Origin of the sequence: Acidovorax sp. SUPP2539, assembly GCF_030158975.1 — a bacterium.
Lineage (GTDB): Bacteria > Pseudomonadota > Gammaproteobacteria > Burkholderiales > Burkholderiaceae_C > Paracidovorax.
In genome coordinates this window covers 1-111693 of record NZ_BQXJ01000006.1, presented here as the reverse complement: position 1 = coordinate 111693, position 111693 = coordinate 1, and the positions used below count along the sequence as shown (strand labels likewise).

At 68.3% G+C, this 111693-nt stretch carries 107 protein-coding genes, 1 tRNA gene and 2 pseudogenes (1 of these 110 only partly in view); 48 read left to right on the top strand and 62 right to left on the bottom strand.

Annotated features, from left to right (window positions below):
• From AVTE2539_RS20305 to AVTE2539_RS20260, 11 genes are all read left to right on the top strand, one after another.
• On the top strand, nt 1-364 hold the 3' portion of the coding sequence (locus AVTE2539_RS20305) for an O-acetyl-ADP-ribose deacetylase (RefSeq protein WP_284413398.1). It extends 158 nt beyond the left edge of the window; only the last 364 of its 522 coding nucleotides appear in the window; its start codon lies off the left edge, out of view; the stop codon is at nt 362-364.
• A 289-nt stretch (nt 365-653) separates the two neighbouring features.
• Entirely contained in the window at nt 654-863 is a 210-nt protein-coding gene (locus AVTE2539_RS26370; protein ID WP_317353765.1) for a hypothetical protein, read from the top strand.
• A gap of 100 nt (nt 864-963) precedes the next feature.
• Nucleotides 964-1314 (top strand): RNA-binding regulator, encoded by a 351-nt coding sequence (gene rbp, locus AVTE2539_RS20300; RefSeq protein WP_284413396.1) that lies wholly within the window; start codon nt 964-966, stop codon nt 1312-1314.
• A gap of 401 nt (nt 1315-1715) precedes the next feature.
• On the top strand, nt 1716-2117 hold the full coding sequence (locus tag AVTE2539_RS20295) for a GreA/GreB family elongation factor (RefSeq protein ID WP_284413394.1): 402 nt from the start codon (nt 1716-1718) through the stop codon (nt 2115-2117).
• Nucleotides 2118-2153: 36 nt separating this feature from the next.
• Complete coding sequence (thiL, locus tag AVTE2539_RS20290; RefSeq protein WP_284413392.1) at nt 2154-3128, top strand: thiamine-phosphate kinase; 975 nt, start codon at nt 2154-2156, stop codon at nt 3126-3128.
• A 373-nt stretch (nt 3129-3501) separates the two neighbouring features.
• Nucleotides 3502-5274, top strand: a complete 1773-nt coding sequence (locus AVTE2539_RS20285; protein WP_284413390.1) for a pectate lyase — start codon at nt 3502-3504, stop codon at nt 5272-5274.
• 316 nt (nt 5275-5590) lie between these two features.
• Nucleotides 5591-7357 (top strand): methyl-accepting chemotaxis protein, encoded by a 1767-nt coding sequence (locus AVTE2539_RS20280; RefSeq protein ID WP_284413388.1) that lies wholly within the window; start codon nt 5591-5593, stop codon nt 7355-7357.
• Nucleotides 7358-7464: 107 nt separating this feature from the next.
• A complete protein-coding gene (locus AVTE2539_RS20275; protein ID WP_284413386.1) occupies nt 7465-8004 on the top strand; it encodes a chemotaxis protein CheW in 540 nt (179 codons plus the stop codon).
• Between the two features lie 112 nt (nt 8005-8116).
• Entirely contained in the window at nt 8117-9820 is a 1704-nt protein-coding gene (locus AVTE2539_RS20270) for a DUF4139 domain-containing protein (protein ID WP_284413384.1), read from the top strand.
• Nucleotides 9817-10356 carry a phosphatidylglycerophosphatase A family protein gene (locus AVTE2539_RS20265; RefSeq protein WP_284413382.1) on the top strand — a complete coding sequence of 180 codons (540 nt, stop codon included), beginning with the start codon at nt 9817-9819 and terminating at the stop codon, nt 10354-10356. The genes AVTE2539_RS20270 and AVTE2539_RS20265 overlap by 4 nt, the downstream gene beginning before the upstream one ends.
• 104 nt (nt 10357-10460) lie before the next feature.
• The gene (locus tag AVTE2539_RS20260; RefSeq protein ID WP_502868959.1) at nt 10461-10880 is read left to right on the top strand and encodes a CinA family protein; all 420 of its coding nucleotides are present in this window, start codon (nt 10461-10463) and stop codon (nt 10878-10880) included.
• A 26-nt stretch (nt 10881-10906) separates the two neighbouring features.
• Here AVTE2539_RS20260 and AVTE2539_RS20255 read toward each other — a convergent pair whose 3' ends face one another.
• The 4 genes from AVTE2539_RS20255 to AVTE2539_RS20240 form a co-directional block, all read right to left on the bottom strand.
• Entirely contained in the window at nt 10907-11284 is a 378-nt protein-coding gene (locus AVTE2539_RS20255; RefSeq protein WP_284413378.1) for a DUF1493 family protein, read from the bottom strand.
• Complete coding sequence (locus AVTE2539_RS20250; RefSeq protein ID WP_284413376.1) at nt 11284-11715, bottom strand: STM2901 family protein; 432 nt, start codon at nt 11713-11715, stop codon at nt 11284-11286. Before AVTE2539_RS20250 ends, AVTE2539_RS20255 begins: the two co-directional genes overlap by 1 nt.
• Before the next feature lie 84 nt (nt 11716-11799).
• On the bottom strand, nt 11800-13293 hold the full coding sequence (locus tag AVTE2539_RS20245) for a SulP family inorganic anion transporter (protein ID WP_284413374.1): 1494 nt from the start codon (nt 13291-13293) through the stop codon (nt 11800-11802).
• Between the two features lie 84 nt (nt 13294-13377).
• Nucleotides 13378-14217, bottom strand: coding sequence for a UPF0149 family protein (locus AVTE2539_RS20240; protein WP_284413372.1), 840 nt, complete (start codon nt 14215-14217; stop codon nt 13378-13380).
• Nucleotides 14218-14465: 248 nt separating this feature from the next.
• Here AVTE2539_RS20240 and AVTE2539_RS20235 point away from each other — a divergent pair, with 248 nt between their 5' ends.
• Nucleotides 14466-15335: a BUD32 family EKC/KEOPS complex subunit gene (locus AVTE2539_RS20235; RefSeq protein WP_502868954.1), complete on the top strand. Its 870-nt coding sequence runs from the start codon at nt 14466-14468 to the stop codon at nt 15333-15335.
• A 6-nt stretch (nt 15336-15341) separates the two neighbouring features.
• On the opposite strand, the pseudogene AVTE2539_RS20230 reads toward AVTE2539_RS20235, so the two are convergent.
• A pseudogene (locus AVTE2539_RS20230) lies at nt 15342-16633 on the bottom strand (UDP-N-acetylglucosamine 1-carboxyvinyltransferase).
• Nucleotides 16634-16828: 195 nt separating this feature from the next.
• On the opposite strand from AVTE2539_RS20230, the gene AVTE2539_RS20225 reads away from it, so the two are divergent.
• Nucleotides 16829-17002, top strand: coding sequence for a hypothetical protein (locus tag AVTE2539_RS20225; RefSeq protein WP_284413370.1), 174 nt, complete (start codon nt 16829-16831; stop codon nt 17000-17002).
• Nucleotides 17003-17029: 27 nt separating this feature from the next.
• The gene (locus AVTE2539_RS20220) at nt 17030-18766 is read left to right on the top strand and encodes an ABC transporter ATP-binding protein/permease (RefSeq protein WP_502868958.1); all 1737 of its coding nucleotides are present in this window, start codon (nt 17030-17032) and stop codon (nt 18764-18766) included.
• Between the two features lie 43 nt (nt 18767-18809).
• Here AVTE2539_RS20220 and AVTE2539_RS20215 read toward each other — a convergent pair whose 3' ends face one another.
• Nucleotides 18810-19289, bottom strand: a complete 480-nt coding sequence (locus AVTE2539_RS20215) for a putative toxin-antitoxin system toxin component, PIN family (protein WP_284413368.1) — start codon at nt 19287-19289, stop codon at nt 18810-18812.
• Nucleotides 19279-20550: a THUMP domain-containing class I SAM-dependent RNA methyltransferase gene (locus tag AVTE2539_RS20210; RefSeq protein ID WP_284413366.1), complete on the bottom strand. Its 1272-nt coding sequence runs from the start codon at nt 20548-20550 to the stop codon at nt 19279-19281. Before AVTE2539_RS20210 ends, AVTE2539_RS20215 begins: the two co-directional genes overlap by 11 nt.
• A gap of 205 nt (nt 20551-20755) precedes the next feature.
• Between AVTE2539_RS20210 and AVTE2539_RS20205 the strand changes: the two genes are divergently transcribed.
• Nucleotides 20756-22618, top strand: coding sequence for a methyl-accepting chemotaxis protein (locus AVTE2539_RS20205; RefSeq protein ID WP_284413364.1), 1863 nt, complete (start codon nt 20756-20758; stop codon nt 22616-22618).
• A 227-nt stretch (nt 22619-22845) separates the two neighbouring features.
• On the top strand, nt 22846-23391 hold the full coding sequence (locus AVTE2539_RS20200; RefSeq protein ID WP_284413362.1) for a TspO/MBR family protein: 546 nt from the start codon (nt 22846-22848) through the stop codon (nt 23389-23391).
• Between the two features lie 26 nt (nt 23392-23417).
• Here the strand turns inward: AVTE2539_RS20200 and AVTE2539_RS20195 are convergent, their stop codons facing one another.
• From AVTE2539_RS20195 to argS, 6 genes are all read right to left on the bottom strand, one after another.
• Nucleotides 23418-25004 (bottom strand): RNA polymerase factor sigma-54, encoded by a 1587-nt coding sequence (locus AVTE2539_RS20195; RefSeq protein ID WP_284394370.1) that lies wholly within the window; start codon nt 25002-25004, stop codon nt 23418-23420.
• 88 nt (nt 25005-25092) lie between these two features.
• Nucleotides 25093-25875, bottom strand: coding sequence for an LPS export ABC transporter ATP-binding protein (gene lptB, locus AVTE2539_RS20190; RefSeq protein ID WP_284413360.1), 783 nt, complete (start codon nt 25873-25875; stop codon nt 25093-25095).
• Nucleotides 25875-26528: a lipopolysaccharide transport periplasmic protein LptA gene (gene lptA / locus AVTE2539_RS20185; RefSeq protein WP_272565719.1), complete on the bottom strand. Its 654-nt coding sequence runs from the start codon at nt 26526-26528 to the stop codon at nt 25875-25877. Before lptA ends, lptB begins: the two co-directional genes overlap by 1 nt.
• Nucleotides 26529-26632: 104 nt before the next feature.
• On the bottom strand, nt 26633-27292 hold the full coding sequence (locus AVTE2539_RS20180; protein ID WP_284413358.1) for a thiol:disulfide interchange protein DsbA/DsbL: 660 nt from the start codon (nt 27290-27292) through the stop codon (nt 26633-26635).
• Between the two features lie 57 nt (nt 27293-27349).
• Nucleotides 27350-27997, bottom strand: a complete 648-nt coding sequence (locus tag AVTE2539_RS20175) for an SPOR domain-containing protein (protein ID WP_284413356.1) — start codon at nt 27995-27997, stop codon at nt 27350-27352.
• Between the two features lie 12 nt (nt 27998-28009).
• Nucleotides 28010-29719, bottom strand: coding sequence for an arginine--tRNA ligase (gene argS / locus AVTE2539_RS20170; protein WP_284413354.1), 1710 nt, complete (start codon nt 29717-29719; stop codon nt 28010-28012).
• 117 nt (nt 29720-29836) lie between these two features.
• On the opposite strand from argS, the gene AVTE2539_RS20165 reads away from it, so the two are divergent.
• Entirely contained in the window at nt 29837-30175 is a 339-nt protein-coding gene (locus AVTE2539_RS20165) for a PsiF family protein (protein ID WP_284406653.1), read from the top strand.
• A gap of 68 nt (nt 30176-30243) precedes the next feature.
• Here AVTE2539_RS20165 and AVTE2539_RS20160 read toward each other — a convergent pair whose 3' ends face one another.
• Nucleotides 30244-30699 (bottom strand): DUF2214 family protein, encoded by a 456-nt coding sequence (locus AVTE2539_RS20160; protein WP_284413352.1) that lies wholly within the window; start codon nt 30697-30699, stop codon nt 30244-30246.
• Nucleotides 30700-30853: 154 nt separating this feature from the next.
• Here AVTE2539_RS20160 and AVTE2539_RS20155 point away from each other — a divergent pair, with 154 nt between their 5' ends.
• Nucleotides 30854-31807, top strand: coding sequence for an FmdB family transcriptional regulator (locus tag AVTE2539_RS20155; protein ID WP_284413350.1), 954 nt, complete (start codon nt 30854-30856; stop codon nt 31805-31807).
• Nucleotides 31808-31855: 48 nt separating this feature from the next.
• Here AVTE2539_RS20155 and AVTE2539_RS20150 read toward each other — a convergent pair whose 3' ends face one another.
• The 3 genes from AVTE2539_RS20150 to AVTE2539_RS20140 form a co-directional block, all read right to left on the bottom strand.
• A complete protein-coding gene (locus AVTE2539_RS20150) occupies nt 31856-32554 on the bottom strand; it encodes a DUF3016 domain-containing protein (RefSeq protein ID WP_502868953.1) in 699 nt (232 codons plus the stop codon).
• Nucleotides 32551-33522 carry a LysR family transcriptional regulator gene (locus AVTE2539_RS20145; RefSeq protein WP_284413348.1) on the bottom strand — a complete coding sequence of 324 codons (972 nt, stop codon included), beginning with the start codon at nt 33520-33522 and terminating at the stop codon, nt 32551-32553. The genes AVTE2539_RS20150 and AVTE2539_RS20145 overlap by 4 nt, the downstream gene beginning before the upstream one ends.
• Nucleotides 33523-33715: 193 nt before the next feature.
• Nucleotides 33716-34456, bottom strand: a complete 741-nt coding sequence (locus AVTE2539_RS20140) for a GntR family transcriptional regulator (protein ID WP_284413346.1) — start codon at nt 34454-34456, stop codon at nt 33716-33718.
• Nucleotides 34457-34571: 115 nt separating this feature from the next.
• Here AVTE2539_RS20140 and AVTE2539_RS20135 point away from each other — a divergent pair, with 115 nt between their 5' ends.
• The 9 genes from AVTE2539_RS20135 to AVTE2539_RS20095 all read left to right on the top strand — a co-directional run bounded on the left by AVTE2539_RS20135 (nt 34572) and on the right by AVTE2539_RS20095 (nt 45579).
• Nucleotides 34572-35948: a class-II fumarase/aspartase family protein gene (locus AVTE2539_RS20135; RefSeq protein ID WP_284413344.1), complete on the top strand. Its 1377-nt coding sequence runs from the start codon at nt 34572-34574 to the stop codon at nt 35946-35948.
• Between the two features lie 28 nt (nt 35949-35976).
• Nucleotides 35977-36960, top strand: a complete 984-nt coding sequence (locus AVTE2539_RS20130) for a tripartite tricarboxylate transporter substrate-binding protein (protein ID WP_284413342.1) — start codon at nt 35977-35979, stop codon at nt 36958-36960.
• A 4-nt stretch (nt 36961-36964) separates the two neighbouring features.
• A complete protein-coding gene (locus AVTE2539_RS20125) occupies nt 36965-38359 on the top strand; it encodes a class II fumarate hydratase (RefSeq protein WP_284413340.1) in 1395 nt (464 codons plus the stop codon).
• A 210-nt stretch (nt 38360-38569) separates the two neighbouring features.
• A complete protein-coding gene (locus AVTE2539_RS20120) occupies nt 38570-40786 on the top strand; it encodes a malate synthase G (protein WP_284413338.1) in 2217 nt (738 codons plus the stop codon).
• 223 nt (nt 40787-41009) lie between these two features.
• Complete coding sequence (locus AVTE2539_RS20115; protein ID WP_284413336.1) at nt 41010-42608, top strand: methyl-accepting chemotaxis protein; 1599 nt, start codon at nt 41010-41012, stop codon at nt 42606-42608.
• Between the two features lie 173 nt (nt 42609-42781).
• Entirely contained in the window at nt 42782-43030 is a 249-nt protein-coding gene (locus AVTE2539_RS20110; RefSeq protein ID WP_284413334.1) for a cysteine-rich CWC family protein, read from the top strand.
• Nucleotides 43031-43068: 38 nt separating this feature from the next.
• The gene (locus tag AVTE2539_RS20105) at nt 43069-43257 is read left to right on the top strand and encodes a 4-oxalocrotonate tautomerase (RefSeq protein ID WP_272549570.1); all 189 of its coding nucleotides are present in this window, start codon (nt 43069-43071) and stop codon (nt 43255-43257) included.
• A 30-nt stretch (nt 43258-43287) separates the two neighbouring features.
• Nucleotides 43288-44754: a DHA2 family efflux MFS transporter permease subunit gene (locus AVTE2539_RS20100; protein ID WP_284413332.1), complete on the top strand. Its 1467-nt coding sequence runs from the start codon at nt 43288-43290 to the stop codon at nt 44752-44754.
• Nucleotides 44755-44811: 57 nt separating this feature from the next.
• Complete coding sequence (locus AVTE2539_RS20095; protein WP_284413330.1) at nt 44812-45579, top strand: class II glutamine amidotransferase; 768 nt, start codon at nt 44812-44814, stop codon at nt 45577-45579.
• A gap of 24 nt (nt 45580-45603) precedes the next feature.
• On the opposite strand, the gene AVTE2539_RS20090 is transcribed toward AVTE2539_RS20095, so the two are convergent.
• Nucleotides 45604-45756 (bottom strand): hypothetical protein, encoded by a 153-nt coding sequence (locus AVTE2539_RS20090; protein ID WP_272565744.1) that lies wholly within the window; start codon nt 45754-45756, stop codon nt 45604-45606.
• A 201-nt stretch (nt 45757-45957) separates the two neighbouring features.
• Between AVTE2539_RS20090 and AVTE2539_RS20085 the strand changes: the two genes are divergently transcribed.
• Entirely contained in the window at nt 45958-47037 is a 1080-nt protein-coding gene (locus tag AVTE2539_RS20085) for a YihY/virulence factor BrkB family protein (protein WP_284413328.1), read from the top strand.
• A gap of 86 nt (nt 47038-47123) precedes the next feature.
• On the opposite strand, the gene AVTE2539_RS20080 is transcribed toward AVTE2539_RS20085, so the two are convergent.
• Both AVTE2539_RS20080 and AVTE2539_RS20075 read right to left on the bottom strand, forming a co-directional pair.
• Nucleotides 47124-47199 (bottom strand) — tRNA-Arg (locus AVTE2539_RS20080).
• 33 nt (nt 47200-47232) lie between these two features.
• Nucleotides 47233-47925, bottom strand: a complete 693-nt coding sequence (locus tag AVTE2539_RS20075) for a TetR family transcriptional regulator (RefSeq protein WP_284394426.1) — start codon at nt 47923-47925, stop codon at nt 47233-47235.
• Nucleotides 47926-48140: 215 nt separating this feature from the next.
• Between AVTE2539_RS20075 and AVTE2539_RS20070 the strand changes: the two genes are divergently transcribed.
• The 4 genes from AVTE2539_RS20070 to AVTE2539_RS20055 all read left to right on the top strand — a co-directional run bounded on the left by AVTE2539_RS20070 (nt 48141) and on the right by AVTE2539_RS20055 (nt 55288).
• Nucleotides 48141-49436 (top strand): efflux RND transporter periplasmic adaptor subunit, encoded by a 1296-nt coding sequence (locus AVTE2539_RS20070; protein ID WP_284413324.1) that lies wholly within the window; start codon nt 48141-48143, stop codon nt 49434-49436.
• Nucleotides 49437-49451: 15 nt separating this feature from the next.
• Nucleotides 49452-52610, top strand: a complete 3159-nt coding sequence (locus AVTE2539_RS20065) for an efflux RND transporter permease subunit (protein WP_284413322.1) — start codon at nt 49452-49454, stop codon at nt 52608-52610.
• A gap of 23 nt (nt 52611-52633) precedes the next feature.
• Nucleotides 52634-54097 (top strand): efflux transporter outer membrane subunit, encoded by a 1464-nt coding sequence (locus AVTE2539_RS20060; protein ID WP_284413658.1) that lies wholly within the window; start codon nt 52634-52636, stop codon nt 54095-54097.
• 312 nt (nt 54098-54409) lie between these two features.
• Nucleotides 54410-55288, top strand: a complete 879-nt coding sequence (locus AVTE2539_RS20055) for a c-type cytochrome (protein WP_284413320.1) — start codon at nt 54410-54412, stop codon at nt 55286-55288.
• Between the two features lie 116 nt (nt 55289-55404).
• On the opposite strand, the gene AVTE2539_RS20050 is transcribed toward AVTE2539_RS20055, so the two are convergent.
• The 3 genes from AVTE2539_RS20050 to AVTE2539_RS20040 form a co-directional block, all read right to left on the bottom strand.
• On the bottom strand, nt 55405-55929 hold the full coding sequence (locus AVTE2539_RS20050; protein WP_284413318.1) for a DUF2946 family protein: 525 nt from the start codon (nt 55927-55929) through the stop codon (nt 55405-55407).
• On the bottom strand, nt 55922-56998 hold the full coding sequence (locus tag AVTE2539_RS20045) for a YheT family hydrolase (protein ID WP_284413316.1): 1077 nt from the start codon (nt 56996-56998) through the stop codon (nt 55922-55924). The genes AVTE2539_RS20050 and AVTE2539_RS20045 overlap by 8 nt, the downstream gene beginning before the upstream one ends.
• Nucleotides 56999-57078: 80 nt before the next feature.
• Nucleotides 57079-57528: a YybH family protein gene (locus tag AVTE2539_RS20040; RefSeq protein WP_272565757.1), complete on the bottom strand. Its 450-nt coding sequence runs from the start codon at nt 57526-57528 to the stop codon at nt 57079-57081.
• Nucleotides 57529-57721: 193 nt separating this feature from the next.
• Between AVTE2539_RS20040 and AVTE2539_RS20035 the strand changes: the two genes are divergently transcribed.
• From AVTE2539_RS20035 to AVTE2539_RS20015, 5 genes are all read left to right on the top strand, one after another.
• Nucleotides 57722-58321 carry a LemA family protein gene (locus tag AVTE2539_RS20035; RefSeq protein WP_272565758.1) on the top strand — a complete coding sequence of 200 codons (600 nt, stop codon included), beginning with the start codon at nt 57722-57724 and terminating at the stop codon, nt 58319-58321.
• A 22-nt stretch (nt 58322-58343) separates the two neighbouring features.
• Complete coding sequence (locus AVTE2539_RS20030) at nt 58344-59291, top strand: TPM domain-containing protein (RefSeq protein ID WP_284413314.1); 948 nt, start codon at nt 58344-58346, stop codon at nt 59289-59291.
• A 2-nt stretch (nt 59292-59293) separates the two neighbouring features.
• A complete protein-coding gene (locus AVTE2539_RS20025; RefSeq protein WP_284413312.1) occupies nt 59294-59875 on the top strand; it encodes a TPM domain-containing protein in 582 nt (193 codons plus the stop codon).
• Between the two features lie 600 nt (nt 59876-60475).
• Nucleotides 60476-62002, top strand: coding sequence for an NEL-type E3 ubiquitin ligase domain-containing protein (locus tag AVTE2539_RS20020; RefSeq protein ID WP_284413310.1), 1527 nt, complete (start codon nt 60476-60478; stop codon nt 62000-62002).
• A gap of 453 nt (nt 62003-62455) precedes the next feature.
• Entirely contained in the window at nt 62456-63799 is a 1344-nt protein-coding gene (locus tag AVTE2539_RS20015) for an NEL-type E3 ubiquitin ligase domain-containing protein (RefSeq protein WP_284413308.1), read from the top strand.
• A gap of 28 nt (nt 63800-63827) precedes the next feature.
• Here AVTE2539_RS20015 and pdeM read toward each other — a convergent pair whose 3' ends face one another.
• From pdeM to AVTE2539_RS19950, 13 genes and pseudogenes are all read right to left on the bottom strand, one after another.
• Entirely contained in the window at nt 63828-64532 is a 705-nt protein-coding gene (gene pdeM / locus AVTE2539_RS20010; RefSeq protein ID WP_284413306.1) for a ligase-associated DNA damage response endonuclease PdeM, read from the bottom strand.
• A 14-nt stretch (nt 64533-64546) separates the two neighbouring features.
• The gene (locus tag AVTE2539_RS20005) at nt 64547-67576 is read right to left on the bottom strand and encodes a ligase-associated DNA damage response DEXH box helicase (protein WP_284413304.1); all 3030 of its coding nucleotides are present in this window, start codon (nt 67574-67576) and stop codon (nt 64547-64549) included.
• Nucleotides 67577-67976: 400 nt separating this feature from the next.
• On the bottom strand, nt 67977-69686 hold the full coding sequence (locus AVTE2539_RS20000; protein ID WP_284413302.1) for an ATP-dependent DNA ligase: 1710 nt from the start codon (nt 69684-69686) through the stop codon (nt 67977-67979).
• Nucleotides 69687-70060: 374 nt separating this feature from the next.
• Nucleotides 70061-71104, bottom strand: a pseudogene (locus tag AVTE2539_RS19995) (ligase-associated DNA damage response exonuclease); the annotation flags it as partial.
• A gap of 304 nt (nt 71105-71408) precedes the next feature.
• Nucleotides 71409-71825 (bottom strand): F0F1 ATP synthase subunit epsilon, encoded by a 417-nt coding sequence (locus tag AVTE2539_RS19990; protein WP_284413300.1) that lies wholly within the window; start codon nt 71823-71825, stop codon nt 71409-71411.
• A 121-nt stretch (nt 71826-71946) separates the two neighbouring features.
• Nucleotides 71947-73353: a F0F1 ATP synthase subunit beta gene (atpD, locus tag AVTE2539_RS19985; RefSeq protein WP_272565773.1), complete on the bottom strand. Its 1407-nt coding sequence runs from the start codon at nt 73351-73353 to the stop codon at nt 71947-71949.
• A 36-nt stretch (nt 73354-73389) separates the two neighbouring features.
• A complete protein-coding gene (gene atpG, locus AVTE2539_RS19980; RefSeq protein ID WP_272549600.1) occupies nt 73390-74256 on the bottom strand; it encodes a F0F1 ATP synthase subunit gamma in 867 nt (288 codons plus the stop codon).
• A gap of 18 nt (nt 74257-74274) precedes the next feature.
• Nucleotides 74275-75828, bottom strand: coding sequence for a F0F1 ATP synthase subunit alpha (gene atpA, locus AVTE2539_RS19975; protein WP_272565775.1), 1554 nt, complete (start codon nt 75826-75828; stop codon nt 74275-74277).
• Between the two features lie 43 nt (nt 75829-75871).
• Complete coding sequence (locus AVTE2539_RS19970) at nt 75872-76414, bottom strand: F0F1 ATP synthase subunit delta (RefSeq protein ID WP_272565778.1); 543 nt, start codon at nt 76412-76414, stop codon at nt 75872-75874.
• An 11-nt stretch (nt 76415-76425) separates the two neighbouring features.
• Nucleotides 76426-76896: a F0F1 ATP synthase subunit B gene (locus AVTE2539_RS19965; RefSeq protein ID WP_272565779.1), complete on the bottom strand. Its 471-nt coding sequence runs from the start codon at nt 76894-76896 to the stop codon at nt 76426-76428.
• A 34-nt stretch (nt 76897-76930) separates the two neighbouring features.
• On the bottom strand, nt 76931-77179 hold the full coding sequence (gene atpE, locus AVTE2539_RS19960) for a F0F1 ATP synthase subunit C (RefSeq protein WP_092745139.1): 249 nt from the start codon (nt 77177-77179) through the stop codon (nt 76931-76933).
• Between the two features lie 51 nt (nt 77180-77230).
• Nucleotides 77231-78109, bottom strand: coding sequence for a F0F1 ATP synthase subunit A (gene atpB, locus AVTE2539_RS19955; protein WP_092745138.1), 879 nt, complete (start codon nt 78107-78109; stop codon nt 77231-77233).
• A gap of 21 nt (nt 78110-78130) precedes the next feature.
• A complete protein-coding gene (locus AVTE2539_RS19950) occupies nt 78131-78598 on the bottom strand; it encodes an ATP synthase subunit I (protein ID WP_284413298.1) in 468 nt (155 codons plus the stop codon).
• Between the two features lie 236 nt (nt 78599-78834).
• On the opposite strand from AVTE2539_RS19950, the gene AVTE2539_RS19945 reads away from it, so the two are divergent.
• From AVTE2539_RS19945 to lipA, 3 genes are read left to right on the top strand one after another with little or no spacing between them, the layout of a single operon-like run.
• Nucleotides 78835-79149 carry a YbeD family protein gene (locus AVTE2539_RS19945; RefSeq protein ID WP_272565783.1) on the top strand — a complete coding sequence of 105 codons (315 nt, stop codon included), beginning with the start codon at nt 78835-78837 and terminating at the stop codon, nt 79147-79149.
• A gap of 5 nt (nt 79150-79154) precedes the next feature.
• Nucleotides 79155-79856, top strand: a complete 702-nt coding sequence (lipB, locus tag AVTE2539_RS19940; protein ID WP_284413296.1) for a lipoyl(octanoyl) transferase LipB — start codon at nt 79155-79157, stop codon at nt 79854-79856.
• Between the two features lie 13 nt (nt 79857-79869).
• Complete coding sequence (lipA, locus tag AVTE2539_RS19935) at nt 79870-80850, top strand: lipoyl synthase (protein ID WP_284406682.1); 981 nt, start codon at nt 79870-79872, stop codon at nt 80848-80850.
• Between the two features lie 45 nt (nt 80851-80895).
• On the opposite strand, the gene AVTE2539_RS19930 is transcribed toward lipA, so the two are convergent.
• Entirely contained in the window at nt 80896-82221 is a 1326-nt protein-coding gene (locus AVTE2539_RS19930) for a heavy metal sensor histidine kinase (protein ID WP_284413294.1), read from the bottom strand.
• A complete protein-coding gene (locus AVTE2539_RS19925) occupies nt 82218-82895 on the bottom strand; it encodes a heavy metal response regulator transcription factor (protein WP_284406684.1) in 678 nt (225 codons plus the stop codon). The genes AVTE2539_RS19930 and AVTE2539_RS19925 overlap by 4 nt, the downstream gene beginning before the upstream one ends.
• Nucleotides 82896-83060: 165 nt before the next feature.
• On the opposite strand from AVTE2539_RS19925, the gene AVTE2539_RS19920 reads away from it, so the two are divergent.
• The 5 genes from AVTE2539_RS19920 to AVTE2539_RS19900 all read left to right on the top strand — a co-directional run bounded on the left by AVTE2539_RS19920 (nt 83061) and on the right by AVTE2539_RS19900 (nt 90045).
• Nucleotides 83061-83390: a DUF4148 domain-containing protein gene (locus AVTE2539_RS19920; RefSeq protein ID WP_284406685.1), complete on the top strand. Its 330-nt coding sequence runs from the start codon at nt 83061-83063 to the stop codon at nt 83388-83390.
• Between the two features lie 114 nt (nt 83391-83504).
• Nucleotides 83505-83870, top strand: coding sequence for a cation efflux protein, CzcI family (czcI, locus tag AVTE2539_RS19915; protein ID WP_284413292.1), 366 nt, complete (start codon nt 83505-83507; stop codon nt 83868-83870).
• Nucleotides 83871-84072: 202 nt separating this feature from the next.
• Nucleotides 84073-85278 carry a TolC family protein gene (locus AVTE2539_RS19910; protein ID WP_284413290.1) on the top strand — a complete coding sequence of 402 codons (1206 nt, stop codon included), beginning with the start codon at nt 84073-84075 and terminating at the stop codon, nt 85276-85278.
• A gap of 9 nt (nt 85279-85287) precedes the next feature.
• Nucleotides 85288-86862: an efflux RND transporter periplasmic adaptor subunit gene (locus AVTE2539_RS19905; RefSeq protein WP_284413287.1), complete on the top strand. Its 1575-nt coding sequence runs from the start codon at nt 85288-85290 to the stop codon at nt 86860-86862.
• Nucleotides 86863-86871: 9 nt separating this feature from the next.
• Nucleotides 86872-90045 carry a CusA/CzcA family heavy metal efflux RND transporter gene (locus AVTE2539_RS19900; RefSeq protein WP_284413285.1) on the top strand — a complete coding sequence of 1058 codons (3174 nt, stop codon included), beginning with the start codon at nt 86872-86874 and terminating at the stop codon, nt 90043-90045.
• Nucleotides 90046-90086: 41 nt separating this feature from the next.
• Here the strand turns inward: AVTE2539_RS19900 and AVTE2539_RS19895 are convergent, their stop codons facing one another.
• From AVTE2539_RS19895 to kdpF, 7 genes are all read right to left on the bottom strand, one after another.
• Entirely contained in the window at nt 90087-91238 is a 1152-nt protein-coding gene (locus tag AVTE2539_RS19895; protein WP_272565804.1) for a pectate lyase family protein, read from the bottom strand.
• Nucleotides 91239-91401: 163 nt separating this feature from the next.
• Nucleotides 91402-92112 (bottom strand): two-component system response regulator KdpE, encoded by a 711-nt coding sequence (gene kdpE / locus AVTE2539_RS19890; RefSeq protein ID WP_284413283.1) that lies wholly within the window; start codon nt 92110-92112, stop codon nt 91402-91404.
• On the bottom strand, nt 92109-94871 hold the full coding sequence (locus AVTE2539_RS19885) for a DUF4118 domain-containing protein (RefSeq protein ID WP_284413281.1): 2763 nt from the start codon (nt 94869-94871) through the stop codon (nt 92109-92111). The genes kdpE and AVTE2539_RS19885 overlap by 4 nt, the downstream gene beginning before the upstream one ends.
• 68 nt (nt 94872-94939) lie before the next feature.
• Nucleotides 94940-95512, bottom strand: a complete 573-nt coding sequence (gene kdpC, locus AVTE2539_RS19880) for a potassium-transporting ATPase subunit KdpC (protein ID WP_272565807.1) — start codon at nt 95510-95512, stop codon at nt 94940-94942.
• Between the two features lie 21 nt (nt 95513-95533).
• Nucleotides 95534-97630 carry a potassium-transporting ATPase subunit KdpB gene (gene kdpB / locus AVTE2539_RS19875; protein WP_284394491.1) on the bottom strand — a complete coding sequence of 699 codons (2097 nt, stop codon included), beginning with the start codon at nt 97628-97630 and terminating at the stop codon, nt 95534-95536.
• 1 nt (nt 97631) lies between these two features.
• Entirely contained in the window at nt 97632-99446 is a 1815-nt protein-coding gene (gene kdpA / locus AVTE2539_RS19870) for a potassium-transporting ATPase subunit KdpA (RefSeq protein WP_284413279.1), read from the bottom strand.
• Nucleotide 99447: 1 nt separating this feature from the next.
• Nucleotides 99448-99546 carry a K(+)-transporting ATPase subunit F gene (gene kdpF, locus AVTE2539_RS19865; protein WP_272565812.1) on the bottom strand — a complete coding sequence of 33 codons (99 nt, stop codon included), beginning with the start codon at nt 99544-99546 and terminating at the stop codon, nt 99448-99450.
• Between the two features lie 312 nt (nt 99547-99858).
• On the opposite strand from kdpF, the gene AVTE2539_RS19860 reads away from it, so the two are divergent.
• Nucleotides 99859-100668: a TorF family putative porin gene (locus tag AVTE2539_RS19860; protein WP_284413277.1), complete on the top strand. Its 810-nt coding sequence runs from the start codon at nt 99859-99861 to the stop codon at nt 100666-100668.
• Nucleotides 100669-100766: 98 nt separating this feature from the next.
• On the opposite strand, the gene ptsP is transcribed toward AVTE2539_RS19860, so the two are convergent.
• The 4 genes from ptsP to AVTE2539_RS19840 all read right to left on the bottom strand — a co-directional run bounded on the left by ptsP (nt 100767) and on the right by AVTE2539_RS19840 (nt 103936).
• A complete protein-coding gene (gene ptsP / locus AVTE2539_RS19855; protein WP_284413275.1) occupies nt 100767-102521 on the bottom strand; it encodes a phosphoenolpyruvate--protein phosphotransferase in 1755 nt (584 codons plus the stop codon).
• A 78-nt stretch (nt 102522-102599) separates the two neighbouring features.
• Nucleotides 102600-102869: an HPr family phosphocarrier protein gene (locus tag AVTE2539_RS19850; protein WP_272549631.1), complete on the bottom strand. Its 270-nt coding sequence runs from the start codon at nt 102867-102869 to the stop codon at nt 102600-102602.
• A complete protein-coding gene (locus AVTE2539_RS19845) occupies nt 102838-103293 on the bottom strand; it encodes a PTS sugar transporter subunit IIA (protein ID WP_284413273.1) in 456 nt (151 codons plus the stop codon). The genes AVTE2539_RS19850 and AVTE2539_RS19845 overlap by 32 nt, the downstream gene beginning before the upstream one ends.
• 97 nt (nt 103294-103390) lie before the next feature.
• Nucleotides 103391-103936 carry a hypothetical protein gene (locus tag AVTE2539_RS19840; RefSeq protein ID WP_284413271.1) on the bottom strand — a complete coding sequence of 182 codons (546 nt, stop codon included), beginning with the start codon at nt 103934-103936 and terminating at the stop codon, nt 103391-103393.
• A 250-nt stretch (nt 103937-104186) separates the two neighbouring features.
• Between AVTE2539_RS19840 and AVTE2539_RS19835 the strand changes: the two genes are divergently transcribed.
• Nucleotides 104187-104690, top strand: a complete 504-nt coding sequence (locus AVTE2539_RS19835; protein WP_272565820.1) for a TlpA disulfide reductase family protein — start codon at nt 104187-104189, stop codon at nt 104688-104690.
• A 105-nt stretch (nt 104691-104795) separates the two neighbouring features.
• Entirely contained in the window at nt 104796-105287 is a 492-nt protein-coding gene (locus AVTE2539_RS19830; protein WP_284394511.1) for a GNAT family N-acetyltransferase, read from the top strand.
• A gap of 209 nt (nt 105288-105496) precedes the next feature.
• Here AVTE2539_RS19830 and AVTE2539_RS19825 read toward each other — a convergent pair whose 3' ends face one another.
• From AVTE2539_RS19825 to AVTE2539_RS19765, 13 genes are all read right to left on the bottom strand, one after another.
• A complete protein-coding gene (locus AVTE2539_RS19825; protein WP_272565822.1) occupies nt 105497-106003 on the bottom strand; it encodes a peroxiredoxin in 507 nt (168 codons plus the stop codon).
• A gap of 131 nt (nt 106004-106134) precedes the next feature.
• Nucleotides 106135-106404: a 30S ribosomal protein S17 gene (rpsQ, locus tag AVTE2539_RS19820; RefSeq protein ID WP_092745113.1), complete on the bottom strand. Its 270-nt coding sequence runs from the start codon at nt 106402-106404 to the stop codon at nt 106135-106137.
• A 9-nt stretch (nt 106405-106413) separates the two neighbouring features.
• Nucleotides 106414-106611 (bottom strand): 50S ribosomal protein L29, encoded by a 198-nt coding sequence (rpmC, locus tag AVTE2539_RS19815; RefSeq protein WP_272549639.1) that lies wholly within the window; start codon nt 106609-106611, stop codon nt 106414-106416.
• A 16-nt stretch (nt 106612-106627) separates the two neighbouring features.
• The gene (gene rplP / locus AVTE2539_RS19810; protein ID WP_056662458.1) at nt 106628-107044 is read right to left on the bottom strand and encodes a 50S ribosomal protein L16; all 417 of its coding nucleotides are present in this window, start codon (nt 107042-107044) and stop codon (nt 106628-106630) included.
• Between the two features lie 2 nt (nt 107045-107046).
• Complete coding sequence (gene rpsC / locus AVTE2539_RS19805) at nt 107047-107931, bottom strand: 30S ribosomal protein S3 (protein WP_272565825.1); 885 nt, start codon at nt 107929-107931, stop codon at nt 107047-107049.
• A 16-nt stretch (nt 107932-107947) separates the two neighbouring features.
• Nucleotides 107948-108280: a 50S ribosomal protein L22 gene (rplV, locus tag AVTE2539_RS19800; RefSeq protein WP_005796970.1), complete on the bottom strand. Its 333-nt coding sequence runs from the start codon at nt 108278-108280 to the stop codon at nt 107948-107950.
• A 9-nt stretch (nt 108281-108289) separates the two neighbouring features.
• Complete coding sequence (rpsS, locus tag AVTE2539_RS19795) at nt 108290-108568, bottom strand: 30S ribosomal protein S19 (protein WP_272565826.1); 279 nt, start codon at nt 108566-108568, stop codon at nt 108290-108292.
• A 10-nt stretch (nt 108569-108578) separates the two neighbouring features.
• On the bottom strand, nt 108579-109403 hold the full coding sequence (gene rplB, locus AVTE2539_RS19790; protein WP_092745109.1) for a 50S ribosomal protein L2: 825 nt from the start codon (nt 109401-109403) through the stop codon (nt 108579-108581).
• A 2-nt stretch (nt 109404-109405) separates the two neighbouring features.
• On the bottom strand, nt 109406-109720 hold the full coding sequence (gene rplW / locus AVTE2539_RS19785) for a 50S ribosomal protein L23 (protein ID WP_272549645.1): 315 nt from the start codon (nt 109718-109720) through the stop codon (nt 109406-109408).
• The gene (gene rplD / locus AVTE2539_RS19780) at nt 109717-110337 is read right to left on the bottom strand and encodes a 50S ribosomal protein L4 (RefSeq protein WP_092745107.1); all 621 of its coding nucleotides are present in this window, start codon (nt 110335-110337) and stop codon (nt 109717-109719) included. Before rplD ends, rplW begins: the two co-directional genes overlap by 4 nt.
• Entirely contained in the window at nt 110337-111008 is a 672-nt protein-coding gene (gene rplC, locus AVTE2539_RS19775; protein ID WP_272549647.1) for a 50S ribosomal protein L3, read from the bottom strand. The genes rplD and rplC overlap by 1 nt, the downstream gene beginning before the upstream one ends.
• A 222-nt stretch (nt 111009-111230) precedes the next feature.
• Nucleotides 111231-111542 (bottom strand): 30S ribosomal protein S10, encoded by a 312-nt coding sequence (gene rpsJ / locus AVTE2539_RS19770; RefSeq protein WP_005796953.1) that lies wholly within the window; start codon nt 111540-111542, stop codon nt 111231-111233.
• 24 nt (nt 111543-111566) lie between these two features.
• Nucleotides 111567-111693 (bottom strand): EF-Tu C-terminal domain-related protein (locus tag AVTE2539_RS19765; RefSeq protein WP_456057495.1); only part of this gene is annotated, 127 nt, incomplete at its 5' end.

Below are 111693 nucleotides of genomic sequence, written 5' to 3'. Positions count from 1 at the left end.
GCTGGGCGGCTGCAAGCCCGGGGATGCGAAAGCCACCCGGGGCTACCGGCTGGCGGCCTCCGTCATCGTGCACACCGTAGGCCCGGTGTGGCGCGGCGGCGCGAACGGCGAGGCGGGCCTGCTGGCCTCCTGCTATCGCAAATCGCTCCTGCTGGCGAGCGAACGCGGGGCGAGGACGGTGGCGTTTCCCTGCATCAGCACGGGCATCTACGGCTACCCGATCGAGCAGGCGGCGGTGGTGGCCGTCGATGCGGTGCATGCCACCCTCGCGCAGACGCCCGGTATTCGGGAGGTGACCTTCTGCTGCTTCTCGGAGCAGGACCTGTCCGTATACCGGGCGGTGCTTGGGCAGGCGGCCGAATAGCCCCGAGGGGTGGCTGGGAGGCACCCCTTTAAAACCATCGAGAATATTAATTGACTTTTAAATTCTCAATGGTGATATAATGCCCTTTGTTGCAGTCTTGGCGCCTGACCCGTGCCATCACCGCAACGCTTGCTGGGAACCGGCCATCGGCCCCCAGCAGGCCGCCTTTTGCGACCTTCGTCGCCCTGTCGATCTGCCGAGCTGCAGCCGACCGAGTTCCTCGATGCTCACGCAGGCCCTCTCCCGCCTGCGATCCTGAATGAATTAGATTTCCAAGACCGCCATTCCCATGGGCCCATACGTCGTCTCGCCCTCGACACACCCGACCGACTGTGGCCGCTTCCGTGCCTCCTTCTCGGTCCATCGATCCCAGGGTAACGGCAGCTACTGCCGCGTATTCCGTTTCGACAAAGCCTTTGCATCCCGCGAAGCCGCCCGGCTCTTTGCCATCACCCAGGGCTGGCTGCAAACGAGCATGCCGCATCCTCCGGCGTGCTGAGGCCCAGGGTCTGCCAAGGCAGCTCCCTTTTCCCCCTTCGCACCACCGTCCTCCAACGGCGCGCCATTCGTTGCGCACCTCTTTCAGAAAGGCTCTTTCCATGAGCAGCAAAATCTACGTGGGCAACCTGCCCTACTCCGTGACCGATGCGATCTTGCAAAGCAACTTTGCCGAGTTCGGCAACGTCTCCTCCGCCAAGGTCATGATGGACCGTGAAACCGGCCGCTCCAAGGGCTTCGGCTTCGTGGAAATGGCGTCCGCCGAAGTCGCGCAGGCCGCCATCACCGGACTGCACGGCATGTCCGTCGACGGCCGCTCGATCGTCGTGAACCTGGCCCGCCCCCGCGAAGAAGGCGGCGGCTCGGGCGGCTACAGCGCAGCGGGCTACGGCGCGAACAAGCGCTCCGACGTGGGCTACGGCACGGGTGGTTTTGGCGGTGGCCGTTACTGAGCCCTGCCGCACTCCGCGAAAAGCCGGCCCTCCTGGGCCGGTTTTTTTTGCCTGGCCGCCCTGCATGCCGCTCCTGGGCGCGCTCCGCAGCGCGAGGGGGCACCCAATCTGGCAAAGGGCGTGAGGCCATTGCGGGTGCCGCCCGCATGACGGCCTACACTGCCCGCATGCGCTTCCCCCTCTCCGGCCCCCACGCCACACTGCCCCGCGCAGCGGCCGGCGCGTACGCGGCCGCCAAGAGAGCGCATCGGCCGGTGCCGCCCGCACCTTCCTGAGCCCGGCGGTCCGCTCCCCTCTCCTCTTCTTTCAGCGCAACCCTCCGCCGCCGGGCCCCCGCCTCGCGCGGCCGCGGGCGCACCCTCTTTTGGGCGTTGCCCGCATTCATTCGATGGAGTGTGTCGATGCATGCAACGATTCACGGCGAGCGCACGCTCACCGAACTTGATTTCGCCCGCCTGAGCAAACTGCCCGGGCGCGAACTCCCCCCCGCCCTGGCCGCGCTGCTGACCAGCGCCGAGGTGACCGGCTCGCGCGCCGTGCCCGGCGATGTCGTGACGATGTACTCGCGCGTGGAGCTGGTCGATGTGCAGACCGCCCGGCGCCAGACGCTCACGGTCTGCTATCCGCGGGATGCCGAGCCCACGGCCGGCTTCATCTCCGTGCTCTCGCCGGTGGGCAGCAGCCTGCTGGGCCTGAAGGTGGGGGACGTCGCGAAGTGGCTCACGCCGAACGGCGACACCTGCGCGGCGCAGGTCGTCGCCATCCTCTTTCAGCCCGAGGCCAGCGGCGACTACCAGACGTAGCGCGGGCCGTGGCCTGCCGCACCGTATGCTCCTGCCATGGGTGAATTCGATCTGATCCGCCGTTTCTTCCAGCGCCCCGTGCGCCGTGCCGCGCTGGGCGTGGGCGACGACTGCGCGCTGCTCGCGCCCGCACCGGGCATGCACCTGGCCGTCTCCAGCGACATGCTGGTGGAGGGCCGCCATTTCTTTGCCGACGTCGATCCCGAGGCGCTCGGCCACAAGGCGCTGGCGGTCAACCTGAGCGATCTGGCCGCGTGCGGCGCCCGGCCGCTGGCCTTCACGCTCGCCCTGTCGCTGCCGCGTGCCGACAGCGACTGGCTGGAGCGCTTTTCGCGCGGGCTGCTGGCGCTGGCCGATGCGCACGGCTGCGAGCTGGTGGGCGGCGACACCACGGGCGGGCCGCTCAACATCTGCATCACCGTGTTCGGCGAAGTGCCCGCCGGCCAGGCCCTGCTGCGCAGCGGCGCGCGCGCGGGCGACGACGTGTGGGTGAGCGGCACGCTCGGGGACGCGCGGTTGGCGCTGGAGGCGCTGCGCGGCGAGCGCACCCTGCCCGCGCCCTGGCTGGCCCCGGCCCGCGAGCGGCTGGAGCGCCCCACGCCGCGCGTGGCATTGGGGCAGGCCCTGCGCGGGCTGGCCCGCAGCGCCATCGACGTGAGCGACGGGCTGGTGGGCGACCTGGGCCACATCCTGCAGGCCTCGGGCGTGGGGGCCCGCATCGACACCCAGAATGCTATTGAATTAGTAGCAATAGGGGCAATGAGTACTAGGGCATCAGCGGCTTTTGACCACGAAACCCTGCTGCGCTGCGCCCTGGCCGGCGGCGACGACTACGAACTGCTGTTCACCGCCGCGCCCGAGCACCGCGCCGAGGTCCAGGCCGCCGGGCAGGCCACGGCCACGCCCGTGGCCCGCATCGGCACCATCGAGGCCGCGCCCGGCCTGCGGCTGGTGGATGCCCAGGGCCTGTCCCTCCCCCAGCAATACTCGTCATACGACCACTTCCGGTGATCGGCAGCGCAATCACTTGCGGGACATCGCCGCCCCGGCAAAGCGGCAGTTGTCGTACCACTTTGTGACGAAATGCCACTGAAATCACGCTTTCGGCCGTCCCGACATTGGCGGCCGATACCGGCCGCGCAATCGTTTGCGCCTAAGTAGGTACTAACTCGAAGCGCCTTACCAAAGGCTTACGAGCCCTCTGGAGCGTGGCAGACCGGGTAAACACGCATCGCCTCCTCTCCCCGGCCTCCCACAATCGCCGCCAAGTTGTACGACATCCTTCAAGATGATCTACACAAAAAGACAGCCGGGATCCCCAGGCTGCGATCGCCGCGCCGACGGCGCGTGCATTCCTTGCATCGAAGACGAGAGGAGACATTCCATGAAACGCAGAGATTTCGCGCTGACGGCGCTCGCGCCGCTGTGGCTCACCGCCTGTGGCGGCGGTTCGGGCGGCGCATCCGGCCCGCAGGGAGAGGCGGCCACCGCGCTGCGACGCGCCGCCGACTACATGGACGAGGTGGTTTCGTACCGCGGCGGCTACGTGTGGTCGTACTCGCCCGACCTGAAGCAGACCTTCGGCGAGATGGAGGCCTACCGCACCATGTGCTGGATCCAGCCGCCGGGCACGCCCTCGGTCGGCCACGTGTACCTGGACGCCTACCACGCCACCGGCGACGATCGCTTCCTGCAGGCCGCCGAGCGCACCACACTGGCCATCGTCGCGGCGCAGCACGCCTCGGGCGGCTGGAACTACATCCACGACTTCGCGGGCGAGGCGTCGCTGCGCCAGTGGTACGACACCATCGGCAAGAACGGCTGGCGGCTGGAGGAGTTCCAGCACTACTACGGCAACGCCACGTTCGACGACGCGGGCACGGCCGTGGCCTCGCAGCTGCTGCTGCGCATGTATGTGGAAAAGCGCGACGTGCGCTTTCTCGCGCCGCTGCAAAAGGCCATCGACTTCGTGCTCAACGCGCAGTTCGGCCCCGAATACGGCGTGGCGAACGGCGGCTGGCCGCAGCGGTTCCCGCACTTTCCCGGCGCGGTCGGCGCCATGCCCTCGCCCCACCCCGAGCAGGTGCCCGCGGGCGCCCATTCGGGCATGGAAGACGGCGACTACACGCTGCACGTGACCTTCAACGACGACGTGATGGGCGAGAACATCAAGTTCCTCACGATGTGCGTGATGGCGCTGGGCGAGACGCGCCTGCTGGCCCCCATCGCACGCGCCATGGAATGCATGCGCCTCATGCAGCAAAGCGGTCCGCAGGCCGGCTGGAGCCTGCAGCACCTGTCGCGCCCCATGGCCGGCCGCCCGGCCGGCGCACCGGCCGGCGCGCGCAGCTACGAGCCCCGCTCGCTGGCCACACACACCACGCAGACCAACATCCGCCAGCTGTTCAACTACTTCCAGCTCACGGGTGAGCGCCGCTATCTCGCGCGCATCCCCGAGGCCATCGCCTGGCTCAAGACCTGCCCGCTGCCGGCGGCGGCCATCGCGGGCAGCCCGCTGCTGGGCGGCGGCCGCACCCACCCCACGTTCGTGGAACTGGGCACCAACGCGCCGCTGTACGTGCACCGCTACGGCTCCAACATCCACAACGGCGGCTACTACGCCGACAAGGACTGGGCCAACACCGTCAGCCACTACTCGGCGGGCCGCGCCATCGACATCGCGGGGCTGGAGTCCACCTACCAGCAGCTCGATGGCATGAGCGATGCGGCCGTGGCCGCCATGGCGGCGCGCTCGCCCCTCAAGGCCGGCACGGCCACGCGCGCGCTGCCCCGGTATTTCTCGATCCGCGAAGTGGACTTTCCCGACCTGTTCGCGGGCGCCACCATGGCCACGCCCAAGGTGCCCGACAGCGAGGCGCAGGCGCTGGTGGACGAGCTGGGCGCCAAGGGCTACTGGACCTCGCCCGTGCCCGAGGTCGTCAACCCCTACCAGGGCGACGGCACCTCGGCGGCCTACACCGGCACCGCCTACCGCAGCAAGCACGTGGGCGATGCCTGGGACACGTCGCCCTACCCGGCCGACAACCCGCCGGAGGTCCCGCCCTACGTGAAGCGGGACAAGCCGCAGTTCATCGTCACCTCGGAGTGGATCCGCCGCATGGGGCGGCTCATCGCCTACGTCGCACCGCAGGCGTGATGCAGCGCGGGCACTGACGTTTTTTCGCCCCAGCGTCCAACGCTGTGGCCACCTGCCGCAGCCTGCCGGCCCGGGATCGGATTCCGGGCCGGCAGGCTGCCTTTCATTGGGTCGCACCCAATGGATTGGCGCACAAAGTATCATATTTATCAAATAAAAAGAGAGCAAGAAGGGCTCAACGCGACGCAATTCTCTTTCCGCGGGTCGAAATTTCCAGAATTCAGATATTTTTTGATACACATTTTTGGGTTTCAAATTTATCATTTCTGCGAAAGATTGCATTTCCAGCTCCCCCGCCAGACCAGAGAGGATTGACATGACCCCGCGCAGCACCCTGACCGTTTCCCGGCGACTTCTGATCGCTTTCGGTACCGTCATCGGTATCTTTTTGGCCGTCACCGCGTCGTCCCTATACAGCAGTACCCAATTGGAGAAAGCCGAGAAGTTGAACGTCCACACGTACCAAGTGATGGACACAGCCAACACCTTGCTCAGCAGCATGGTCAACATGCAAACCGGCGTCCGCGGTTATCTTCTCAGCGTTGAAGAACGGTTTCTCGAGCCCTGGAACACCGGCATCCGTGAATTCGACGAGGCGTGGATGCAAGCCAAGCAATTGACCGTCGCCAATCCGGCGCAGCAGCAGCGGCTGGACGCCATGAAGGCGAAGAACGCGGAGTTTGTGGCCGTCATGAGCAGCCTTGTCCAATTGCGGCGCGATATCGCTGCAGGGACCAAAACAACGCAGGATCTGCTGGGGCAAGTCGGACAAAGCAACGACAAGGCCACGATGGATGGATTCCGTGCGTTGCACGCCGAATTCGACAAGGTCCAAAGCGATCTCCTGAACAGCCGTGCCGCTGCGGCAGACCAGATGCGCTCATTCAATGCCAGCGTCATCGTAGCCGGCTCACTGCTCGCCATCGGGCTGGCTTGCGCCCTGGGCGTGTGGGTCACCCGATCCATCACGCGGCAGCTCGGCGGCGAACCGGACTACGCCTCCGAGGTGGTGCGCCAGATCGCCGCGGGCAACCTCGCCGTGGACGTGAGCACCCGCGCAGGCGACCAGGCCAGCCTGCTGGTGGGCATGAAGGCCATGCGCGACAGCCTGGCGCAGGTGGTGGGCCAGGTCCGCCAGAGCAGCGACTCGATCGCCACCGGCAGCACGCAGATCGCCACCGGCAACGCCGACCTGAGCCAGCGCACGGAAGAGCAGGCCTCCAACCTGCAGCAGACCGCCGCCTCGATGGAAGAGATCACGGCCACCGTCAAGAACAACGGCGATACCGCCCGCAAGGCCACGCAGCTGGCCGACTCCGCCAGCGCCGTGGCGCAGCGCGGCGGCGTGGTGGTGGGCCAGGTCGTGGACACCATGGAGGCCATCACCGCCTCCAGCAAGAAGATCGTGGACATCATCGGCGTGATCGACGGCATCGCCTTCCAGACCAACATCCTGGCGCTCAACGCCGCCGTGGAGGCCGCCCGTGCCGGCGAGCAGGGCCGGGGCTTCGCCGTCGTGGCCAGCGAAGTGCGCAGCCTCGCGCAGCGCAGCGCCGACGCCGCCAAGGAGATCAAGGGCCTCATCACCGACAGCGTGCAGAAGGTGGACGCGGGCAGCCAGCAGGTGGAAGAGGCCGGTCGCACCATGGCCGACATCGTGGCGCAGGTCAAGCGCGTGAACGACCTCATCAGCGAGATCAGCGCCGCCACGCAGGAGCAGACCCTGGGCATCGGCCAGGTGAGCGACGCCGTGAGCCAGCTCGACCAGGTGACGCAGCAGAACGCCGCGCTGGTCGAGGAAAGCGCCGCGGCGGCGGACAGCCTGCGGGCCCAGGCGGGCAAGCTGGTGCAGGCGGTGAGCGTGTTCCGCCTGGACCACGAAGCCCCCAGCCTGCACGCAGTGGCGGCCTCCGCCCCGGCCCGCGCCGCAGCGCCCAAGCCCGCCCCGCTGCGCGCTGCCATGGCACCGCACGCGCCGGCCCGCATGGCGGCTGCGCCCAAGAAGGCCGCCGCGCCCAGCCCGAGCCAGCCGTCGCTCGCCATGGCGGGCGGCGGCAGCGAAGACGACTGGCAGAACTTCTGACCCGCCCCCGCGCACCGTCCATGGCCCATCGTCCCGCCCCGGTACGATGGGCCACCGGACGCCGCCGGGACCCCTTTTCTTCCTCCATTGCCTGCAAGAGATCCGCCATGGCCCTTTCTTCATCGCCCACCGACACCACCGCCGCCAATGCCGTCAGCAAGGGCGGCGAATTCCTCTCGTTCCGCCTGGGCGATGAGGAGTACGGCATCGGCATCCTCCAGGTGCAGGAAATCCGCTCCTACGAGCCGCCGACGCGGCTGGCCGGCGCGCCGGAATTCATCAAGGGCGTGGTCGATCTGCGCGGCATCATCATTCCCATCGTGGACCTGCGTCTGCGGCTGCATTGCGCCAGCGCCGAGTACAACCACTCCACCGTGGTGATCGTGCTCAATGTCGGCCAGTACACCGTGGGCGCGGTGGTGGACGCCGTCTCCGATGTGGTGGAGTTGACGGCGGAGATGATCCGCCCCGCGCCCCAGCTGTCCTCCAGCGTGGACGACCAATTCATCCTGGGCCTGGGCAGCGTGAACGACCGCATGCTCATCCTCGTGGACATCGAGGGCCTGGTGGGCAGCGAAACGCTGGGCCGCATGCGGCCGACCCACATGAGGCCCGCCGCAGCGGCCGCGGCGGCCTTCGCCGACTGATCACCGAGCGCCTGCGGCCGCGGCTGCGGCGGGCACGGGTGAATAATCGCCGGGCGCGGTATCCTGCCGCCCGCCCCACGATTGCATCCGCCAGCCCACCCAGGAGCCGCACTTGATCCATTTCCTGCCCTCCCTGCGGCCCGCGCCCACCGCACGGCCGACCACCTCCCTGGCCGCGCTGCTGACCTGTCTGTCCAGCGCCACGGCGCTGCTGGGCACCGGCGCCGCCCTGGCGCAGGACAGCGTGGCCTCGCGCATCACCCAGGTCACCGTCTCCCCCGGCAGCGCCACCGTGGAGCGCACCGCGCGCGTGGCCGCCGGCGCCCGCAGCGCCGTGTTCCGATGCCTGCCCGCCTCCATCGATACCGCCAGCCTGCAGATCGCCGCAGGCACCGGGGTGCGCGTGGGCGAATTCAAGATCACCACCGAAGACCGCGACGTGGCCGCCGGCTGCGCCAGCCCGCTGGACGGCCGCATCCAGGACCTGGAAGACCAGTTGGCCGCCGTGCGTGCCGAGACCGCCTCGCTGCAGCTCGTGAACCGCTACCTGCAGGGCGTGGCCGGCAACGCCGGTAGCGCGGCCGACACGCCGCCGCCCGACCGCCGCCCGGCCGCGGGCCCCGCCGCAGCGGTAAGCCCGGGCCAGATCGGCGCCACGGCCGATGCGCTGCGCAAGACCTCGCTCGACGCCCTCACCCGCTCGCACGCGCTCAAGCGCCGGCAGGAGGCGCTGGAGCTCGCGCTCAAGCCCCTGGTGGCCGAGCGCAACCGCAACGCGGGCGGCCCACGGGCGCGCGCCGTGTCGGTCGCCGTCCACCTCGCCGCCGAGCGCGAGGGCGAACTGCGCCTGACCTACCAGGTGCGCGGCCCCGGCTGGCAGCCCACCTACCGCGCCGTGCTGAACAGCGACACCGGCGCCGTGGTGCTGGAGCGCCTGGCGCTCGTCGCGCAAAACAGTGGTGAGGACTGGACCGACGTGCGGCTCACCCTCTCCACGCAAGCCGCCACCCGCGCCACGCGCGGCCCCGCGCCCGGCGCCTGGACCCTCGATGTGGCGCCGCCCCCGCAGCCGCAGATGGCCATGGCCCGCCTGCCCGCACCGGCGGCACCCGCCGCGATGGCCGCGCCGGCCAGCGTGGCCGAGGAAGCCGAGCCGCCCAGCTTCGACGTCACCGCGTTCGCCGGCACCTACGCCACGCAGTTCGCCGTGCCCCAGCGCATCACCGTGCCCTCGAACGGCCAGCGCACCACGCTGGCCCTGGGCACGCACAACGCGGCCGCCACGCTGCTCACGCGCGCCGTGCCCGCCCGGCAGGAGACGGCCTATCTCGTGGCCGAGATCGCGCCGCCTCCGGGCGCCTGGCCCGCAGGGCCCGTGGGGCTGTACCGCGACGGCGCCTTCATCGGCAACGACACGCTGGACTTCGCGCAGGACGCCACGGCCGGCGGCAGGGCCACGCTGTGGTTCGGGGCCGACGACCAAGTGATCGTGCAGGCCGAGCCGCCGCAGGAGACCACCGGCAGCGCCGGCTTCACGGGCGGGCGCACCGAGCGCCGCACCGATCGCGCCTACCGCGTGGAGAACCGCCACGCCCGGGCCATCGCGCTGCAGGTGCTGGATGCGGCGCCGGTCTCGCGCAACGAGAAGATCGAGGTCGAATCCCGCTACACGCCCGCGCCGCAGGACACGGCCTGGAACCGCACGCCCGGCACCATCGCCTGGCAGCAGCCGCTGGCCGCCGGCGCCACCGCGCGCTTCACGGCCACGCACACCGTGCGCTACCCGAAAGAGATCGCGCTGAGGGAGCGGGAATGAACGCTGCCCCCTTCGCCCCTGCCACGCCCGCCGCCGCACCGCGCCGCGCGACCGCCGCCTTCATGCGGTCGCACCCGGCGCACTGGATCGCCCTGGGCTTCGGCGCGGGCCTGTCGCCCAAGGCACCCGGCACCGTGGGCACGCTGTGGGCGTGGCTGGCCTACCTGGTGCTGCAGCAGTGGCTCGCGCCCCTGCATTTCGGCGTGCTGATCCTGGCCGGCACGCTCGTCGGCTGGTGGGCCTGCACCACCACCGCGCGCCACATGGGCGTGGCCGACCCCGGCAGCATCGTGTGGGACGAGGTGATCGCCTTCTGGCTCGTGCTGTGGCTGGCCATGCCCATGGGCTTTTGGGGGCAGTGCGCGGCGTTCGCGCTGTTCCGCTTCTTCGACGCCGCCAAGCCCGGCCCCGTGGCCTGGGCCGACAGTTTGTTCAAGGGCTTCGGCTGGCGCGGCGGCTGGGGCATCGTGTTCGACGACCTGGTGGCGGCCTTCTGCACGCTGGTGGTGATCGCGCTCTGGAGGCATCTGTGGTGACACCGGACGATTTGCTATCAAAATCAGAGCAATATGCCCTAGAAAATATTGCGCTGGAGGCCCATTTGACCCACATCGCCGGGGCGCTCGTAGCGCGCGGTGCGATGCTGGCCACCGCCGAAAGCTGCACGGGCGGGCTGATCGCCGGTGCCTGCACCGACCTGGCCGGTTCGAGCCGCTGGTTCGAGCGCGGCTTCGTCACCTACTCCAACGCCGCCAAGACCGACCTGCTGGGCGTGCCCGCCGCCCTCATCGAAGCACTCGGCGCCGTGAGCGAACCCGTGGCGCGCGCCATGGCCGAGGGCGCCGTGGCGCGCTCGCTGGCGCAGGTGAGCGTGGCCGTGACGGGCGTGGCCGGGCCCGGGGGCGGGAGCGCGGACAAGCCGGTGGGGACGGTGTGGTTCAGCTGGTCGGTGGCGGGGCAGACCCACAGCGAGATGGTGCGCTTCGCGGGCGATCGGGCGGCCGTGCGCGCCGCCACCGTGCGGCATGCGCTGGCGCGGCTGGCCGATCTTCTGCACTGAACACCCACGCCTCGCGGCCGTCGGCCTCATGCGCGTGGAGCGGCGGCCTCCCTCGGTCCGGCGGATTCGATGCGGGCGGCATCCCAGCGCTTCAGTTCAACGGACTTCGCGAGCATGCCCAAGGTGAGCGGCACCTTCTTCTGTCGATCCCGATAGCGGCGGAAAGGCATCCAAAACAACTGCAATGGATTGAACCCTTCGTTGTGGAAGTACCGTCCGAAATCGAACCCGCTGGAATCGACGCCGAACTCCGCGAAGAAGGTCTCCATGAACTCCACCGCATCGTCGCCCGTGATGCTGAGATCGTCCTCGATCGTTGTCTCTGAGTGAAGATTTCGGCTTGGGAGAACCCCAGACTCTTTTCTGGCGAATGCCTCGACCGCGGCGACTGGATTGATGACCATCAGAAAATCCTATCCTCTTCTTTGGCGAGCGCGTTGTAGGCACGCACAGATTCAGTAGAAATCCGATAGGCGTCATATGCCAGCATGAAAACACCAACAACCGGGATGGTTCTCCCTACAAAAGCGCCGATGTTCCTGACAAACAATATTTTCAAGCTCGCCATGCTCTTCAGCGTCACCGTCGGCAGCATCTGATACTTCAATTTGAATGGCAGCGCTTTCCTTGCAACGACGGAAGCGATCGAGGTTCCACGGGTGGCACCATTGAATTTCCCTCTGGTTGAAAGCACAGGGTAGCCAGCGACAATGGCTCCCAGCGCCGCAACGTCTTCGATACCAAAATGTTTTGCAGCCGTATCGACAAAAATCAAAAAGAAAAGCTCTTGTGGCTCCAACTGTTCGTGGATGCCAAAACGATACCCATTAGCCAAGTCAACTCCCTCAAGAATGAGGGTTGACTTTAAAGCAAGTTATTTTCTAAATAATTAACACCAATCATTAGAAATTCTTTGCTATCAAAGGGTATTGCCACCCGGCCCCAGCCGCTCCACCAGCCCCGCACTGGCCTCGTTCAATCCCACCACCTCCACCACCGCCCCGTGGTGCCGCAGCCGCTGCACCACCTTCTCCAGCGCGGCCACGGCCGTCACGTCCCAGAAATGCGCGCGGGACACGTCGATGCGCACCGGGCGCCCTTCGGCCGCGAGGATGTCGAACGCCTCGATGAACGCATCGGCCGAGGCGAAGAACACCTGGCCCGACACGTGCCAGGTGCGCAGGTCGGTGGCGGCATCGTCCTCGGCCCGCACGCCGAGCAGGCGCGCGACCTTGAACGCGAAGAACACGCCGCTCAGCACCACCCCCACGCCCACGCCGGCCGCGAGGTTGTGCGTGGCGAGCGTCACGGCCACGGTGGCGAGCATCACGGCGCTGGACAGGCGCGGGTGGCGCACCACGGCGCCCAGCGACTTCCAGTCGAACGTCGAGGCCGACACCATCACCATGATGGCCACCAGCGCGATCACCGGCACGCGCGACACCCAGTCCTTCAGCGCCACCATCAGGATGAGCAGGAACACGCCGGCGAACAGCGTGGACAGGCGCCCGCGCCCGCCGTACTTCACGTTGCCCACGGCCTGGCCGATCATTCCGCAACCGGCGATACCACCGAAGCAGCTGGCCGCGATGTTGGCCAGGCCCAGGCCCGCGCACTCGCGGTTCTTGTCGCTGGGCGTGTCGGTCATTTCGTCCACCACGGCGGCGGTGAGCACCGATTCAAGCAGCCCCACCATGGCGATCGCCAGCGCCGGCAGCGCGATGGCGCGCAGCGTCTCCAGCGACACCGGCACCGCAGGCAGGCCGAACAGCGGCAGCGCATCGGGCAACCGGCCCAGGTCCGCCACCGTGGGCAGGTGCAGCCCCATGGCGGACGCGATGAGCGTGAGCGCCACCACGCAGATCAGCGGCGACGGAATGGCGGTGAGCGCCCGCACCTGCAGCCGCTGGCCCAGCCACGGCAGGCCGTAGATGAGGGCCAGCCCCAGCGCCAGCATGCCCCAGGTGGCCGCGCCCGCGCCGCGCAGGTGCGGCAGCTGCGCCGAGAAGATCAGCACCGCCAGCGCGTTGACGAAGCCCGTGCGCACCGAGCTGGAGACGAAGCGCACCAGCACGCCCATGCGCAGCAGCCCGAACGCCACCTGCACAACGCCCGCCAGCAGCCCCGCCGCCAGCAGATAGCCCAGCCCGTGCGACTGCACCAGCGGCGCCGCCACGAGCGCCACCGAACCGGCGGCTGCCGACACCATGGCCGGGCGCCCGCCCGCGAAGGCGATCACGATGCTGATGACGAACGAGGCGAACAGCCCCACGGAGGGATCGACGCCCGCCACGAACGAAAACGCGATCACCTCGGGAATCAGCGCGAACGTGGCGACGGCACCCGCGAGCAGTTCGCGCGGAATGCTGGGCGCCCATTCGGCGCGCAGGCGGGCCAGGAAAGCAGGGGTCATGGAACGGCAACGCGCGCCGGAGCGCGCGTAAAAGCAAAAGGAAAGGGGAAGGAGAAGCGCCCGGTCAGGCCGCGCCGGCGCCCGTCAGGCGCCGCAGCACTTCTTGTATTTCTTGCCGCTGCCGCAACTGCACGGGTCGTTGCGGCCGGGGGTGTCGGCGCGGCGCACGGCCTCCACGCGCGGGCCGATGCTCTTCCAGAGCTGGCGCAGGTCGTACACGGCCCAGACGGCTTCGCTGAACGACTCCAGGCGGGCCTCGCTCACGCTGGCCGGGCCGTCCTCGGCATACAGGTTGTGCTCGGGCTTGCCGGTGTCGTCCTCGGTGAGCACCACGATGTTTTCCAGCGCGCCGTCCAGCCACTGTGCAGCGTCCTTGTCGCGCGGGGCCGCCCATTCCTCGGGCCAGTTCTCCACGGCGAACATGAAGCCGAGTGCCCACACTTGGCCGAACGAGGGAATGTCCTGGCCGGCCATCTCGTCGCGCTCTTCCTCGGGCAGGCAGGCGACGGCGCCGCGCATGTCCATCACCTCGGGCTGGAAGGCACGGTCGTCCTCCAGCGATTCCACCTCGGTGGCCAGCTGGCGGCTGACCTCGTCGAACCGCAGCGTCCACAGCTCCATGAACCGTGCCTGCTGGGCCTCGTCCTTGAAGGCCGGCAGCAGCGGCAGCGGGGCGCCCGCGCCCTCGGTCACATCGATGGGGCCGCCGTCGTCCAGCAGCATGGGCAGGTATTCGGCGGCGGGAATGGCGCGGCGCGTGCAGGCCAGCGCGGTCAGGAAGCCGTCGCAGAACTCCCACTGCGGGATCTCTTCGGCACGGCTGCGCAGGTCGTCCAGCAGCGTGTCCAGCTCGTCGAGCGCATCGTTGTCGAGGGCGGGTTCGGTGCCGGCGGCAGCGGCGGTGTCGTGGGAGGATTCGGTCATGGGGCGGCTCCAGGGCGCGGCGGGGGGAGAAAAAGGCTTCGTTATGATGCCGCAGCCCGCGCAAAGCGGCGAACCGGGGCGGGCGCGGCATGGCGCCGGGGGCAGGTGCAGACAGCCCCGCCCAGGGCCACGGCCGGGCCGCAGGCGGCGATTTTATCCGCCCGGCCCCGGCCGGCCCTGCCGGCCTCGGTTCGCACCCCGTTCGCAACCCCGGGCCCGGCCCGTTCCCCATCTTTCGCACCGACCCCATGCCGACCCACGCCGATCCTGCAGCGCCCGCCGCCGCCCCCGCCGACCCCGCGGCCTTCCTGCGCGAGCATGCGGCCACCCAGGCGCCCAACGTGCAGAGCTACCGCTTGCCCGGCGAGCAGTGGTGGCTCAAGCGCGCAGGCGCCAGCCACGGAGCCGGGCGCTACCGCGCCATGGCGGTACTGGCGCGCCTGCTGGGCCTGGCGGTGCTGAGACCGGTACCCACGCCGGGCGGGCCCGCGGCCATCGCCATCGAGGTGCGGCGCCTGCAGGACTTCGCCGCGCGCGGCCTGCGCGCGCCCGAGGTGCTGGCGGTGCAGCACGACGCCTTCCTGATGCGGCACTTGGGCGCCCCCGATGAGGAAACCCATTCCCTGGGCAACGAGATCGACCACGCCGTGGCCGAAGGCCCCGAGGCCGTGCTGGCCCTGTGGCGCCAGGGGCTGGAGGCCATCGCCCGGGTGCACGCCAGCGGCACCTGCCTGAGCCAGGCGTTCGCCCGCAACCTCGTGCGCTGCCCCGACGGCGTGGTGGGCTATGTGGATTTCGAGGACGACCCCGCCACCGCGCTGCCGCTGGCCGTGTGCCACGCGCGCGATGCGCTGTGCTACGCCCAGTCCACCGCGCTCTACCTGCGCCAGGCGGGCGCGCTGGACGCGGCCCGCACGCTGTGGGCGGCCTGGCTGGGCGCCCAGGGCCCGGACATGCGCGCGGTGCTGGCCACCACGGTGCGCCGCCTGCGCTGGCTGCGCCACCTGCCGCCCAGCCGCCGCCCAGCCGCCGCCTGGGCCGCGACCTGCAGCGCGTGCGCGCCGCCTACGACCTGCTGGCGCCCTGACCGCCCCCACCCAGGCGCAGAGGGCGCCTGAGCGCGGTCACTCCTCGCTCGTCCACTCCACCTGCACGCCCAGGCTGCGCAGGTTCTCCACGAAGCGCGGGTGCGCGCGCCGGATGGGCGTGGCGTTGCGGATCTCCGAGCGCCCGTCGATGCTGGCGGCCACCATGAACAGCGCGATGGCCACGCGGATGATGTAGGGGCTCTCCACCACGGCGGGCGTGAGCGCATTGCCGCCGAAGGTCACGATGCGGTGCGGGTCGGACGAGAACACATGCGCGCCGAACTTCGACAGCTCGCCCGTCCAGCCCAGCGCCCCGTCGTACACCTTGTTCCAGAACATCGCGTTGCCCTGCGCCCGCACGCCCAGCGCGATGAAGATGGGCAGCAGGTCCACGGGAAAGTAGGGCCAGGGCGCGGCCTCCACCTTGGTCAGCACGTTGCTGGTGAAGGGCGTCTGCACGGTGAGCGGCCCCTCGCGGTGCGCGCGCGACCAGCCGTCCGCATGCTCGATGCGCACGCCGAACTTGGCGAAGGTGCGGTCGATCAGCGGGAAGTTCTCCGGCGCGCTGTTGCGCACCACCACGTCGCCGCCGGTGATGGCCCCGAGGGCCAGGAAGGTGGTGATCTCGTGGAAGTCCTCGTCGAAGCGGAACTCGCCGCCCCCCAGCGCCGCGCCGCCGTGCACCGTGAGGCGCGACGTGCCGATGCCGTCGATGCGCAGGCCATGAAGCGGCAGAACTCCTGCACGTGCGGCTCCGACGCGGCGTTGTTGAGCGTGGACACGCCGCGGGCCGAGGCCGCGCACAGCACGAAGTTCTCGGTCGTGGTGACCGAGGCGTAGTCGAGCCAGTGGTGCGTGGCGTGCAGCGGCCCGTCGCAACGCACGAGCAGCGAGCCCTGCGCGCGCTCCACCGCGCCGCCGAAGCTGCGGAACACCTCCACGTGCGGATCGATCTCGCGCACGCCGAGCGTGCAGCCCTTCACGTTGTCTTCGAGACGCGCCACACCGAAGCGCGCCAGCAGCGGTGGCACCAGCATGATGGACGAGCGCATCTCCTCGGGCAGGCGGTGGGCGGCGGCGTCGAACGCGGTGTCCTTGTGGTGCAGTTCCAGCGTGCCGCTGGCTTGGTCCATGCGCACGTCGCTGCCCAGGGTGCGGAAGATGTCCAGGATCTTGCGCACGTCGGTGATGTCGGGCACGCCGTGCAAGGTGAGCGGCGCCTGCGTCAGCAGCGTGGCGCACAGCACGGGCAGCACGGCGTTCTTGTTGGCGGAGGGCGTGATGCGGCCACGCAGCGGCGTGCCTCCGTGCACGATGAGATTGGACATGGGCGGGATGCGGGGGAAACCCGAAAAGAAAACAGCCGGCACTGTAACCCCCTCCCCCCTGTGGCGCCCGAGCGGCCGCGCTCCCCGGGTCGCGTGCGTTTCCGTAGCCGGCCGTGGGCCGCGTCCGACAGGCCCCCGCCTGCGCGCAGCCTATCTTCGCCGCAGCGCTCCCGCCTTTCCTTTCCTACTGCCTGCATGTCTTCCTCTGCTTCTGCCGCTGCGCACCCCGCGGCAGCCACCGCGGCACCCGCCCCCGCCGCCCCCCTCGCCGCTTCCCGGCGCGCTCCCACTTTTTCCGCCGCCGCCTGGCGCCAGTTCATGAGCGTGGCCAAGCCGTACTGGCTCGGCGACAAGAAGGTCGCGGCCTAGTCCCTGCTCGGCCTGCTGGTGCTGCTGATGCTGTGCGAGACGCAATTGGCCGTGATGCTGATCGACCGCACCGGAGAGATGACCTCGGCCCTGGCCGCCAAGGACCGCGACCGCTTCTGGGACGCGGTGCGCACCTGCCTGCTGGTGCTGGGCTTCGCCGTGCCGGTGTACGCCTTCTACTACTACATGCGCGATGCGTTCTCCAACCACTGGCGGCGCTGGCTCACGCACCGCTTCCTGGACGGCTACCTGGGCGGCCGGCGCTACTACGAGCTGAACACGCAGGGCGGCATCGACAACCCCGACCAGCGCATCAGCGAGGACATCAACACCTTCACGGGCCGCTCCACGCACTTTCTGCTGATCTTCGTCGGCGCGGGCATGCAGCTGGTGGCCTTCAGCACCGTGCTGTGGTCGATCTCGAAGGTGCTCGTGGCCTTTCTGGCGGTGTATGCCCTGCTGGGCACGGTGGTGGCGCTGTGGGTGTTCGGCGCGCCGCTCATCCGCCTGAACTTCTGGCAGCTGCGGCGCGAGGCGGATTTCCGCTTCGGGCTGATGCGGCTGCGCGAGAACGCCGAGTCGATCGCGTTCTACCGCGGCGAGTCGCAGGAGCGCGCGCAGCTGGACCACAGCTTCCAGGCGGTGTTCACCAACTACGCGCGGCTCATCAAGCGCCAGCGCTCGCTCAACCTGTTCCAGCGCGCGTTCAGCCAGCTCACGGTGGTGATTCCCGCCATCATCCTGGCCGATGCGGTGCTCTCCGGCGACATGGAGGTGGGCCGCGCCATCCAGGCGGCCGGCGCGTTCGCGGCGGTGCTCGCCGCCGTCTCGCTGATCGTGGACAACTTCGAGAGCCTGAGCCGCTTCGTGGCCGGCATCGGCCGGCTGGACACGCTGGCCCAGGCCCTGCTCGGCGCACCGGCCCGGCGCGAGGAGCCGGCGGCGCCCGAGGCCGTGTCCGCTGCGCGCAAGCTGCGCCGCCAGCAAAAGCGCGATTCACGCCGCCAGCGCGGCACCCCGTCGGCCGCCCCGGCCTCGCAAGCAACGCCCCCCGCACCCGCCACCAAAGCGGCAGCCCCGGACACCTCCCGCGAGATCCAGGCGCGCGAAGGCGAACGCCTGGCGATCGACGGGCTCACGCTCTACACCCCGAAATTCGGCCGCTTGCTGGTCAAGGACCTCACGCTGGAGCTGCAGCCGGGCGATGCGCTGCTCATCACCGGGGCCAGCGGCTGCGGCAAGAGCTCGCTGCTGCGCGCCATCGCCGGGCTGTGGCGCACCGGCGACGGCGTGGTGCAGCACCCGCCGCTGGACGAGGTGTTCTTCCTGCCCCAGCGCCCCTACATGCAGCCCGGCACGCTGCGCAGCCAGATGATCTACCCGGCGCGCACGACCGCGCTGGACGATGCGCAGTTGCTTCAGATCCTGAACGACGTGCACCTGCCCGAGCTGGCCGACCGCGTGGGCGGGCTCGACGCCACGCGCGACTGGGAAAAGCAGCTGTCGGTCGGCGAACAGCAGCGCCTGGCCTTCGCCCGCGTACTGGTGCGCCAGCCGCGCACCGTGATCCTGGACGAAGCCACCAGCGCGCTGGACGGCGCCAACGAAGCGGCGCTGTACGAGCGGCTGCGCGCCAGCGGCGCCTCCATCATCAGCATCGCCCACCGGCCGGCGGTGCTGGCACACCACACGCACGTGCTGCAGCTGCTGGGCGAGGGCCGCTGGGCCCTGCACCCGGCCGAGGGCTTTCAGTTCGAGGCGTGAGGAGGGTTTGAGGCGCCGCGCGCGGCGGGTGGCTTAAGCAGGCTCAAGCGGCGCACGCCGCGGGTTCCAGCACCAGCACGGTCGCCACGTGCGCATCCTGCGCCAGCAGGCGCTTGCGCATGCAGACCACGGCCTTGTCCTTGGACAGCAGGATGGCGCGGTGCGCCACGGCCAGGTCGATGAACTTCTGGTCGTCCGCATCCTTGCACACCGAGGGCACGCGCGCCGCCTCGGGCACCACGCGCACCCGGGTGTCGAAGGCGCCCAGCACGGCCGCGGCATCCAGGCCGTAGAACGCCAGGCGCGGCACGATCTGCGGGTAGGCCAGCACACGCTCGAGCTCGTCGCGCATGGCCTGCGTGGCCACCCACTGCAGCCGCCCCTGGGCGAGCAGCTCGCGCAGCGGCGCCACGGCGGGATCGGCGAACACCAGCAGGTCCAGCACGATGTTGGTGTCCACCACCACGGCACGCGGTGCGTCGCTGCCCGCTGCCTGCGCCGGCAGGCGCAGCTCAACCCGCATCGGGAGGGCTTTCTGCGGGCCGGGGGGGACGCTCGCGCGCCGAGCCGCGCACCATGTCGAAGCGGAACAGGCGGCACTCGATGGGGCCGTTCCACATGGGCACGCGGCGCGATTCCTTCAGGCGCATCTTGCCGGGCAGCTTGAGGTCAGGCGTGAGCATCCAACCCTGCCAACCGGAGAAGTTCTTCTTCCAGTGCGTGGCGAGCTGGCTGAAGAACTCGCCGCCGTCCTCGGTCTGCGCCGTCTCGCGGCCCGCGCGCTCCACGTGGCCGGCGCGCTCGGACGCGCTGCGCCCGGCCGTGCCCGCGGCGGCGATGCGCTCGCCGTAGGGCGGGTTCAGCAGCATCACGCCGGGCTGGGCGGTGGGCGGCATGCGCTGCAGCGCGTCGCCGCCGCGCAGCTCGATGGCCTGGGCCACGCCCGCGCGCTCGGCGTTGCGCTGGGCGAAGTCCACCATGCGGTGCGACACGTCCGAGCCGAAGATGCCCACTGCCGGCGGTTTGATTGCCTGTTCCGCTTCATTTTTGATAGCAGACCAGACATGGGCCTGGAACGGCAGCAGCTTCTCGAAGGCGAACCGCCGCTGCATGCCGGCGGGGATGTGGCAGGCCATCTGCGCCGCCTCGATCAGCACGGTGCCGCTGCCGCAGCAGGGGTCGTACAACGGCACGTCGCCCTGCGGGTCCCAGCCGGTGGCCGCGATCATGGCGGCGGCCAGGGTTTCCTTGAGCGGGGCGTCGCCCTTGTCCTCGCGCCAGCCGCGCTTGAACAGCGGCTCGCCCGAGGTGTCGATGTACACCGTGGCCTCGTCGGTGGTCAGGTGCAGGTGGATGCGCACGTCGGGCCACTGGGTGTCCACGTCCGGGCGCACGCCGGTCTTGGCGCGGAAGCGGTCGGCCACGGCGTCCTTCACGCGCAGCGCGGCGAAGTTCAGGCTGGTGAGCGGGCTGTGCTGGGCGGTGACGTCGATCTTGAAGCTCTGGCGCGGGGTGAACCAGATCTCCCAGGCGACCTCGCTCGCCGCGGCGTACAGGTCGTTCTCGGAGCGGTACGGCCGCTGGCCGAGTTGCACCAGCACGCGCTGCGCGAGCCGGCTGTGCAGGTTGAGCATCAGCGCGTCGCGCCAGGAGGCCCGCAGCAGCACGCCGCCCCGGCCGGTGAGCAGGTCCTGGCCGGTCAGGCCGGTGATGCCGTGCACCTCGTCGGCCAAAAAGCCCTCGACGCCGGCGGCGCAGGGCAGGAAAAGTTGCAGTTGGTTCATAGACGGCCCCGAGGATACGCGCTGACAGCTCCGCTGCGCGGCCGAGGGGCCGTACGCACCTGCCGCGGGGGTGCAGGCGTTCCGAAGACCGAGCAATCCGAGGCATTCGGGTTTCCACCTAGCAGAACCGCAGAGTTGTCATTTGCCCTGGGTCAACCAATTGTCAGAATGAACCCTTGTGTGTATCCATTTGCAAAGGTCCTTCATGTTCAAAAGCCTGCGTGCGCGCCTCATCGGCATCTGCGTCGCCATCACCGTGCTGTCGCTGCTGGCCCTGGCGCTGGTCACTTTCTTCGTGGTGCGCAAGGACACGCTGGCAGACTTGGATGCCCGGATCGGCCAACTGACCCGCAACCACGCCAGCGAGGTGGCCGAATGGGTCAAGGACAAGCAGCGCGTCACCGGCTCCCTGAAAGTCGCGGTGGGCCAGGCGGAGCCGATTCCCTTCCTGCAGGCGACCCAGCAGGCGGGGGCTTTCGACGCGGTGTACTTCACCTATGCGGACAAGCGGCATGTTTCGCTGTCGAAAATGGCCCCCGGGTATGACGGCACCTCGCGCCCCTGGTACCGGCAGGCCGCGCAGGCCGGTGGCCCGGTGGTCACCCCCGCCTACGTGGATGCCACCACCGGCAAGCTCACGATCAGCTTCGCGGAGCCGGTCGGTCCGGCCGGCCAGATCACCGCGGTGGTGGGCAGCGACATGTTCCTGGACTCGGTGACCCGCAAGGTCAGCGCGATCCACCCCATCCCCAAGAGCTTTGCGGTGCTGCTGGATGGCGAAGGCAAGATCCTCGCCTACGCCAAGCCGGAACTGGCGCTCAAGCCCGTCTCGGCCATCGCGGGCACGCTGGACGCCAGCCTCCTCAAGCGCCTGGCCGAAGACGGCAGCCGCGCGGACGTCCAGGTGGACGGCGCCGACCAGATGCTCTACGCCGCCAAGGTGGAGGGCACGCCCTGGACGCTGGCCATCGCCATCGACCGCGCCGAGGCCACGCAATCGGTCAGCGCGCTGCTGAAAGTGGCCATCGTCATCACCCTGCTGAGCGTGGTGGCCGCCGTCGCGCTGGTCACCGTGGCCGTGAGCCACCAGCTGCGCCGCCTGGGCGTGGTGCGCGATGCGCTGGAAGACATCGCCTCGGGCGACGGCGACCTGACGCGCCGCCTGTCCACCCACGGCAGCGACGAACTCACCCAGATCGCCAGCGCCTTCAACCACTTCGTGGACAAGATCGCGGCGGTGCTGGTGCAGATCCGCGCCTCGTCCGAATCCGTGCGCCTGGCCACCAGCGAGATCGCCAGCGGCAACCAGGACCTGTCCTCGCGCACCGAGCAGCAGGCCAGCTCGCTGGAAGAGACGGCCGCCGCCATGGAGCAGCTCACCGCCACCGTGCAGCAGAACGCCGAGAACGCACGCCAGGCCAACACGCTGGCCACGGGCGCCTCGGAGATCGCCACGCACGGCGGCACCGTGGTGGGCCAGGTCGTGAAGACCATGGGCGGCATCGATGCCTCGGCCCGCAAGATCGTGGACATCATCGGCGTGATCGACGGCATCGCCTTCCAGACCAACATCCTGGCGCTGAACGCGGCCGTGGAAGCCGCCCGCGCCGGCGAGCAGGGCCGGGGCTTCGCCGTGGTGGCCAGCGAGGTGCGCACACTGGCCCAGCGCAGCGCGACCGCCGCCAAGGAGATCAAGGCGCTGATCGACGATTCGGTCACGCAGGTGGACGCCGGCAGCAAGCTGGTGCAGGACGCCGGGGCCACCATGGACAAGGTGGTGGACAGCGTGCGCCGCGTGACGGCCATCGTGGCCGAGATCAGCAACGCCAGCCAGGAGCAGAGCACCGGCATCGCCGAGATCGGCAGCGCCGTGAGCCAGATGGACCAGTCCACCCAGCAGAACGCCGCGCTGGTGGAAGAGGCCACCGCCGCCGCGCAGTCGCTGCAGCAGCAGGCGGCGCAGCTGGCCGACGCGGTCGCCGGCTTCAAGCTTGACGCCCACGGGGCAGCAGCGCCGTCGCGTGGCGGCCCCGCGGGCAGCGCGAACCGCGCCCTGACCATGCGATAAGAAACGACCTCCAGCGCAATAACTACTAGGGCATGCAGCTATTAATTTAATAGCACATGCTTTTTTTGCGACATCGCCCGGCCGAGGGGCCACGGGCGCAGGCCCGGGCGTTGCGGCACCGGCTCATGGTGAAGCACAAGGGCGTCGGGTGGCGATCCAAGCCCGCGCGCTCCTTCTTTCGGCCTTCGCTGACGGCGCCAAGGCCCTCTGGCGGCCATGATGACGCGATGACCCCTACCCTGCCCTCGCGCGCGCCTTCGGCGCCGGCCCGCCCCGGCCGAGCCCCCCTCACGCCACGCACCTGGCTCGCCCTGGCCGGCTGGCTCGCGATCGCCTTCGTGGCTGCTGCGGTCGGCAGCATCGCATCGGTCCAGGCGCCGCAGTTCTACGCCCAGCTCACCCAGCCGGCCTGGGCACCGCCCGCCTGGCTGTTCGGGCCGGTGTGGAGCGCGCTGTACGCCATGATGGGCATCGCCGCCTGGCTGGCGTGGCGCGAGCCCGCAGGGGCCCTGCGCCGGCGCGCACTGTGGCTGTTCGCCGTGCAGCTGGCACTCAATGCGCTGTGGAGCTGGCTGTTCTTCCAATGGCACCAGGGCGCCTGGGCCCTGGCCGACATCGGCCTGCTGTGGTGCTGCGTGGCCGCCACCCTGGTGGCGTTCTGGCGGCTGCGGCCGCTGGCCGGGGCGCTGCTGGCGCCCTACCTGGCCTGGATCACCTTCGCCGCCGCGTTGAACTTCACAGTCTGGCGGCTGAATCCGCAACTGCTGGGCTGAGGGGCCGGCGTCTTTCGCGGCGCGGGCTACAGCGCCTTGCGCAGGTTGGCCGGCGCGATCTTGAGCGCCTCGCGGTACTTGGCCACGGTGCGGCGCGCGCACTCGATGCCCTGCTCCTTCAGCATCTCGGCGATCTGGCTGTCCGACAGCGGCTTGGCCGGGCTCTCGGCCGAGACGAACTGCTTGATGAGCGCCCGCACCGCCGTGCTGGAGGCGTTGCCCCCGGTCTCGGTGCCCAGGCCCGAGCCGAAGAAATACTTGAGTTCGTACGTGCCCTGCGGCGTGGCCATGTACTTGGCCGTGGTCACGCGGCTGATGGTGGACTCGTGCAGGCCCAGCTCGTCGGCGATGTCGCGCAGCACCAGGGGCCGCATGGCCAGCTCGCCGTGCACGAAGAAGTTCTTCTGCCGGTCCACGATGGCGCGCGACACGCGCAGGATGGTGTCGAAGCGCTGCTGGATGTTCTTGATGAACCAGCGCGCCTCCTGCAACCGCTGCTGCAGGCCCTGGTGGCCCTCGCCGCCGCGGTTGCCGCGCAGCGCGCCGGCGTAGATGTCGTGCACGCGCAGGCGCGGCATCACATCGGGGTTGAGCTGCACGCTGAAGTTCTGCTGGGTGCCGCGCCCGGTCTTCTTCACGATGACGTCGGGCACGATGATGTTGCGCTCCACCTCGGCGAAGGCGCGGCCGGGCCTGGGCTCCAGGCGGGCGATCAGCGCCATGGCCGCGCGCGTGCGCTCCTCGCCGCCGCCGCAGGCCTGCGCCAGGCGGCGCACGTCGCGCCGCGCGAGCATCTCCAGCGGCTGCTGGCAGATGCGCAGCGCGGTCTGCACCACCTCCGGGTCGCCCTCGCCGTCCTCGCGCAGCGCCTTGAGCTGCAGGGTCAGGCACTCGGCCAGTCCGCGCGCGCCCACGCCCACCGGGTCCAGGCTCTGCAGCAGTCCCAGCGCCACGGTGAAGCGGTGCACCAGCTCCTCGACCTGCTCGGTGTCGTCCTCGCCCGCCAGGCTCACGGCGAGCGACGGCAGCGATTCGTCCAGGTAGCCATCGTCGTTGAGCGACTCGATGAGAAAGCGCAGCGCGGCGGTGTCGACCTCGGACAGGCGCAGGCCCAACGCCTGCCGGTGCAGGTAGGCGGTGAGCGACTCGTGGCTGCGGGCCAGTTCGGTGGCGTCGGCTTCGTCGCCCTCGCCGGCCGTGCGCGTGCGGGCCGGAGCGTCGCCGCCCCATTCGCCGTCGTCCGGCGCCATCTCGACGGTGCCGTCGCCTTCCCAGTCGGGGGCGTCGGCGCTGCCAGGCGCCTCGGCGGCGCTCGCGGCATCGCCCTCCGAAGAGGACTCCACCGCCGCGCTGGACTCGGCGGGCGCGCCGGAATAGATGGCCTCTTCGGTGTGGCGGTCGTCCTCGCTCACGGGCGCATCGGCCTGCGGCAGACCGAATTCTTCGCGCGCGGCCTCTTCGGCGGTGCGTTCGAGGAAGGGGTTTTCGTCGAGCATTTGCTCGACCTCTTGCGACAGTTCCAGGGTGGACAACTGCAGCAGCCGGATGGACTGCTGCAACTGCGGCGTGAGTGCCAGATGCTGCGAGACGCGCAGCGACAGCCCCGGCTTCATCACACCGGTGCCGCCGGGCCGCCCCGAGGCGCGAGAGCCCCCGCGGGGAACAGCGCAGTCAACACGATGACCAGCGTGGACGCCATGCTCACATCCTGAAATGCTCGCCGAGGTACACGCGCCGCACCTCGGCGTTGTCCACGATCTCGGAGGGCGTGCCCCGCGCCAGCACGCGCCCATCGCTGATGATGAACGCGTGGTCGCAGATGCCCAGGGTCTCGCGCACGTTGTGGTCGGTGATGAGCACGCCGATGCCCCGCGCCTTGAGGAACCCGATGATGCGCTGGATCTCGATCACAGCGATGGGGTCGATGCCCGCGAACGGCTCGTCGAGCAGAATGAAGCGCGGCTGCGTGGCCAGGGCCCGCGCGATCTCCACGCGGCGGCGCTCGCCGCCCGAGAGCGCCAGGGCCGGGGAGGCCCGAAGGTGCTCCACGCGCAATTCCTGCAGCAGGGCGGTGAGGCGCGACTCGATCTCGTCGCGGCTCAGGGCCTTGTCGTTCTCGTCGCGCTGCAGCTCCAGCACGGCACGCACGTTCTCCTCGACCGTCAGCTTGCGGAAGATCGACGCTTCCTGCGGCAGGTAGGACAGGCCCAGCCGCGAGCGGCGGTGGATGGGCATGTCGGCCACCGAATGGCCGTCGATGCGGATGTCGCCGCCGTCGCTGCGCACCAGCCCCACGATCATGTAGAACGAGGTGGTCTTGCCCGCGCCGTTGGGGCCGAGCAGGCCGACGACCTCGCCCTTTTGCACGACCATCGACACGTCCTTGACCACCTTGCGGCTGCCGTAGGACTTCTCCAGGTGCTCGACCTCCAGCCGGCTCGTGTTGCCGGCCACCGAGGCGTCGGAAGGGTGTGCCGCCGCCATCACTTCGCGCCGCCGCCCAGTTCGCCGCTGGGCCGCAGGGCGGGGGCCGGCGAGGTGGGGGCCGCAGCGGGCGCCCCGGCCTTGGCCGGAGTCTCCTTGGGCGAGAGCACCGCGCGCACGCGGCCTCCGGGCGTGGCGGCAGTGTTGCTGCCGGCGGGGGCGGCCTTCTGGCCATCGACGGTGAACACGTCGGTCAGGTTGTTGTAGACGATGAGGGCACCGGCCATCTCGTCGGTGAGGGTGGATTCGCGGTAGCGGCGCAGTTCCGAGCGGCGGATGAGCCGCACCAGATCGGCCCGGCCGTCGTACTCGATGACTTCGCCCTCGCCCTCGACGAACTCGTCGGGCATGCCGGGCGCCGTGTCGCGCTTTTGCCGGAAGAAGGCCCGCTTGCCGGCCTCGGCCGTCATGGTGCCGTACTGGAAACCATCGGGGTCCTGCCGGACGTCCAGCCGCGCGCCGCGCAGCAGGATGGTGCCCTTGGTGACCACCACGCGGCCGGTGAAGACGCTGGTTTGCTTGAGCTCATCGTGGCGCAGTGCGTCGGCCTCGATGTTCATGGGCTTGTTGCGGTCGGCCTTTTCGGCGCGGGCGCCCCCCATGGCGAAAGCCAGGGCGGCAAGCAGGAGGATCGGTAGGAGGCGTTTTCTCATAGGGCACGAATCTTGCAAAGATTGTAGCCACCCCTTGGCGCGATCCGGGAGCAGCAAAGAAAAAGCCCGCAAACGCGGGCTTGCATCGCACGGGGACGGGGAACTCAACCGCCCTTGGCGGCGGTGGAAGCGAGGTACTCCACCACTTGCAGCACGCCCTGCATGTTGCCGGCCATCGTGCCATCGGTGTAGTAGCGGCCGGCCACGCCCATCGAGGGCACGCCTTCCACGCCGTAGGCTTCCTGCAGCTGGGCGGCCTTGCGCAGCTGGTTGGACACGGAAAAGGAGTTGTAAGCCTCCTTGAACTTCGCCACGTCCACGCCCTGCTTGCCGATCCATTCGAAGATCAGGTCGTCCTTGTTGAGGGCCTGCTTTTCCACGTGAACGGCGCGAAACACCTTGGCGTGCAGATCGCCGACCTTGCCCATGCTTTCCAGGGCGAAGTACAGCTTTTGCTGCGGTGCGAAGCTGGAGTTGAACGCCACGGGCATGCGGCGGATGACGAGGTCCTTGGGCGCCGCCTTGATCCAGGCTTCCAGCGTGGGCTCGAAGGCGTTGCAGTGGGGGCAGCTGTACCAGAAGAACTCGATGACCTCGACCTTGCCGGCGGGCACGTCGCTGGCCACGGGCTTGGCGAGCTTGACGTAGTCCTTGCCTTCCTTGAATTGGCGGGCCTGGGCCATGGCGGGCGTCGCCAGGGGCAGCGTCAGGGCGGAAGCGGCCACGGCCGTGGCGGTGGACAGGGAAAACTCGCGGCGTTTCATGAAAAAGACACTCCTTGTTCGGTCAGAGGGTTGTGAGCGGCAGCCTGCGGGAAAAGTTCAGCGCTGCACGCGCACCAGCGCGGATTCGACGCCCGCGCCATCGAGCTTGTCCTTGAGCATTTCGGCATCGTCGCGCTTGGTGAAGGGGCCGACGCGCACGCGAAAGACGGTGCGGCCGCTCTGCTCGCGCTCGCTCACCCGGGCCTCCCAGCCCAGCATGGCCAGCTTGGCGCGCTGCGCATCCGCATCGCCCTGGGTGCGGAAGGCACCGGCCTGCACGAAGTAATCAAACGGCTCGGCGCCGCCGGGCGCGCTGGCGGCACGGGCCTTGGCCAGATCGCCCAGCGGATCGGACGAGGCAGCCGGCTTGCTGGCGGCACCCCGGGGCGCCGAAGCGGCGGCCACGGCGGCGGGCACCGAAGCGTTGCTCGCGGGGGCCGGTGCGACACCGGCCACCGCGGGCGTCGAGCTGGCGGGCACGGGCGGGCGCGCCGGGTTCTTGCCGTACAGCGGCGAATTCGGATCCCAGTTCTTGTTCTTCTGGGATTCGGCGGCGTCCTGGTCGGCATTGCGCGCACCGCCCTTGTTGAGGAAGGGCACCGGCACCTTGGTCACATACACGGCCACGCCCAGCGCCGCCCCCAGGCCCACGACCACCCCGAGGATGAAGCCGATGGCGGTGCCCCCACGTTGCTGTTTTGTCATATCCGTAAACACTCACATTCTGGCTGGCGCCGATACGCCCAGCACGGCCAGGCCATTGTGCAATACCTGTGCGGTGGCGGCGACGAGCGCCAGGCGCGCGCGCTTGACGGCTTCGTCGTCCACCAGGATGCGCTCGGCGTCGTAGTAGCTGTGGTAGCTCGCGGCCAGGTCGCGCAGGTAGAAGGTGACGTCGTGCGGCGCCTCGCCTTCGGTCGCGGCGGTGAGCATTTCGGGGTATTTGGCCAATTGCAGCATCAGCGCCTGGGCCTGCGGGCCTTCGAGCGCGGACAGGTCCACGCCCTGGAGGGACGCCACATCGCCGCCGCCCTGCTCGGCCCAACTGCGCAGCACGGAGCAGATGCGCGCATGCGCGTACTGCACGTAGTACACCGGGTTGTCGTTGTTCTGCGCCACGGCCAGATCGACGTCGAAGGTGTATTCGGTGTCGGGCTTGCGGCTCAGCAGGAAAAAGCGCACGGCATCCTTGCTGGTCCACTCGATCAGGTCGCGCAGCGTCACGTAGCTGCCGGCGCGCTTGCTGATCTTGACCTCTTCGCCGCCCTTGACCACGCGCACCATGGTGTGCAGCACGTAGTCGGGGTAGCCCTGCGGAATGCCCACGTCGGCGGCCTGCAGGCCGGCGCGCACGCGGGCGATGGTGCCGTGGTGGTCCGTGCCCTGGATGTTGACGACCTTGGTGTAGCCGCGCTCCCATTTGGAGATGTGGTAGGCCACGTCGGGCACGAAGTACGTGTACGAGCCGTCCTGCTTGCGCATCACGCGGTCCTTGTCGTCACCGTAGTCGGTGGATTGGAGCCACAGCGCGCCGTCCTGCTCGTAGGTCTTGCCGTTGGCGACCAGCCGGTTCACCGTGGCCTCGACGCGGCCGCTGGTGTACAGGCTCGACTCCAGGTAGTACTCGTCGAACTTCAGGTTGAAGGCCTGCAGGTCCTTGTCCTGCTCGTGGCGCAGGTAGGCCACCGCGAAGTTGCGGATGGACTCCACATCCTCCACGTCGCCGCTGGCCGTGAAGGCGCGGTCGGTGGCCTGCACCGTCTTCTTCGCGAGGAAGTCGTTGGCGATGTCCTGGATGTAGTCGCCGTTGTAGAACCCCTTGCTGGCGGGATTCTCGGGGTCGGTGGGCCAGCAGTCGTCGCCGGGCTTGAAACCCTTGGCGCGCAGCTGCGTGCTGTGCGTGAGCGTATGGATCTGCACGCCCGCATCGTTGTAGTAGTACTCGCGGTGCACCTTCCAGCCCTGCGTGGCGAAGAGGTTGCAGATCGCATCGCCCAGGGCCGCCTGGCGGCCGTGGCCCACGTGCAGCGGGCCCGTGGGGTTGGCCGAGACGAACTCGACCAGCACCTTCCGCCCGTTGTCCGGCTGTTGCCCGAAGCGCTCGCCGGCGGCCAGCACTTCGCGCACCACTTCCTGCTTGGCGGCGGGCTTCAGGCGGATGTTGATGAAGCCGGGGCCGGCGATCTCCAGCGCCTCGACCCAGCGGCCGAAGGCCGGCGTGGCCAGCAGGGCCTCGCGCAGCGTTTCGGCCAGTTGCCGGGGGTTCTGCTTGGCGGCCTTGGCCAGCTGCATGGCGGCGGTGCAGGCGAAATCGCCGTGCGCGGCCACCTTGGGGGATTCAAAAGCAGCACGCCCGGCAGCGCCGGGCGACAATTTTTCCAGCTCGCCGGCGAGCGCCGCGAGCAATTCCTGTTTGACGGAGAGCATGCGGCGATTCTACGGGCCGCCCGTCATCCAAACTTTCGGCCATGACGTTATGCTGAACAGCCTCGCGGGGTGCGCGTCGACGGGGGGCTTCCTATCCACTTTTTGCAGGAATACGACATGAAGAATCTGCTCTCCGTGGTGGCCGCCGCCGGCCTCGCCCTCTCCTTCGCCACGGCGCATGCCGCCGATGCCCCCGCAGCCGCCGCCTCCGCGCCGGCCAAGGCCCCCACTGCTCAACAGAGCAAGATGGCCACCTGCAACGCCGATGCCAAGACCAAGGCACTCAAGGGCGACGAACGCAAGGCCTTCATGAAGGACTGCCTCAGCGCCGACAAGCAGGCCGCCCAGCAGGGCAAGATGACCACCTGCAACGCCGACGCCAAGACCAAGGCGCTCAAGGGCGACGAGCGCAAGGCCTTCATGAAGCAGTGCCTGAGCAACAAGCCCGCCGCCTGATCCGGCCACCGGCCCGCCTTTCGTCAAAAAGCCCCGCACTGCGGGGCTTTTTGCTGCGCGCGGGGCGTTCAGCGGGTGCCGACGCCCCGCGCGAGGAACGTGGCCGCCAGCGGAATCAGCACCAGCAGGTGCGCCTCGATCATGACCAGGCGCCGGGTGCTGCGGATCGCCGCCTCGTCCGGCAGCGCGCCCGTGGCGCGCAGGGCCTTGCGCCAGCGCAGGAACCGCAGGGTGGGCGCGATGGAGATCAGCCCGACCACCACGAAGAGCCCCACCTTCACATGCAGCAGCGGCTGCATTCCATACCACTGCGCACCCTTGATGCCCCAGCCGACGCGGGCCAGCCCCGTGGCCAGCACGGCCAGGGCCGCGATGCCATAGAACCGGTCCAGTTGCGCCAGCCGCTCCACCACGGCCGCGTTCAGCCAGGCCAGGCGGCACAGCGCGGCTTCGCTGGCCAGGAAGGTGACCATGGTGAGAATGGCCAGGAAATGGGCATAGGCCAGCAGGGCTTCGGTGGTCATGTGGCGTTCCTTGGAGTGGGGGCGGCGCGATGGTAGCGCGCCTACGGCAGCCTGCGCCGCGTTTCGTTCGCCGGTGCAGCGCTTCGGGTGCGCGTGCGCCATCCCCGGGACTCGCGCAACAGTGAAAGCCTCTCCATTGTTGCGAGGCATGTCCATGCCGATCCAGTCCATCTCCCACACGCAGCCCAACGCCTGGCTCCAGGGCGGCCAGAGCACCACCCTGCAGCAGGATCTCATCAAAAAGGTCCTGGAAATGCTGCTCGTCAGCCTGCTGGAGAAGCTGGGCAAGAAAGACGACGCGCCGTCCAGCCAGCCCGGCGGCACCCCGGCTTCCAGCCCCGCGAGCGCGCCCCCCAGCGCGTCACCCAGTCCATCACCTGGCCCGGCACCCAGCCCGTCCGCCGGTCCGGCCAGCCCCCCCTCGGGCGCTCCGGCTCCCACGCCAACGCACGGCGGCACCGCCGACACGGTCCCGGCACCAGCGCCCGCTACCAGCCCGGCCATTCCCGGCAGCGGCACGGCAGGCAACGACTTCGGCACGCAGAGCGTGGCGGAAGGCGCGGGCAAGGTCCACCCGAAATTCGAGCCGGTGCTGCGCGGCGACGAGTCGCAAAAGGACGCGCAGATCCAGACCCAGGCGGACTTCGGCAAGGCGGCCGATGCCACGGCCAGGGAATACGGCCTCGACCCCAACGTGTTCCGCGCCCAGCTGGAGGTGGAATCCAACGCCTTCTCCAAGGGCTTTCAGGGCGCCATGAAGCTGGAAGGCGACCTGGGCCGTGCCGGCGAGAACAACACCTCCATCGGCCTGGGGCAGATTTCCCGCAGGTTCCTGGACGGCCGCGAATGGGCGGACGGCGGCCCCGGCAACGAACGGGTCGGCGGCCAGAAGGTCTCCACCGAGCAATACCAGGGCAGCGTGACGACGCAGTTGCGCATGGCGGCATCCAACCTGGCCCAGCGCGTGGCCGACCACGGCGGCCTGCAGCAGGGGCTGGCGTACTACGTGTCGGGCAACCCCGACCCGGGCAATGCCAACGCCGGCGCCTACATCGACCGGATCAACACGGCACTGAAGGACCCGGCGGTCGTCGGGCCCGGCCGCTGACCCGCGCAGGCGGCGAAGGCAGCGCCACGGGGTGCCGCCTTCGCCGCATCACTGCGGCGAAGGCGCTCCGATGTCCTGGCGCACCCAGTCGTCGAGCAGTGCCTTTTCATACCGCATCGGATCGCTGCCGCCCCGCCCCGCGCGGGACAGGAACGAAGGATCGCGCAGCTCGCGGCGACCGGACTGCAGCACGCGGCCATCGGCCGCCGTCCGCTGGAACTCCAGGTCGATGCGCGGCGGATACACGTCGCGCACGATGCGCACCTGCGCCAGCTGCGCGCCGCGCCCGGGCTCGAACCCGCCCGCGCGCTGCACGTCGGTGATGCGCACCGCCAGCCGCTCGCCATCGGGCAGCGCGGCGGCCGCGCGTTCGGACAGGTGCTGGCACAGGGCATCGACCCACGCCCGGCGCGCGCGGTCGGACTCGTGCGGGCCCATTCGGGCATCGCTGAAGCGGGAGGGATCGTCGTACTCCACGCTGACGATGCCGGGCGCAACCGGATGCGCCCCGCGTGCCGCGCCGGGGCCGGGAGCGGCCGGCCGTGCGGATTCCGGGGCCGGGCTGCGGCCCGCCACGGGCGCCTGGGGCGCCTCCGGGGCCGCTGGCGGCCCGCCCGCGCAGCCGGCCAGCATTGCGGCGGCCGCCAGCAGGGCCAGCGCCGCGCCCGCGCGGCCGCGTCCCGGCCAGGCCATGCCCGCGGCGCGCGCCGCCGCGCCGCGCCGCCTCGGTGGGGAATGGTGGGTCATGGCAAGGCTCCTTCTTGGGTGGATGGGGCGGCGGCAGGGCCCGCCGTGCGGCGCCAGAACTCGGGCTGGCCGTAATGGTGCTTGAGGTAGTCGATCCACAGCCGCACGCGCAGCGGCATGTGCTTGCGCTGGGGAAAGACCACGTAGATGCCGTTGGGCGGCGCGGCGAAGTCTTCCAGCACGGGGGCCAGGCGGCCCGCGGCGATCTCGGCCTCGACCTCCCAGGTGCTGCGCCAGGCGATGCCCCAGCCGCCCAGGCACCAGTCGTGCAGCACCTGCCCGTCCGAGCAGTCCAGCGGACCGCCGGGTTTGAAGTGCACGACCTCGGTGCCGCCGCCCTCGGCCGCAGGCATGCGAAAGGCCCAGCCGCGCGTTTGCGAGGCATCGCTGGAGAGCGTGAGGCAGGCGTGCTGCGCCAGGTCGCCCGGGTGGCGCGGCGTGCCGTGGCGCGCCAGGTACGCCGGCGTGGCCACGCACAGGCGCCGGTTGTCGGCGATGCGCACGCTCACCAGGGAAGAATCGGGCAGGTCGCCCACGCGCACTGCGCAGTCGAATCCCTCGCCCGCCAGATCGACCACGCGGTCGCTCAGGTTGAGCGAGATGGTCACCTCGGCATGCAGGTCGCGAAAGCGCGGCACCAGCGGCGCCACATGGCGCCGCCCGAAGCCCGCCGGCGCGGTGATGCGCAGGTGCCCGGTGGCCTTGACGCCGCCGGCGGACACGCTGGCCTCGGCATTCGCCACGTCGGACAGCAGGCGCTGGCAATCTTCCAGGAAGGCGCTGCCCTCGTGCGTGAGGTGGATGCGCCGCGTGGTGCGCACCATGAGCTTGACCCCCAGGTGCTCTTCCAGCGCATCGAGCCGGCGCCCCATGATGGCCGGGGCCACGCCTTCGGCCTTGGCGGCGGCGGTGAGGCTGCCGCGCGTTGCCACCGACACGAATGACTCGAAGGCCTTGAGCTTGTCCATGGGCGCCGATTATGCGGATGGATGTCACGGATGCATGCGGGTTCCACGCTGATTGCTGACGTAGGACTTCAAGCGAAATCGGGCACCAGCGCAATCAAATCTAGGGCATATAGCTATCAAAAAAATAGCAAACTCTGCCCCATGAATTGCACGGGGCCGCCCCGCCCCGCGCCGATCGCTCCCGCGGCCGCGCCTAGACGGCCGCGCGGGTGAGCTGCATCGACAGCGTGTAGCGGCTGGCCGGGTGCAGCGTCACGCTCACGTCCATCAGTTCGCCGCCGGTGTCCACGTAGCGGCGAACGATCTTCAGGGCCGCGGAACCGGCGGGCGCCTGCAGCTCTTCGGCCAGCGACTCCGGCACCAGCGCCCCCACGATGTCCTGCCGCACCTTGGCGATGCGCAGGCCGTATTGCGCCTCCAGCAGGCTGCTGACCAGCACGTCGGGCGCGGCGCGCACGTGTTCGGCCAGTTCCCGCGCGTCGAAGCGGGCCGCATCCACATAGACCACTGTCCAGGCGATGGGCAGGTGCGGCGCGGCGCCGTCCCGGCGCAGGCTGGCGATGGCAAGGCAGCGGCTACCGGCGGCGCAGCCCAGCTCGGCGGCCAGTTCGCGGTCGAGCACCACCTCTTCGATGCGGCGCACCTCGCGCATGTGGGTGGCGCCGAACTGCACCAGGTCGTCCAGCGAGGTCAGCGTCTGCTGGTAATGCGCATTGGGCGTGGCCGCCTCCACGCGCGTGCCCACCTTCTTGCGGCGCGACACCAGGCCGGACTGCTGCAGCTCCGAGATCGCGGCGCGCACCGTGTGGCGGCTCACGCCGTAGCGGTCGCACAGCTCCAACTCGGTCGGCAGCAGCGCGCCCACCACGTATTCGCCCGCGGCGATGCGTTCCGACAGATGGCGCGCCACCAGCGCGTAGCGCGGCTCAGCCATGGGCGCAGCCTTCCATCCGGAGTAAACCCGGATTTTCTTTATGTACGTACATAAACACAATAATTCATATGTCCGAACTTAATCACCTGCGGACGCCGACGCAACCACCGACACCATGACCACCCCCGCCTTCGCCTCCAGCACCGCCATCGACTCGCTGCTCTTTCGCGACGCGTTCGGCACGCCCGCCATGCGCGCGATCTTCGCCGACCGCACGCTCGTCGCCCGCTACATCCAGGTGGAGGTGGCGCTGGCCGCCGCGCAGGGCCGCTGCGGCGTGATTCCGGCCGAAGCGGCCCGCGAGATCGCCGCGCGCTGCGACCTGAACGCGCTCGACTTCGAGCTGCTGCGCCAGGAGACCGACATTGTCGGCTACCCCATCCTGCCGCTGGTGCACCAGCTGGTGAAGCAGTGCGGCGACGCCGGCCGCTACGTGCACTGGGGCGCCACCACCCAGGACATCATGGACACGGCCACGGTGCTGCAGGTGCGCGACGCGCTGGCGCTGGTGGAGGCCGACATCGCGGCCCTGCGCGGCATCCTGGCCGGCCTGGCCGAGCGCTACCGCGACACGCCCATGGCCGGGCGCACCCATCTGCAGCACGCGCTGCCCATCACCTTCGGCTACAAGGCCGCCATCTGGCTGGCGATGTTCGACCGCCATGCCGAGCGGCTGCAGGAGCTGAAAAAACGCGTGCTCGTCGGCCAGTTCGCCGGCGCCGCGGGCACGCTGGCCTCGCTGGGCGATCGCGGGCTGGAGGTGCAGGGCCTGCTGATGGAGGAGCTGCAGCTGGGCGTGCCCGCCACCACCTGGCACGTGGCGCGCGACGGCCTGGCCGAGGCGGTGAACTTCCTGGCCCTGGTGACCGGCTCGCTGGGCAAGATCGCCTACGACGTGATGCTGCTGTCGGCCACCGAGTTCGGCGAGGTGTTCGAGCCCTTCGTGCCCGGCCGCGGCGCCAGCAGCACCATGCCGCAAAAGCGCAATGCGATCTCCAGCGAGCTGATGCTGGCGGCCTCCAAGTCCGTGCGCCAGCATGCCGGCCTGATGCTGGACGCCATGGTGCAGGACCTGGAGCGCGCCACCGGCCCGTGGCACGCCGAGTGGATCGCCATTCCCGAGAGCTTCGTGCTCACCGCCGGGGCCCTGAACCAGGCGCGCTTCATGCTCGGCGGCCTGATCGTCAACGAAGACCGCATGGCCAGGAACCTGGACATGACGGACGGCCTGATCGTGGCCGAGGCCGTGATGATGGGCCTGGCCCCGTTCACCGGCCGCCAGCAGGCACACGACATCGTCTACGGCGCCTGCCGCACCGTGAACACGCAGGGCGGCACGCTGGCCGATGCGCTGGCGCGGCTGCCCGAGGTGTCGGCGCACTTCGACCGCGCGGCGATCGACCGCCTCACGGATCCCCGCAACTACCTGGGCGCCGCGCCCGGGATGGTGGACCGCGCCCTGGCCCTGTCGCGCGCGCAGAAAAAAAGCTGATTCCCAAGAACGTCAACCGGAGACAAGCATGCAACCTTCGACCTTCCGCCGCGCCGCCGTGGCGCTGGCCGCCGCCACCCTCGCCTTCGCCGCCCAGGCGCAGGGCTACCCCGCCAAGCCACTCACCTGGATCGTGCCCTTCGCCGCCGGCGGCCCCACCGACGCCATGGCGCGCGACATCGCGCAGCGCACCAGCACGCAGCTGGGCCAGCAGATCATCATCGAGAACACGCCGGGCGCCGGCGGCACCATCGGCAGCGCCAAGGCGGCGCGCGCGCCGGCGGACGGCTACACCTTCCTGGTCGGCCACATGGGGTACATGGGCGCCGCGCCCTCGCTGTACAAAAAGCTGGCCTACGACCCGGTGAAGGACTTCGACGCCGTCTTCCGCTTCCCCGACACGCCCCTGGTGCTGCTGGTGGGCAAGAACTCGCCGTACAAGACGGCCGAGGACCTGATCGCCCACGGCCAGCAGAACCCGGGCAAGCTCAACTTCGGCAACGCCGGCGTGGGCTCCACCTCGCACCTGGTGGCGGCGCTGTTCGCCAGCCGCGCGAAGGTCGAGATCACCTCCGTGTCGTACAAGGGCGCGGCACCGGCCATGACCGATCTGGTGGCCGGCCAGGTCGATGCGATGTTCGACCAGACCAACACCGCCCTGCCCCAGCTGGCCGGGGAGCGCGTGCGCGCCGTGGCGCTCACCTCCGACAAGGCCATGCCGCAGTTCCCGGGCGTGCCCCCGCTGGGCCAGAAGGTGATTCCCGGCTTCGAGACCGCCACCTGGTACGGCATCTACGCCCCCAAGGGCACGCCGCGCGAGGCCATCCAGAAGGTCTACCAGGCCTACACCAAGGCCCTGGCCGACAAGGCCTGGACCGACAAGATGGCCGCGCAGGGCATCCGCATGCTGCCGGACGACCAGTACACGCCGGACGCCTTGGCCAAACACACCGCCACCGAGGTGGAGCGCTGGCGCAAGGTGGCGGCCGAGGCCAGGATCTCGCTGGACTGACCGCATGGGCGCCGCCACCCGCACCGAGCACGACGCCTTCGGGCCGGTCGAGATTCCCGCCGACCGCCTGTGGGGCGCGCAGACCCAGCGCGCACTCGCGGTCTTCGACATCGGCGAGGAGCGGTTCCCGGCCTGCCTGCTGCACACCTTCGGCCTGCAAAAGCAGGCGGCGGCCCGCGCCAACCGCCGCCTGGGCACGCTGGACGCCCTGCGCGCCGACGCCATCGAGGCGGCCGCCGAGGAGTTGCGCACCGGCCTGCTGGATGCGCACTTTCCGCTCACCATCTGGCAGACGGGCTCGGGCACGCAGACCAACATGAACGCCAACGAGGTGCTGGCCAACCGCGCCAACCAGCGCCTGGGCCAGCCGCCGGGCACGCGCAGCCCGGTGCACCCGAACGACCACGTGAACGCCTCGCAGTCGTCCAACGACAGCTTTCCGACCGTGATGCACCTGGCGACGGCGCTGGAGCTGCGCGACCGACTGGTGCCCGCGCTCGCGCTGCTGCAGTCGCGCCTGCAGGAGCGGGCCACCGCCTTCGCCGGCGTGCTGAAGATCGCGCGCACCCACCTGATGGATGCCGTGCCCATGACGCTGGGCCAGGGCTTCGACGCCTTCGCCCGCCAGGTGGGCCATGGCATCGACCGGCTGCACGCCACCCTGCCCCGCCTGTGCCTGCTGGCGCAGGGCGGCACCGCGGCCGGCACGGGGCTGAATGCGCCGCCCGGCTTCGACGTGGCGTTCTGCGAGGAGGCCAGCGCGCTCGCCGGCATGGCCTTCACGCCCAACCCGAGCAAATTCGAGGGCATGGGCGCGCACGATGCGCTGGTGGAGGTGTCCGGCGCGCTGAACGTGGTCGCCGCGTCGCTGGCCAAGATCGCCAACGACCTGCGGCTCCTGGGCTCGGGCCCGCGCTGCGGCCTGGGCGAGCTGCGCATCCCGGACGACGGGCTCACCTCGTCGATCATGCCGGGCAAGCGCAACCCGACCATCGCCGAGGTGGTGGCGCAGGCCGCCTGGCAGGTGATGGGCAACCACACCACCATCACGCTGGCCGGCGCATCGGGCCACTTCGAGCTGAACGTGGCCAAGCCGGTGCTCATCCACAACCTGCTGCAGTCCATCCGCGTGCTGGCCGACAGCGCCCGCGTGTTCGCCGAGCGCCTGGTGCAGGGCATCGAGGCCGACACCGACCGCCTGGCCGCCAACGTGGACAACGCCCTGCTGCTGGCCACCGCCCTGAACCCGGTACTGGGCTACGACCGCGTGGCCCGCATCACGCGCGAGGCCATGGAACGCGGCATCACGCCGAAGGCCGCCGCCGTGGCGCTGGGGTTTCTCACGGGCGACGAATACGACCGAAGGGTGGACGCGCGGGCCATGGCCGGGCGCGGCTGACGGGCACCGAAGGCGCTCCGGGCGGCGGCGCAACCCCGCCCGGACCCCGCCGCCGCTTTCTTCATTTGTGCGTAAAAGTCACTGGTTCTGAGATTTTCAGGCGGTTTATGTCTGGAAAGATTTGCAATACAGTGGGTCGACATCGTGGTGACGGTCCCTGGCGGCCGTTGCCGGTTTGCATCCACCCTTTCCCAGACCCAAGAGACCTCCATGACCGACCGCACCACCGTTCACGGCCTGCAAGTGGCCACCTCCCTGCACCGCTTCGTCGAAGACCGGGTCCTGCCCGGCACGGGCGTGGACAGCGAGGCGTTCTGGAAGGGCTTCAGCGCGCTGGTGTCCGACCTGGCGCCGCGCAACATCGCCCTGCTGGCCGAGCGCGACCGCCTGCAGTCCGAACTCGACACCTGGCACCGCGCCAACCCGGGCCCGGTGCAGAACATGGCGGCGTACCGCGCCTTCCTCGAACAGATCGGCTACCTGGTGCCCCAGCCGGCCGATGTGCAGGCCACCACCGCCAACGTGGACGACGAACTCGCCACGCAGGCCGGCCCGCAGCTGGTGGTGCCGATCCTGAACGCACGCTATGCGCTCAACGCGGCCAACGCGCGCTGGGGCTCGCTGTACGACGCGCTCTACGGCACCGACGCCATCCCCGAGACCGACGGCGCCGAGAAGGGCCAGGGCTACAACCCCGTGCGGGGCGCCCGCGTGATCGCGTTCGCCCGCGAGGTGCTCGACCAGGCCGCGCCGCTGGCCCAGGGCACGCACAAGAACGCCGCCGGCTACCGCGTGGAAGGCGGCCAGCTGGTCGTCGCGCTGGAGGGCGGCGGCACCACCGGCCTGCAGGAGCCGGCCCAGTTCGTGGGCTACCAGGGCGAGGCGTCGGCGCCTTCGTCCGTGCTGCTGCGCCACCACGGCCTGCACCTGGACCTGCAGATCGACCGCAGCACGCCCATCGGCAAGACCGATCCCGCCGGCGTGAGCGACCTGGTGGTGGAAGCCGCGCTCTCGACCATCCTGGACCTGGAAGACTCCGTGGCCGCCGTCGATGCCGAGGACAAGGTCAACGGCTACGCCAACTGGCTGGGCATCCTGAAGGCCGACCTCACCGAGCAGGTGAGCAAGGGCGGCAAGACCTTCACGCGCGGCCTGAACCCGGACCGCATCTATACCGCGCCTGATGGCAGCGGCGAGGTGCGCCTGCACGGCCGCTCGCTCATGTTCCTGCGCAACGTGGGCCACCTCATGACCAACCCGGCCGTGCTGTGGACCGATGCGCAGGGCACGCAGCGCGAGATTCCCGAAGGCATCCTGGACGCCGTGGTCACCACCACCATCGCGCTGCACGACCTGCAGGGCAAGGGGCAGGGCGGCATCCGCAACTCGCGCAAGGGCAGCGTCTACATCGTCAAGCCCAAGATGCACGGCCCGGCCGAGGTGGCCTTCGCCAGCGACCTGTTCGGCCGCGTGGAGCGACTGCTGGGCTTGGCCGAAAACACGGTCAAGCTGGGCATCATGGACGAGGAGCGCCGCACCAGCGTCAATCTCAAGGCCTGCATCGCCGCGGCCTCGGCACGCGTGGCGTTCATCAACACCGGCTTCCTGGACCGCACGGGCGACGAGATGCACACCGCCATGCAGGCCGGCCCCATGGTGCGCAAGGGCGACATGAAGGCCAGCGCCTGGATCCAGTCGTACGAGAAGAACAACGTGCTCGTGGGCCTGTCGTGCGGCCTGCGCGGAAAGGCACAGATCGGCAAGGGCATGTGGGCCATGCCCGACCTGATGGCCGAGATGCTCAAACAGAAGATCGCCCACCCCAAGGCCGGCGCCAACACCGCCTGGGTTCCGAGCCCCACGGGCGCCACGCTGCACGCGCTGCACTACCACCAGGTCAACGTGGCCGAGGTGCAGAAGGAGCTGGAAAAGACCGACGCCAACGCCGAGCGCGACAACCTGCTGACCGGCCTGCTCACGGTGCCCGTCACCGCCACGCCGCAGTGGAGCGATGCCGAAAAGCAACAGGAGCTGGACAACAACGCCCAGGGCATCCTGGGCTACGTGGTGCGCTGGATCGACCAGGGCGTGGGCTGCTCCAAGGTGCCCGACATCCACAACGTGGGCCTGATGGAGGACCGCGCCACGCTGCGCATCAGCAGCCAGCACATGGCCAACTGGCTGCTGCACGGCGTGGTGACCGAAGCGCAGGTGCGCGAAACCTTCGAGCGCATGGCCGCCGTGGTGGACCAGCAGAACGCCGGCGATCCGCTGTACCAGAAGATGGCCGGGCGCTTCGCCGAATCGGCCGCCTACCAGGCCGCGTGCGACCTCGTCTTCAAGGGCGTGGAGCAGCCCAGCGGCTACACCGAGCCCCTGCTGCACGCCTGGCGGCTGAAGGTGAAGGCCGGCACCGCTGTGCGCTGAACCGGCGCGGCACGTTCCGCCCGGCCGGCGCCCCGCGTGCCGGCCCCCTTCGACGGGGCACCCATCCGGGTGCCCCGTTTTCGTTGGGCGCCCGAGAAAAACACGGCTTAACAGGGGTATCCGGGTAAATCCATATGTTCCGGCAAGGCGTAAGGGTTTGTAGTTGCGCTAGAGCAATGCGGAGAGAATCGCCCACCAACCAAGGGTTTTCCCTAGCCTCACCATGAATCTCCAAAACATCTCCATCGGAAAACGCCTGGGCCTGGCCTTCGGCGTGCTCATCCTCTTCATCGTCACCATGCTGGGCGTGGGCACCTGGAAATTGCAGTCGGTGGCGCAGGAGACAGCTTCGATGATGGCGCTGCCCCTGACCAAGGAGCGGCTCATCTCCGACTGGTACCGCACCATCTTCAGCAACGTGCGCCGCCACAGCGTGGTGGCCCGCAGCACCGATTCCACCCTGGCGCAGCAATTCGCGGCGGACAACGCGGTGGCCTCCAAGATGTCGTCCGAGCAGCAGAGCCAGCTGTCCAAGCTCATCAGCAGCCCGCAGGAGCAGGCCCTGTTCGACAAGGCCGGCGAAGAGCGCAAGCGCTTCGTCGTCGCCCGCGATGCCATCTACAAGGCCAAGGCCGAGGGCCGCTCCGAAGACGCCGAGCGCATCCTGAACGCCGACTTCACCCCCGCGGGCGAGCAATATCTGCAGGCCCTGCAGGCGATGCTGGACTTCCAGCGCGCGCAGATCAACGAATCCTCCGAAGCCGTGCAGGCCAACTACCAGAGCGGCCGGCTGCAGCTGATCGCGCTGGGCGCGCTGGCCACGCTGATCGCGCTGGCGCTGGCCGTGGCGATCACGCGCAGCATCATCCACCCGCTGCACGATGCCGTGACCATGGCCAAGACCGTGGCCACCGGCGACCTCACCGTGTCCTCGGACAGCACCGCGCAGGACGAGACCGGCCAGCTGCTGCGCACGCTGAACGCCATGGGCGAGCAGCTGCGCACCGCCGTGGGCCAGGTGCGCCACGGGGCCGAGGGTATCGCCGTGGCCTCCAGCGAGATCGCGCGCGGCAACCTGGACCTGTCCAGCCGCACCGAAGAGCAGGCCAGCGCGCTGCAGCAGACGGCCGCGTCGATGGAGCAGATGACCGCCACCGTGCGCCAGAACGCCGACAACGCGCGCACCGCCAACCAGCTCGCGCAGGCCACCTCGGACAAGGCCGTGCGCGGCGGCGAGGTGGTGGGCAACGTGGTCTCCACCATGGGCGAAATCCACGCGGCCTCGCGCAAGATCGTGGACATCATCGGCGTGATCGACGGCATCGCTTTCCAGACCAATATCCTGGCGCTGAACGCGGCCGTGGAAGCCGCCCGGGCCGGCGAGCAGGGCCGCGGCTTCGCGGTGGTGGCGGGCGAGGTGCGCACGCTGGCGCAGCGCAGCGCGGCGGCGGCCAAGGAGATCAAGGGCCTGATCGACGACTCGGTGCAGCGCGTGGACTCGGGCAACCGGCTGGTGGAGCAGGCCGGCGAAGCCATGCGCGAGGTGGTGGACGGCGTGCGCCGCGTGACCGACCTCGTGGGCGAGATCAGCGTGGCCAGCCAGGAGCAGACCACCGGGCTGGAGCAGGTCAACCAGGCCATCTCGCAGATGGACACCGTGACGCAGCAGAACGCGGCGCTGGTCGAAGAGGCGGCAGCGGCCACCGGCTCGCTGGAATCGCAGACGGCGCAACTGGTGCGCGCGGTGGCGGTCTTCCGCGTCAGCAAAGCCGACGGCCCGGCGCTCGCGGCAGCGCGCCACGCGCCGGCCCTCGCGGGCTGACGCGAACGGGCGGTGGCCCGTGCCCGGCGCGTGCACCGGCGGGCAATCGATTGCTATTTAATTGATAGCATCATGCCCTAGAAGAATATGTGCTGAAAGGCATTTTCACCCATTCCCCTGTGCGGCACCCCGCCGCGCTGGCGCGGTCTACACTGGCGCCTTGCCCCGACGCCATGACCGCCGCACCGCCCTCCCCTGCCCCGCTGGACCCCTCCCGCTGCCCCCTGTGCGGCGGCCGCAACCAGTGCGCCATCGAAGCCGGCGCCCCCGCCGCGGATTGCTGGTGCATGGCGGCCGCCGTGTCCGCGCAGGCCCTGGCGCAGCTGGCCCCCGGCCAGCGCGGCACCGCCTGCCTGTGCCCCCGGTGCGCGGCCGGAACGGGCCCGGCGCCACAGGGCGCAGCGGCCGGCGCGCCGATATGATGGCCGCTCCCTTTTTTGAACTCCCCTGAAGGACCGACATGCCGACGTACCACATCGAAATGATGGAAGGCCGCACCATCGAACAGAAGAAGAAGCTGGTGGAAGAGATCACCCGCGTGTCGGTGGAGATCCTCGGCGGCTCGCCCGACTCGGTGGACATCCTGATCACCGACGTCAAGCGCGAGAACTGGGCCACTGGCGGAAAGCTCTGGTCCGAGCGAACCTGATCCCGCCGGTCCCTTCTTGATCCCTGCCCGATGACCGGTCCCGGCTCCACCGCCCTGCTGCGCGAACGGTACGGCGAGCGCTACCGCTGGCTGCTCCTGCTGTCCGTGATGGTCGGCACGATGGCCTCCATCATGTCGTCGACCATCGTGAACGTGGCCATTCCCGACATGAGCCACTACTTCACGCTCGGCCAGGAACGCGCGCAATGGGTGTCGTCGGGTTTCATGGTGGCCACCACGGTCGCCATGCTCACCACCCCCTGGCTGCTGGCCCGCTTCGGCTACCGCGCGACCTACGTGGGCGCCATGGTGCTGCTGCTGGTAGGCGGCATCGGCGGCGGCGTGGCCAGCCACTACGGGCTGGTGCTGGCCGCCCGGGTGCTCGAAGGGCTGGCCGCGGGCGTGGTGCAGCCGATTCCGGCGGTCATCATCCTCTACGCCTTCCAGCCGCACGAGCAGGGCCGCGCGAGCGGCATCTTCGGCATGGGCGTGGTCCTGGCCCCGGCCATCGGCCCGAGCATCGGCGGGCTGCTGGTGGACTGGTTCGGCTGGCGCTCGATCTTCTTCATGGTGGTGCCGTTCTGCATCGCCTCCATCGCGCTGGCCTACCGGTTCGTGCCGGTCAGCAGCCCCGGCGGCGCCGTTGCCGGCCAGTCCGGCAACGCGCTGGACTGGCGCGGGCTGGTGCTGGGCGCGGTCGGCACGCTGTGCCTGCTCAACGGCCTGGTGGCGCTGCACGGCGGGCCGGGCCTGCAGGCCGGCGCGCTGCTGCTGGCGGCCTTCGCGGCCCTGGCCGTCTTCATCGCGTGGCAGCGCCGGCAACTGGCGCGCGGCGCCACGCCGCTCATGGACCTGCGCCTGTTCGAATACCGGCAGTTCGCCATGGGCAGCATCGTGGCCTTCATCTACGGCACGGCGCTCTTCGGCTCCACCTACCTGCTGCCGGTGTTCATGCAACTGGGCCTGCAGCTGTCGGCCTCGCACGTGGGCACCATCATGCTGCCGGCGGGCATCGTGCTGGCCATCACCATTCCCATCGTGGGCCGGCTGGCCGACCGGCACCCCACGCACTGGCTGGTGGGCACGGGCCTGGCGCTGCTGGCGATCTCGTTCGCGCTCATGGTCCTGGTCGATCTGACCAGCGGGCTGTGGATGCTGGTGGTCTTCGCGGTGCTGGGGCGCATCGGGCTCGGATTCATCCTGCCCTCGCTCAACCTGGGCGCCATGCGGCCGCTGGCCAAGCCGCTCATCGCGCAGGGCTCCAGCGCCATCAGCTTCGTGCGCATGCTGGGCGGCGCAGCCGGCGTGAGCCTGTGCGGGATCGTGCTCGAATGGCGCATCGCCGCGCATGGCGACTCGCTGCAGAACGCGGTCAGCAGCCCGGCGCGCATCGCCGCCTTCGGCGAAACCTTCCTGCTGCTCACCGGCCTGTGCCTGCTGGCCCTGGTGGCCGCGTGGCAGCTGCGCGCGCCCAAGACCGCAGCACCAAGCCGCTGAGCCCGATCCCGTCCCTCGCCTTTCGTCCTTCGTCCTTTCTTCTCCCCAAAGCCCGCCATGTGCCAGTTGCTCGGAATGAATGCCAACACGCCGACCGACGTGACGTTCAGCTTCACGGGGTTCGCGCAGCGTGCCGGCAACACGGCCGACCATTCCGACGGATGGGGCATCGCGTTCTTCGAAGACAAGGGCCTGCGCCATTTCGTGGACCACCAGCGTGCGGTGGACTCGCCCGTGGCCGAGCTGATCCGCCGCTACCCCATCCAGAGCCGCAACGTCATCGCCCACATCCGCAAGGCCACGCAGGGCAGTGTGTCGCTGCAGAACTGCCACCCGTTCGTGCGCGAACTGTGGGGCCGGTACTGGGTGTTCGCGCACAACGGCGACCTGAAGGACTTCCGCCCGCGGCTGCATTCGCACTTCCACCCCGTGGGCACGACGGACAGCGAACACGCCTTCTGCTGGATCATGCAGGAGCTGGCCAAGTCCCACGCGGGCGTGCCCAGCATTCCGGAGCTGACCATCACCCTGCGCGAACTGGCCGCGCGCATTGCCCCGCACGGCACGTTCAACTTCCTGCTGTCGAACGGCCAGGCGCTGTGGGCGCATGCCTCCACGCAGCTCTACTACATCGAGCGGCGCCACCCTTTCTCGCAGGCGCGCCTGTGCGACGAAGACCTGCGCATCGATTTTTCCGCCCACACCACGCCGCAGGACCGCGTGGCCGTCGTCGTGACCGCGCCGCTCACCAGCGACGAGCAATGGACCGCGTTCCAGAGCGGCGAGTTGCGGGTGTTCGTGGACGGGGCCTGCGTCACGCCGTAGCGCGCCGGCACAGCGGCCGCGGCATCAGCCCAGCGGTTTCCACACGGGCGGTTCGGGATCGGGATAGAACGGCACGCCGCCCCGCCCGGCCGGCTTGAACATCGCCTCCCGCTGGCGCTGGCGCTTGATCTCCCGGGGCTTGGCTTTATCGGAACACTGGCGGTGCGAACGGGACATGCACGGACCTCGCAAAGGTTCTGGGAATGACCGGATTACCGCACCGCCCGCGGCAATCACCGTGTGGGACACCGCCCTCGCCCGGCATCGGACGGGCTCCCCGTGGGGAACGAACGGGGCCGGCGACGGGCGCTTCCGGCCCCCTCCTACAGCCTGCGGCAATGCGATTGGTTACACCAGAGGCCTGATCCCGGAACCGCAATGAACGCCTCGACCCTTTTTCGACTCGCCAAGAAATCCTGCCAGGCCTGGCTCGACGACTACGCCCCCAGCATGGGGGCCGCCATCTCTTACTACACCGCGTTCTCCATTGCGCCGCTGCTCGTCATCGTGATCTCCATCGCCGGTGCCGTGTTCGGACAGGACGCGGTGCGCGGCACCATCGAAGGACAGATCTCCGGCCTGGTGGGGCGCGACGGCGCGCTCGCCATCCAGGGCCTCATCAAGAGCGCCCGCGAGCCCACAGAAGGCATCATCGCCAGCACCATCAGCCTGGTGCTGCTGGGCATCGGCGCGACCACGGTGTTCGGCGAGATCCAGAGCGCGCTCGACCGCATCTGGCACGTGCCGGAGCCCGCCAAGCCGAGCGGCATCTGGGGCCTGCTGCGCGCGCGCTTCCTGTCGTTCGGGCTGATCCTCGGCCTGGCCTTCCTGCTCATGGCCTCGCTCACCGTCAGCGCCGCGGTGGCGGCGGCGGGCACGTGGCTCGGCGCCCTGATGCCGGGCTGGGAGCTGATGCTGATGGGCATCAACACCTTGCTGTCGATGAGCATCAGCTGCGTGCTGTTCGCGATGATCTTCAAGTTCATGCCCTCGGTGCCGATCGCCTGGCGCGACGTGTGGGTGGGCGCCGCGGTGACCGCCGTGCTGTTCGAGGTGGGCAAGGTGCTGATCGGCCTGTATGTGGGCAAGGCGGGCCTGAGCTCGACCTATGCCGCCGCCGGCGCCATCGCGGTGGTGCTGATCTGGGTGTATTACGCCGCGCAGATCTTCCTGCTGGGCGCGGAATTCACCAAGGTGTACGCGGCCGAGCACGGCTCGCATGCCGCCGCCCCCGAGGCCTTGCTCGACCCGGTCGAGCCCCGCAAGGGCGGGGCCGACGCCAACTCGGCGCTCACGCCCGTCACGCCTTTGCCCGTTCCCGCCATGCAAGCGGCACCGGCAGCGCCCTTGTCCACGGGCGCCCTGGCCACCACCGTGGCCCTGCTGGCCGCGCGCGTGGCGCTGTCGTTGTGGCTGGAGCGGCGTGAAAAGCGCGATGCGTTGCGCAGGCGCCGCTGATGCGGCAGTAACGCCGGACGCGAATCGGAAGGAATGGAAAAAGAGGGAGAACCCAGTGCGTTGTCCGGCACTGCGGCGATCATCGATGGTGCGGCTGGCGGGGATCGAACCCACGACCCTTGGCTTCGGAGGCCAATACTCTATCCACTGAGCTACAGCCGCACAGCGGGCCATTGCGGCCCGATCAGTCGGCGATTATGGCACGGCCCTCGCGGCGTGCGGGCACACGTCCCGCAAAGAGCAATCCTGCAGCCAGTCCGGCAACGGGGGCAACTCCAGACCCAGCCCGCGCAGGTAGGCGTCCACCGAGGCACGGCCGGTGGCCGGGAGGTCGAAATTGGCGCGGTTGAGGATCCAGCCCTGCAGCAGCCCTTCGAAGATCGCCTGCAGGGCGATGGCCGCGATCTGCGGGGGCATGGGCAACTGCACTTTCTGGCTTTCGGCGGCCAGGCGCAGGTCGTTGGCGAGCTGCTCGCGGAAGGCGCCGCAGGCGGCGATGTGCCGGTCGCGCACGCCCGCCAGTTCCTCGACGTATTCCACCCGGAAGAAAGCGATCTCGAAGACACGCTGCATGCGCTGGTCCTGCGCCAGGTTGCGCAGCACCAGGTCGATCACGCCACGCATGCGCTGCAGCGGCGCCATGTCTTCGTTGCTCTCGCATTCGCCGTTGGCGCGCTCCAGCGGCAGGGTGACGCGCTCCATCATCGCGTTGAACAGATCGACCTTGTCCTTGAAGTGCCAGTAGATGGCGCCCCGCGTGGCGCCGGCGGCTTGCGCGATCTCGTTGAGCGACGCGTGCGACACACCCTTCTGGTAAAAGACCTGCTCGGCCGCATCCAGCAAACTATTGCGTGTCGCAACGGCGTCTTCTTTGGTGCGTCGGGCCATGGGGCATGTCTCCTTTTGTGTTCGATGTCCGCGTTTTTCTGGCATTGCCCACCCCGTGGGAAGGGCGGCGCCAGCGCTCCGCAGCAATTATACATTCATGTTTGTATGTATAATCGCGCACCGAATTCAAGGGCCATCTGCGTGGTTGATGCCGATCAAAGACATCTCCGTGCCTGCATGGCCTTTTCAATCAGCGCATTTCCGGAAGGACTTTCATGCCTCGCCTCAGTGACGATCTTGGCGTTTCCGCTGCCGCCCTCCACCCCGCACGCCGGGTCGTGGCCCTTTGCCTCAGCCTGGTCGCCGCCACCGTCCTGGTGGCTTGCGGCAAGAGCGAAGCCCCAGCCCAGGCCGGTGGCGGTGCACCTCCCCCGCCCCAGGTGGGCGTGGTCACCGTGGCGCCCGGCGACGTGGGCCTCGTGACCGAGCTGCCCGGCCGGCTGGAAGCCTCCCGCGTCGCCGAAGTGCGTGCACGGGCCGCGGGCATCCTGCAAAAACGCCTGTTCACCGAAGGCAGCGACGTGAAGGCCGGGCAGAAGCTCTTCGCCATCGACGACGCGCCCTACCGGGCTTCGCTGGAAAGCGCCCGGGCGAGCGTGGCGCAGGCCGATGCCAACGTGGCCCAGACCCGCGCACTGGCCGAGCGCTACAAGCCGCTCGTGGCGGTCAACGCGATCAGCAAGCAGGAATACGACAACGCCGTCGCCTCGCAAAAGACTGCCGAGGCCAACCTCGCCGCCGCCCGCGCCTCCGTGACCACGGCGCAGATCAACGTGGGCTACGCGGCCGTGACCGCCCCCATTTCCGGCCGCATCGGCCGTGCGCTGGTGACCGAAGGCGCGCTGGTGGGCCAGGGCTCGGCCACCGAGCTGGCAGTCATCCAGCAGATCGACCCGCTGTACGTGAACTTCACGCAGTCCGCCTCCGAAGCGCTCAAGCTCAAGGCGGGCCTGGCCAGCGGCAAGTACAAGCAGGCCGGCAAGGGCTCGGCCAGCGTGAGCGTCGTGCTGGAAGACGGCAGCCTCTATCCCCAGACCGGCAAGCTGCTCTTCACCGACCTGACGGTGGACCCGACCAGCGGCCAGGTCACGTTGCGCGCCGAGATCCCCAACACCGATCGCCAGCTGCTCCCGGGGCTCTACGTGCGCGTGCGCCTGGAGCAGGCCCAGGTGGCCGGCGGCGTGCTGCTGCCGCAGCAGGCCGTGACCCGCTCCGCCAAGGGCGACACCGTGATGGTGGTGGGCGCCGACAACCACCTCACGCCGCGCCCCATCAAGCTCGGGCCGGCCCAGGGCACGAACTGGGTGGTGCTGGAAGGCCTGCAGACGGGCGAAAAGGTCATGGTGGACGGCTTCCAGAAGCTGCCGCGCGGCAAGCCCGGCGATCCGATCGTCGTTCAGCCCGTGGCCTGGCAGGCCGGCGGCGCTGGCGCCGCGGCGCCCGGTGCGCCCGCCTCTGCGGCGGCTCCCGCCGCGTCCGCCGCTTCCGCTGCCGCCCCGGCCAAGCCATAAGAAGGAGCGCGGCACATGGCCAAGTTCTTCATCGAGCGCCCCATCTTCGCGTGGGTGATCACCATTTTCATCATCGTGATGGGGGCCATCTCCATCACGCGGCTGCCGATCGCGCAGTACCCCGCCGTCGCGCCGCCGACCATCCAGGTGTCGGTGGCCTACCCTGGCGCCAACGCCCAGACGCTGGAGGACAGCGTGCTGGCCGTCATCGAGCGCGAGATGAACGGTGCGAGCGGCCTGGCCTACGTCGAGACGACCAGCCAGGCCAACGGCACCGGCAGCATCGTGCTGAGCTTCGAGCCCGGCACCAATGCCGACCTCGCGCAGGTGGACGTGCAGAACCGGCTCTCTCGCGCCACGCCGCGGCTGCCGAGCGCCGTGACCCAGCAGGGCGTGCGCGTGGAGCAGTCGCGCTCCAACTTCCTGATGTTAGCCATGCTCACGACGGAAAGCCCCGACGTGAGCATCGAGGCGCTGAACGACTATGCGGCGCGCAACGTGGTTCCCGAACTGCAGCGCGTGGCCGGCGTGGGCACGCTCACGCAGTTCGGCTCCGAACGCGCCATGCGGATCTGGGTGGACCCGGCCAAGCTCAAGGGCTTCAACCTGTCGCTCGACCAGGTCAACGCCGCCATCCGCGCGCAGAACGCGCAGGTGTCCGCCGGTAACCTGGGCGATCTGCCGGCCGAGACGGGCCAGCCCGTGGCGGCCACCATCGTGGTGCAGGGCCAGTTGTCGTCGGCCGAAGAGTTCGGCCGCATCGTGCTGCGCGCCAACACGGACGGCTCGGCCGTCCGCCTCAGGGACGTGGCCCGCATCGAGCTGGGCTCACAGAGCTACAACACCAGCGCGCGCCTGAACGGCAAGGACGCCGTGGGCCTGGGCGTGCAGCCCACGCCGTCCGCGAATGCCCTGGCCACGGCCAAGGCGGTGAAGGCCAAGCTGGAAGAGCTCAAGAAGTTCTTCCCGCAGGGCGTGAACTACGTGGTGCCGTACGACACCTCCAAGTTCGTGTCCGTCTCGATCGAGAAGGTGGTGCACACGCTGATCGAAGCCGTGGTGCTGGTGTTCATCGTGATGTTCCTGTTCCTGCAGAACTTCCGCTACACCATCATCCCGACCATCGTGGTGCCGGTGGCGCTGCTGGGCACCTTCGGCGTGCTGATGGCCATGGGCTTTTCGATCAACGTGCTGACCATGTTCGGCATGGTGCTGGTGATCGGGATCGTGGTGGACGATGCCATCGTGGTGGTGGAGAACGTCGAACGGATCATGGCCGAGGAAGGCCTGCCGCCGCTGCAGGCCACCCGCAAGGCCATGGGTCAGATCTCGGGCGCCGTGATCGGCGTGACCGTGGTGCTGATCTCGGTGTTCGTGCCGCTGGCGTTCTTCGCCGGCTCCACCGGCAACATCTACCGCCAGTTCGCGGCCACGATGGCCACGTCGATCGCCTTCTCGGCGTTCCTCGCTCTGTCGCTCACGCCGGCCCTGTGCGCCACGCTGCTCAAGCCGATCGATCCCGAGCACCATGCCGAGAAGAAAGGCTTCTTCGGCTGGTTCAACCGTTCGTTCAAGAACGCCACGCACGGCTATGAAAGCGGCCTGAGCAAGATGCTGCGCCGCGGCGGCCGCATGATGATCGTGTACCTCGCGCTGATCGGCGCGGTGGCGGTGGTGTTCATGCGCCTGCCGACCTCGTTCCTGCCCAACGAAGACCAGGGCTACATCATCACCAACGTGCAGCTGCCGCCCGGCGCCGCGCAGTCGCGGACCAGCGAGGTGCTCAAGCAGGTCGAGGGCTACATGCTCAAGCAGCCCGAGGTCGAGAACATCGTGACCGTGGCGGGCTTCTCGTTCTCCGGCCAGGGCCAGAACGCAGGCCTGGCCTTCGTGATCCTGAAGGACTGGAGCGAGCGCTCCGGCGCCGAACACGCGGCCTCTGCCGTGGCCGGCCGCGCCTTCGGCGCCCTCTCCAGCATCCGCGATGCCTTCATCTTCGCGCTGAGCCCGCCGCCCATTCCCGAACTGGGAACGGGCACCGGCTTCAACTTCCGGCTGCAGGACCGCGCGGGCCAGGGGCACGAAGCGCTGCTGGGGGCACGCAACCAGCTGCTCGGCATGGCCGGGCAGAGCAAAGTCCTCGCGGGCGTGCGCCCCGACGGCATGGAAGATGCGCCGCAGATGCAGATCGACATCGACCGCGACAAGGCCAACGCCCTGGGCATCGGCTTCGACAGCATCAGCTCGGCGCTCTCGACCGCGCTGGGTTCGAGCTACATCAACGACTTCCCGAACAAGGGACGCCTGCAGCGCGTGGTGGTGCAAGCCGACGCCGCGGCGCGGATGCGCCCGGAATCGGTGCTGGACCTGCCTGTGGTGAACAGCCAGGGCCAGACGGTGCCGCTGTCGACCTTCGCCACCACGCGCTGGATCACGGGCGCGATGCAGACGGTGCGCTACAACGGCTACCCGTCCATCAAGATCGCGGGCGATGCCGGCCCCGGCTTCACCACCGGCGATGCGATGAACGAGATGGAGCGCCTGGCCGGCCAGCTGCCGCCCGGCTTCGGCTTCGAGTGGACGGGCCAGTCCCGCGAGGAAAAGCTCGCCGGCTCCCAGGCCATGATCCTCTACGCCTTCTCGCTGCTGGCGGTGTTCCTGTGCCTGGCCGCGCTGTACGAAAGCTGGACGATTCCCGTGTCGGTGCTGCTGGTGGTGCCGCTGGGCGTGCTCGGCGTGCTGCTGGCCACGCTGATGCGCGGGCTGTCGAACGACGTGTACTTCCAGATCGGCCTGGTGACCATCATCGGCCTGTCGGCGAAGAACGCGATCCTGATCGTGGAGTTCGCCAAGGACCTGCAGGCCGAGGGCAAGAGCGCACTGGAGGCCGCCCTCGAAGCCGCCCACCTGCGTTTCCGGCCGATCATCATGACCTCGCTGGCATTCACGCTGGGCGTGGTGCCGCTGTTCATTGCCTCGGGCGCCAGCTCGGCCAGCCAGCGTGCCATCGGTACCGGCGTGATCGGCGGGATGATCACCGGCACCGTGCTGGCCGTGGTCTTCGTGCCCGTGTTCTTCGTGCTGGTGCGCACCTTCTTCAAGGGCAGCAAGCGCCAGCAGGAGCACGACGCCAAGCAGGTCCAGCACCGCCATGCCACGGAAAACCTTGAATGACGACCGATCCGCTGGAGACCCCCATGCCCCATCCATCGTCCCTGCGCGCTAGTGCGCGCATCGCACGCCCCCTGCTGAGCGTGGTGGCTGCCGCTGCCGTGCTGGCAGGCTGCAGCTTCATCCCGACCTACGAGCGGCCCGCCGCTCCGGTGCCGCAGGCGTTCCCCAACGCCGCGGCCGCCGGCGGCGCCGAAACGGCCAAGGCCGCCGCGGACATCGACTGGAAGGAATACTTCGCCGATGCACGCCTGCAGACGCTGATCGCCATCGCGCTGGAAAACAACCGCGACCTGCGTGTGGCCGCGCTCAACATCGAGCAGGCCCGCGCGCAGTTCCAGATCCAGCGCGCCGGCCAGTTCCCCACGGTGAACGCCGCCGTCAACGCGACGCGCCAGCCCGACACGACCACGCGCTCGTATGCCAACAGCTACCAGGTCGGCCTGGCGGTTTCGGCCTGGGAAATCGACTTCTTCGGTCGCATCGCCGCCTTGAAGGAGCAGGCCCTGGCGCAGTATTTCGCCACCGAGGAGGCCCGCCGGTCCACCCAGCTGAGCCTGGTGTCGTCCGTCGCCACCGCCTGGTTCAACCTGCTGGCCGACGAGGAACTGCTCGACATTTCCCGCCGCACGCTGGGCACGCGCGAAGAGTCGGTCAAGCTGACGCGCCTGCGCCTGGAAAACGGCGTGAGTTCCGAGCTGGACAACAGCCAGGCGGAAGGCCTGGCGCAGGCCGCCCGCGCCACCTATGCGCAGCAGCGGCGCCAGCGCATGCAGGACGAGAACGCCCTGGCCCTGCTGCTGGGCCAGCCGCTGCCGCAGGACATCCGCGACAGCCTGGGCACCACGGTGTCGCGCCTGGCCGACGCCCCCGCCATGCCGGCGCTGCCGGCGGGCCTGCCGTCCGACCTGCTCACGCGGCGCCCCGACATCCGCCAGGCCGAACAGCAGCTCATCGCCGCCAACGCGAACATCGGCGCCGCGCGCGCGGCGTTCTTCCCGCGCATCTCGCTGACCGCCAGCGTGGGCACGGTGAGCAACGAGCTGTCGGGCCTGTTCAAGAGCGGCTCCTGGGCCTTCTCGCTGGCGCCGCAGGCGGCGCTGCCGATCTTCGATGCCGGGCGCAACCAGGCCACGCTCGAATCGGCGCGGGCCGCACGCTCCATCTCGGTGGCGCAGTACGAGAAGTCGATCCAGACCGCCTTCCGCGAAGTGTCCGACGCCCTCGCGGGCCAGGCCACCCTCGGAGAGCAGCTGGCGGCGCAGCGCGCCCAGGCGGATGCGGACGCCAAGCGCCTGCAGCTGTCGGATCTGCGCTACCGCAACGGCGTGTCCAGCTACCTCGATCTGCTGGATGCCCAGCGCTCGCTGTTCACCTCCGAGCAACTCGTGGTGCAGACGCGGCTCATCCAGCTGCAAAACCAGATCACCCTGTACAAGGTGCTGGGCGGCGGCTGGACGCCGCAGGACGAGCGCGCCTCGGGCTCCTGATCCCGCGCCCCCCGCAAAACGGCTTCGGGCACGCACTGGGGTGCGGCTTTAGCCTCCAGACCGGGCACCGCGCCCTGCAAGGAAAACCGTCCTTGCAGGGCGTTTTTGTTTTCAGGGCCGCTGCGATGCGCCGGCGTGGTGCCCCCGCCCGCAAGGGCGATCCGCACAGCCGCCACCCCAATGCCTGCCGCCGGTTCTTGATGCAGCGCAAACGCCAGGAAAAGCCGGCCGTTTTCCCTAACGGCCGGCCCCGGGGAGCCTTCCTATAATCAGCGGCTGGTTTCATCAAGCCCCCGATACATAGAGGACGTCATGAGCGACACCCCCCACGAAGAAGCGCACACCGGCCCCATCAAGAATCCCAAGCAACTGCTGTTGACGGTCTTCTTTTCGTTTGTGGTCCCGATCTTCGCCATCATCGGGCTCGTGATGTACGTGACCTCGGGCACCAAGCCGGCCGATGGCGCCGCGAACCCCGAACGGGCGCTGGCGGAACGCATCCAGAAGGTGGGCATGGTGGAAGTGCGCGATGCCAACCGCCCCCTGCGCCCCGGCGAGGAAGTCTTCAAGGGCCAGTGCGCCGCCTGCCATGCCACGGGCGCAGCAGGCGCCCCCAAGCTGGGTGACGCCGCGGCCTGGGGCCCGCGCATCAAGACCGGGTTTGAGGCGCTGGTGCATTCCGCCCTCGCCGGCAAGGGCGCGATGGCCCCGCAAGGCGGCGGCGATTTCAACGACACCGAGATCGCGCGCGGTGTGGCCTATATGGCCAACGCGGCCGGCGCCAAGTTCGAAGAGCCTGCCGCCCCCGCAGCCGCAGGGGCCTCCGGTGCCGCCACCGGGGCTTCCGACGCCGCTGCCGCCCCCACGGCAGCTGCAGCGCCCGCTTCCGCTGCACAGGCCACCGCGGCAGCAGCACCCGCTCCGGCCGCCGCCCCCACGACGACGGCCGCCGCCGGCGCTGGCGAAGCCCTGTACAAGCAGGCATGCCAGGTCTGCCATGCCGCCGGCATCGCCGGTGCGCCCAAGTTCGGTGACAAGGCCGCCTGGGCCGAGCGCCTGAAGGACGGCATCGACGGCATGACCCGCATCGCCATCGCCGGCAAGGGCGCCATGCCCCCCCGCGGCGGCACGCAGGCGTCGGACGCGGACATCCACGCGGCAGTCGAGTTCATGGCCAACGCGGCCAAGTAAGACGAGGCACCCGCCCCCAGCAAAAAGCCGGTCATCGACCGGCTTTTTTCGTTTCGGACAGGGTGACAAGGCCCTCGCCGCCGGAATATCGCCCCGGCCCGGGGCCCGGCAACGGCTCAGACCCGGAACACCGAGGGCTGCAGCACGTAGCCATAGCGCACCGGCAGATCGGCCGCCTGCACCGGCTGCGGGTCCCACTGCCCGGCCTCGACCGCCTGCGCGGCGGTTTCCATGTCCAGCGTGTGCGCCAGCCCCAGCACGGTGCCGTCGAACAGGTACAGGCGCCCGGCCTCGTCCAGCAGGCATTCGCGGGCGGTGGAGGCGCGGCCGGTGTGGGCGACCAGGGTGAAATCCGGCTCGATGCGCCAGACCATCGGGGTGATCTCCAGCTCCACGTACACGCGCTGCGGGCCGTTCTGGAAGAACCAGCGCCCCTGGGCGTCGGCCTCGTAGTTGCGCTGGATGAAGTCGATGAGCTTGCCGTGCGCCAGCAGCGAGCCTTTGGCCTGCGGGAAAGGCCCCTGGGCCTGGGTGGCGTCGTCGCGCATGTACCAGCGGCCCCGCGCGTCGAGCCCCAGCCAGCCGTAGCAGTCGGGAACGTTGGGCCATTTGGCGATGGCCTGTTTGACGATGTCATCCATGGCGCGATGGTATCGAGGGGGTTCCGCCGGCCGCGTAGTCCGGTGCCCCGTGGGCCGCCAGCCAGCCGGCCACCTCGGCCGGCATGGCGCGCACGTGGCCCGGCAGGCGCCCCTGGGCGAAGCCGACGTGCCCGCCGTGCGCGGGCTGCCACAGCGTGACGTGGGGCCCGGCCTGCCCCGCGCGCGGCAGGCTGGACGCCGGCACGAACGGATCGTTGCGCGCATTGACGGCCAGCGCCGGGATGCGGATGCGCCCCAGCAGCGGTTGGGCCGAGGCGCGGCGCCAGTAGTCGTCGGTGTCGTGAAAGCCGTGCAGCGGCGCGGTGAACACGTTGTCGAAGTCGTACAGGTCGCGCGCGGCCCGCAGGACCTGCCGGTCGAACAGGCCCGGGTGCTGGCGCAGCTTGGCCAGCGCCTTGGGCACCATGGTGCGCAGGAACATGCGCGTGTACACCTGCCGGTTGAAACCCCGGCCGATGGCCGCCCCGCCCGCGGCCAGGTCGAGCGGCGAGCACACGGCCGCCACCGCATCGGCGCTGCGCGAGGCACTGGCGCCGGCCTCGGCAGCCCAGCGCAGCAGCGCATTGCCGCCGAGCGACACACCCACCGCCAGCAGCGGCGCGCGCGGACCGGGCGTGCCGTCGGCCCCGAGGGCGCCGTCGGCCTGCCGCTGCGCCAGGCGCGCCAGGATCCAGGCGATCTCCTCGTGGTCGCCCGAGTGGTAGGCGCGCGGGGCGAGGTTGAGCTCGCCGCTGCAGCCCCGGAAATGCGGCACGGCGTAGGCCCAGCCGCGCTCGCGCGCCACATCGGCGAAGGCCTCGGCATAGTGGCTGCGCGACGACCCCTCCAACCCGTGGAACAGCACCAGCAGCGGCCGGCCGGGATCGGCCTGCGTCCCGGCCCCCGGGGCCGGCGCCAGGAAGTCCACGTCCACGAAATCGCCGTCAGGCGCCGTCCAGCGCTCGCGCCGGTAGGCCGGCGGCGCGGCCAACACCCGGCGCGAGGCCAGCGCCGGCCAGATGGTCTGCAGGTGGCCGCCGGGCAACCAGCGAGGCGCTACATATTTCATAGCAAAATGCCCTAGTACTTGTTGTGCTGGAGGGCTAAAAGGCTTGAAGCCCGTGGGCCGACAACATGGCGGGAAGCGCCTCAATGCAGCACCGGCGGCGGGTGGCCCGGCGCCTGGGCTTCGTGCACGGTGCCCGGGCTGGCGTGGTGGGCCACCAGGCGCCAGCCCTGCGGGGTCTTGTGGTAGACGTTGGTGGACTGCACGATGGCCTCGCGCACCCCGCCGTCCAGCACCACTTCGACGTGCTCGACCACGCTGTGCACCGCGCTGGCCATGGCCTGCACCCGGTGCACCTGGGCCGGCCGTGCGCGCAGGGTGCCGTGCTCGAACATGGCGCTGAAGGCGGCGCGGATGGCCGCGGCGCCCAGCAGGCGCGGGCCGCCGGGGTTGACGCAGACGATGTCGTCCTCCTCGGCCCAGCACGCCATCAGGCGTTCCAGGTTGCCCGTCTGCAGGGCTTCGTAGAAGGCGGCTTCGGTCTCGTCGGCGGAGCCGCCCAGGGTGGCGGCACGGTAGGGGGATCGGGTCATGGCGCTTCGGTGGGCTGTCATGCGGTGGCGCTATTGTCGGGGCTGGCGGGCCGCAACGCCCGGCCCGCGGCCGCCGGACCGGCCGGGCGGTCGGCCCGGCGGACTACGCGGTGCCCGATCGGGCTGGGGCAGAATGCGCGGGCGCTGCCAGCCTTTCGGCACTGTCGCCTGCACCCGGCCCAGCGCACGTGCCATGAAACGTCTTCTTGCCACCCTGGCCGCCGTCCTGGCCCTCTCGGGCTGCGGCTACAACGACTTCCAGCGCCTGGACGAGCAGTCCAAGGCCGCGTGGAGCGAGGTGCTCAACCAATACCAGCGCCGCGCCGACCTGGTGCCCAACATCGTCGCCACCGTCAAGGGCGAGGCCGCCTTCGAGCAGGACACGCTGACCAAGGTGGTCGAGGCCCGCGCCAAGGCCACGTCCATCCAGGTGACGCCCGAGACGCTGAACAACCCCGAGGCGTTCAACAAATTCCAGGCCGCGCAGGGCGAGCTGTCCGGCGCCCTCTCGCGCCTGATGGTGGTGGCCGAGCGATACCCGCAGCTGCAGGCCAACCAGGCGTTCCGCGACCTGCGCGTGACGCTGGAGGGCACCGAAAACCGCATCACCGTGGCGCGCAACCGCTACATCCAGACGGTGCAGGAATACAACGTGCTCGCGCGCAGCTTCCCCACCAACGTCACGGCCAAGGTGTTCAGCTACGACCCGAAGCCCAGCTTCACCGTGCAGAACGAGGCGCAGATCTCCACCCCGCCGGCGGTGGACTTCTCCAAGCCGGCGTCCAAGCCCTGACACCACCACCGGAGTGCCCGACATGGCCCTGGCGCACGTCCGCCTCGCGCTGACAGCTCTCTTTTTGATGGCCATCGGCTGTTTCGGCACGCCAGCGCAGGCGCAGCGCGCCGTGCCGGCACTGAGCGCGCGCGTGATCGACCAGACCGGCACGCTCAGCGCGGCCGACCGGCAGGCGCTGGACACGCGCCTGGCCGCCATCGAAAAATCCCACGGCTCGCAGGTCGTGGTGCTGATGGTGCCCACCACCGCGCCCGAGGAACTGGCCGCGTTCGCCAACAGGGTCGGCAACGCCTGGAAGGTCGGCCGCAAGGACGTGGGCGACGGCGTGCTGGTGCTGGTGGCCAAGGACGACCGCAAGATGCGCATCGAGGTGGCCAAGGCGCTGGAAGGGGCCATCCCCGACATCGCCGCCGCGCGCATCATCGACGGCGCCATAAAGCCGCGCTTTCGCGAGGGTGACTACGCAGGCGGCCTGTCCGCCGCGGTGAACCAGATCGGCGCGCGCATCGCCGGCGAATCGCTGCCCCTGCCCAGTGACACCAGCGAACGCGCGGCCCGGTCCGCGCCGGGCGTGGACTGGACCGACCTCGCCATCTTCCTGTTCTTCGGCGTGATGGTGGGCGGCCCGGTAGCGCGCGGCATTTTCGGCAACCGCCTGGGCGGGCTGCTGCTGGGCGGCGGCGTGGGCGGGCTGGCGTTTCTGTTCACCACCAGCGTGCTGCTGGCCGGCGGCGCCGGGCTGATCGCGCTGCTCTACACCTGGCTTTTCAGCGGCACCGGCCTGTCCCTGGGCGGGCGGCGCGGCGGCGGCTTCGGGCCGGCCGGGGGCGGTGGGATCGGCACGTCCACCGGAGGTTTCGGCGGCTGGAGCGGTGGCAGTGGCGGCGGCAGCAGCAGCGATGGCGGTGGCTTCAGTTCGGGCGGCGGCGGCGATTTTGGCGGCGGCGGCGCCTCGGGAGACTGGTGACCATGGCAAAGACTTCGCTGGCCCACGCGGCCCCCCCTTCGGCCCTGTCGCGCATCGCGCGGCTCGTGCGGCACCGGTGGGTGGAAGGCCGCCTGCACCAGGCCCTGCCGCCCGACGTGCTGGAGCGCATCACGCGCCGCGTGGCCGCCAGCGAGCGCCGCCACACCGGGCAGATCCGCATCTGCGCCGAAGGCGGCCTGCCCACCAGCTACCTATGGCGCGGCGCCAGCGCCCGCGAGCGGGCCGTCACGCTGTTCGGCAAGCTGCGCGTGTGGGACACCGAGCACAACAACGGCGTGCTCATCTACCTGCTGGTGGCCGAGCAGGCCATCGAGATCGTGGCCGACCGGGGCCTGGCCCGCGCCGTGCCGCCCGAGACCTGGCGCACCCTGGTCGCTCACATGGGCGAGGCCTTTCGCGCCGAGCGTTACGAGGACGGTTTGACGCAGGCGCTGGCGGAGGTGTCCGCCCTGCTGGCCGAGCACTTCCCCACAGGAATGGGCGAAGAGGGGGCGGTGGCGAGCGGGCGCAACGAACTGCCCGATGCGCCGGTGCTGGCGGGCGATGCGCTGCTGAAAGAATAGACCCGGCCCTTGGCGCGCAAGCGTGCCCTGCGAGGCTTGGCTCAAGGCTTCGCAAAACCGGGCATCCCTGCGCGCGGAACATGGAACGTTTTCGCTGACGCACAGACGATCGCCGGTACCGCCAGCGCATGAGCGCGGCAGGAAAGGCGCCCCAAATGGACCCCCTTCGGCCTCCGAGCCGCACCCGACTGCGCGAGCACCGCCCAGAGATGGCCAGCCACATCGGTACGCCTCGGCGGAGCCAAGCTTCGTCAAAGCCGCAATTGCCTGCTTCCGGGCTGGCGGCACCGGACATTCATGGCGCGCTTTACCGTCTGCCGTTCGGCCTCGGGCACCGGTCCATCGTCTGCCCGCTCAACCCGCAGCGCGGCAGCCACCCATTCACAGCCCCCAACTGGAAAATCACCCATGTCAGGCATTGAACGCATTGGTACCGTGAGGCCGCGTGAGCAAAGTGTTGGGTCACCGTCCGTCGCAGACCGCCAGGTCCGCGCACGCAGAACCAGTCCAGCGCACCCTGCCGGCCCTTTGGCTGCGCGCAATCCATTGTCGGGAAACGCCGCCGAAGCCGCTGCCTACCTTCGAGCGCCGCGTGCCCACTTGCCTCTGCCAGACCTGAACACCGCACTGCCCCAACCGCCGAACCTGCCGGATCTGAACACCGCGCTGCCCCAACCGCCGGACCTGCCGGACCTGAACGCCGCACTGCCCGCATCGTCAGAGGAGTACGCTGCACAGCCTCATCCACTCGATTTGAACAACACGCCACCGCCATCACCAGACGCGTGGTCAGAGACCTCGGACTCGGAAGAAGAAAGCTGGCAAAGCGAGAACGAAGCGGCGCCGGACCCGCTCACGCTTCCGTTTGCGAACCATGCCGCATTGGGGGTTCACGGAACGCCCCATTCGTCCCAGGTCTTTGCGTTGCTGGACCAGTTGAATGCCCAGCCGGAGTTGGCGCCCCAGGTGCTGCGCGTATCAGCCGACCTGCTCGTGGAACTCGGCGCCCTGCCGGAACTGCGCGACGGGTTGGAAGCGCGGGCCCGGGACAGCACCTTGCACCCCGTCACGACCGAGGCCATCCGGCAGTTGATGGGCATCCTGATCGACTTTGAAAACGAAGATGTCGAGTCGGAGGACGAAGGGGAGGAGAACGAGCAAGACGAACTCGCCCGGGACCTGAAGCGCCAAACGAGGCCTCTCGGCTGGGAAGCCGCCCAATGGCTGGGCCCGGACCATCCCGAAGCCGCTGCATTGAGCGCTTTCGATGACGAGCCACAGGCGCCCGCTTTTGCCCGCCTGCTCGCCCGACTGCGCGATGCCGGCCGCGAGGGCCCGGAGGGCGGCTCCTCGACGGTAGCAGTGCAACGGGGCGAGCAGGTCGCGGCCGTCATCCATGCGGTAGCAGGCGATCCCGATCTGCGCGCGCAGGTCTATCTGATAGCGCAAACGGCTTTGGGCAGTTGCCAGGACAACGTGCTCGAAGGTTTTTCCAAAGCGCTGTTGGCGGTGCGCAACCACCAGATGGTGGCGGACATCCGCAGCGGCCGGGTGGACGCCACGCAGTTCCAGCGCTGGGCAAGGCAGCAGTTCCGGCTGGCTTTGCTGGAAAGCGAGGTCACCCGGTTCATTCATCAGGAACTGCAGCGCCCGGACCTTGGCCCCTGGCCCAAGCGACAACTCACGCGGGAGCCGCTGGAAACGCTGATGCACGCCAAGCAGGCGCTGCGGGACCGACTGGATCTGCCGGAGGGCACCGTCACCCGCGTACAGGCCTTGCAATTGAGCGTGCTTCGCCAAAACAACGTGGCCGATCTGGCCCGCGCCGTGGAGCAACAGGCGAGCGATCCTACCGCTTATGGCGAATTTCGCTTTAACCACCCGACATGGCGTGAAGGAATGAAAGCGCTGCACCCGCGCGAATTCGGCCAGCTCACCACGGCACGCGACGACGATCCGTTCTTCGATGAAGACCTGCCGCAGGGCCTGGAAGCGGAGGTCGAGTACGCCATCCGCAGCCGGGCGGTCGAGGCGAAATGGCTGCACGAGGAAAATCTGCTGCTGAGGCATTTGGGGAAAATCGGGGCGCCTGACCCGTCCATGAAACCCGAACCGGACATGGCGTAAGCCGCATTGGGCCGGTGTTGCGCCGGCTTCGCAAAACGATGCACCCGTGCGCACGGGGCAGGACGCCACCGCGTTCCCGCACGAACATCGCCGGTACCGCCCCGCTCGAATGCGGCGGGAAAGGCGACCATGGACCCCCTACGACATTCCGGCCGCATCCGGCCACGAGAACACAGCCCCGAGGCCAGCGGCGCAGCGCCCACCCGGCCCGTTCGCGCCCGAACGACCGGTCCAGCCGCAGATGCAGCCCTGCCCCTGTCGCCACGCCGCACTTCTGCCAGCGCGCCCACGGCAGGACCCTCCTTGCCGCCACGCTCGGCCATGCCGCTGCGCCCGCCGCTGCCCGCCACCGCCGTGGCCAGCCCGCGCGGGGAGGTGCCGTCAGCCCCTGGATCGCCACAGTCCGATGATGGCGCGCTGGACCTCGAAACGCCCGAGCACTTGCAGCACGCTTTGGGCGAACTGGGCATCCATGGCCCGCTGGCCTCTTCGCAGCTCTTCGATCTGGTGGCGCTGGCCGTGCAGCGTCCTGATCTGGAAAACCATATCCAGCAAATGGCGGCGGCCCTTTCGACACGCCAGGGCGTTCGGGCCGAAATCAAAACGGGGCTGGAAGCGTTATGGCAACAGCACCGCCACAGCAACCCCGCCGCGGCGCGCGTGATCGAACTCGTCATGAACCCGGTGGGCACGTTCGTGACCACCGCCCCCTCACTGGAAGAGGGCGATGACGCATCGGACCTCGAAGCCGACCTCGATGCCTACCTCGAGACCCAGCGCGACGAAGAACTCGACGAGGGCGATGTCGAAGGCGACCTCGAACGCCTGAAAGCGCCACTGGGTCACCAGATCCGGACATGGATGGGCAGCGGCATGGCGCAGGCCGCCACCGCGGACCCCCATGCCTTCGACGACGAGCCCCAGGCACCGGCCTTCGCCCGGGTGCTGGAGCGCCTGCACGACGAGGCTTACCCGGGTTTTTCGCCTGCGGCACAACAGCAACTGGCCAGCCAGGTGCGCACGACCATCCTGGCGATCGCGCGCGATCCCGATCTGCGCAGCGAGGTATACCTGATCTCGCAGACCGCCCTCGGCGATTGCAGGGACAACCTGCTCGATGGCTTTTCCAAGGTGATGCTGGCCGTGCGCAACCGGCAGATGGTGCTGGCCGTGCGAGCGGGCAAGATCAACGAAGCGCAGTTGAACGGCCTGATGGGCCAGCAGTTCCGGCTGTCGCTGCTGGAGACCGCCACGAACCGGTTGATACACCAGATGAAGCAGCGCACCGATTTACCGCCATGGAAAGCGAAATGGCTGCAGGCAGATCCGCTGGAAACACTGGCGCACGCCAAGGCGGCGCTGAAAAGGCCCCTTCAACTGCCGCAGGACACGGCGCAAGACCTCACCAACCTCGACTTCAGCGCGCTGGACCCGAAAGACATCGCAGCCCTGCATTCCGAGGTTTTGGCGCAGGCGGCCGACCCGCAGGCCTACCCAGCGTTTCTGATGCGCCACGAGACATGGCGTGTCGGCATACAGGAACTGCACAAAACGACGTTCAAGCCATTGGAGGACGACCGGGACAACGATCCGTTCCATCAATTGCCGTTCCCTGCCGATCATCAGAGCCCCGCCGCTTTCGAATACTCGCGAAAGGCCAGTGAGATCTACAGCGCGTGGGAGGCCTCGGTGAATGCGCACCTGCATCCATTGGCGGCTCAGGCGGGCGGAGCGATGCCGCCGAACCATCCGAGACCGCCCGAGGCCGGGCCGTCGCGCAGAACCGGTCCCGGATAACCGCCAGGACTTTCACCCACGGGCCAGGTCACTCCGGCGTGGCCCCCATGCCCGGCACCGCCCACACCCGCCCGCCGCCGGCGGCGAAAAAGCGGCGCTCCGGGCCGGTGGTCATCGTCTGGCCGCCGGTGAACTCGCCGAACGCCGGCAGCACGGTGAGTTGCGGCTCCACCGCGAAGCACGGCAGGCGCAGGGCGTCGCGCCCCCGCCCCCGCAGCACCACGGCGGGATGGACGTGGCCGGCGAGCACGTGCAGCGTCCCATGCGCCTGCGGGTAGTGGCAGCACGCGAACGGCCCGATCGGCCAGGGCTCGTCCACGATGTCGAACCCCAGGCCGGCCGGCGGATCGCCGGCGTGGCTGTCGTGGTTGCCGCGCACCAGCACCACCTGCAGCGCCGCATGCGCGGCGCGCCATGCCGACAGGGCGGCCAGCACGGCAGGCGACTGCGCTTCGGCCGCATGCAGGAAGTCGCCCAGCACCACCAGCCGCTGCGCGCCTTGCCGGGCGATCGGGGCCGACAGCCGATCGAGGTTGTCGCGCGTGGTGCCGGAGGGCACGGGCAGCCCGCGCGCGCGGAAGGTGTCGGACTTGCCCAGGTGCACGTCGGCCACGAACAGCGTGCGGCCGGCCGGCCACCACAGGGAGCGGTCAGGCAGCAGGTGGACTTCGGTGCCGGCCAGGTGGCAGATGGCGGCGCCCTCGGCCGCGGGATGGGTGTCCGTTGCGCTCATGCCTTGATGGTTCTTCACAGCCGGGGCAAGGGCCGCGAGGGCTTGCGCTCGCGGCGCCGCTTCGCGCCGCCGCCCGGTGCGGATTCGTCGGCGGCGGTCAGCGAGAAGTCGAGCGTGCGGCGCACTTCGGCCGCCGCGGACTGCAGGGGATCGTGCGGTGCCACCGGGGCCTCGTCGACGGCCGGCGGTTCGCTGGCCGCGGCCTTCGGAAGCCGCCGCGCGCGCAGCGGCGGGTCGGGCGGCACCACGTCCTGCATGCGCGGCACGGCCTCGGCCGCCGGGCCGCGGGCATCGGCGGCACTGTCCAGTTGCGCGAGCATGCGCGCGATGCGGTCGGCCAGGTGCTCGTTGGTGAGCTTTTCGCGAAAGCGCTCCACCATGAGCGGAAAGGCGAACGGGCTCGGCCGCAGCAGCGCCCGCACCACCCGCTGCTGGCCCTGCATGCGGCGCAGCGCGGCCAGCAACTGGGCCACGTCCAGCTCCTGGCTCAGCACCTCTTCGTCGGCCTGGCGCAGCAGCATGTTGGTGGTGTCGTATTTGCGAAAGACCTCGAAGAACAGTTGCGACGACGCCTGCAGCTGGCGGGCGCTGCGGCGCTCGCCGGGGTGGCTCTGGAAGATCAGCCCCGACACGCGCGCGATCTCGCGAAAGCGCCGCCGCGCCATCTCGGTGGCGTTCAGGCTGGCCAGCACTTCGTGCAGCAGGGCCTGGCGCTCGGGGTCGCCGTGCGGCGCCTCGGGCAGGGGGTGGCCCGCGGCATCGTCGGCCCGGGCGGCATTGGCCGTGTTGCGGATGGCCAGGGCTTCGCTGGCGGGCACGCGCAGGTCGCAAGCGTCCGCGCCGGGGGCCGGGTCCGTCGAGGGCGCGGCGAGGGCACCGGGCGCGGGGCGGGCCTGCGTGCTGAGCAGCTCGGGCAGCAGGGCCGCCCAGTCGCGCTCGGTGGCGCTGAGCAGTTCCAGGCCGTAGTCGTTGACCGCGATCGAGAAGGTGCCCGCCTCGCCCTGCGCCGCGCGCCAGGCGAACAGGCTGGCCAGGCCGGTGTGTGCATGCCGCCCGGCGAAAGGGTAGAGAAACAGGTGCCAGCCTTCGCGCGTGCGCAGGGTTTCGGCCAGCAGCGTGCCGGGCGTGGGCAGGGCCGACCAGCGCTGCTGCACCTCCAGCAGCGGGCGCACGCTTTTCAGCTCGGGCGAGCGGTAGTCGCCGTCCGCCGCCAATGCGAGCTGGCGCACCACGAAGTCGGCCAGCACGGTGGACAAGGGCATGCGCGATCCCGCCCAGCGCGGCACGGTGGGCCGGCCGCGCGCGGCGCGGCGCACGTAGGCGGTCATGTCCTCGATCTTGACCATCTCCAGCACTTGGCCCGCGAACACGAAGCAGTCGCCGGCCGACAGGCGCGAGAGAAAGCTCTCTTCCATGGTGCCCAGGCGCGCGCCGTGCAGCACCTGCACCACCATGCTGGCATCGCTCACGATGGTGCCGATGTTGGCGCGGTGGCGCCGCGCCAGGCGCGCATCGGGCATGCGCCACACGCCGCCCTCGTCAGGCACCACGCGCTGGTAGTCCGGGTACACGGCCAGCGACGGCCCGCCCCGGTGCACGAAATCCAGGCACCACTGCCACACGGCGCGCGGCAGGTCAGCATAGGCGGCCGTGCGGCGCACCTCGGCATAGAGCGCCTCGGGCTCGAAGCCGCCGCCCAGGGCGACGGTGACCAGGTGTTGCACCAGCACGTCCACGGGGCGGCGCGGGCTGGCGCGCATCTCCACCTGGCCCGCCTGCACCGCGGCGCGGGCGGCGGCGGCCTCCACCAACTCCAGGCTGTGGGTGGGCACGAGCGTGATGCGCGACGGCCGCCCGGGTGCGTGGCCCGATCGCCCCGCGCGCTGCAGTAGCCGCGCGATGCCCTTGGCCGAGCCGATCTGCAGCACGCGCTCCACGGGCAAAAAGTCCACGCCCAGGTCCAGGCTGGAGGTGCACACCACCGCCCGCAGGCGCCCTTCCTTGAGCCCGGCCTCGACCCATTCGCGCACGCCGCGGTCCAGCGAGCCGTGGTGGATGGCCAGCTCACCCGCCCAGTCGGGCCGCGCATCGAGAATGGCCTTGTACCAGACCTCGGCCTGCGAGCGCACGTTGACGAAGACCAGCGTGGTGCGCGTGCCGGCCAGCTCGCGCACCACGGCGGGCAGCATCGACAGGCCCAGGTGGCCGGCCCACGAAAAGCGCTCGGGATGGTCGGGCAGCAGCGTGTCCACCACCAGGCGCTTGTCCACCCGGCCCTGCACCAGCACGCCCTCTGTGGAGCCGCCGCCCTGCCGACCGGGCGCCTGGCCCAGCAGCGTGTGCATGGCTTCCTCCAGGTTGCCGAGCGTGGCCGACATGCCCCACACGCGCAGCGCCGGGTTCCAGCCCTGCAGCCGGGCGATGGCCAGCTGCACCTGCACCCCGCGCTTGTTGCCCAGCAGCTCGTGCCATTCGTCGGCCACCACCAGCTGCACGGACGACAGCACCTCGCGCGCATCGCCCCGCGCCAGCAGCAGCGACAGGCTCTCGGGCGTGGTCACCAGCACCGTGGGCAGGCGCCGCGACTGCGCGCTGCGCTCGCCGCTGGCGGTATCGCCCGTGCGCGCGCCGGCCGTCCAGCGCGCCACGCCGCCGTGCACCGGCGCCAGCGCATCGAGCGGCGCCTGCAGCGCCTTGAGCGTGTCGGCCGCCAGCGCCCGCATGGGCGTGAGCCACAGGACGGTGAGCGGTGCGGCGGTGCTCTGGCGTCCCCGCGAAGGGATTGCTGCATTTTTTATAGCATCATGCCCCAGTACTCTTTGTGCTGGAGCCCGATTCGACTCAGATCCTTCCGGATCACCGACCAGCGCCTGAAGGGCGCCGAGCCACACCGCATAGGTCTTGCCCGCCCCGGTCGTCGCGTGCAGCAGCCCCGAGCGGCCCTCCGCCATGGCCTTCCACACCTGCTTCTGGAACGGGAACGGCTTCCAGTCCCGCTGCGCGAACCAGTCGGCCACCGCGCGCTGGACCGTGGACCAGGTCACTGCCAGCCCCCCTGCCGTGGCGACCGGCTCCGCAACGACGTGCGCGCCTCGCCAGCCCGTAACCAGCGGCGTGACAAAGGAAGCGGCATGGCTTGCGCCCCCCGCTCCGCTTGCGCTGCGCTGCGCAGCGGCTGGCGCACGAACGGCCGCACCGGACGGAACGACGACCACCCGCCCGGCCGCGCCGCCGCGGAGCGCGCAGGCACGGCCCCCGCTCGCCGCGCGCACCGCAGGCAGCCCGCCGAAAAGCGCAGGCAAGCCGGGTGCGCCGCCTTGGCCCGGAGCGTCTTCTTGGGATGCGTCACCGCAGGATGCGCCGGCCGCCGGCCCACCGCCCGGCCCAGGAACGCTGCGCGCTCACGGCCATCGTCAATGCGCGGCATGGACGGGCCTCCGGCGATCACGCATCCGACCTCGGCAACAACGCCGCCAGGGTGTCCACCGAATCCGCTTCGTCCACGGGCTTGTCCTCGCGCCAGCGCAGCATGCGCGGAAAGCGCACGGCGATCCCGCTCTTGTGGCGGCTGCTGCGGGCGATGCCCTCGAACCCCAGTTCGAACACCAGCGTGGGCCGCACGCTGCGCACCGGGCCGAAGGTCTCGACGGTGGTCTTGCGGATGACCGCATCCACCCGCGCCATCTCCGCATCGGTCAGGCCGGAATAGGCTTTGGCGAACGGCACCAGCGCGCGCCCCTCCGTGCCCGGTGGGCCGTCCCACACCGCGAAGGTGTAGTCGCTGTAGAGGCTGGCGCGCCGGCCATGGCCGCGCTGGGCGTAGATCAGCACCGCATCGATGCTCAAGGGGTCGATCTTCCACTTCCACCACGTGCCCACGTCCTTGGTGCGGCCCACGCCGTATTCGGCATCGCGGGCCTTGAGCATCATGCCCTCCACACCCAGCGAACGGGCCTGCTCGCGCTGGACCGCCAGGTCCTGCCAGCGGTCGCCCTGCAGCACCGGGCTGGCCACCAGAGCCGGGTGCGCCACGCGCGCCAGCAGCGCATCGAGCCGCACCCGCCGTTCGTGCTGGGGCCGCTGGCGCAGGTCCTGGCCGCCCTCCTCCAGCAGGTCGTAGGCGAGCAGCACCACGGGCAGCTCGCGCAGCAGCTTCGGTGTGAGGGTCTTGCGGCCGATGCGCTTTTGCAAGTCGGCGAACGGGCGCACGTGGGCCGCGGCATCGCCCTCAGCGGCGCGCCAGACGACGATCTCGCCATCGAGCACCGTGCCGTCGGGCAGCGCTTCCCCGAGCGCCTGGAGCTCGGGGAAGCGGTCGCTCACCAGTTCCTCGCCGCGCGACCAGACCCAGGTGCCGGCGCCGTCGCTGGCGCCCTCGGCGCGGGTGCTGCGCCGCACGATCTGGGCGCGGATGCCGTCCCACTTCCACTCCACGATCCACTGCGCGGGCGGGCCGAGCACCGTGTCGAACTGGGACACCGGCAGTTGCAGCGGGTGCGCCAGGAAGAAGGGATAGGGATGGCCCCGGGCTTCGCCCTGCGCCGCGGCATCGCCGCCTTCGCCCTCGGCCGCGACCAGGCGCAGGTAGTCGGCCTCGCCCGGACGCGCCCCGATGTGCGTGTAGCCCATGAGCCGCTGCGCGACACGCTTGGCATCCACGCCGCTCACCGCCGCCAGCGCCTGCGTGACCTGCAGGCGCGACACGCCCACGCGGAGCGCCCCCGTGATGAGCTTGAAATACACCAGCCGCTCTTCGGGCGCGAGACCCGCCCACTGGGCCCGCAGCGTGGTCTCCAGCACCTCGGGCGGCATGCCACGCAGGGGCAGCAGGTGGTGCTCCATCCACTCCGCCAGGCCCAGCGCATGCACGGCGGTGGGCGCGGGCAGCAGCAACGAGATGGTCTCGGCCAGGTCGCCCACGGCCTCGTAGCTCTCGTCGAACAGCCATTCGGGCAACCGGGCCGCATCGCGCGCCAGGGTGCGCAGCAGCTTGGTCGGCACCAGCTGCCGTGGCTTGCCGCCGGCCAGGAAATACACCGCCCACGCCGCATCCGCCGGCGCCGCGGCGCGCAGGTAGGCCTGCAGCGCGGCCTGCTTGGCCAGGCTGGAGGTGCTGGCGTCGAGCGCGCGATAAAGCGCGGCGAAGTCCTTCATGGCGCGGACGAAGGGGGACGGCGGGGCGCAGCGGAGGACAGGGAGGATGACTCGGCCTCGGAAGGGACCGCGCCCCCGGAGGCCGGCTCCGTGAGGCGGCCTTGATCGGGATCGGTGGCCACAGCGGCGCGTGTCGATCGGCCCTTGGGGCGGGGCCTGGGAGCACCGGGTGCTCCGCCCAGCGCTGCGGCCTGGGCGGCTGCGGCCACATCGCCCGGGCCTTCGCCGGCCTGCGCAGCGGGGGCGCTGGCATCGGACGGTGGCGGGGCAGACGGCGCACCGTCGATCACCGGGGATGCGTCTTCACCGGGCTGGGCGATCGCGGGCGTGGACGCCTGCGCGGCACGGGCCGCGTCCACCGCCTCATCCCCCTGCGCTGGCACCGGCACGGCCGATGCCGGAGCGGCCTCCTGGTCATCCTCATCGCCGTATTCCGTGTGGAACGACTGCGCATCCAGCCCCTGTTCGCACAGCCAGCGCACCAGCACCGCCACGCTGCCATGGGTCACGAAAACGCGTTCGGCCCCGGTGGCCCCGATCGCCCGCTGCAGGCCGGGCCAGTCCGCATGGTCCGACATCACGAACCCCCGGTCCACGCCCCGGCGGCGGCGCGTGCCGCGCAGCTGCATCCAGCCGCTGGCGAATGCATCGGCATGGCGGGCGAAGCGGCGCATCCAGGGCGTGCCCTGGGCGGACGGCGGGGCCAGGACCAGCGCGGTCTTGAGCATTTGGGCATCCACCCCCGGATCGGTCACGCGAAAGGTGGGCGGCAGGTCCACGCCGGCCGCGCGGTACACCGCATTGAGCGGCTCCACGGCCCCATGCACCACGATCGGACCGATGCTGCGGTCCACGCCGTGCAGGATGCGCTGCGCCTTGCCGAAGGCATAGCACAGCAGCACCGAGGGCCGGCCCTGGGCGGCATTGGCGCGCCACCAGGCATCGATGTCGGCGAACAGCACCGGCTGCGTGGGCCAGCGGTAGATGGGCAGGCCGAAGGTGGATTCGGTGATGAAGGTGTCGCAGCGCACCGGCTCGAACGGGGTGCAGGTGCCGTCGGCCTCGGTCTTGTAGTCGCCCGATGCGACCCACACCCGCCCGCCGTGCTCCAGCCGCACCTGGGCGGATCCGAGCACATGGCCGGCGGGGTGCAGCGACAGGCGCACGCCGTGGTGTTCGATGGCCTCGCCATAGGCCAGCGTCTGCAAGGCGATGTCGGCGCCCAGCCGGGCCCGCAGGACGCCCTCGCTGTCGGTATGGGCGAGGTAATGGGCGTGGCCCACGCGCGCATGGTCCGAATGGCCGTGCGTGATGACCGCCCGCTCCACCGGCCGCCAGGGGTCGATGTAGAAATCGCCCGCGGTGCAGTACAGGCCTTCGGGGCGCGCGACGATCAGATCGACGTCACCGCGCGCCATGTCCGGTGTCTTTCGTGAAAGGAGAGAAGCGCCTACGGGCGACCTGTCTGACCCCGTCGCCCAATGCGCCGTGCGTAGAAGGAAGTGCTGTGTGCGCTTGCATGCCGAATGCTATCGCCCACCCCTCTTTCGCCCGGGTGCGGAACGCCGCATGCCCGTGTCAGCCGACGCCTACCGTGCTCGTGACACCACGGCCGGTCGCCCCGAGCCCCGCCTGCATGGCCCTCGCCTCATTCATCGCGGCCATGAAAAAAGCCGCCCGAGGGCGGCTTTGTCGTGGACGGCAGGCAGGCCGTTCGTTCGGTCAGCGCTTTTGGCGGAACTTGCGCAGCGCAGCGATCTGCGCGGCCATCACGGCCAGTTCCGATTGCGCCTTGGCCAGGTCGAGTTCGCTCTTGGCGTTCTTGACGGCTTCTTCGGCCGCGGCCTTGGCATGGTTGGCCTTCTCGTCATCCAGGTCCTTGCCGCGCACTGCGGTATCGGACAGCACTGTCACGCGGTGGGGCTGCACTTCCAGAATGCCACCGGCCACGAAGACGAACTCTTCGCCGCCATCGGCCATCTCGATGCGCACCGAGCCGGGCTTGATGCGCGTGATCAGCGGGGTGTGGCGGGGGTAGATGCCCAGTTCACCGGCTTCGCCGGGCAGAGCGACGAACCGCGCTTCGCCGGAGAAGATGGACTCTTCGGCGCTGACGACATCGACGTGAATGGTGTTCATGGGGTTCCTTCCAAAAGTCGGGAAAGCTGGAAATCGGCAGTCTGTTCGGTCGGCGCGCCGCAGGTGCCTGGAAGCACCCGCATGGCACGCTTACCCGTGGCAGGCCGCCGACCGCGCCGCCTTACGCGACCTTCTTGGCCTTTTCGAAGGCTTCGTCGATCGTGCCGACCATGTAGAACGCCTGCTCGGGCAGGTGATCGCACTCGCCGGCCACGATCATCTTGAAACCACGGATGGTTTCGGACAGGGGCACGTACTTGCCGGGCGAGCCCGTGAACACTTCGGCCACGTGGAACGGCTGCGACAGGAAACGCTGGATCTTCCGGGCGCGGGCCACGGCCAGCTTGTCCTCGGGAGCCAGTTCGTCCATGCCCAGAATGGCGATGATGTCGCGCAGTTCCTTGTAGCGCTGCAGCGTACCTTGCACACCGCGGGCCACCGCATAGTGCTCTTCGCCCACGACTTGCGGGTCGAGCTGGCGGCTGGTGGAGTCCAGCGGGTCCACGGCAGGGTAGATACCCAGCGAAGCGATGTCACGCGACAGCACCACGGTGGAGTCCAAGTGGGCGAACGTCGTGGCGGGCGATGGGTCGGTCAAGTCATCCGCTGGCACGTACACGGCCTGGATGGAGGTGATCGAGCCCACCTTGGTGGAGGTGATGCGCTCTTGCAGGCGGCCCATTTCTTCGGCCAGCGTGGGCTGGTAGCCCACGGCGGAAGGCATGCGGCCCAGCAGGGCGGACACTTCGGTACCGGCCAGCGTGTAGCGGTAGATGTTGTCCACGAAGAACAGCACGTCGCGGCCTTCGTCGCGGAACGACTCGGCGATCGTCAGGCCGGTCAGCGCAACGCGCAGGCGGTTGCCTGGGGGCTCGTTCATCTGGCCGTAGACCATGGCCACCTTGGACTCTTCGAGCTTCTCGAGATTCACCACGCCGGAATCGGCCATCTCGTGATAGAAGTCGTTCCCTTCACGGGTCCGCTCGCCCACCCCTGCGAACACCGACAGACCGCTGTGGGCCTTGGCGATGTTGTTGATGAGTTCCATCATGTTCACGGTCTTGCCCACGCCGGCGCCGCCGAACAGGCCCACCTTGCCGCCCTTGGCGAACGGGCACACCAGGTCGATCACCTTGATGCCGGTTTCCAGCAGCTCCTGCGAAGGCGACAGTTCGTCGTACGCAGGGGCCTTGCGGTGGATGGACGCCGTGAGGTCCTGGCTGACCGGACCGCGCTCGTCGATGGGCGCGCCCAGCACGTCCATGATGCGGCCCAGGGTCGCCTTGCCCACGGGCACGGTGATGGGGTTGCCGGTGTTGGTCACCACGATGCCGCGGCGCAGGCCGTCGGACGAGCCCAGGGCGATGGTGCGCACAATGCCGTCGCCCAGCTGCTGCTGCACTTCCAGCGTCAGGGTGGAACCGTCGAGCTTCAGGGCGTCGTAAATCTTGGGCATCTGGTCGCGCGGGAACTCCACGTCCACCACGGCGCCGATACATTGAACAATCTTGCCTTGCACTTGAGCCATTTTTTGCTCCAAATAAATGTGGGTTGAGCTGTCTGTTTACACAGCAGCAGCGCCGGACACGATTTCCGAAAGCTCTTTCGTGATCGCTGCCTGGCGCGTTTTGTTGTAGACCAGCTTCAACTCGCCGATGACGCTGCCTGCGTTGTCGGTGGCAGCCTTCATGGCCACCATGCGCGCGGACTGCTCGGAGGCCATGTTTTCTGCCACGGCCTGGTAGATCAGGGATTCGACATAGCGCAACAGCAGCTCGTCGATGACGCTCTGCGCATCGGGCTCATAGATGTAGTCCCAGCCGTGCTCCGTCTTCTCCGCTTCCATCTGCGAGGAAGACAGGGGGAGCAGACGCTCCACCACCGACTCCTGCCGCATGGTGTTGATGAACTTGGTGTACCCCAGGTACACCGCGTTGATCTTGCCTTCGGCATAAGCGTCGAGCAGCACCTTCACGGGGCCGATCAGCTTGTCCAGATGCGGGGTGTCGCCCAGACCGGTGACATGCGAAACCACCTTGGCACCGACGCGGTTCAGGAAACCCAGGCCCTTGTTGCCAATGGCCACGGCCTCGGTGGACACGCCAGCAGACTGCAACTCGCGCAGCTTGGTGGTCACGGCACGCAACACGTTGGTGTTCATGCCGCCACACAGGCCCTTGTCGGTCGTCACCACGATGACACCGGCCACCTTGGCATCGTTTTCCTTCATGAAAGGATGAACGTACTCCGGATTGGCCTTGCCGAGGTTGGCGGCGATGTTGCGGATCTTCTCGCTGTAAGGACGGGCCGAGCGCATCCGCTCTTGCGCCTTGCGCATCTTGGACGCGGCCACCATTTCCATGGCCTTGGTGATCTTCTTGGTGTTTTCCACCGATTTGATCTTGCCGCGTATTTCCTTGCCTGCTGCCATGATGATTCCTCGTTCGGTTTAGGCGAACGACTTCTTGAACGCGCCGATGGCGGCGGTCAATTCGGCTTCAGCGTCCTTGTCCATGGCCTTCGCCTGTTCCAGCTTGGCCAGCAGAGGGCCATGGCTGGACTTCAGGAACTGGTGCAGGCCGTGTTCGAACTCGAGCACCTTCTTGACTTCGATGTCGTCCATGAAGCCCTTGTTCACTGCGAACAGCGTCGCACCCATCAACGAGATGGGCAGCGGGCTGTACTGGGCTTGCTTGAGCAGTTCGGTCACGCGGGCACCGCGGTCCAGCTGCTTGCGGGTGGCTTCGTCCAGGTCGGAAGCGAACTGCGCGAACGCAGCCAGTTCCCGGTACTGGGCCAGGTCGGTACGAATACCGCCGGACAGGCTCTTGATGATCTTGGTCTGGGCAGCACCACCGACGCGCGACACCGAGATACCGGCGTTGATGGCGGGGCGGATACCGGCGTTGAACAGGCTGGTTTCCAGGAAGATCTGGCCGTCCGTGATCGAGATCACGTTGGTCGGAACGAAGGCGGACACGTCGCCGGCCTGCGTTTCGATGATCGGCAGCGCGGTCAGCGAACCGGTCTTGCCCTTGACTTCACCCTTGGTGAAGGCTTCGACATAGTCGGCGTTCACGCGGGCAGCACGCTCCAGCAGGCGGCTGTGGAGATAGAACACGTCGCCGGGGTAGGCTTCGCGGCCTGGCGGGCGGCGCAGCAGCAGCGAAACCTGGCGGTAGGCCACGGCCTGCTTGGACAGGTCGTCATAGACGATCAGCGCGTCTTCGCCGCGGTCGCGGAAGTACTCGCCCATCGTGCAGCCGGAGTAGGCCGACACGTATTGCATGGCGGCGGACTCCGAAGCCGAAGCGGCCACCACGATCGTGTATTCCATCGCGCCGGCTTGCTCCAGCGAGCGCACGACGTTCTTGATGGACGATGCCTTCTGCCCGATGGCGACGTAGATACACGTCACGCCCTGGCCCTTCTGGGCAATGATGGCGTCGATGGCGACGGCCGTCTTGCCGGTCTGGCGGTCACCGATGATCAGCTCGCGCTGGCCACGGCCCACGGGCACCATGGAGTCGATGGACTTCAGGCCGGTCTGCAGGGGCTGGTCCACCGATTTACGGGCGATCACGCCCGGAGCGACCTTTTCGATCACGTCGGTGAGCTTGGCGTTGATGGGACCCTTGCCGTCGATCGGCTGGCCCAGCGCGTTCACCACGCGGCCCACGAGTTCGGGGCCCACGGGCACTTCCAGAATGCGGCCCGTGCACTTGACGGTGTCGCCTTCGGAGATGTGCTCGTACTCGCCCAGAATCACGGCGCCGACGGAGTCGCGCTCGAGGTTCAGTGCCAGGCCGTAGGAGGGGGCACCGTCCTTGTTGGCGGGGAACTCCAGCATTTCGCCCTGCATCACGTCGGACAGGCCGTGCACGCGCACGATACCGTCGGACACGGACACCACGGTGCCCTGATTGCGGATATCGCTGCTGGCTGCCAGACCTTCGATGCGGCTCTTGATCAGTTCAGAAATTTCTGCGGGATTGAGTTGCATGACTCTTTCCTTCTTTCTTTGGTTAGCCGAGACCTCAAGCCGCTTACGCAGTGAGGGCCGCTTTCATTTGTTCCAGACGGGCTTTGACGGAGGTGTCGAGCACCTCGTCTCCCACGACTACGCGAACGCCGCCGATCAGGGATTCGTCCACCTGTACCGAGACATTCAGCTTGCGGCCGAAGCGCTTTTCGAGCACCGCGTCCAGGCCGGCCAACGCGGCGGCGTCCAGCGCGAAAGCGCTGAACACCACGGCATCGGAAGAGCCGTTGCGCCGATTCACCAGCGCGCGGAACTGGGCCGCCACCTCGGGAAGCGCGTCCACACGGCCGTTCTCGATGATGACGCGCAGGAAGTTGCGGGCTGCCTCGGGCAGCGCGCCACGAACCACGCCCGTGATGACGTCGAACACCTGTTCGGAAGTCACCTTGGGGTTGTCCGCCAGCTGGCGCAGTTGGGGATTGGCGGCAATCGCCGCCACTTCTTCCACCCAGGCCACGGTGCCGTTCAGGTCGGCACCCGGCTGGGACGTGCTGGCCTTGAACAGGGCTTCCGCGTAAGGGCGGGCAATGGTGGCGAGTTCTGCCATGTGCGCGCTCCTTACAGCTCGGTCTTCAGGCGGTTCAGCAGGTCGGCGTGGACGCCAGCATTGACTTCCTTGCGGAGAATCTGCTCGGCGCCCTTGACGGCCAGCGCAGCGACCTGCTCGCGCAGGGCTTCACGGGCCTGGATCGACTGCTGCTCGGCATCGGCACGGGCAGCGGCGACGATCTTGTTGCCTTCCTCGGTCGCACGGGCCTTGGCCTCGTCGATGATGGCCTGAGCGCGGCGCTCGGCGTCCGCAATACGCGATGCCGTTTCGTTGCGCGTCTGGGCCAGTTCCTTCTCGACGCGCTGGTTCACAGCGGTCAATTCGGATTTGGCACGGTCGGCGGCAGCGAGGCCATCGGCGATTTTCTGGGCTCGCTCGTCCAGTGCCTTCGCGATCGGGGGCCACACGAACTTCATCGTGAACAGCACCAGGATCAGAAAGACGATGGCCTGAACGAACAGGGTCGCGTTGATACTCACGGCAACACCTTTCTAGTTGGGCGTTGAACGGAGCTTAGGCCAGGACGAAGGGGTTGGCGAAAGCGAACAGCAGAGCGATGGCCACGCCGATCAGGAAGGCGGCGTCGATCAGACCGGCCAAGATGAACATCTTGGTTTGCAGTTCGTTGATCAGCTCAGGCTGGCGAGCGGACGCTTCGAGGTACTTGCCACCCATCAGTGCGATGCCGATCGAAGCGCCGATAGCGCCGAGACCCACGATCAGACCACAAGCCAGAGCGACGAGACCGAGAACGTTTTCCATGATGACTCCTAGGATGAAAAGAAAGGAAGGTTGAAAAAGAAAGGGAAAGGATCAGTGAGCTTCATGCGCCTGGCCGAGATAGATCAGCGCAAGCATCATGAAAATGAAGGCCTGCAGGGTGATCACCAGGATGTGGAAGATCGCCCAGATCGAGCCTGCAATGATGTGCCCCAGAGGGAGCAACACACCGGAAAGCGACATGGCAGCAGCACCGCCCATCAGGGCAATCAGCATGAACACCAACTCACCAGCGTACATGTTGCCGAACAGCCGCATGCCATGCGACACGGTCTTGGCAATGTATTCAATGATCTGCATGAGCAGATTGACCACGCCCAGGATCAGGGCGAAGACGGGATTCTTGCTGGTGCCGAACGGTGCGGTGACCAGTTCATGCGCCCAGCCGCCCAGGCCCTTGATCTTCACGCTGTAGTACAGGCAAAGCACCAGCACGGCGAACGACAGACCGAGGGTGGTGGACAGATCGGCGGTGGGCACCACGCGCAGGTAGGCATGGTGCGGATCATGGCCGGCGGCACCGTAGATCTGGGCCCAGATGGCGGGCAGCAGATCGACCGGCAACATGTCCATGGCATTCATCAGGAAGATCCACACGAACACGGTCAGTGCCAGGGGAGCGATGAACTTGCGGCTTTCGGCGTTGTGGATGTTGGCCTTGGCCTGGTTGTCCACCATCTCGACCAGGATCTCCACCGCGGCCTGGAAACGGCCCGGCACGCCGGAGGTGGCCGTGCGGGCGGCACGCCAGAAGACAAAAAGTGCGATGAAACCGAGAACCAAACCCACGATCACGGAATCGAAGTTCACCACGGAGAAATCGACAATGGACTTCTGCTTGATGTTCTGGAGATGCTGCAAGTGGTGAACGATGTATTCACTGGCAGTCGGTGCATGCGCTTCTGCGGCCATCGGACAACTCTTCTATCAATATCAATCGGTTTTTCGGACACCGGGCCGCACCATGAGGGCGATCCAGTACGTTTTCATCGTCACTACCATGCCGGCCAGCAAGGCCAGCCAACTCAGCCCCGGAACCAGCCGGGGCGCCGCCGCCAGCATGGCAACGGTCATTGCAATCTTGACCAACTCCCAACCGAACAGGCCTGCCATCGCACCTCCCGCGGAAGTTTGATGCCGGGCCATGCCCCGCGCGAACAAGGCCGCAGGAATCACCACCGCCAGTGCGCCATACCCCGTGGACCAAGCCACAGAGGGCCTACCGAAAACCAGCCATGCCACCAGGGCAGCCAGTGCTCCGACGAATGCCTGCCCCCAGACGATTCGCCACACAGAGATCCGCGGATGCCGGAGGCGCCACTGCGCAGCCTCTTCGGCTGACAGGGGCTTGAAGTCGGAATCTTCAGCCTCAGTTTCGTGGTCGGGAGCGTTTGTTTTCATTGAGGAATGACGCCCACTTTACAGACCGAAACTTTCACAAAGCCCCTGATTATAAGTAAAAACCACTTTCATCCGGCAATGACCTCTCAGGCCGGTATGAAAGTGTGCGCACGCGCGCTCCGTTGTGGTGACCGGCCAACGTGAACCGCCCTATCGCGGTGCGGACTTCGGCCGAAAGATTGCCGCCCCGAACCCGTTCAAAATGGCACGAAGCCCGCCGTTTATAGACCATCGCCATGACACAGCCCCCTTCCACGCTCCCATCAGACGCCCCGTCCGCGACCGATCCCCGCAAGGATTCGCTCATCGAGTACCCCTCGTCGTTCCCCATCAAGGTCATGGGGCAGAAAGTGGATGGATTCGTCCACGCGGTGACGGAGCTGGCGCACCGCTTCGACCCGACCTTCGACGCGTCCACCATCGAACTGCGCGACAGCCGCGCCGGCAACTACCTGGGCGTCACTATCACGATCACAGCCACCAGCCGCGAACAACTTGACGACCTGTACCGGGCGCTGTCCTCGCACCCGATGGTCAAGGTGGTGCTCTAGGTCCCATGGAGATTCGCCACCTGGGCCTCGTGGACTATCGGGAGACGCTGCAGGGCATGCAGGCGTTCACGCAGGAGCGTACGTCCCAGACTCCCGATGCGCTGTGGATCTGCCAGCACCCGCCGCTCTACACGCAAGGGCTGGCCGGCAAGGCCGACCATGTGCTGGCCCCTGGCGACATTCCCATCGTCGCCACCAACCGGGGCGGGCAGGTGACTTTCCATGGCCCGGGGCAGGTCGTGGCCTATCCGTTGCTGGATCTGCAACGCGCCGGCTATTTCGTCAAGGAATACGTCTACCGCATCGAAGAATCGGTGATCCGGACGCTGGCCCATTTCGGCGTCACCGGGCACCGCGTGGGCGGGGCCCCGGGCATCTATGTGCGCCTGGACGACCCTACAGGCCATGCCCAATTGCCGCAGCGGCCACGCAAGGCCGAGGGTCTGCCAGCCACGCAAGCCCATGAAGCCCCTGACTTCAACGGGCTGGGCAAGATCGCCGCACTGGGCATCAAGGTGTCGCGCCATTGCACCTACCACGGCGTGGCACTCAACGTGGACATGGACCTGGAACCCTTCTCGCGCATCAACCCTTGTGGCTACGCAGGGTTGCAAACGGTGGACCTTTCTACAATCGGGGTCCACACCACCTGGGAAGAAGCCGCCGAAGTGCTGAGCCAGCAGCTCGCCATTCGCCTGGCCCCCTGACCACTACCCTGCCATGAGCACTCCTGAAGTCGTGCGCGAAGCGCAAACCACCGCTGCCTACAACCCGCTGGCCAAGCAGAAGGCAGCCGCCAAGCTGTCACGCATTCCGATCAAGGTCGAGCAAGGCGAAGTGCTCAAGAAGCCCGAGTGGATCCGGGTGAAAGCGGGCAGCCCCACCACGCGCTTTTACGAGATCAAGGACATCCTGCGCGAGAACAAGCTGCACACGGTGTGCGAGGAAGCCAGTTGCCCCAACATCGGCGAATGCTTCGGCAAGGGAACGGCCACGTTCATGATCATGGGCGACAAGTGCACGCGCCGCTGCCCGTTCTGCGACGTGGGGCATGGCCGCCCCGACCCGCTGGACAAGGACGAGCCGCTGAACCTGGCCAAGACCATCGCGCAGCTGCGGCTGAAGTACGTGGTGATCACCAGCGTGGACCGCGATGATCTGCGCGATGGCGGCAGCGGGCACTTCGTGGAGTGCATCCAGCACATCCGCACCCTCTCTCCCTCCACCCAGATCGAGATCCTCGTGCCGGACTTCCGAGGGCGGGATGACCGCGCGCTGGAGATCCTCAAGGCCGCGCCGCCCGACGTGATGAACCACAATCTGGAGACGGCGCCACGCCTGTACAAGGAAGCCCGGCCCGGCAGCGACTACCAGTTCAGCCTGAACCTGCTCAAGAAATTCAAGGCATTGCATCCTGGCGTGCCGACCAAGAGCGGCATCATGGTGGGCCTGGGCGAGACGGACGAGGAGATCCTCCAGGTCATGTCCGACATGCGCGCGCATGACATCGACATGCTGACCATCGGCCAGTACCTCTCGCCCTCCAACAGCCATTTGCCGGTGCGCCGATACGTGCACCCGGACACCTTCAAGATGTTCGAGGAAAAAGCCTACGAAATGGGCTTCAGCCACGCGGCGGTGGGTGCGATGGTTCGCTCCAGCTACCACGCGGACCAGCAGGCGCACGCGGCCGGCGTGTAACACCCGGATCGGAGGAACGGAAGGCCTCCGGTTGAAGCCCGCAGCTCAGGACGTCGCGGGCGATGCGTTGACGGTGAAGCCGATGCGCGTGACCTGCGCCGTGCTGCTGGCAAAGGTTTTTCCCCCATGCATTCGCGCGATGGCGTCCACGATGGCCAAGCCGAGGCCGTGGTGCTGGTCCGAACCATCGCGGGCCGATGTCGCCCGGTAAAAGCGCTCAAACAGCCTGTCGAGCGCCTCCGATGCGATGCGGGGGCCCTCATTTTCAACGGTGATCTCCGCGCCGTCGCCCCACGGATGGATGGCCACGACGATGGTGGACTCCTTCGCTGCATAGCGGATGGCATTGCCCAACAGGTTGGACAAGGCCCGGCGCACCAGCGGCACGTCCACCGCTGCGGTGGCATCCCCCACGACCGTGCCCCGTAATCCAGCCTCCTCCATCAAGGCTTCATGGAACTCCAGCACGGCGCAGGCCTGCTCTGCAAGGCGGGCCGGCTGCCGTGAGCGCAAGGACTCTCCGCGATCGGCCCGCGACAGAAACAACATGTCGGCCACGATGCCTGAGAGCCGCCGGATCTCTTCCAGGTTCGACACCAGCAGCAACTGCATGTCCTGGGCGGAGCGAGGGCGGGCCAGCTCGACCTCCGCCGAGGCAATGAGGTTCGCCAGGGGCGTGCGCAACTCGTGGGCCACATCGGCATTGAAGGCCTTGGACTGCGAATAGGCCTGTTCGACCCGGGCCATGAGCGCATTGAATTGCACGATCCAAGGACGAAGCTCCTGGGCGAATTCAAGAGGATCGATGGGCACACTGGCAGCGTCCGGCGTGATGCGGGCGGTTCGCTCCGCCAACTTGCGCAGCGGCCGAAGGCCATGGCGCACGAGCAGCGCCCCCGTCAGCGAGACCAGCAGCGTGCCCAGCACCACGGCCAACGCCAGCGTCCCGCCCAGCCGGCGCAGAAGGCGCGCGTCCTGCGTGGTGTCGATGCCAATGCGCACGTTGAAGGGGGGGCCGCTGTCCTGCGGCGCCACCCGGTGATCGGCCCAGACCCATTCGCCCGAAGTGGCCGGGGTAGAACTGAACAACTGCGCGCCATCGCGGCCGATGGACACGCTCACGTTGCCATGGGAGGAAAAGTAATCTTCCAGCTTGTGCTGCAAGGACAGCGCCCCGCCACCTTGGCTGCGCTCGTTCAGCAGATGGGATGCCAGTCGTGCCTGCTGATCCAGCTCCTCCTGCGCCTTCTGTCGAAAATTCCACGCCGTGACGACATAGACGGAGACGCAGAGCACGCTGAGGCCAATCAGCGTCTGCAGGGCCAGCCAAACGGACAACCGACGCTGTATCGATGACGGGAAAGGACTCATGGCGGTCCCCGATCCTCCAAGACGTAACCCATTCCGCGCACCGTGTGCAAGAGCCGTCGCGCAAACGGATCGTCCAGCTTGCTGCGCAGGCGTCGCACGGCCACCTCCACCACATTGGTTTCGCTGTCGAAGTGCATGTCCCACACTTGCTCGGCGAGCGTCGTTCGGGACAGCACGCGCCCCTGGCGGCGCATCAGCAAGGCGAGCAAGGCGAACTCCTTGGCGGTCAGGTCGATCCGCACGCCTTCACGGTGGCATTTGCGTGCAACCAGATCGAGCTCCAGGTCGGCCAGTTTCAATACGGTGTGCTCCTGCAGCGGCCCCCTGCGCTGCAGGGCCTGCACCCGCGCCAGCAGTTCGGAGAACGCGAAGGGCTTGACCAGATAGTCGTCAGCGCCCTGCTGCAGACCCCTGACGCGATCCTCGACCTGATCGCGGGCCGTGACCATCAATACGGGCACGTCCTTGCCCTGCCGAATGGCGGCCAGCACGCCGAAACCATCCACCCCGGGCAGCATCACGTCGAGCAGGATGACCGAGTAATCGCCCTGCGTGGCGAGGTACCGACCCTGGATGCCGTCCCTGGCAATGTCGACTACGTAGCCGTTTTCTTCCAAGCCTTTTTTGACGTAATCGCCCAGCTTGGGCTCGTCTTCGATGACCAGTATGCGCATCGGGCCATCGTATCGCCCGGGGACCGATTGAAAGATGACGAATTCGTCATCTTGCCGTCGGTGAATCGGCCGACTGGGTTTTTACAGTGACTTCACGCCGGCACAACGTTCGGCTGCATCCCGGTCCGGCGGTTCGGGCCGGATGCCCAACCCAGGAGATTGACCATGACCCGTTCCCCCGCCGTTTTTCTGTTCGCCGCCATGTCGGCTGCATGGGTGCCCTTGAGCGCTTCGGCGGCCAGCACCTTGCACAGCGCGCCCACCGAAGCCGGCTACACCGTGCATCCGCAGCATGCCGCCCAGGCAAAGTCGCGGGCGCAGGTCCTGTCGGAGCTGGCCACTGCCCGCACCGACGGCACCCTGGTGGCCATGCAGTGGGGCCTGGAGGTGCCTCGCAAGGAGGCCAATGCCCCGAGCGCGCTGACACGCGAGCAAGTGCGCCTGGAGGCCGAGCGCGCCGCCAAGGGCAACCTGCTGCGCTATGGCGACCATTGAGCCCGCCTCCGCACCCATGCAAATGCCAATGCAGGGCGCCTGACCACCCGGAGGCTTCGGGCAATGCCCAGCCCCGTGTCAGGCCCTTGCGGCCCACCGATATACTGCCGCCCGATGCGCCGCTGGCTGATGATTCTTTTGCTTTTCGCGATGCCGTTCCAGCTGAGCTGGGCGGCCGCCGCAGGCTATTGCCAGCACGAAAGCAATGCCAGCGCCTCGCATTTCGGGCACCACGAACACCACCACGTCGCGGCCACCAGTGCGTCGGCACAAGACACCGATACGCCCTCGGACCCCTTGCCGGGAGGTCCGGACAATGATTGCCTGACCTGCCACACCTGCACGGTGCAGCCCCTGGCCCATACCGCCAACGTAGCGGCCACGACCGGGCCCGCCGCCCGGCCCCCGTCCTTCACCGAGTCCTATCGCTCCCACGTGGGAGGCATTCCCACGCGCCCTGCCTGGCCCGCGCTCGCCTGATTCGGCGAGAGACACGGCACGGCCTTCCCTCTTTGATCACAGCCCTTCGCTGAGAACTCTCGCCGAATTCATCCGCCCGTTGTTGTTGCAACCCAGGAGAATTCGATGCACAGGCATTTCGTGTCGCTGGCCGCCATGGCTTTCGCGGCATTTCCGGTCTTTTCGCACAGCCAGACCGCCCCGCTTCCCCCCCCCGTCCACGGTGCAGCCACGCACCGTGGAATCGTCCGAGCCCTTGAGCCTTGCCACCGCGGTGACACTGGCATGGCAGAACAATCCCGACCTGTCCGCCGTGGCGCGTGCGCGCGACGCGGCGGATGCTGCCATCCGTCAGGCGGGCGCACGGCCCAATCCCGTGCTGGAGACCACGGTGGAAGACCTGCGGCAGGAGCGCCGCACGACGACCGTGCAGATCAGCCAGCCGATCGAGCTGGGCGGCAAGCGAGCCGCCCGCATCACAGCCGCCGAGCGGGCGCGGGACCAGGCCGCCGCCTCGGCCCTGGCGCGCAGATCGGAGCTTCGCGCGGGCGTGATCACCGCCTTCTTCGAAGTCCTGGCCGCGCAGGAGCGCGTCCGCATGGCCCAGGACTCGGTCACGCTGGCACAGTGGGTGGTGCATGCCGCGGCCAACCGGGTGGCGGCCGGCAAGGTCTCGCCCCTGGAGGAAACGAAGGCCAAGGTGGCCGAGTCCGGTGTGCAGGTGGAGCGTTTGCAGGCCGAGGGCGCCCTGCGAACCGCAAGGCAGCAATTGGCCGCGCTGTGGGGCAATCCGAAGCCCGCCTTCGCCCATGCCGTGGGACAGCTCGATGTCTTGCCCACCCCACCGTCCAGCCTGGAGATCGAGCAGCGGATGCATGGCGCACCCGCGTTGGTTCAGGCACGGCTGGAAGTCGATCGGCGCAGCGCGCTAACGGCCCTGGAGCAGGCCAAGCGGGTGCCTGACATCGCAGTGACGCTGGGCAGCAAGCGAAGCCCCGACGTGGGCGGAAACCAGTGGGTCGTGGGCGTGTCCATTCCCCTGCCCATTTTCGACACCAACCAGGGCAACCTGGCCGAAGCGTTGAGCCGCGAAGAGCAGGCGCGCGACGAACTGCTGTCCACCGAACTGCGCACAGCCTCCGAAGCGGCAGCGGCATTGGAGAACCTCCACGCGTCGCGTCTCGAGGCCGAAACACTGCAGCGCGACGCCCTTCCCGGCGCAGAGAGCGCCTACCAGGCCGCGACCAAAGGGTTCGAACTGGGCAAGTTCAGTTTTCTGGAAGCCCTCGATGCGCAGCGCACGCTGCTGCAGGTGCGCACGCAAACGCTGCGCGCCCTGGCCGCCGCGCACCGCGCCGCCAGCGAACTGGACCGCTTGCTGGGGCATGCCGGCGACGACCTGCCCTCCCCCATTCACTTCGCCCGCTGAAAGTCCGCCATGAACAAACGACTGAACCCATCGACCGGCAAAGCCGGCAAGCGCCAATGGTGGGTGGTGGCCGCCATTCTGGTGGTCACGCTGATCGCCGGCGCCCTGATCCTGCGTGGCAGCCCCGCCTCCTCCCAGGGTGGCCACGCCGAGGCAGATGGCCATGCGCCCCACGCGGAGGAAGCGTCCCATGGCTCCCCCGGTGAGAAAAGCGCCAGCCAGGATACCCATGCAGAGGAGGAAGCGGCCAAAGGACCGCATGGGGGCCAGCGCTTCACGGAAGACGGCTTCAGCCTCGAGGCGAAAGTGTCGGAAGACGGCGGCACCCCGCATCTCGCAGTCTGGCTTTCCGAGCAAGGCAAGCCGGTGAAAGCGGATGCCGCCCAGTTGTCCGCCACGCTGACGCGACCGGGAGGAGAGCGGGAAACGCTGTCGTTCACCGCCGATGGCGAGGGATTGAAGAGCGTGCAGGCCATCGAGGAGCCGCATGTGTTCGAGATCGCCCTCTCCGTTCAGAAGGACGGCCGTGCACACACCTTCACGCTGCACCAGGAAGAAGGAAAAATTCCCCTCACAGAAGCGCAGGCCAAGGCCGCCGGCATTGCGATCGACACCGCGGGCCCCGCGCGCATCCGTGCCACGCTGCAGTTGCCGGGCGAAATCAAATTCAACGAGGATCGCACCGCCCACGTGGTGCCGCGGCTGGCGGGCATGGTGGAAAGCGTCTCGGCCCAGCTCGGCCAACAGGTCCGCAAGGGGCAGGTACTGGCCGTGCTGTCGAGCCCGGCGCTGTCGGAGCAGCGCAGCGAGCTGCAGACCGCACAGCGCCGGGCCGAACTGGCCCGGACCACGTACGAGCGCGAGAAGAAGCTGTGGGAGGAAAAAATCGCGCCGGAGCAGGACTACCTGCAGGCGCAGCAGTCCCTGCGCGAAGCGCAGATCGCGGTCGCCAATGCACAGCAGAAGCTCTCTGCCATCGGTGCCACGCCTGCCGCATCGGCCCTGGGCCGCTATGAACTGCGCGCGCCTTTCGACGGCATGGTGGTCGAAAAGCACCTATCGCTGGGCGAGTCCGTGAAGGAGGACGCCAATGTCTTCACCCTCTCCGACCTGTCCACCGTGTGGGCCGAAATCAGCGTGGCCGCGCAACACTTGCCGTTGGTGCGCGTGGGCGAACGGGTGACCGTGCGCTCCACCGCGTTCGATGCGAAGGCGGAGGGCGAGGTCTCCTATGTCGGCGCCCTGATCGGCGCGCAGACGCGCATGGCCACGGCCCGCGTGGCGGTGGCGAATCCGCAGAAGGTCTGGCGGCCCGGACTGTTCGTGGAGGTCGAGCTGGTGTCGTCCGAAGCGACACCGCCGGTCACCGTGCGGACCGATGCGGTGCAGACCGTCGATGACAAAACCGTGGTCTTCGTCCGGGCCGAGGGCGGCTTCATTGCCCAGGCGGTTCAACTGGGTCGCACGGATGGCCAGCGTGTCGAGGTCGTCAAAGGGTTGGCAGCCGGCACGGCCTATGCCGCGGCAGGCAGCTTCGTCGTGAAATCCCAGCAGGGCAAGAGCTCGGCGTCGCACTCGCACTGAAGGTGGCCCATGTTTGAACGTGTCATTCAGTTTTCCATCGCGCAGCGCTGGCTCGTGATGCTGGCCGTGCTCGGCATGGCGGCCCTGGGCCTCTACAGTTACCAGAAGCTGCCCATCGATGCCGTGCCGGACATCACCAACGTCCAAGTGCAGATCAACACCGCGGCGCCCGGCTACTCTCCCCTGGAAGTGGAGCAGCGCGTGAGTTTTCCCGTGGAGACCGTCATGGCGGGGCTGCCCGGGCTGCAGCAGACCCGCTCGCTGTCACGCTACGGGCTGTCGCAGGTGACCGTGATCTTCCAGGACGGCACCGACATCTACTTCGCGCGGCAACTCGTGAACGAGCGCATCCAGTCGGCCCGCGGCCAGATGCCGGAGGGCGTTCACCCGGTCATCGGACCCATATCGACAGGCCTGGGGGAAATCTACCTTTGGACGGTGGAGGCCCAGGACGGGGCCCGCAAGCCGGATGGGCAACCCTACACCTCCACGGACCTGCGCGAGATCCAGGACTGGATCATCAAGCCGCAGCTGCGCAACGTGCCCGGCGTGACCGAGATCAACTCCATCGGCGGGTATGCCAAGGAGTACCAGATCGCACCCAGCCCCGACAAGCTGCTGGCGCATGGCCTCACGATGGGGGACCTAGTCACGGCGCTCGAACGCAACAACGCGAACGTGGGAGCCGGGTACATCGAGCGCCGCGGAGAGCAATACCTGATCCGCGCTCCCGGGCAGGTGCAGTCGATGGACGACCTGCGCAACGTCATCCTCGGCAACGCGGGCGGCGTGCCGCTGCGCGTCAGGGATGTGGCCGAGGTCGGGCTGGGCAAGGAACTGCGTACCGGCGCCGCCACCGACAACGGCCGAGAGGTCGTTCTGGGCACGGTGTTCATGCTCATCGGCGAGAACAGCCGCACGGTCTCCCAGGCCGTGGACCGCAAGATGAAGGAGATCAACCGGACCCTGCCCGCCGGCGTGCATGCGGTGACGGTGTACGACCGCACGGTGCTCGTGGACAAGGCCATCGCCACCGTGAAGAAGAACCTCTTCGAGGGCGCGGTGCTGGTGATCGTGATCCTGTTCCTCTTCCTGGGGAACATCCGCGCGGCGTTGATCACGGCCATGGTCATACCGCTGTCGATGCTGTTCACCTTCACCGGCATGGTGAACCAGAAGGTCAGTGCCAACCTGATGAGCCTGGGTGCGCTGGACTTCGGCATCATCATCGACGGCGCGGTGGTGATCGTGGAGAACTGTGTGCGGCGCCTGGCACACGCACAGCAGCACAAGGGCCGGCCGCTGACGCGGGCGGAGCGTTTTCACGAAGTGTTCGCGGCGTCGCAGGAAGCGCGGCGGCCCCTGTTGTTCGGCCAGCTCATCATCATGATCGTGTACCTGCCGATCTTCGCGCTCACGGGGGTGGAGGGCAAGCTGTTCCATCCGATGGCGTTCACGGTGGTCATCGCGCTGGTCGGTGCGATGGTGCTGTCGGTCACCTTCATTCCTGCCGCCGTCGCGCTGTTCATCGGCAAGACGGTGGGCGAGAAGGAGAACCGGCTCATGGGCTGGGCCCGCCGCGCCTACGCGCCGCTGCTGGACCGCGCCATGGGCGCCAAGCCCGTAGTCATCGCACTGGCACTCGCGGCCGTGCTGCTGTCCGGCCTGCTGGCGACGCGCCTGGGTACCGAGTTCGCGCCCAGCCTGGGCGAGGGTGATTTCGCCATGCAGGCGTTGCGCATTCCCGGCACCAGCCTGTCGCAGTCGGTGGCGATGCAGCAGCAGCTGGAGAGCACGCTGAAGGCGAAGTTTCCCGAGATCGAGCGGGTTTTTGCCCGCACCGGAACGGCCGAGATCGCATCGGACCCGATGCCGCCCAACATCTCGGACGCCTACATCATGCTCAAGCCGCAGGACACCTGGCCTGCACCGGCCCGGTCGCGAGAGCAGCTCCTTGCGGCCATCCAGGCCGAGGTGGAGCAACTGCCGGGCAACAACTACGAGTTCTCACAGCCCATCCAGTTGCGGTTCAACGAACTCATCTCCGGCGTGCGCAGCGATGTAGCGGTCAAGATCTTCGGTGACGACATGGCCGTGCTCGACCAGACCGCCCAGAAGGTCGCAGAAGTGCTCAACCGCATCGATGGCGCCACCGAGGTCAAGGTGGAGCAGACGAGCGGCCTGCCGGTGCTGACGGTGAACATCGACCGCGCCAAGACCGCCCGCTACGGACTGAATGTGGGCGATGTCCAGGAAGCCGTGTCGATTGCCGTGGGCGGGCGCGAGGCCGGCACCCTTTTCGAAGGCGACCGGCGCTTCGGCATCCTCGTGCGGCTGCCGGAGCACATCCGGACCGACCTGGAGGCCATCCAGCGGCTGCCGGTCGCACTGCCTCGCGGCGGCGACGCCGCGGACGCCCGCGCCCGCTTCATCCCGCTGAGCGAAGTGGCCACGCTGCAGTTGGCACCGGGTCCCAACCAGGTCAGCCGGGAGGACGGAAAACGCCGCATCGTCGTGAGCGCCAACGTGCGGGGCCGGGACCTGGGCTCCTTCGTGGCCGAGGCGGAGCAGGCCATGCAAGCCGTCCAGATCCCGGCGGGCTACTGGACCGCCTGGGGCGGCCAGTATGAAAACCTGCAGTCGGCCACCCAGCGCCTTCAGGTGGTCGTGCCGGTCGCGTTGCTGCTGGTCTTCACCCTGCTGTTCGCCATGTTCGGCAATGTGAAGGACGGGCTGGTCGTGTTCACCGGCATCCCGTTCGCACTCACCGGCGGCATCGTGGCGCTGTGGCTGCGCGACATCCCGATCTCGATCTCGGCCGCGGTCGGATTCATCGCGCTGTCGGGCGTCGCCGTGCTGAACGGGCTGGTGATGATCTCCTTCATCCGCGGCCTGCGCGAGGGCGGCATGCCGCTGGACGCCGCCATCCGGGAGGGAGCGCTCACCCGATTGCGGCCCGTGCTCATGACGGCGCTGGTGGCCTCGCTGGGCTTCGTTCCCATGGCCATTGCCACCGGCACCGGAGCGGAGGTGCAGCGGCCGCTGGCCACAGTGGTCATCGGCGGCATTCTGTCCTCGACCGCGCTCACGCTGCTGGTGCTGCCGCTGCTGTACCGGATCGTGCACCGGCGCAGCGAAGAAGAGGATGCCCAAGCCGCCGCCCACTTGCCGTCTACGGCCTGAGCACGCCCGCCTGCCGGCCTCTGCGGGCCGGCGCGCTTCGCTCAGTTCACCGTCAGCTTGCCAGGGCCTGCGTTGGACAGCACTTTCGCCTTGACGCTCGAGGCGGCGTCCAGGGTGTAGCCGCCCGCATAAGGAATCGTCCAGCCCGCTGCAGCAAAGCCGCATTGGGCTGCGAGACCGAGCGCAACGCCGTTGAGCAGCGACCCGGTATCGCGGATGGCACCCGTCCTGGAAGCCCCACCGGGGTTCTTCACCACATCGGCGCAGGTGGCAGCGCCGGGCACTTCGAACACGTTGTTTTCCGAGAGGATCTGCGCCTTGTAGCCCACGCCCAGGCTGTAGTTGTGCTTGTAGGGCGCGTCCGATTTGCTGCCGGTGTAGTAGTTGTTGTAGACGTGGACCCTGCCGTAACGCACGCGGGGCGCGCGCTCCACGACCTGGCTGTAGAGGTTGTGGTGGAAGGTCACCGTGAGATGGCCCTCCTCGTCGGTGCTGCTGTCTGAGGCGCCCACCAGGTGGGTTTTGTCGTGCCGGTCGAACACGTTGTTGGACACCGTCACGTAGTCGCTCGCGTGGATCACGTCCAGCGCACCGTCGTGGCATTGCTGGGGCTGGCCCTTTTCGATGGGAGCCTGATCGTCGGTGACGGGCGCGTCGGTGAACCGGTTGTGGTCCACCCAGATGCGTTGCGAACTGTAGATCGTGACCGCATCGAAGTCGGAGTTCCACCGCCCCTCGCTGCTGCTCCAGACCGGCGACAGATCGCAGGGAGCGACGATGGTCAGATTGCGCAGGATGACGTTGGAAACCCGCTTCATCAGGATCGAGGCGTTGACGATCCGGGCATCGCTTCCGGCCCCGATCAACGTGGTGTTGCTCGGAATCGTGATGAGGTTGCGCGCAGCCTGATCGGCCCGGCTGGTGAAAGGCCCTCCGTTGTCCGCGGCGGCCATGTCGATGGTGCCGTACACCACGATGATTTTCGGCTGGGCACCGCCCGCGCTGAGCGCGGCATTCAACTGGGATGGCGAACTGACCTTGCTCAGGTACTTCGCCGTGGCGCCCGCGCCGCCCGTGGTGCCGCCGCCCTGGCTGGCCCAGCCGTCGGGCGGTGCCGTGTCGGTGGTGTTGTCGGCATGCGCCGCGCCGGACAGCGCGGCGATCAAGAGTGCAGCGAGAGAACGTTGAATCACGATGGAGTCCTTTGGATCGGAAGAACAGAGCGCCACGAACCCCGGCCCCTCTGGCGCGGGGACGGCCATTCACCCCGTGACTTTGGCAACGCGCAGCCCTGTCTTCGTCGCACCCACCCGAAGCACCTGCCGGACAGGCGAACTCGGCCCGTGGATGCGGGGCTCACACGGCGAGCCGATACCCCACACCGGTCTCGGTCAGCAGATGGCGCGGCTGGGCCGGGTCCGCCTCCAATTTCTGGCGCAGGTGGCCCATGTAGATGCGCAGGTAGTGGTTCTGGTCCGAACGCATGGGACCCCACACCTCGCGCAGCAGCTGCCGCTGCGTGATCACGCGGCCGGCATTGGCCACCAGCACGGACAGCATGCGGTACTCGGTGGGCGTGAGGTGCACCTCGGCATGGCCGCGCCGCACCACCCGAGCGTTCCGGTCCACCTCGATGTCGCCGAAGCGGAACACGGGCTCCTCGGCCACCGGGGTGAGCCCGTTGCCGCTGGCGGCGCGCGGGCGGCGCAGGTTGGCGCGCACACGCGCCAGCAGCTCGCCGGTGCCGAACGGCTTGGTGAGGTAGTCGTCGGCGCCCGCATCCAGGGCCGCGATCTTGTCGGCCTCGTCGGTGCGGGCCGACAGCACGATGATGGGCACCGCCGACCAGCTGCGCACGTCGCGGATCAGCCCCACGCCATCGCCATCGGGCAGCCCCAGATCGAGCACCAGCAGGTCCGGCTGCCGCGTGCCGGCGGCCGACAGCCCCTCTCGCAGCGTCGCCGCCTCATGCACCAGCCAACCCTCGGCTTCGAGCGCACTGCGCACGAAGCGGCGGATCTGCGGCTCGTCCTCGATCACGATCACCGTTCGCAAGGCCAGGGTCATGGCGTTTCCGGCGCACCGGGCTCCAAGGGTTCGTCCAGGGGAAGCGGGGGCTCGTCGCGCCGCGGCAGGGTCACGGTGAACTCCGCCCCGCCGCGCTCGGCGCTGGCGGCGGCGATGTCGCCGCCGTGCGCCTGCACCACCGCCTTGCAGATGGCCAGCCCCAGGCCCACGCCGGGCGTGGCCGACTCCGACTGGCCACGGGTGAATTTCTCGAACAGCGTGTGCTCCTGCCCCCGCAGCGCGACCGGCAGGCCCGGCCCATGGTCGCGCACGGTCAGCCGCAGCGTGGTGGGCGTTGTGCTGGCGGACACCTCGATGGGCGGGGCGCCGTATTTGGCGGCGTTTTCCAACAGGTTGACCAGCACCCGCTCGATGAGCACGGCATCGAATTCCACCAAAGGGAGGTCCGCCGGCAGGTGCGTGACCACCGGCAAGCGCCCCAGCGCAGGGCGTGCGGCCCGGATCGCGGTGCCCACCACCTCCTCGACCGACTGCCAGTCGCGCCGCAGGTTCACGCTGCCGCCGGCAATGCCGCTCTCCAGCCGTGCCATGTCGAGCAGATTGCTCACCAGCGCATGCAACTGATGGGCCTGCGCCACGATGGCGCGGCCGGCCTCGGCCTGGCCTTCGGCCGACTGCGCGGGCAGCGATTCCGCCAGCGCGATCAGCGCCGTGAGTGGGGTGCGCACGTCGTGCGAAATGGCGCCCAGCAGGGCATTGCGCAGGCGCTCCGATTCCATGTCCACCACCGCGCGCTGCGCCACGTCCACGTAGTGCACCCGCTCCAGGGCGATGGCGATCTGCCGGGCCAGCGTATCGAGTTGCTGCGCCTGCTCGGGGATCAGCAGCCAGCGCGGCTGCGCGGGCTCCAGCGCCAGCACGCCCCGCACGCGCATGGGCGCCTTGAGCGGCACGTAGCGCCAGGTCTGTGCGGCCAGCGTGGCCGTGGCCAGGCCGGCGCTCTGGCCCTGGCGCAGCGTCCAGTCGGCCACGTTCGCGTCGAATCCGGGCGGCAGCCCCTCGGGCATGGCCAGGCGGTCGCTCTCGTCCAGCGCGAGCACCGCCGCGCGCCCGCCGAAATGCTTTTGCACCGCGGCAGCACCGATGGCGGTGATCTGCTCCACCTGCAGCGCTGCGGACAGTTCGCGCGTGAGATCGAACAACGACTGCGCGCGCCGCTCGCGGCTCGCCGACACGCCCGCCGCGAAGCGCAGCCCAGCGGTGAGCTGCCCCACCAGCAGCCCCACCATGAGCATGACCCCGAAGGTGACGAGGTACTGCACGTCGCTCACGGCGAACGACATGCGCGGCGAGACGAAGAAGAAATCGAACGCCAGCACGTTGACCAGCGCCGCGAGGGCCGCCGGCGCCCGGCCGAACCGCATGGCCACGCCCACCACCCCGAGCAGGTACAGCATGACGATGTTGGCCAGCTCGAACACCCCGGACAGCAGGTGGGTGAGCAGGGTGACGGCCACGCTCACGGCCAGTGACCACACGAAGCCCGGCCAGCGGGCCGGCTGGCGCTCCTCGCTGTCGAGCGCTTCGGTGCCGGCCCGCCCCCAGTCCGCCTGCGCCAGGCGCCGCGAACTGCCGGCGCGCCCGGCCTCCACGATGTCGAGGGCCGGGGCCGCAGCGGCCAGGACCTGCGCCACGGGCCGTGCGGGCCACCAGCGCCGCCAGCCGGCGGCCTGGGCCGGGCGACCGACCACGAGCGTGGCGCAGTTGAGCCGGTGCGCATGCTCGGCCAGCACCGGAGCGACCTCGCCACCGGTCAGCACCGCGGTTTCCGCGCCCAGGCCCTCCGCCAGCTGGAGCACGGCCAGCACGCGGTCCCGGCGCCGGGCATCGAGCCGCTGCAGCCGCGGCGTTTCCACATAGGCAGCGTGCCAGCGCACATTGAGCTGGCCGGCCAGCCGCGCCGCGGTACGCACCGTCTGGGCGGCATCCTCGCCGGGCCCCACGCAGGCCAGCAAGGCGCCGGAGGTGTTCCAGGCCGGTGGCACGCGGTCGCCGCCCGCGCCGGACTGCTCCACGCGCCAGCCGCGCACGTCGTCCTCGACATGCTCGGCCGTGCGCCGCAGCGCGATCTCGCGCAGCGCGATCAGGTTGCCCTTGCGAAAGAAGTTCTGCGCCGCCCGCTCGGCCTGCTGCGGCAGGTAGACCTTGCCGGCGGCCAGGCGCGCGGCCAGTTCGTCCGGTGTGGCATCGACCAGCACCACCTCGTCGGCCTCGTCCAGCACCGTGTCGGGCACGGTTTCGTGCACGCGCACGCCGGTGATGGCGCCCACGGTGCCGTTCAGGCTTTCCAGGTGCTGAACGTTGAGCGCGGTCCACACCTCGATCCCGGCGGCGAGCAGCTCCTGCACGTCCTGCCATCGCTTGGCATGCCGGGACCCGGGCGCATTGGAGTGCGCCAGTTCGTCCACGAGCAGCACGGCCGGCTGGCGCGCCAGCGCACCGTCGAGGTCGAACTCGGTGCGCTGGCGGCCCCGGTAGTCCAGGCTGCGCAGCGGCAGCACGGGCAGGCCCTCGACCAGCGCGGCGGTCTCGCTGCGGCCATGGGTCTCGACCACCCCGATGAGCACGTCGCGCCCCGCCTTGCGCTCGCGCTGCGCCGCGCTCAGCATCGACCAGGTCTTGCCCACGCCCGCGTTGGCACCGAAGTAGATGCGCAGCTTGCCGCGCTGGGTGCGCTCTTCCTCCGCGCGCATCTGAGCGATGAGCGCGTCGGGGTCCGGGCGGGCGATGTCAGGCATGGGCGAAGGAACGTGCGGGCCCTATTGTGGCGGGCGTTGCGCCGGGATCGGCGCAAGCGCCATGGGTCTCACCGCTCGGCATCGAGCGCGAGATTCAGGGCGAGCACATTCACGCCCGGATCGCCGAGGAGCCCCAGGAACGGGGCATCGGTGTGCGCGTCGATCAGGGCCTGCACACGCTCCACCGGCCAGCCCCGCGCCTTGGCCACGCGACTGGCCTGGTAGCGCGCGGCGGCGGGGCTGATGTGCGGGTCGAGCCCGCTGGCGGAGGCCGTGACCAGGTCCACCGGCACGGGCGCGGCATTGCCAGGATCGGCCTCGCGCAGCGCCTGGACGCGCGCAGTGACGGCTTCCGTGAGGGCGGGGTTCAGAGGCCCCAGGTTGGAGCCGCCCGACGCGCTGGCGTTGTAGGGCATGGGCGCGGTGGCCGAGGGGCGGCCCCAGAAGTGCTTCGGGTCGGTGAAGTTCTGCCCGATCAGGGACGAGCCCACGGCCTGCCCGCCGCGCAACACCAGGCTGCCCGCGGCCTGCTGCGGAAACGCGGCTTGCGCCACACCCGTGACGATGAGCGGATAGACAACGCCCGTGATCACGCTCAGCAGCACGAAAAGGGTCAGCGCGGGACGGAGGATTTTGGTCATGTCGATGCTTTCTTGCACAGTTCAAACGAGGCCCACGGCCACCAGCACCCAGTCGATGAGCTTGATGCCGATGAACGGCACCACCAGCCCGCCCAGGCCATAGATCGCCAGGTTGCGGCGCAGCAGTGCGGCGGCGCCCACCGGGCGATAGCGCACGCCCTTGAGCGCCAGCGGGATCAGGAACACGATCACCAGCGCGTTGAACACCACCGCCGACAAAATGGCCGAGGAGGGGCTCGCCAGCCGCATCACGTTGAGCGCGGCCAGTTGCGGGTAGGTGGACACGAAGATCGCCGGGATGATGGCGAAATACTTGGCCACGTCGTTGGCGATGGAGAACGTGGTGAGCGAACCGCGCGTCATCAGCAGCGCCTTGCCGGTCTCCACCACCTCCAGCAGCTTGGTGGGGTTGGAGTCCAGGTCCACCATGTTGCCGGCCTCCTTGGCGGCCTGCGTGCCGCTGCCCATGGCCACGGCCACGTCGGCCTGGGCCAGTGCCGGTGCATCGTTGGTGCCGTCGCCGGTCATGGCCACCAGGCGGCCCTCGGCCTGGTACTGGCGGATCAGCGCCAGCTTGTCCTCGGGCGTGGCCTCGGCCAGGAAGTCGTCCACCCCCGCCTCGGCGGCGATGGCTGCGGCGGTCAGCTTGTTGTCGCCCGTGATCATCACCGTCTTGATGCCCATGCGCCGCAGTTCGGCGAAGCGCTCCTTGATGCCGGTCTTGACGATGTCCTTGAGCTCGACGATGCCCAGCACCTGGGCGCCCTCGGCCACCGCCAGGGGCGTGCTGCCGCGCCGCGCCACGTCGTCGGCCGCGCGCACCACTTCGGCCGGCACGCTGCCGCCCAGCGCCTGGATGTGGCGCACCATGGCCTGCACCGCGCCCTTGCGCAACGCCACCTCGGGCGCGCCGGCCGTGGCGGGTAGGTCCACGCCGCTCATGCGCGTCTGCGCCGTGAAAGGCACCAGGCGCACGCCGGGCGCAGCGGCCTCGTCGGGCACGCCGCTGCGGCGCGCCAGCTCGACGATGCTGCGGCCCTCGGGCGTTTCATCGGCCAGCGACGCCAGCATGGCGGCACGGGCCAGGCGCTCCTTGGGGGTGCCCGGAGCGGGCAGGAACGCGCTCGCCTGGCGGTTGCCGTGCGTGATGGTGCCGGTCTTGTCCAGCAGCAGCACATCCACGTCGCCCGCGGCCTCCACCGCGCGTCCGGAGGTGGCGATCACGTTGGCCTGCATCATGCGGCTCATGCCCGCCACGCCCACGGCCGACAGCAGGCCGCCGATGGTGGTGGGAATCAGGCACACGAGGAGCGCCACGAGCGCGGTGAGCGACACGACGGTGCCCGCTCCCGACGCACCCACGCTGAAGATCGAGAACGGCAGCAGTGTCACGGTGACCACGAGGAACACGATGGTGAGCGCCACCAGCAGGATGGTGAGCGCCACCTCGTTGGGCGTCTTCTGGCGCTTGGCGGCCTCGACCATGCCGATCATGCGGTCCAGGAACGACTCACCGGGGTTCACCGTCACGCGAACCACCAGCCAGTCCGACAGCACGCGGGTGCCGCCCGTGACGGCCGAGAAGTCCCCGCCCGATTCACGCACCACCGGGGCCGACTCGCCGGTGATGGCGCTCTCGTCCACCGATGCGACGCCTTCGATCACTTCGCCGTCCAGCGGAATCACGTCGCCCGCATCCACCTGCACCACGTCGCCGCGGCGCAGGTTGGTGGCCTGCTCGGGCAGGAAGGTCGCGCCATGGCGCGGCTCGGCGAGCTTCTTGGCCCAGGTGTCCTTGCGCAGGCCGCGCAGCGATGCGGCCTGCGCCTTGCTGCGGCCCTCCGCCAGCGCCTCCGCGAAGTTGGCAAACAGCACGGTGAACCACAGCCAGACGGCGATCGCCAGCACGAAGGCCGGGCGCATGCCCGTGTCCTGGGGCACCGTGAGTGCATGCAGCCAGAGCAGCGTGGTGAACAGGCTGCCGATGAACACGATGAACATCACCGGGTTGCGCCACTGCACGCGGGGATCGAGCTTGGCGAACGATTGCCACAGCGCGGGCTTGACCAGCGCCGCATCGAACAGCGAAAGGGAAAGGGATGTCTTGGGGGTTGTCATGTCAGGGCCTCACTGGAGTCCACAGCATCAGGTGTTCCACGACGGGGCCCAGCGCCAGGGACGGAACGTAATTGAGCAAGCCCACCAGCAGCACGGTGGCGATCAGCAGGGCCACGAACAGCGGCCCGTGCGTGGGCAGCGTGCCGGCGGTGGCGGGCAGCCGCTTCTTGGCGGCGAGCGAGCCCGCGATGGCCAGCACCGGCACGATCACGCCAAAGCGACCGAACCACATGGCCAGCCCCAGCAGCACGTTGTAGAACGGCGTGTTGGCCGACAGGCCCGCGAAGGCGCTGCCGTTGTTGTTGCCCGCCGACGTGAGGGCGTAGAGGATCTCGGAAAAGCCATGGGCGCCCGGGTTGGCGATGCCGGCCTGGCCGGCCTGCGCGATCACCGCCACGGCGGCGCCCACCAGCACCAGGATCGGTGTGACCAGGATGGCCACCGAGGTGAGCTTCATCTCGCGCACTTCGATCTTCTTGCCCAGGTACTCCGGCGTGCGGCCGATCATCAGCCCCGCCATGAACACCGCGAGGATGGCGAACACCAGCATGCCGTACAGGCCCGTGCCCACGCCGCCGAAGACCACTTCGCCCAGCTGCATCAGCACCATCGGCACCAGCCCGCCCAGCGGGGTGAACGAGTCGTGCATCGCGTTCACCGCGCCGCACGAGGCGGCCGTCGTCACGGCGGCGAAGAGTGCCGACGCGGTGATGCCGAAGCGGACCTCCTTGCCCTCCATGTTGCCGCCGGACTGCAGCGCTGTCGCCGCCTGGTCCACCCCCAGCGCGGCGATGCGCGGGTTGCCGGCCTGCTCGGCGGGAATGACCACGGCCACCGCCACGGCGAACATCACCGTCATGGCCGCCAGGATCGCCAGGCCCTGGCGCGGATCGCCCACCACCCGGCCGAACGTGAAGCACAGCGCGGCGGGGATCAGGAAGATCGCCAGCATCTGCACGAAGTTGGTCAGCGGCGTGGGGTTCTCGTACGGATGGGCCGAGTTGGCATTGAAGAAGCCACCGCCATTGGTGCCCAGCATCTTGATGGCCTCCTGCGACGCCACCGGCCCCATGGCCAGCGTTTGCGTGGCGGTGCTCGCGCTCTCCGTCACCGGATTGCCGGCCGCGTCTTTCACGGGCTGCCCGTCGGCCGTCAGCTTCGGGTTCTGGTAGGCCGTGGCCTCCAGCGTGGCGACGTCCCGGGACGGCGAGAAGTTCTGGATCACGCCCTGCCCCACCAGAAACACGGCGATCACCAGAGACACCGGCACCAGCACCCAGGCGTTGATGCGCACCATGTCGGCCCAGAAGTTGCCCACCAGCCCCTGGCCGTCGGTGCGGCGCGCGGCAAAGCCCCGGGCCAATGCGAACGCCACGGCGATGCCCGTGGCCGCCGACAGGAAGTTCTGTACCGACAGCCCCAGCATCTGCGTCAGATAGCCCATGGTGCCCTCGCCCGCATAGCCCTGCCAGTTGGTGTTGGAGACGAAGCTCACCGCGGTGTTGAAAGCCGAGTCGGGCGACACGGCGGCCATGCCCTGCGGGTTGAGCGGCAGCCAGGCCTGCAGGCGCTGCAAGCCGTACACGACCACGGCACCGATGGCATTGAACGCCAGCAAGGCCAGCGCATAGTGGCGCCAGTGCATGCTCTCTTCGGGCCGCACGCCGGCCACGCGGTACAGCGGTGACTCGGCGCGGTGCATCCACTGCGGCAGCCGGCCATCGCAGACTGCGGCCAACCATCGGCCTAGGGGCAAGGCCAGCACGAGGAGCACGAGAAGGAACAGGGCCAACAGGCCCCAGGCGGACGCGTCCATGTCAGAACTCCTCGGCGCAGATGAGCGCGAACACCAGGTACGCGAACAGGACGACGGCCACGATGGCGCCGAAGCCGTAGAGCACGTCGAGCGCGATCACCGCGATGCTCCCTTGGGGCCGTCGAACCGGCCCAGCAGCACCACGGCCTCCGCCATGGCCACCCACAGCGCCACGAGCGCTGCAATCCACACGATGTCCATCTCTGACTCCTGCATCAAAACGATGGAATCGATTCTCGGAAGGCGCCCGTAAAAAGGGTGCACAGACTGGGGCACGGGGCGTAAACGCGCCGTAAAAATGCACGGCGGCGGGGTGCCGTTACCGATTCTTGATGGGCGGCGCCATGCTTTTGACACCGTTTTTACGGGTGTCTGCCTACGCTTTGCGCTTTTCCAACGACCGCGTGACGCCATGACCCCTTTCCCCGTTTTCCGAGCCCTTCCCCTGGCCGCTGCCCTGTGCGCGGCCCTGCCGCTGCTGGCCCACGCCCAGTTCACGGGCAACCTCGCCCTCACCTCGAACTACAAGTTCCGCGGGCAGGACCAGGACATGCTCCGTTCGAACCAGTTCGCCAAGACCGGCGCCTTCAAGCCGGCGGTGCAGGGCGGAGTCGACTACGCCTTCGGTGACAGTGGCTGGTACGTGGGCAACTGGAACGCCAGCGTGAACTGGCTGCGCGGCAACCACCTGGAGAGCGACCTCTACGGCGGCTACAAATGGAAAGCCGGTGCCACCGATCTCGACGTGGGCGCCCTCGCCTACCTCTACCCCGGCAACCGCAGCGGCAACACCACCGAGCTGTATGCCAGCGCCACCCATGCCGACGAGGCCCTGGGCACGTTCACGCTCAAGTACTCGCACACGGTGTCGGACGACTATTTCGGCTATGCGGGCGCCCGGGTGGGCTCGGGCCTGTCGGGGCGCAACACGGGCTATGTGAACCTGGCGTACAGCCGCGCACTGGGCCCGCAGCTCAGCTTGAAGGCCGCCATCGGCTATACGCGAATGGCCGGAGACATCCGCCGCCTGGGATGGCCCAGCTACGTCGATTACCAGGTCGGTGCGGCCTACGACTTCGGCGGCGGGCTCTCGCTCACCGGGGCATTGCAGGGGGCCAACCGGCAGGCCGCCTATGCGGCCGCCACCGGCCCGGCAGCGGATGCCGCGCGCTACTCGCCCAACAAAGGGCGCCTCATCGTCACGCTGGCCCAGGTTTTCTGACGGGAGCGCCGCCGGCAAGGCTGGCGCAGCGGCATCCGGTCAAACAGGCCCGATGCCAGGAGATTCATTGCCTCTTTAGCTATTAAATTTATAGCAATCTATTCGGCCAGCAGCGTGGCCGGGTCGTCCGAGGCGAGCACGCCCTGCGCCCACGGCCCGAGCTTGCGGGTGTCGGCGCGCAGCACCTCCTGCTTGACCGCGAGGATCTGCGCCGGATGCATGGAAAAGCTGCGCAGGCCCAGGCCCAGCAGCAACCGCGTCATGGAGACGTCGCCTGCCGTCTCGCCGCACACGCACACGCTCTTGCCCTGCCGCTCGCCCTCGGCAATCACCTGGGCCACCAGCTGCAGCACGGCGGGGTGCAGGGGGTCGTAGAGGTGGGCCACGGCCTCGTCGGCGCGGTCGATGGCCAGGGTGTACTGGATCAGGTCGTTGGTGCCGATCGACAGGAAGTCGAAATACTTCAGGAAGCTGCGCACCATGAGCGCGGCGGCCGGCACCTCGATCATCGCCCCCAGTTGCACCGGCCCATGCGCCACGCCGCGCGCATCCAGCTCGGCGCGGGCCATCTCCACCTGGGCCAGGGTCTGCTGGATCTCGCTCACGTGCGCGAGCATCGGGAACAGCAGGTTCACCGGGCCATGCACGGCCGCGCGCAGCACAGCGCGCAGCTGCGTGCGGAACATGGCTGGATCGGCCAGGCTCCAGCGGATGGCGCGAAGGCCGAGCGCGGGGTTCAGGTAGCTGTCCTTGTAGCCCTTGTCGAGCGGCTTGTCGGCCCCCACGTCGATGGTGCGCAGCGTGACGGGCATGCCGTTCATGCCCTGCACCGCCTCGCGGTAGGCCTGGTACTGCTCTTCCTCGCCCGGCAGGTGGCCGTTGCGCCCCATGAACATGAATTCGCTGCGGAACAGGCCCACGCCCGCAGCGCCGCCGCGCAGCGCAGCGGCCGCGTCGGCAGGCTGCTCGATGTTGGCCAGCAGCTCGATCTTCTGCCCATCCAGCGTGACCGCCGGCGTATGGCGCAGGCGCGACAGGCGCTCGCGCTCCAGCGTGGTCTGGCGCTGGCGGAACCCGTATTCGGCCAGGATGATGGGCGACGGGTCCACGATCATCACGCCGGCATCGCCGTCGATGATGACCCAGTCGTCCTGCCGCACCAGCTGGCTGGCGGCCCGCGCGCCCACCACCGCGGGGATGTCCATGCTGCGCGCCACGATGGCCGTGTGCGAGGTCTTGCCGCCCACGTCCGTCACGAAACCGGCGAACACGCTCTTCTTGAACTGCAGCATGTCGGCCGGCGACAGGTCGTGGGCCACCAGCACGAGGGGCACGTCCACCGTGTCGTCCAGCAGCAGGTCCTGCTGGTTGCTGCGGCGCGGGCTGCTGGGCGGCGGCGCCACCGGGCTGGCCACGCCTTTCATGTGGCGCAGGACGCGTTCCACCACCTGCTCCAGGTCGGCCTTGCGCTCGCGCAGGTACTCGTCCTCCATCTCGTCGAACTGGCGCGCGATGACCTCCAGCTGGGTGGTCAGCGCCCATTCGGCGTTGTAGAGGCGGTCGGTGATCCAGTGCTTGACGCCGCTCACCAGCGCCTCGTCCTGCAGCAGCATCATGTGCACGTCGAGCAGCGCTGCCAGTTCGGGGGGCGCATCGTGCGGCATCTCGGCCTGCAGGCGCTGCAGCTCCTCCACCACGGCGTTGCGGCCGTTGCGCACGCGCACGATCTCCGCGCCGACCTGGTCCGCGTCGATGAAATAGTGCGCCACGTCCACGCGGCTCGACGCGACCAGCACGGCGCGCCCGATGGCGATGCCGCGAGCGACCGCCAGACCGTGGACGGCGAACGTCATGGCGCTGGCGCTCCTGGCCTGCCCGCGGCGCGCGCAGGCTGGCAGGCGGCGCGGCAAGCGATCAGCGCGGGCCGCACATCACTCCCCTTCGCCGAACTTGCCGTCGATCAGGGCCCGAAGCGCATCCATGGCTTCCTGTTCCTGCGCGCCGTTGGTCTCCAATTCGACCGTCGAGCCCAGCCCGGCGGCCAGCATCATGACGCCCATGATGCTTTTGGCATTGATGCGCCGCTCGCCCTTGGCCAGCCAGACATCGCACGGAAAACTGCCTGCCAGCTTCGTGAGCTTGGCGGACGCCCGGGCGTGCAGGCCCAGCTTATTGCTGATGGTGATGGTCGTCTTGATCATGGTGGGAACGTCGTATCTGGTTCTGCGGGGCCGAGATCGCCACCTGCATCACGCCCTGGGTGCCGCCGACCACCGCGCGCGAAACGAGCGCCTCCAGCGGTTCGTGCCGGTAGCTCACGGTGCGCAGCAGCATGGGCAGATTCACGCCGGTGACCAGCCGCGAATGCTCGCCATCCACCAAGCGCTGTGCAACGTTACACGGCGTGGCGCCGAACACGTCGGTCAGCACCAGCGTGGGCGAATCGCCGTCGTGCGAAGCCAGCAGGATGCGGGCGGTGGCCAGGGTCTCTTCGGGCGGCGTGTGGGGATGCACGTCGAACGCGAACACCTCCTCGCCACAGTCGGGAAACACATGGAGAGCGCACTCGCGCAGCGCATGGGCCAGCGGGGAGTGGGCGATGATGAGGATGCGCGTGCTGCTCATGGGGCAATGGAGTGAACCGCATTATGGCGCCGCGTGCAGCCCTCGATGGGCATTCGCAGCCCGCGCGCAAGGCCTGAGGAAGGAGAGGCGACCCCGATCATGGCAGCGCCAGTCCGGCAAAGAACGTGTCCGCGACCGCCATGCGCGGGGCGGCCGTATAGACCACTGCGTGGTACAGACGCGCCTGCCGCCCTTCCATGCGGGCAAACCAGGCGGCTTGCGCGGTCACTGTATCGCCGTCGCTGCGCCGCCCCTGGGCTTGCAGCCGCACCGACTGCGGCAGGGCCAAGGCACCGGCCGGCACGAAGGCAACAGCACCGGCCTCGGCATCCCCTGCCGCCGGCGCCTGCATGCGTGCCAGCACTGCCGCCCGCCACTGCGCGAGGACAGCGCCCGCCTGCGAGGGGTCTTCGACCACCATGTGCGAAACGGCAAACGTCGCGCCATCGGCCTCGCAGCCCACCATGGCCAGATCCGCGGGCCGCCCACCCAGATCCACCGGCCGTGTGGCGTGATCCGGCTTGCAAGGCAGCAGCACCGTGAGGCCGGCGCTTTCCAGTGGCACGCTGCGCCAGTTCAGCGCGGGGCTGCAGCCGGCCAAGCACAGGGTCAGTGCGGTGGCGAGAGCGATGGAGCGATGCATCCGTGCATTATCCGGAGAGCCGCAATGGGCCGGTCGTGGATTGTCCGTGCCTCTGGCATCCGAGCGCTCGGCCGCCCCGCCTGCCGTGGGTGGGGCGCTGGTCCCTCCAAGTTAACCCGGGACTTCGGCTTCGCAGGATCAGCGAACTTTCGAAGGGCCTTGCGCTCCATCACCCCGAAGATCCGGGCCGTCCGGCAAAATGTCGACAGACAACTGCACGCACCGTGCAGGCACAGGTGGAAAGAGCGCAATGGGCATCAAGCATTGGTTGGGCGCCGCGGCAGTGGCGGCATTCGCAGGCATCGGCGCCTTCGTGTTCCTGGGCGCCGGCACGTCCCAGGCACCGCAGTCGACCTTTGTGCTGCTGGACGGCTCCAAGAAGACCACCGCCGATTTGCACGGCCAAGTCACCCTGGTCAACTTCTGGGCCACCAGTTGCGTCACCTGCGTGGCCGAGATGCCCGAGGTCGTGGCAACCTACCAGAAGTACCGGGCACAGGGCTTCGACACCTTGGCCGTCGCCATGAGCTACGACCCACCGAGCTATGTGGTGAATTTCGCCGAAACCCGCCAACTGCCGTTCAAGGTTGCCATCGACAACACGGGCGCGGTGGCCCAGGCCTGGGGCGACGTCAAGCTCACCCCGTCCACCTTCATCGTCAACAAGCGCGGCGAGATCGTCAAGACCTATGTCGGGGCTCCCGACTTCCCCGAACTCCATCGGCTCATCGAGCGCCTGCTGGCAGAGACCTGATTCCCGCCCCACACGGTTGCCGCACCCATCCGCGACCAGCCGTCGATTGAATGGGTCAGGCAGAGCCCGCTACACTGGCAGTTCCTTCGTTCCTAGCAACCGCCTGTGGACCAGCCTTCCGTGGCCCTGCTGACGCCGACCCTTCCTGCCGAGATGGACGCTGTGCGCGACATCTTCCGGGAATATGCCGACAGCTTGGGCATCGACCTGTATTTCCAGAACTTCGAGGCCGAACTGGCCACCCTGCCGGCGGACTATGCACCGCCGCGCGGCCAGATCCTGCTGGCTGAAGTGGACGGTGCCATCGCGGGCTGCTGTGCGCTGCGCCCCATGGACAACGCCGATTACCCCAACGCCAGCGAAATGAAGCGCCTGTATGTGCGCAAGGCATTCCGCGGCTTCGGCCTCGGCCGGCAACTGGCAGAGGCCATTCTCGATGCGGCGCGGCAAGCGGGATATGCCTGCGTGCTGCTCGACACGCTTGATGGCATGGAATCGGCTCGTGCGCTGTATGCCGACCTGGGCTTCGAAGAAATCCCGCCCTACTATCACAACCCCATTGCAGGGTCGCACTACCTCAAGGCGGATATCGATTAAGGCACAGCGAGCGCGTGAAGGGGCGGAGCATCCCGGCACCTTCGCCGCCATACCGAACGTGGTGCTTGGAACAACGGTCCGTATCGACTCCGGGGACCGTCCTGCCATCACCAGCGCCATGCGATGAGTTCACCGAACAAACCGCATCGCGCTGGACACGGAACGGGCAATTTCCTCTCCCGTCCCCGAACCAACGGCACCTTTTGTGTTCAGCCCTTGGCCTGTGCCAACAGCGTTGCCGCGTCGCTCACTTCGAACTTGCCGGGCGCCTCGATGTTCAGCGATGCCACCTTGCCATCTTTCACCAGCATCGAATACCGATTGCTGCGCAGGCCCAGTCCCTTGCCGTTCAGATCCAGCGTCAGGCCCGTGGCCTTGGCAAAAGCGGCATCGCCGTCGGCCAGCATGCGCACCTTGCCCTGGGTCTTCTGATCGCGCGCCCAGGCGCCCATCACGAACGCGTCATTCACGCTCAGGCACCAGATCTCGTCCACACCCGCAGCCTTGAAGGCCTCGGCCTGCTCCACATACCCAGGAACATGCTTGGCGGAACAGGTTGGCGTGAAGGCACCTGGCACGGCAAACAGCGCGATGGTCTTGCCGGTGGTGGCCTGGTCCACTGCGACAGGGTTGGGACCGAGGCTGCAACCGTCGCCTTCGACTTCAGAATATTCCATCAAGGTGATGGCAGGCAGGGTTTCACCGACTTTGATCATGCTGGGCTCCTAGGGTGTGGAATGAGGGACCTGCAGAACGCGAGCCCCAAAAAACAAAACGACCCAGCATTGTGGGTCGTTTTGAGCGGCTTTGCAGCCAACAAGCCCGTAGGCTTGTAAGGATCTGCCAATCAGACCAGTGCGGCCTTCTGGACCAGACGGGTGGCAACCCAGTTCTTGGTCTTGGAGATCGGACGGCTTTCCGTGATCTCGATGGTGTCACCCAACTTGTACTCGCCCTTTTCGTCATGGGCGTGGTACTTGCTGGATTTCGCCACGATCTTGCCGTAGAGCTCGTGCTTCACACGGCGCTCAACCAGCACGGTCACGGTCTTCGTACGCTTGTCGCTGACCACCTTGCCAATCAAGGTGCGCTTGAGGGATTTTTTAGCTTCCGTCATGTGGGCTCCTTACTTGGCGGCTTGCTTTTCAGCAAGAATGGTCTTGGCACGAGCGATATCCCGACGGGTGATACGCAGCGTATTGGTGTTTGCCAGTTGTTGCGTGGCCTTCTGCATGCGCAGACCGAAGTGGGCCTTTTGCAAGGACTTGATTTCGGTTTCGATGCCAGCGACGTCTTTTTGGCGCAGTTCAGCAGCTTTCGTCATTTCGATTCTCCTGAATTTAAGCGCCAATTTGACGGGCAACGAACGTGGTGCGCAGCGGCAGCTTGGCAGCAGCCAGGCGGAACGCTTCACGGGCCAGTTCTTCAGGCACACCGACGATCTCGAACACCACCTTGCCGGGCTGAATTTCAGCCACGTAATACTCGGGGTTGCCCTTACCGTTACCCATCCGAACTTCGGCGGGCTTGGTAGAGATCGGCTTGTCGGGGAACACGCGGATCCAGATACGGCCGCCACGCTTCACGTGACGGGAGATCGCACGGCGTGCGGCCTCGATCTGGCGGGCCGTCAGACGACCACGGTCCGTGCACTTCAGGCCGAAGTCACCGAAGGCCACCGAATTGCCACGGGTGGCAACGCCGGTGTTACGGCCCTTCTGCTCTTTGCGGTACTTGCGGCGAGCGGGTTGCAGCATCTTTATTCTCCTTTGCCGTCCGCTGCTGTAGCGGGCGCGTCAACCTTGCGAACGCGCTTAACGGCGGTGTTATCGGCGCCACCGGCACCGGCGGGCTTGTCGCTACCGTCTGCAGGTGCCGCATTGGCACCGGCTGGACGGCGTGGACCACCACGGCCTGCACCCGGACGATCGCCACCTGGGCGGCCATCGCGACGCGGGCCACGGGGACGACGCTCTTCTTCTGGACGCGGTGTTTCCACTGCGGGCAGATCGTTGCGGCCCAGCGTATCGCCCTTGTAGACCCAGACTTTGACGCCGATGACGCCGTAGGTGGTCTTGGCTTCGGACGTGCCGTAGTCGATGTCGGCGCGCAGGGTGTGAAGCGGCACGCGACCTTCGCGGTACCACTCGCAACGGGCGATTTCAATCCCGTTCAGACGGCCGGACGACATGATCTTGATGCCCTGGGCACCCAGACGCATGGCGTTTTGCATGGCGCGCTTCATGGCGCGGCGGAACATGATCCGCTTTTCCAGCTGTTGCGTGATGCTGTCGGCGATCAGCTTGGCATCGATTTCGGGCTTGCGCACTTCTTCGATGTTCACTGCGACCGGCACGCCCAGACGCGTAGCGAGTTCCTTCTTCAGGTTCTCGATGTCTTCGCCCTTCTTGCCGATCACCACGCCCGGACGTGCCGAGTAGATGGTAATGCGGGCATTCTTGGCGGGGCGCTCGATCAGGATGCGCGAGACGGCAGCGTTCTTCAGCTTGGCCTTCAGGTATTCGCGCACCTTGATGTCTTCGGCCAGCATGCCGGCGAAGTCACGGTTGCTCGCGTACCAACGGCTGGCCCAGTTGCGGCTGACCGCCAGGCGGAAGCCGGTAGGATGGATTTTCTGTCCCATAGTCTTCCTCGGGCCTTCAGTTGCCAACCGTCACGTACACATGGCACGTGGGCTTGCTGATGCGATTGCCGCGGCCTTTGGCGCGCGCGGTGAAACGCTTGAGCGTGGTGCCTTGTTCGACGTAGATGGTCTTGACCTTCAGTTCGTCGATGTCGGCGCCGTCGTTGTGCTCAGCGTTGGCGATGGCGGACTCCAGCACCTTCTTGACGATTCCTGCAGCTTTTTTCTGCGTGAACGTCAGGATGTTCAGAGCCTGGTCGACCTTCTTGCCGCGGATCAGATCAGCGACCAGACGGCCCTTGTCGACCGACAGACGGACGCCCCGGAGGACTGCACGTGTTTCAGACATGGTCGTTCCTTACTTCTTCTGGACTTTCTTGTCCGCGGGGTGACCCTTGAAGGTGCGCGTCAGGGCGAATTCGCCCAGCTTGTGGCCCACCATCTGGTCGGTGACATACACCGGTACGTGCTGCTTGCCGTTGTGCACGGCAATGGTCAGACCGATGAAATCGGGCAGAACCATGGAGCGACGCGACCAGGTCTTGACTGGTTTCTTGTCCTTGGTCGCAATGGCCTTTTCGACCTTTGCCATCAAGTGGTGGTCAACAAACGGACCCTTTTTGAGAGAGCGAGTCATTTGTTATCCCTTACTTCTTGCGACGCGACACAATCATCACTTGTGTGCGCTTGTTGTTGCGGGTGCGATAACCCTTGGTCAGATTGCCCCAAGGATCGACTGCATGGCGGCCTTCGCCGGTGCGGCCTTCGCCACCACCGTGAGGGTGATCCACCGGGTTCATGGCCACGCCACGAACCGTTGGGCGAATACCCATCCAACGCTTCACACCGGCCTTGCCGAGTTGGCGCAGGCTGTGCTCTTCGTTGGCGACTTCGCCGATGGTTGCACGGCACTCGATGTGGATCTTGCGCACTTCGCCAGAGCGCATGCGCACCTGGGCGTACGTGCCTTCACGGGCCAGCAGCGTTGCAGAAGCACCTGCCGAGCGTGCGATCTGTGCACCGGCACCGGGCTTGAGCTCGATGCAGTGGATGGTCGAACCCACGGGAATGTTACGGATCGGCAGAGTGTTACCTGCGCGGATCGGGGCTTCGGAGCCGCTCAGGAGCGTGCTGCCGACTTCCAGACCACGGGGGGCAATGATGTAACGGCGCTCGCCGTCGGCATAGCACACCAAAGCGATGTGGGCCGTACGGTTCGGATCGTATTCAATGCGCTCGACCTTTGCGGGGATGCCATCCTTGTTGCGGACGAAATCCACCACACGGTAGTGGTGCTTGTGACCGCCGCCCTTGTGGCGGGTCGTGATGTGACCGTTGTTGTTACGGCCGGCCTTCTGGAACTGAGGCTCCAGCAGCGGCGCATACGCTTCACCCTTGTACAGGTGGTCACGGGTAACCTTCACCACGGCACGTTGGCCGGGCGAAGTGGGTTTCATTTTGATGACGGCCATGATTACGCGGCCTCCCCGGACAGGTTCAGCTCTTGACCTGGTTGCAGCGTGACATAAGCCTTGCGCACGTTGTCGCGACGGCCCATGGTCTTGCCAAAACGCTTGGCCTTGCCTTTGGTGTTCACCACAGAAACGCCCTTGACCTCGACCTTGAACATCAATTCCACAGCGGCCTTGATTTCTGGCTTGGTTGCGTTCTGCAGCACCTTGAACGTCACAGCATTGGACTTCTCGGCAACCATGGTGGCCTTTTCGGACACGATGGGAGCGACCAGCACTTGCATCAGACGACCTTCGTCAAACTTGGGCGTGCTCATGCGAACATCTCCTTGAGTTTGTCGATCGCGCCCTTGGTGACGAGCACTTTCTTGTAGTGCACCAGCGACACGGGGTCTGCGTAACGGGGTTCAACGATGAACACGTTCTTCAGATTGCGCGAAGCAAGGTACAGGTTTTCGTCCACTTCGTCGGCGATCACCATCACCGACTGCAGGTTCATCGCCTTGAACTTGTCGGCGAGCACCTTGGTCTTGGGGCTTTCCAGCGTCAGCGAGTCCACCACGGCCAGACGGCCTTCACGGGCCAGCTGCGAAAAGATCGCAGCCATGCCGGCGCGGTACATCTTCTTGTTGATCTTCTGCGTGAAGTTTTCTTCAGGCAGATTCGGGAAGATGCGACCGCCCCCACGCCACAGAGGCGAGGAGGTCATACCGGCGCGAGCGCGGCCGGTGCCTTTTTGCTTGAAGGGCTTCTTGGTGGAGTGCTTGACCTGCTCGCGGTCTTTTTGAGCACGCGTGCCCTGGCGAGCATTGGCTTGGTAAGCCACCACGATCTGGTGAACCAGATCTTCGTTGTATTCGCGACCGAACACGGTTTCGGGCGCATCGAACTTCGATGCGGCCTGGCCTTGGTCATTCAGGAGTTCGAGCTGCATTAGTTCGCTCCCTTGGAAGCTTTGGCCTTGACTGCCGGACGCACCGTCACGAACCCACCCTTGGAGCCCGGAATGGCGCCCTTGATCAAGAGCAGTTGACGCGCTTCGTCGATGCGGATGACGTCGAGGTTTTGCGTGGTCTTGGTGACATCGCCCAGGTGGCCGGTCATGCGCTTACCGGGGAACACGCGACCGGGGTCTTGTGCCATACCGATGGAGCCAGGCACATTGTGCGAACGGCTGTTACCGTGCGATGCGCGCTGCGAGGCCATGTTGTGGCGCTTGATCGTGCCAGCGTAGCCCTTGCCGATCGAAGTGCCTTGCACGTCCACCTTCTGGCCCACGGTGAACAACGTCACGGGGACGGTGGAACCGACGGCGTACTGGGCGGCGACGTCAGCGGTCACGCGGAATTCGCGGATCACTTCACCGGCTTCGACGCCGGCCTTCGCCAGATGGCCCGCTGCGGGCTTGGTCACGCGCGATGCCTTGCGCGAACCAAACGTGACCTGCAAGGCCACGTAGCCATCGTTCTCTTGGGTTTTAACCTGGGTCACGCGGTTGTTGGACACATCCACCACCGTGACGGGCACTGCGTCCCCGTCATCGGTGAACAGACGCATCATGCCCACCTTGCGGCCCAGCAACCCTTGGGAGTTGCTTTGACTCATTGATTTTCTCCAAAACTTTCACCGCCTCGACTTCAATTGGCCAAAGCGTTTGCACAACGTTTGCACCGCCGTGCGCGAAAGAAGGTTAATAAAACTCCGCCACCGTCACGCAAAGCGCAAAAAAGGCGAAGCCGCAAAGTATAACGCGGACTGCTTTTGCAAGCAAGTCCGCGTTATGTGTTGGTGCGCAGCAACCGCCGCGCTCCGGAGCCGGCAGCTTACTTACTGCAGCTTGATTTCGACGTCTACGCCAGCCGGCAGGTCGAGCTTCATCAGCGCGTCCACCGTCTTGTCCGTCGGATCGACGATGTCCATCAGGCGCTGGTGCGTGCGGATTTCGAGCTGGTCGCGGCTGGTCTTGTTGACGTGCGGCGAACGCAGGATGTCGAAACGCTTCATGCGCGTCGGCAGGGGCACGGGACCCTTGACGATGGCGCCGGTGCGCTTGGCGGTATCAACGATCTCGGCAGCGGACTGGTCGATCAGCTTGTAATCAAATGCCTTCAGGCGGATGCGGATTTTTTGCTTGGACATGGCAAGTTCCTTTGTGCCTGGGGCTTAAGCAATGATCTTGGCCACGACGCCGGCGCCGACGGTGCGACCGCCTTCACGGATGGCGAAGCGCAGGCCTTCTTCCATGGCGATGGGGTTGATCAGCTTGACGGTGATCGACACGTTGTCGCCG

What these genes read in the sequence shown, in the direction of transcription:
- AVTE2539_RS26370 (WP_317353765.1), top strand. Translation starts at nt 654, where the DNA reads ATGGGCCCATACGTCGTCTCGCCCTCGACACACCCGACCGACTGTGGC.
- rbp (WP_284413396.1), top strand. Translation starts at nt 964, where the DNA reads ATGAGCAGCAAAATCTACGTGGGCAACCTGCCCTACTCCGTGACCGAT.
- AVTE2539_RS20295 (WP_284413394.1), top strand. Translation starts at nt 1,716, where the DNA reads ATGCATGCAACGATTCACGGCGAGCGCACGCTCACCGAACTTGATTTC.
- thiL (WP_284413392.1), top strand. Translation starts at nt 2,154, where the DNA reads ATGGGTGAATTCGATCTGATCCGCCGTTTCTTCCAGCGCCCCGTGCGC.
- AVTE2539_RS20285 (WP_284413390.1), top strand. Translation starts at nt 3,502, where the DNA reads ATGAAACGCAGAGATTTCGCGCTGACGGCGCTCGCGCCGCTGTGGCTC.
- AVTE2539_RS20280 (WP_284413388.1), top strand. Translation starts at nt 5,591, where the DNA reads ATGACCCCGCGCAGCACCCTGACCGTTTCCCGGCGACTTCTGATCGCT.
- AVTE2539_RS20275 (WP_284413386.1), top strand. Translation starts at nt 7,465, where the DNA reads ATGGCCCTTTCTTCATCGCCCACCGACACCACCGCCGCCAATGCCGTC.
- AVTE2539_RS20265 (WP_284413382.1), top strand. Translation starts at nt 9,817, where the DNA reads ATGAACGCTGCCCCCTTCGCCCCTGCCACGCCCGCCGCCGCACCGCGC.
- AVTE2539_RS20260 (WP_502868959.1), top strand. Translation starts at nt 10,461, where the DNA reads ATGCTGGCCACCGCCGAAAGCTGCACGGGCGGGCTGATCGCCGGTGCC.
- AVTE2539_RS20255 (WP_284413378.1), bottom strand. Translation starts at nt 11,284, where the DNA reads ATGGTCATCAATCCAGTCGCCGCGGTCGAGGCATTCGCCAGAAAAGAG.
- AVTE2539_RS20245 (WP_284413374.1), bottom strand. Translation starts at nt 13,293, where the DNA reads ATGACCCCTGCTTTCCTGGCCCGCCTGCGCGCCGAATGGGCGCCCAGC.
- AVTE2539_RS20240 (WP_284413372.1), bottom strand. Translation starts at nt 14,217, where the DNA reads ATGACCGAATCCTCCCACGACACCGCCGCTGCCGCCGGCACCGAACCC.
- AVTE2539_RS20235 (WP_502868954.1), top strand. Translation starts at nt 14,466, where the DNA reads ATGCCGACCCACGCCGATCCTGCAGCGCCCGCCGCCGCCCCCGCCGAC.
- AVTE2539_RS20225 (WP_284413370.1), top strand. Translation starts at nt 16,829, where the DNA reads ATGTCTTCCTCTGCTTCTGCCGCTGCGCACCCCGCGGCAGCCACCGCG.
- AVTE2539_RS20220 (WP_502868958.1), top strand. Translation starts at nt 17,030, where the DNA reads ATGCTGTGCGAGACGCAATTGGCCGTGATGCTGATCGACCGCACCGGA.
- AVTE2539_RS20215 (WP_284413368.1), bottom strand. Translation starts at nt 19,289, where the DNA reads ATGCGGGTTGAGCTGCGCCTGCCGGCGCAGGCAGCGGGCAGCGACGCA.
- AVTE2539_RS20210 (WP_284413366.1), bottom strand. Translation starts at nt 20,550, where the DNA reads ATGAACCAACTGCAACTTTTCCTGCCCTGCGCCGCCGGCGTCGAGGGC.
- AVTE2539_RS20205 (WP_284413364.1), top strand. Translation starts at nt 20,756, where the DNA reads ATGTTCAAAAGCCTGCGTGCGCGCCTCATCGGCATCTGCGTCGCCATC.
- AVTE2539_RS20200 (WP_284413362.1), top strand. Translation starts at nt 22,846, where the DNA reads ATGACCCCTACCCTGCCCTCGCGCGCGCCTTCGGCGCCGGCCCGCCCC.
- AVTE2539_RS20195 (WP_284394370.1), bottom strand. Translation starts at nt 25,004, where the DNA reads ATGAAGCCGGGGCTGTCGCTGCGCGTCTCGCAGCATCTGGCACTCACG.
- lptB (WP_284413360.1), bottom strand. Translation starts at nt 25,875, where the DNA reads ATGGCGGCGGCACACCCTTCCGACGCCTCGGTGGCCGGCAACACGAGC.
- lptA (WP_272565719.1), bottom strand. Translation starts at nt 26,528, where the DNA reads ATGAGAAAACGCCTCCTACCGATCCTCCTGCTTGCCGCCCTGGCTTTC.
- AVTE2539_RS20180 (WP_284413358.1), bottom strand. Translation starts at nt 27,292, where the DNA reads ATGAAACGCCGCGAGTTTTCCCTGTCCACCGCCACGGCCGTGGCCGCT.
- AVTE2539_RS20175 (WP_284413356.1), bottom strand. Translation starts at nt 27,997, where the DNA reads ATGACAAAACAGCAACGTGGGGGCACCGCCATCGGCTTCATCCTCGGG.
- argS (WP_284413354.1), bottom strand. Translation starts at nt 29,719, where the DNA reads ATGCTCTCCGTCAAACAGGAATTGCTCGCGGCGCTCGCCGGCGAGCTG.
- AVTE2539_RS20165 (WP_284406653.1), top strand. Translation starts at nt 29,837, where the DNA reads ATGAAGAATCTGCTCTCCGTGGTGGCCGCCGCCGGCCTCGCCCTCTCC.
- AVTE2539_RS20160 (WP_284413352.1), bottom strand. Translation starts at nt 30,699, where the DNA reads ATGACCACCGAAGCCCTGCTGGCCTATGCCCATTTCCTGGCCATTCTC.
- AVTE2539_RS20155 (WP_284413350.1), top strand. Translation starts at nt 30,854, where the DNA reads ATGCCGATCCAGTCCATCTCCCACACGCAGCCCAACGCCTGGCTCCAG.
- AVTE2539_RS20150 (WP_502868953.1), bottom strand. Translation starts at nt 32,554, where the DNA reads ATGACCCACCATTCCCCACCGAGGCGGCGCGGCGCGGCGGCGCGCGCC.
- AVTE2539_RS20145 (WP_284413348.1), bottom strand. Translation starts at nt 33,522, where the DNA reads ATGGACAAGCTCAAGGCCTTCGAGTCATTCGTGTCGGTGGCAACGCGC.
- AVTE2539_RS20140 (WP_284413346.1), bottom strand. Translation starts at nt 34,456, where the DNA reads ATGGCTGAGCCGCGCTACGCGCTGGTGGCGCGCCATCTGTCGGAACGC.
- AVTE2539_RS20135 (WP_284413344.1), top strand. Translation starts at nt 34,572, where the DNA reads ATGACCACCCCCGCCTTCGCCTCCAGCACCGCCATCGACTCGCTGCTC.
- AVTE2539_RS20130 (WP_284413342.1), top strand. Translation starts at nt 35,977, where the DNA reads ATGCAACCTTCGACCTTCCGCCGCGCCGCCGTGGCGCTGGCCGCCGCC.
- AVTE2539_RS20125 (WP_284413340.1), top strand. Translation starts at nt 36,965, where the DNA reads ATGGGCGCCGCCACCCGCACCGAGCACGACGCCTTCGGGCCGGTCGAG.
- AVTE2539_RS20120 (WP_284413338.1), top strand. Translation starts at nt 38,570, where the DNA reads ATGACCGACCGCACCACCGTTCACGGCCTGCAAGTGGCCACCTCCCTG.
- AVTE2539_RS20115 (WP_284413336.1), top strand. Translation starts at nt 41,010, where the DNA reads ATGAATCTCCAAAACATCTCCATCGGAAAACGCCTGGGCCTGGCCTTC.
- AVTE2539_RS20110 (WP_284413334.1), top strand. Translation starts at nt 42,782, where the DNA reads ATGACCGCCGCACCGCCCTCCCCTGCCCCGCTGGACCCCTCCCGCTGC.
- AVTE2539_RS20105 (WP_272549570.1), top strand. Translation starts at nt 43,069, where the DNA reads ATGCCGACGTACCACATCGAAATGATGGAAGGCCGCACCATCGAACAG.
- AVTE2539_RS20100 (WP_284413332.1), top strand. Translation starts at nt 43,288, where the DNA reads ATGACCGGTCCCGGCTCCACCGCCCTGCTGCGCGAACGGTACGGCGAG.
- AVTE2539_RS20095 (WP_284413330.1), top strand. Translation starts at nt 44,812, where the DNA reads ATGTGCCAGTTGCTCGGAATGAATGCCAACACGCCGACCGACGTGACG.
- AVTE2539_RS20090 (WP_272565744.1), bottom strand. Translation starts at nt 45,756, where the DNA reads ATGTCCCGTTCGCACCGCCAGTGTTCCGATAAAGCCAAGCCCCGGGAG.
- AVTE2539_RS20085 (WP_284413328.1), top strand. Translation starts at nt 45,958, where the DNA reads ATGAACGCCTCGACCCTTTTTCGACTCGCCAAGAAATCCTGCCAGGCC.
- AVTE2539_RS20075 (WP_284394426.1), bottom strand. Translation starts at nt 47,925, where the DNA reads ATGGCCCGACGCACCAAAGAAGACGCCGTTGCGACACGCAATAGTTTG.
- AVTE2539_RS20070 (WP_284413324.1), top strand. Translation starts at nt 48,141, where the DNA reads ATGCCTCGCCTCAGTGACGATCTTGGCGTTTCCGCTGCCGCCCTCCAC.
- AVTE2539_RS20065 (WP_284413322.1), top strand. Translation starts at nt 49,452, where the DNA reads ATGGCCAAGTTCTTCATCGAGCGCCCCATCTTCGCGTGGGTGATCACC.
- AVTE2539_RS20060 (WP_284413658.1), top strand. Translation starts at nt 52,634, where the DNA reads ATGCCCCATCCATCGTCCCTGCGCGCTAGTGCGCGCATCGCACGCCCC.
- AVTE2539_RS20055 (WP_284413320.1), top strand. Translation starts at nt 54,410, where the DNA reads ATGAGCGACACCCCCCACGAAGAAGCGCACACCGGCCCCATCAAGAAT.
- AVTE2539_RS20050 (WP_284413318.1), bottom strand. Translation starts at nt 55,929, where the DNA reads ATGGATGACATCGTCAAACAGGCCATCGCCAAATGGCCCAACGTTCCC.
- AVTE2539_RS20045 (WP_284413316.1), bottom strand. Translation starts at nt 56,998, where the DNA reads ATGAAATATGTAGCGCCTCGCTGGTTGCCCGGCGGCCACCTGCAGACC.
- AVTE2539_RS20040 (WP_272565757.1), bottom strand. Translation starts at nt 57,528, where the DNA reads ATGACCCGATCCCCCTACCGTGCCGCCACCCTGGGCGGCTCCGCCGAC.
- AVTE2539_RS20035 (WP_272565758.1), top strand. Translation starts at nt 57,722, where the DNA reads ATGAAACGTCTTCTTGCCACCCTGGCCGCCGTCCTGGCCCTCTCGGGC.
- AVTE2539_RS20030 (WP_284413314.1), top strand. Translation starts at nt 58,344, where the DNA reads ATGGCCCTGGCGCACGTCCGCCTCGCGCTGACAGCTCTCTTTTTGATG.
- AVTE2539_RS20025 (WP_284413312.1), top strand. Translation starts at nt 59,294, where the DNA reads ATGGCAAAGACTTCGCTGGCCCACGCGGCCCCCCCTTCGGCCCTGTCG.
- pdeM (WP_284413306.1), bottom strand. Translation starts at nt 64,532, where the DNA reads ATGAGCGCAACGGACACCCATCCCGCGGCCGAGGGCGCCGCCATCTGC.
- AVTE2539_RS20000 (WP_284413302.1), bottom strand. Translation starts at nt 69,686, where the DNA reads ATGAAGGACTTCGCCGCGCTTTATCGCGCGCTCGACGCCAGCACCTCC.
- AVTE2539_RS19990 (WP_284413300.1), bottom strand. Translation starts at nt 71,825, where the DNA reads ATGAACACCATTCACGTCGATGTCGTCAGCGCCGAAGAGTCCATCTTC.
- atpD (WP_272565773.1), bottom strand. Translation starts at nt 73,353, where the DNA reads ATGGCTCAAGTGCAAGGCAAGATTGTTCAATGTATCGGCGCCGTGGTG.
- atpG (WP_272549600.1), bottom strand. Translation starts at nt 74,256, where the DNA reads ATGGCAGCAGGCAAGGAAATACGCGGCAAGATCAAATCGGTGGAAAAC.
- atpA (WP_272565775.1), bottom strand. Translation starts at nt 75,828, where the DNA reads ATGCAACTCAATCCCGCAGAAATTTCTGAACTGATCAAGAGCCGCATC.
- AVTE2539_RS19970 (WP_272565778.1), bottom strand. Translation starts at nt 76,414, where the DNA reads ATGGCAGAACTCGCCACCATTGCCCGCCCTTACGCGGAAGCCCTGTTC.
- atpE (WP_092745139.1), bottom strand. Translation starts at nt 77,179, where the DNA reads ATGGAAAACGTTCTCGGTCTCGTCGCTCTGGCTTGTGGTCTGATCGTG.
- atpB (WP_092745138.1), bottom strand. Translation starts at nt 78,109, where the DNA reads ATGGCCGCAGAAGCGCATGCACCGACTGCCAGTGAATACATCGTTCAC.
- AVTE2539_RS19950 (WP_284413298.1), bottom strand. Translation starts at nt 78,598, where the DNA reads ATGAAAACAAACGCTCCCGACCACGAAACTGAGGCTGAAGATTCCGAC.
- AVTE2539_RS19945 (WP_272565783.1), top strand. Translation starts at nt 78,835, where the DNA reads ATGACACAGCCCCCTTCCACGCTCCCATCAGACGCCCCGTCCGCGACC.
- lipB (WP_284413296.1), top strand. Translation starts at nt 79,155, where the DNA reads ATGGAGATTCGCCACCTGGGCCTCGTGGACTATCGGGAGACGCTGCAG.
- lipA (WP_284406682.1), top strand. Translation starts at nt 79,870, where the DNA reads ATGAGCACTCCTGAAGTCGTGCGCGAAGCGCAAACCACCGCTGCCTAC.
- AVTE2539_RS19930 (WP_284413294.1), bottom strand. Translation starts at nt 82,221, where the DNA reads ATGAGTCCTTTCCCGTCATCGATACAGCGTCGGTTGTCCGTTTGGCTG.
- AVTE2539_RS19925 (WP_284406684.1), bottom strand. Translation starts at nt 82,895, where the DNA reads ATGCGCATACTGGTCATCGAAGACGAGCCCAAGCTGGGCGATTACGTC.
- AVTE2539_RS19920 (WP_284406685.1), top strand. Translation starts at nt 83,061, where the DNA reads ATGACCCGTTCCCCCGCCGTTTTTCTGTTCGCCGCCATGTCGGCTGCA.
- czcI (WP_284413292.1), top strand. Translation starts at nt 83,505, where the DNA reads ATGCGCCGCTGGCTGATGATTCTTTTGCTTTTCGCGATGCCGTTCCAG.
- AVTE2539_RS19905 (WP_284413287.1), top strand. Translation starts at nt 85,288, where the DNA reads ATGAACAAACGACTGAACCCATCGACCGGCAAAGCCGGCAAGCGCCAA.
- AVTE2539_RS19900 (WP_284413285.1), top strand. Translation starts at nt 86,872, where the DNA reads ATGTTTGAACGTGTCATTCAGTTTTCCATCGCGCAGCGCTGGCTCGTG.
- kdpE (WP_284413283.1), bottom strand. Translation starts at nt 92,112, where the DNA reads ATGACCCTGGCCTTGCGAACGGTGATCGTGATCGAGGACGAGCCGCAG.
- AVTE2539_RS19885 (WP_284413281.1), bottom strand. Translation starts at nt 94,871, where the DNA reads ATGCCTGACATCGCCCGCCCGGACCCCGACGCGCTCATCGCTCAGATG.
- kdpC (WP_272565807.1), bottom strand. Translation starts at nt 95,512, where the DNA reads ATGACCAAAATCCTCCGTCCCGCGCTGACCCTTTTCGTGCTGCTGAGC.
- kdpB (WP_284394491.1), bottom strand. Translation starts at nt 97,630, where the DNA reads ATGACAACCCCCAAGACATCCCTTTCCCTTTCGCTGTTCGATGCGGCG.
- kdpA (WP_284413279.1), bottom strand. Translation starts at nt 99,446, where the DNA reads ATGGACGCGTCCGCCTGGGGCCTGTTGGCCCTGTTCCTTCTCGTGCTC.
- AVTE2539_RS19860 (WP_284413277.1), top strand. Translation starts at nt 99,859, where the DNA reads ATGACCCCTTTCCCCGTTTTCCGAGCCCTTCCCCTGGCCGCTGCCCTG.
- ptsP (WP_284413275.1), bottom strand. Translation starts at nt 102,521, where the DNA reads ATGACGTTCGCCGTCCACGGTCTGGCGGTCGCTCGCGGCATCGCCATC.
- AVTE2539_RS19850 (WP_272549631.1), bottom strand. Translation starts at nt 102,869, where the DNA reads ATGATCAAGACGACCATCACCATCAGCAATAAGCTGGGCCTGCACGCC.
- AVTE2539_RS19845 (WP_284413273.1), bottom strand. Translation starts at nt 103,293, where the DNA reads ATGAGCAGCACGCGCATCCTCATCATCGCCCACTCCCCGCTGGCCCAT.
- AVTE2539_RS19840 (WP_284413271.1), bottom strand. Translation starts at nt 103,936, where the DNA reads ATGCATCGCTCCATCGCTCTCGCCACCGCACTGACCCTGTGCTTGGCC.
- AVTE2539_RS19835 (WP_272565820.1), top strand. Translation starts at nt 104,187, where the DNA reads ATGGGCATCAAGCATTGGTTGGGCGCCGCGGCAGTGGCGGCATTCGCA.
- AVTE2539_RS19825 (WP_272565822.1), bottom strand. Translation starts at nt 106,003, where the DNA reads ATGATCAAAGTCGGTGAAACCCTGCCTGCCATCACCTTGATGGAATAT.
- rpsQ (WP_092745113.1), bottom strand. Translation starts at nt 106,404, where the DNA reads ATGACGGAAGCTAAAAAATCCCTCAAGCGCACCTTGATTGGCAAGGTG.
- rpmC (WP_272549639.1), bottom strand. Translation starts at nt 106,611, where the DNA reads ATGACGAAAGCTGCTGAACTGCGCCAAAAAGACGTCGCTGGCATCGAA.
- rplP (WP_056662458.1), bottom strand. Translation starts at nt 107,044, where the DNA reads ATGCTGCAACCCGCTCGCCGCAAGTACCGCAAAGAGCAGAAGGGCCGT.
- rpsC (WP_272565825.1), bottom strand. Translation starts at nt 107,931, where the DNA reads ATGGGACAGAAAATCCATCCTACCGGCTTCCGCCTGGCGGTCAGCCGC.
- rplV (WP_005796970.1), bottom strand. Translation starts at nt 108,280, where the DNA reads ATGTCTGAAACACGTGCAGTCCTCCGGGGCGTCCGTCTGTCGGTCGAC.
- rpsS (WP_272565826.1), bottom strand. Translation starts at nt 108,568, where the DNA reads ATGACTCGCTCTCTCAAAAAGGGTCCGTTTGTTGACCACCACTTGATG.
- rplB (WP_092745109.1), bottom strand. Translation starts at nt 109,403, where the DNA reads ATGGCCGTCATCAAAATGAAACCCACTTCGCCCGGCCAACGTGCCGTG.
- rplW (WP_272549645.1), bottom strand. Translation starts at nt 109,720, where the DNA reads ATGAGCACGCCCAAGTTTGACGAAGGTCGTCTGATGCAAGTGCTGGTC.
- rplD (WP_092745107.1), bottom strand. Translation starts at nt 110,337, where the DNA reads ATGCAGCTCGAACTCCTGAATGACCAAGGCCAGGCCGCATCGAAGTTC.
- rplC (WP_272549647.1), bottom strand. Translation starts at nt 111,008, where the DNA reads ATGAGTCAAAGCAACTCCCAAGGGTTGCTGGGCCGCAAGGTGGGCATG.
- rpsJ (WP_005796953.1), bottom strand. Translation starts at nt 111,542, where the DNA reads ATGTCCAAGCAAAAAATCCGCATCCGCCTGAAGGCATTTGATTACAAG.